This window comes from Acinetobacter sp. YH12152 (genome assembly GCF_013418285.1).
GTDB classification, from domain to species: Bacteria; Pseudomonadota; Gammaproteobacteria; order Pseudomonadales; family Moraxellaceae; genus Acinetobacter; species Acinetobacter amyesii.
The window spans coordinates 1-110143 of the sequence record NZ_VPCH01000004.1; the positions used below are offsets into that span (position 1 = coordinate 1).

Below are 110143 nucleotides of genomic sequence, written 5' to 3' on the forward strand. Positions count from 1 at the left end.
GTAATTTCAAATCCAAAATTCTATCGAAAATATGAGCAGAAATTAGGTATTGCTCAGAGAGCCAGGAATAAGAAGCGTGTTCGTGCATTACACGCCAAGATTGCAAATAGTCGAAAAGATCATTTGCATAAAGCAAGCACCAAGCTTGTGAATGAAAATGCATTGATTATTGTAGGTGACTTGAGTGCTAAAAAATTAGTAAAAACCAAAATGGCAAAATCTGTTTTGGATACAGGATTTTCTGCACTAAAAACAATGCTTAAGTATAAATGCGAGAACGCAGGCGTATTGTTTGAAGAAGTCCAAGAAGCCTATACGACCCAAATCTGTTCGTGCTGCGGTGAGATCACCTCAAGTAGTCCAAAAGGTAAGACAGATCTTGGAATAAGAGAATGGGAGTGCATGAGCTGTGGTACAGCTCATGATCGAGATATAAACTCAGCTCTAAACATTCTTGCGCTTGGGCATAAGCGTCTAGCTGTAGGAATCACCCTCTTTTAAGGGGGTGAGGATGTCAATCAATAGAAAAGCGGACTTAAAGTCCGCTTGTTCAAATCTATATGCAAAGTTGATTATTGAATCACACCACAGGCAATACGGTCACCGCCACCGCCTAGAGGTTTAGGGTCGTCAGAGTAATTATCACCACCGGCATGGACCATGATGGCTAAGCCTTGTACATCCGCCAATTTCAAGCGTGGTGCAATTAAATTCACTTTTGCTGTGCCATCGGTTTGAACTTGAAGGATCGGTAAGTCACCCATGTGACCGGTTAGCGGCGTACCGTGGTGAGGTGCAGATTTAGGGTTAAAGTGACCACCTGCAGCAAGAGCAGCACCCGCTTTTCCATCTTTTTCAGCTGGGGCACAAGAACCTTTTTCATGAATATGGAAACCGTGTGGACCCGGAGGAAGCTGGGTTAAATTGGTATGAATAACCAAGCCAGCAGGGCTATCAACCAAGTTAATTTGACCGATGCTTTGACCAATACCTTGAGCAGTCACGGCATTGACCGTCACGGTTTTTGCATTCAGACCTGTTGAAGTCGAGGTACTCGCACAGCCTGTAAACATCAGGGCACTGACCGCAGCAAGCGCACCGAATTTAAATAGTGAAGACATGTTTGGCATCCTGTCTGTTTTTATGGAGTTTCAACCATTGAAACAGATGCGGATACAGGATGACAGATAATTTAAGTATTTGATTGTAATATTTGTTTAATGAATTCAAGCCTGAATTAAGGTTGTTCAGGCTTATCATCCATATTGTCTAAGTTATGTGCCAATGTTGCTTTGGGCATCATGACGGGTTCAATTTGGGTTTCATGCAACCATTCACGCCAAATGGCTAACAATACAGCTAAGATCACTGGCCCGATAAATAAACCAACAAGACCGAAACTGGCGATCCCACCCAAAACACCAAACATGATTAATAAGAATGGAATCTGCGTTGCCCCTGAAATCACTAAAGGACGAATCACGTTATCGGCCGTACTCACCACACAAACACCCCAAGCCATGACGCCAATGGCTTCAATGGTTTGACCTTGTGAAAATAACCACAACGACACAGCAGTATATGAAATTGGTGGACCAAACGGAATCAGTGCCAACATGAAGGTAATGATGGTTAATAACATCGGGTTAGGCACATCGGCGACAAAATAGCTGACACCGGCAAGTAAAGCTTGGGCAATGGCGGTGAGACCGATGCCATACACGACGGCACGTGTGGTATCCGAGATGGTGGCAAGATAATGATGAATACGTGGCCCAATGACCATTTCGAGGGCTTTACTGACCTGACTTAAAATGGTTTGACCATCACGATAGAAGAAAAATAAAGACATCACGGCAAAACACAGCTTAAAGATATTTTTACTGACTTCGCCGACCAAAACTTTACCGTAGTTCAAATGCCCCTGAATCCAAATTTGTACCGATTGAATGATACTGTTTGGGTCATTGTTCAGCTCATGCAGGGTACGACTGACTTCTTTACCAATAAACGGCAGTTGGCGAATAAAATCAGGCACATTGACATGACCAGAGAAAACTTGCTTTTGTAATTCAAAATACAAGTTACGGCCTTCATGTTGTAGCAAGAAGATCGCAAAAATCACCGGCAGACCTACCACTAGCACCACCAGTAAGATCATCAGCGCCGCACTTAGATTTGCACGATTGCCACAAAAACGATGCACCGATTGATACAGCGGCCAAGTCATATAGGCAATAATGGCTGCCCAAACAACGGGCACAATAAAGTATTTGAGTACGCTAAAGCTCAAAAAAATCAGGATAAAAAATAATCCGAACAATAAGACTTTTTGTAATGTAGGTGCGAACGTTGGCAATGCGTGCTCTGATTTTTTCATCATGTTGTGTTCAATCTTAACCGAAAAAAAAGCTCCCGAAAACGAGAGCTTGTTAACTTATGGTGAATATCTTTCAGGCTAGATCCTTGCAATATTGGCCTTTATATCAACAAAATGTGGAATGATGGGTTAAAACCACTCGGCTTCGTCTTCAATAATGGCATTGAGCACAGGTTGCCACTGTTGTTGCATACCGAGGTACAATTTTTGCGTTTTGTCAAAAACCGAAAGACCTTGCATGGCAAGTTGACCATAAGCGGTACGTTCAGAAATCCAAGCAACGGGCTGTTGTTCAACTTTATTGAAAAAATCTTGAATTTCTTTGGAATGAGCAGAATTGGGTTTGACACGATTGGCCAGCAATAAGATTTGGACTTTACCTTTACGAATCCGTTTAATTTCTTGCAAATGCTTTAAAAAACGACGGGTCGAGTCGATGTCGAAGAAAGATGGTTGCAGTGGAGTAATAATGGTATGGGCTTCACTCACCAACTGATCTGCATGTTCATCCGATAACGCACCCGGAGCATCGATAATCAGATATTCAATCCCTTTCGGCACATCACCAATCGATTTTTCATGACGCCAATCTAGGCTCTGAATTGGGGCTGCAGTGTCTGGGCGCTGTTTGAGCCATTGACGTGCAGACTTTTGATTGTCAGCATCTGCCAAGGCCACTTTATAACCTTTTTGCGCAAGTGCAGAGGCTAAACTGATTGCTGTGATGGTTTTGCCACAACCACCTTTTTGATTGGCAATTAATATCGTTTTCATCGACCTAAATAGATTTTATTCTGCTCATCCCTAGCATATCATTGTTTAATGCGGGGAATATGACAAAGAACCAAAGTCTAAGTTTTTTCTATAGGTTTCACTGTAATATATTAAAAAGATTAGGAATTTTAAATGTCTGTCTGGATGGCCATGCTCATTGGCGCGTGTATTGGGATTGTACTGACCACCTTAATTTTAAGTGGCAGTCGCAATGGAAGGATTAAGGCAGAATACGAGCAATATATTGCAGAACTAGAATTGGAACATCAGCAGGCATTGGCCCATGCACAAAAACGCAGTGTAAATACCAGTCGTGCTGTTTTAAAAGGCAAAATGGCCGAACAAATGGCGCCGATCATGCCCGAATTTCAATATTTACCTAGCGATGCAAAGTTTCTCGGTGACCCGATCGATTATGTGGTTTTTGATGGCTATACCGACTTTCGTGATGGCGATGGACTCGCTGAAGACATTGAAGTGGTGCTGATTGATATTAAAAGTGGTGGGGCACGTTTGACCAAAGGGCAACAAGCGATTGCTCAAGCCATTGCCGAAGGGCGAGTGCGTTTTGAAACCATCCGAATTGATTTTGAGCACATTTAAGCTCGCGTGACTCAGCCTCAGAACCGTCGAAAAGTAATAAGGACAGAATATCCACATGGAAAAACTCTTAGCGACTGCAGCCGTTTTTGCGCTCATGCTGTGGATATGGTCTGAATATTTTCGTGCCATTCCACATTTAGAGCAAACTGGTGTGCTGAAAAATTTTCAGGTCACACCGACTCAGGCATTTTCCGGTGAATATTTGCTGTTGGATAAACGATACTACAGTGCGAGTAGTCGTACATTACATCCGGCCGCACCGACCGTGGTGGGTGGCTTTCAAGACTTGGCCTATGTCAGCAATATTGATTTGCTACTGGGTTCAGGCTCAAATAATATCCAGTCTTTAAAATATCATCTTGAGTGGTCGCAGCAGAACCGCTGTTTTAGCGTGCAAGCGAAAAATGTACCCTCGACACAAGTTGAACAGCTCAAGTCTGAATTGCAAAATGTCAGTGTGATTGCTCAATCCGAAGACGTCGCAAATCGTATTCGGCGTTTGAAATCAGGGGATCGTGTGGAGATTTTGGGTGAATGGGTGGATGTGCATTCCACCAAAACAGGGAAGTCGTATAGCACCTTTAATGTGTTGAATAAAAAGCCCTGTCATATCCTAAAAATTAATGCCATTCGACTAATCAAAGACTAGGTACTTTTAACTAGATTTGATTGTGCTTAAACATGGCCTTGGACGCTTTAACTCAACTTCCGTGCGCGGGCGAGCAACATGCGCTGTCCAATTTTTGGAATGCCTTCAGCATCAAAATACTGCGTTTCAAAACATTCAAACTGGGCATCTTCAAGCAACTTTTGCATATGACGATCCAGATGACAGCCATCCGCGACTTTCTTTTGAATGGGCGTCAATAAGTGTTGTAACTGCTTAATTTTCCCATTTTCATTGTGTTGTACATGCTCAACCAAATGAAATGTTCCTGTTGGTTTAAGGACACGGTAGATTTCTTCAAGCGCAGTTTCAATATCGGCAATGCTGCATAAGGTCCATGTACTCACGACATGATCTAGACTTTCATCTGCAAAGGGTAATTTTTCAGCACCGGCTAAAATATGCTGTACCTCAAAGGGTGCCGCATGTACACGTTCAGCAGCTAAATGAAAAATATCAGGATTGGGCTCAAGGGCAAAAACCGTATCAACATTTTGATAAAACGCTAAATTCAAACCTGTACCAAAGCCAATTTCGAGTACTTCACCAGACACGGCTAAAAGGAGTTCGCGTCGTTTATCCATCAGGCTCGGTACTTGCATGACTTGATTTAAAAGATGCGGAAAAATGTGTTGTTGATAAAATTTATAAATCATAGCGGGTATTGTTGTTGGCTTTTTTTAAAGTGTAAATCATGTCTTTTTAATTTTAAATCATGTGGTAGGGCGTGGATATGGGCCAATTGACTGAATAACAGCATTTTGTTACCAAGTTCATAAGGTTTATGCAGACTGTGTGCGTAATATAGAGTTACAACTAGTAAAAACGACATTCATCACGCTCAACCTACGGGATTTTAAGCTCATGTTCAGGTTGGGGCATTATGAATAGATGAAGTCGGCTCAATTGCAGAATTAAAATTGAGTAATGTGAAGTATTACAGGGTAAGAGGATAACGCGATGATCAAGCGAATTGCATTAAGTACTGTGCTTGCAGGCTTTTTATTGAATGTCGGTGTCCAAGCGTCTTCAGATTATAATATTGCCAAAGGCTTAGCACCTGCTGCCAAAGGCCAGTCGATTTCTACCTTGAAAGAATTTAAAGGTGATTTCCGAATTTTAGGTTCAAAAACCTATCAAACAGATGAACAAGCAAAATTTTCTCCGATTGATTATGCAGTCAGTTGGGGCTTATTTGCAGAGCCAGAAATTGCTCGTACGATTTCAGTCAATCAATATGACCGTTTCTTAAATTGGAAAATGGATCGTGTTCCTGTACCGCAAAAGCAAGCCATGATGATGGTGTCGAATATGCACATCATTCCTGCAAACCCGCAAATTGCGAAACAAATTACTCAAGTAAAACGTGGCGATCTTGTGCGTTTAAAAGGGGATTTGGTTGAGGTGAAAGACAAAGATTTGGTTTGGACTTCATCTTTGACCCCAACAGATACGGGTGATGGGGCTTGTGAAGTTTTTCGTGTAAGTTCGATTCAGTGGATTGAAAAAGTCAAAGGCTAAACTTCGATTACATCGAGATCGTATTGAAATCGGTGTGCATTAGATTCAAGGTAAAATAATTTGATGATGAAAATGACGATAAAGAAACAGCTTATTTTGAGTCTAATGTTGGCGAGTGGTATGGCGCTTGGTGGATGTACCAGTATGAGTTCAACTGTAGATGGGAAAACCCATGTATTTACTGAACAGCAAAGTTGTCCGACCTTGCTTGAGATGGATCGTGGACAAACTTTAGAAGTACTGTTAAACGAAAATCCAAGTACCGGATATGTATGGTCTTTGGCTGAGCAACCGAAACTTTTTAAAGTTGAAGAAGTGTTTCAATCAGCTCAACAACAACAAGCTGCTGCTGCAGATGCGACACCAGTGCTTGGTGCCGGTGGTCAAAAAACTTATCGTTTTACCGCAACGACTGCGGGTGAAGAATTACTACATTTGAAGCATGCACGAGCTTGGGAAAAAACCGCGATGGCTGAATGGACTTGCAGAGTTCGAGTATCTTGATTTGAACCACTGATGAAAAGATAAAAAAGCCAGTATTTATACTGGCTTTTTTATGGCAGACGAACTGATTTAGAACGTCCACGTATGCATTATTTCGCGCTGAGCGCTTGACCGTCAAATTGAATACCTTCCCAACCATTTTGCATAAATTGGCGAATGTTTTGGTGGTCAGTTGCGTCTGGTGTCGCCAAAACAGCAGCATAATGTTCAGCAAAAAGACTTAAGGTTTCAGCTTGGTTTAGACCATTCAATTGGGCAAAAGAAAATACTTTGGCACTGCCTTGGTTTTCAGTCGCTGCATTGGCTTGTTTGCCATTGGTAAAAGCAGTTGGTGTGTGGTTATAACGCGCTTCAATAAATGCAATCACATCTGAAAATTTCGCAGTCCCTGCTTGAAGTTGATCTAATAATTCCTGAGCCATAATGTCCTCTTTCAATAAAAAATACCGCAAAGTGTTGCAGACTATAGCAAGCTTTGGCCCAAACATTTAACACTATTTGCGTAAATTAAATGCGTGTATATTGAAGGGCGACCTTAGGCAGTCTGTTGCCTAAATTGTAGATACCAATGATGTTGAAGTAGGACAACTATGAACTTGCTTTTGGTCGCATGTGGCGGCGCAATTGGGGCAACACTTCGCTATGCAGCAGGACTGTTATTGGCCAAGCCAACAGTACTCTTTCCTTGGGCAACATGGTGGGTGAATATTTTAGGTTGCTTTTGTGCAGGTGTGTTTTTTGCATTTAGCCAAAAATATCCCGTTCTACAAAATGAAGCACGCTTATTGCTTATGGTCGGGATCTTAGGTGGCTTTACCACATTTTCAAGTTTCGGCTTAGAAACCTTCCAACTGCTTAGACAAGGGCAAAGTGGGCTGGCATTTAGTTATGCCATTTCCAGTGTGGTGATTGGCGTCATCGTATTGGGACTGGGATATTACTTATTTCAGTCGATTTTAAAAATAGATGTTTAAAACAACGCTTGAAATCCACAAAATTTCAGACATAAAAAAAAGAAGCTCAGGCTGGAGGAGGGGAACCTTGAACTTCTTCAATGCTTTAATTTTAAAAGAAAAAACTTAATCGAAACTGAACTTATTGTGAGCGTTTGAAACGCGCAAAGCGTTTATTAAAGTTCGCAATACGTCCTTCGTTATTCACTTGGCGTTGTTCACCTGTATAAAAAGGATGTGATGCACTTGAGATATCGAGCGTCACATATGGATAAGTTTTGCCTTCAAACTCTTTGGTTTGATTGGTGCTTAAAGTACTGCCAATCACAAAAAAGGCATTGGCATTGGTGTCATGAAAGAGCACTTCACGGTATTCGGGATGGATGTTGGCACGCATTCTTCTGTTCCTTAAATTTATTGATTAAAGAAATGTTATAACATAACAATATAAAATGCAAATATTGCCCGAAATTCATCAGGCAATCAGCGCGTCATATTCACTTAAGCGCTAGGTGGGACCAACTCATCAAAAAGATCATTGAGATTGTCATGCACTTTCAAATGAATCAAATTCCAATAATGCCCTGAAACAGTCCGGTTCACCATCAAGGTATCCGGTGACGGTTTAAACACATCCCAGTATTTAAGAGATGGCTTAATTAATTCTACCCCGTCATGGTGCGCTGAATTTTCAGCAAAGTCGTATTGTGTGGTTAGCGGACGCATCAGCACTTCCAGCCATTGTTCATACAACTCCGCAGGGAATTTACCGAGTTCATTGAGTGAATGTAGGGCATCAAGTTGCTGTTCAATCAGTGGAATATCGTGCTTGCGTGCAGCATTGATCAATTGCTTAAAGTGCGACACGATTTCAGGAGACAGGGTTTTCACACCGCCGTAGTCATATACGATGACTGAACCATCTTCACGAAAGGCGAAGTTGCCCGGATGTGGGTCACAGTGGAAACGTTTAAGGAAGAAAATTTCACGGCCAATGGCACGGAATAACCGTCTTCCCAAGGCATTTCGTGTTTCTTGTGACCATGTGCTGGCAGTTTCTATACTGTCGCCAAGCTCTAGACTTAGAGTCAAAATATGACGTGAAGAATAATCTTTATAGACCTGTGGAATGATGATTTTGTCATCCAGCGCACTATGAAACGCACGGGCCACATCTAAGTTTTGCGCTTCGATTTCATAGTTCAGTTCGTTGTCTAAACTGTCCTGAATTTCACGAAATAGCTTGTCTTGTAACTTCCGATTAATTTTCAATACGCCCATCAGACGAAGTGCAAGCCGAACTTGTTTTAAATCACTTTCACAGGCTTCTTCGACACCCGGATATTGCACTTTCACCACCACCTGCTGACCATTAGGTAACACGGCTTTATGCACCTGCCCAATGGATGCAGCGGCAAAAGGTTGTTCTTCAAAACTTTTAAAAATCTGCGCGAGGGGTTTGCCGAGTTCTTGTTCTACTTGAGCCTTAATTTCAGCAAAGGGCATGGCTGGCGCTTGGCGTTGTAATTTACTGATGGCCTTTGCGACTTCAGGTGGAAAAATGTCTTTGTACTGCGAGGCAATTTGTCCGACTTTCATCACCGCACCTTTCATTTCACCCAAAGTGTCTGCAATTTGCAGACCGATGTCCTGAAAAAGTTTACTGCGAGATGCATTTTTCTGTTCTTCATCGGCAGTGATATTGCGGATGGAATTGGAAACGGTTTTAGTAGCAATGCTTGCCGTCATACTGGCAAGTTTCATAAAGCGACGACCCGGTGTGCTAGCCGTTTTTGCCATGTGATGTTCCTCAAGATCATCATTTATTATCTAATACCGATCATAGGCGACAAAACACAAACTGCCTACTTTAAATTGTTAAGACTTTATTTCCATTGATAAAATGATGGGCAAAAATGTAAATACTGAAAATAATTCAGGCAAATTTAAGCCACGCGCTGAATGGTTTAAAATATCGCGTCGCTAGAAGAGAACTGAACGATGAAAGTGTATCGCTATTTAACCGGTAAAGATGATGTCAATTTCTGTGCCCGTGTGACCAAAGCTTTAAATGAAGGCTATGAATTGTATGGCTCACCAACCATGAGTTTTAATGGGACAGAGGTGATTGTCGGGCAGGCGATCGTGAAAGACGTAGAAGACGACAGCCAAGTGCCACAAGGTTTAAAAAATGCCATCGAGGCGCTTAATTAGTTGGTTTTGCTGCTCCTGTAACTTCACTGATGTTATGCCTGTAAAAGTAATTACGCATTTTTAAAAAGATTTTTAATTTTATTAGACGGAGTCTTTCATCTAGGGATTGAATAAAGGGATTAGCCTTCAGCTGGAGGTACTTTTGTTTCGGCAAAAGTACCCAAAACCATTGTCATCCGCAAAACTCGTTCACTAGCGTCTAATTATTTAAAGTATTGCAAAAACATTTTTGTTTTGAGGTAGTCCTGTCTCAAACAATTGCGGATGACATTTCCGCGTATCGTTCTTTTATTTGAATCAAATTGTGCAACTGAAGTTACTGCGTAGCATTAGTTGCTTCAGTTTTTTCCAGTTCTAAATGTGGACTGAGATATTTACTGCATTGGTTATGGTGTAAATTTTCATTCAGGGTGATGAGGTTTTGCGTCACGATAAAATCCTGATCGTCCGCAGAGGCAAACTTTTGATTGGCCTTGATGAAGTCCTGATAGGTATACGCCATACCAGATTGCTGACAACTTAATTTTAAACGTGCGGTATATGAGTCTGCTTGTTGTTCATGATAAAAGCGAAAGGCTGTCCAAAGTGCTTGATTGATGTAATCAAATTCGGGTTGTGATTGGACTTTGATGGGTGCGTGATATAAAGGAAATTCATGTCGGTTGATTGTTTGTTCAGCCTGTAGTGACATGGAAAAGCTCAAGCTCAGACAGAGACTGATCGAGCGAAATACATGGGACATGTTTATTTTCCTCTTCTTCGTGCTTTTTATTTATGGTGTTGCTATGCAGTGAGTTAATTTGCATTAATCTTCTGCATAGCGTAGCCGTATTTTTAAGTAACTTTTTAGATGATATTTTAGGGCTTATCCCGGTTGTGCTAAACGTTTATTCATCATAAATAAACGTGTAAGTAGCAGTATACATGCGACAGTCAGACCCACAATTAGGCCAATCCAAACGCCTGCAGCACCAGTCGTGGTGAAGCGTGCAAGATAGATCCCGACAGGGAAGGCAATGATCCAATACGCGATCATAGTGATCCACATCGGCCCTTTAGTGTCTTGCATACCGCGTAAACACCCTGCGGCACTGACTTGCCATGCGTCCATCAACTGATAGGCAATTGCGAACAACACCAAGTACACTGCAAGCTGAGTCACATCATAGTCATTGGTATAGAGTGACACAATTTCATTACGTAAAAGCCAAAGCAGCAGCATGGTAATTAGGGCAAATACCGTCCCTGTCAACATACCGACTTTCTGGACTTTTCTCATCGCTAGCCAGTTCTTCTCCCCATAATAGGTACCGACCCGAATGGTCAGCGCAATCGCTAGTGACATGGGAATCATAAACAATTGCGAGGTAATCGAAATGGCGACTTGATGCGCTGCAATGGTGACTTCGCCTAAAGGACTCAAAACAATAGCGGCTGTACTAAAAATACTGACTTCAAAGAAAATGGCTAAGCCAATGGGAAAGCCAAGTTTTAAGATACGTTTGATCCATTGACTGTTTAATTTTTCAAAAGCAGCGAAAGGTTGGGTTTTTTGATAGGCCGCTCCTTTGAAAACGTACATCGCCAAAGCAAAGAACATTAACCATTGCAAAATCGCGGTGGCAAAACCACATCCTGCAGAACCTAATTCAGGGACTGGGCCTAAACCATACATAAAAATAAAGTTCAGTGGAATTAACACCAATAAGGCCAGCAGACTCAGCACAGTGACTGGACGTGGATGCCCCAATGCTTCTGAGTAACCACGTAAAGCTGCGTACATGGTGACAGCAGGCATACCTAAACTAATGGCGTGTAAGAATAAGCTCGCCTTCGGAAGTAATGCCTCAGGGACACCCAATAACGGTAAAAGCAGTGGCATTGCCTGTAAAACCAGTGCAGCGATAATGCCAAGAAACAACGCAACCCACAAAGACTGACGGGCGATGGTGGCAATTTTTTCAGGCGTCCGAGCACCATTGGCTTCGGCAACCAATGGGATGGTGGCAATCATAATGCCGCTGAACAGCAGCATGACTGGTATCCATAAGCCGACCCCGACCGCAATGGCTGCAAGGTCATTGGCGGACATGTGTCCAGCCATGATGGTATCAATGAGACCAAATCCCGCTTGCGCAAACTGCGTGATCAATATCGGGATCATTAAATGAAACAGTTGTTTTAATTCATACTTGCTGCTTGTTACAGCCGTGACAGTAGACACAGAATGTACTCATTTCTTGTGAGGTGCTTAGGAATGAGGTCTTAGCGTTGGAAAGTGAGAAGCACACCAATAAAAATCACCACGCCACCCAATAAGCGTTGCCAGTTAATCGGGGTTTTTTCAGTGCCGAGCAAGCCAAAATGGTCAAATACCATCGACATTAAGATCTGTCCAAAAATAATCAGACCGGAGAGGGATAAAAAACCCAGTTTCGGTGCGGTATAAATACTGATACTGATGGCATAAACACCCAAAAATCCCCCCAACCATAAATACCAAGGGATTTGAGCAAAACTTGCAAAGTCCGGTTTTTCGGCCGATTGAAAAAACACCATAAAGGCGAGGACTATTGTACCAACCAAAAAAGAAAAAAGGGCAGCTTGCAGCGGTGAATATAAATATTCACGCAATTGGCTGTTGATCGCTGTTTGAATGGTCATGGCGATGCCAATACCCATCGCGAGCGGCAGTAAGTACAATAAATGGCTGCTTATTTTCATCTTGTTATCAGCAAATTCTTTTTTAATATGATCAGTCTACTGTATTCGATCAGAGTTTTCACAAGCACTCTGATGCAGTCATGTTAAAATAAACAGTATTCTTCAACGCATTTTGAGCAATCTCCTTGGCTGAATTAAATCCTGCACTCGTTCCTTTGTCTTTATACATTCACATGCCGTGGTGTGTGCGTAAATGTCCATACTGTGACTTTAATTCGCATGCGGTGCCGAATGGTGAATTGTCTCTGTACTTAGAACAAGAATATTTACAGGCGTTGGTTGAAGACTTTAAAACCCAAGTCGATTTTGCTCAGGGCCGCCTGATTCATAGTGTATTTATTGGTGGCGGTACACCATCTTTGATTTCTGCCCAAGGTTATCAATGGTTATTTACTCAGCTCAAAGCATTGGTGCCATTTGAAAAGGGCTGTGAAATTACCTTGGAAGCCAATCCCGGTACGGTTGAGCACGATCCTTTTTCAGGTTATTTAGAGGCAGGGATTAATCGTTTATCTATCGGTGTGCAGAGTTTTAATACCGAGCAACTGAAAAAACTGGGTCGGATTCACTCGAATGACGATGCCATTTCTGCCATTCAGCATGCACGGGAAGCAGGTTTTGAACGGGTGAATGTCGATTTGATGCATGGCCTGCCTGAACAAGCGATTGAGCAAGCGCTTTTGGATTTGAAATTGGCTGTGGAAAATGGCGCAACACATGTGTCGTGGTATCAGTTGACGATTGAGCCGAATACGGTCTTTTTCCGCACCCAGCCGATTCTGCCTGTCGATGATGTGCTTGAAGAGATTCAAGCGCAGGGCGAAGCCTATTTAACAGCGCAAGGCTTTATCAATTATGAAGTGTCGGCATGGCGTAAAGAAAAGCCGTCGGCACACAATTTAAATTACTGGCAGTTTGGTGACTATTTAGCGATTGGCGCAGGCGCGCATGGTAAAGTGACCATGCCAGACGGGGTGTATCGTTTCCAAAAAACCCGATTGCCGAAAGACTATTTAGCCAAAGTACCTGCTGAACATCTTCAGTTTAAGCGCATCGAAGCAGCCGACATGCCTTTTGAATTTATGATGAATGCACTTCGTTTAAATCATGGGGTGGAAGCCAAGCTATATAGCGAGCGTACAGGGGAAAGTTTAGAGCCGATTGCCGAGTTATTGAACTCATTACGTGAACGTAAATTGATGGTCAGTGATCCAACACTTTTGTCTTGTACCGAGCAGGGACATATCTTTTTAAACTTAGTGTTGGAAGAATTCCTGTAATGAAAGCTATGTCAAACTTGTTTTAAAATTTGAGCGACAAGTAATTTTTCATATTCCGAATGTAATTTGCAGAATGTGTATGAAATTATTCAGTTGATAATTGAATTTACATGGCATAAAGGAACTTCAGAAAATGAAATATATTTTAACTGCGACGTTATTAACTATAGCTTTGGTGGGTTGCACCGATAAAAAAGCACCATCAGAACAAAATGTTGCAACAGAGGCAACGACCGCAACTGCACAAACAAACGATGTTGCAGTATCTCAAGATGAGCAAGTGATTCACTTTACAGGGCCACAAGATCTTAGCCTTGAGTTAAAAACCAAAGATAATTTTGAAACCGCACAATTGACTGATAATTCTGATCGTGTGTATGAATTGAAACGAGGAGTTTCAGGAAGTGGTGTACGACTTGCCAACGACCAAGGTGTTTCAATTCACTTTAAGAACTTTAATGGTGTGAATGAAGGCACTGTTGAGTTGGTAAAAGATAAACCCATAGAGATTAAAGAATTTATTGCTGATAAAGCAAAGTAAATATTAAAAAAGACCGCATGAGCGGTCTTTTTTTAATTTAGCTTAACGATGTTTCGGTGGCATTGGCGGTAATTTATGCTGCGAAACAGGTTTGTGTTGATTGCCTTTAAAAGCTACTGCCTTATGATTTTGTTTGGCAAATTTTGCATGAGCTTGTTGATGCTCTTTTTTCACCATTTGCGGCCCAGCAGGTTTGTGATGTGTTGCTTTAGGCGGTACAGGTTTTTTATCGAAGTGTGCAGCAGGTAGCGGATTTTTATGATCGAATGCAGGCGCTGCCATTGCAGACATTGTCGCAGTTGTTGCAATCAGACCAATCATTAATGAAGACATCAATTTTTTCATGGTTACGCTCTCTATGAATCAATGAAGTCATCATAGGGGGAGGCTATGCAGAAGATATGAAGTTGTATGAGATACAAATGTAAAGCTAAAATTATGGAGTTAAATTTACTTTAAGTATTTAATATTTATTAAATAAAATTATGTTTTAGCGATAAGGTGTTCTATTTTTGTTGAAAAATACAACAATATTTCTCCATATAAAGTTCATCTTTATACATTGTTATTACCTCATGAAGAAATTAAGAATACTACTCGTAATTCCTATAGATCAAAATTAAAAGAGAAGACAAAAAAGACCGCCGAAGCGGTCTTTTTATAGAGTCATTTAACTCGGTTTAAAGCTTAGTAGTCAAAGCTAAAGTGTTCAGGAGCCAAAGAAGTCATGGTCTTCGATGGGTTAACCATTGCTTCAGCGTGACCTTGTGAGCGTGGTAATAGACGTTCAAAGTAGAAGTCAGCCACTTTGATTTTTGCTTTATAGAACTCAGGAACTTCTGCACCATTGCCTTCTGCTAATTTTTCAGAAGCTACGGCAGCTTGTTGTGCCCAGAAATAAGCCATCATCACGTAGCCAGAGAACATTAAGAAATCGACAGAAGCAGAAGATACGATGTCACGGTCTTTACGTGCTGCAAGCATGATACGAACCGTTAATGCATTCCACTGTGCGCAAAGCTTCGTTAAGTCCCACGCAAAACGACGCATGTATTTGTTACGTGCATGTTGACCACAGAACTTCAAGATTTCAGCTGTGTAGTCACGAATCACTTTACCTTTAGAGGTCAACAGAACTTTACGACCAATCAAGTCTAGTGCTTGAACGCCTGTTGTGCCTTCGTAGAGAGTAGAGATACGTGAGTCACGAACGATTTGTTCCATGCCCCATTCTTTAATATAACCATGACCGCCGTATACTTGCATACCATGGTTTGCAGCTTCATAACCCATTTCGGTTAGGAAACCTTTGAGAATCGGTGTGTAGAAGCCTAAGTGGTCATCATGTGCTTCAAACGCTGCTGTATCACCGCGGGTTAAAGCATCAGTCATTTTGTCCGCAATTTGAGCTGCATAGTAAATCATTGAACGGCCGCCTTCAGCGATCGCTTTTTGAGTTAAAAGCATACGACGTACGTCTGCATGGTGAATAATCGCATCGGCTACCTTTTCAGGATCTTTTTTACCTGAAAGTGCGCGCATAGACATACGTTCTTTGGCATATGGAAGAGCGCCTTGGAATGCCAATTCAGCATGTGCAATACCTTGAATTGCTGTACCAATACGTGCAGTGTTCATGAAGGTGAACATTGCATGTAGGCCTTTGTGTTTTTCACCGATCAAGTAACCAATGGCATTGTCAAAGTTCAGCACAGCTGTTGCCGAAGCACGAATCCCCATTTTGTGTTCAATCGAACCACAAGTCACTGGGTTGCGTTCGCCCACTGAACCGTCTGCTTTCACAAGGAATTTTGGAACGATGAACAATGAAATCCCTTTAGTACCTGCAGGAGCATCTGGAAGACGAGCAAGTACGATATGCACGATGTTATCTGTTAAATCATGCTCACCCGCAGAGATGAAGATTTTTGTACCAGAAATTGCATAGCTACCATCAGCTTGAGGTTCCGCTTTGGTTTTTACCTGACCTAAGTCGGTACCGCATTGAGGTTCAGTTAAGCACATGGTGCCTGACCAAGTTCCAGCAACAAGGTTCGGTAAATATTGGTTTTTCTGTTCTTCTGAACCAAATTGTAGAATGGTGTTGATACAACCTACGCTGAGACCCGGATACATTTGGAATGACCAGTTTGCTGTACCCATCATTTCAGATTTGATGAGATTCAACGACTGTGGCAAGTTTTGACCGCCAAATTCTTCAGGGAAAGACAGACCTTGCCAGCCACCCTGTACAAATTGGTCATAGGCTTCTTTAAACCCTTTTGGTGTTTTCACATCACCATTTTCAAAATGACAGCCTTCTTCATCACCCGTTTGGTTCAAAGGCGAAAGGATATTTTCACAAAAATCCGCTGCACCTTCTAAAATCATGTCGACAGTGTCTGCATCAGCAGCTTCACCATTAGACAAAGTTTTGTAATGTGCTGGGTAATCGAGTACTTCATTCATTAAGAAACGAATATCGTGTAAAGGCGCTTTATATGCAGGCATAGTCTTAATCCTAATATCTAAATTTTTTTGGATTATCTGTATTGATGATTTGATTATTCATAATTTTATCCAAAAAACATTGATGAATACGCCCTTAAAAAATGTCAGAAAGGCGAATTGTAATATTTAACCAACATGTGAAAAATAAACTTCTGATAGACTTGATGTTGATCTTTTGATCATTTTTTTCTTTTAATAAATCATAAAGAACTTAGGTCTTTCGTACAATTATGCGATTAAAATATATAACACTTTGTTTACTGGGTTTGAGTATTACTGGGTGTGCTCAACATGTCATAAAAACCAATTCAACGGATCAGTCTCTCGGGCAACAAGCCACTCAAGGCTTAAACGCAATGTTTGAAAATGCCAGTTATGACATGAAAGGGCAATTTTCAATTCAGACAGATCTTCAGTTCGATGAAAAAAAGCCTGAAACCAAGTCAAAACCTGCAACTAGCACACAGCCAGAGCTGGATCCTAAACTTAAAAAACAACTGGATCAGTTGATTAAAACCCAAAATATTCCGTTTAGCCAAAAAGAAAAGAAACAGCTCTATCAAGCCATTGCCAATGAATCGATCCCACCATCAGCGCGCTATAGCGATGAAGAGGATGGCGTTTCTCCGCAATCTAAAATTGCTCAATCACTGCTGAATGTGTTGAATGATTTACAGTTTAGCTATAGCGGTTCAGTACATTTTAGAGAAAAACTTGCTGCCTTAACCTTGCAATTGAGTTATCAAAAACCGACCTTGCAGGTGAATGCACAGTTGCCGATGATCATTGATTTTAATCAACATAAATTTTATACCAACTACTTTGCGTTCATGCCGTTTATGGTGAATCGCGAAAGCCAAAGCAGCTTGGCTTATGTGGATTTTTCAAAACATAAAGAGACGATTGCTCAGTACGATTTGAAAAAATTTGCTGACTATTTAAAACAGATGAATGCTTTGCCCTATGTCTTGGCAGAGCCGAATCAAGTGCAAAATATTGCTTTAACACGTGATGAAAAAAATGCAGGGCTGACTAAAAAAATCCGCTATGTGGGTGATCTCGATGCGCTTTACACCCAGCTTGAACTTTTTGATTTTGTGAACGCCAACTATTACACCACGCAAATCAAAGGTCAGCGCAATAGTGACGCTGAGCAAGATGAATCTGTGGACGCTGCTGTGCATCACAGTGCTTCCGAAGAGGCGATGGCTGCGGCTGAAGCGGCGGGAGGGACTGCAGTAGCGGCAGCAGCTGAGGATGAAGACTATGATGCGGCTTATGCATCTGTTGAACGTGTGAATGAGCTGCTCAATGCGAAAATGCATGGCCTGATGTATCACCAACACGAAACTGAAGAAGAACAAACGTCTTCTGCAGCTGAATCTGCTGAATACGCGATCGATACTGCAAGTGCATATGCGGAGGCGACCGCGGCTGATGACGAAGAAACCTATAGTTCGGATACTGAAGTAACCGAAGCTTATGCGGTTTCCGAAGAAGATGATGAAACAGCGAATTTATCTGAAGAAGTCTGTCAGGCCTTGATGAACACCAAACAGGTGCCGATTGGTAAAGTCACACTGTGTCAGGATTATCAAGATGTTCGGGTGATACCGCTGCAAGAAGATTCTGTACCATCGGCTTCTGCTGCGGACGCATCCAATACAGATTCAGAGATTTCGGATGCTGTTGAGCAGTTAAAGCCGGTATTCCAGCAATATCAAAGTGAACAACTTGTCGATGTAAAACAATTCCAGCAATTATGGCAAAAGCATCAAGCTGAAATTGCGAAGGTGCTAAATGTACAGGATAAAGCATCTTCGAATGTGGTGATGGATGTAGGCTTAGATCACAAAGGCCGCGTCCAAGTAATGGACTATCAATTGGCCTTTAATGAGCCACGTTTAGGTCAATTAAAGCTGAAAAGTAGCAACCAAATTTTGAATTATGGCAATGCGACTCCAATTAATCGTCAAGCCATGAAACAGGCAAAATCCATTGAGGAAGTCAGTAAAGATTCACTCTTTGAAAATATGTTGAAAGGCCTGCTTGCGCCAATCACGGGAAATGATCCTCTGCTTGCTGAAGCAGAAACTGCATCGGTCGATGATGTCCGTGCTGCAAATGAAGAAATCGAACTTCCTGAATATCTCAGTACTGTGGCATTGCAAAGTTATAAGCGCCATCAATCTGAAGTGAAAGCCTATCAAGCGGCATTTGTCGTGGCATTTGCTAACTATCGTGCTCAGTATGTGCGTTATTACTCAGCCAATGATTTGAATGAAATTGCGGAAGTCTATGCGTATCGATTTGTTGATGGCTTAAAAGAACCAACAGGCAATGCGCTGAAACGTTTAAATCAATTACGTGATAAGCATGCTTTACATCGCTATCAAGACTTTGATGACTTAGGTTCTTCGGTCAACCATTATGTACAGTCAGGGATTGGTGAGTACAAAGCTCAGGTTGAGTGGAAACAATTGCAAAAAACCTATAAGACTGATCAGGCGATTTTTGCACATTTATATCAACAAAACTTTTTAGCCAGCTATGAACTGGAAGGAACTGAAAAAGCGCATTTGGTGAAAGCATCAAAAATCTATGCGCAAGCCTTTGCTGATGATATCAAAGGAAAATTATCAGAAGCGTCATTGCAAGGCCTAGCAGCAGAACACGAAGAGTTGTTCAGCCAATCGGCTTATTATGAGACCTATAAGGCGATACAAAAACACAAGAACTAAGTTGGATCAAAAAAAGAACCTCAATTGAGGTTCTTTTTTTAGGTGTTTAGACTGCTCAGAAAGTGAATTGAGCAAATCATTTTGAATTATAGAAAGTCTTTTAGATCAGGTTTGACGCCATTCCAAATGGAAAAAGATTCGATTGCTTGACCAACCAACATGCCAAAACCTTCTGAGGTCGGAACATGGCGTGCTTTGGCTTGATCCAAAAATGTCGACGGTTTGCCATAGGCCATTTCATAAGCATGTGTAAATTGTAAAGCTTCAGGCAAAATCAGTGCATCACCCGTTAAACTGGCCGATGTTGCGTTAATCACCAGATCAAATTGACCTGCTAAGTCGGCGAGGGCAATGGCTGCAAGTTCGGCATTGGGGACAGCAGTTTTTAAGTCAGCAACCAATTGTTCAGCACGCGCTAAAGTACGGTTGGCAATCACGATTTTTTTGGCCCCAGCTTGTACCAGTGGGTAAATCACGCCACGTGTCGCACCGCCTGCACCAATGATCAATATATCGCTCTGTTCTAAATTCCAATCTAAGGCACGGATGGCATCAACTAGGCCTTGTCCATCGGTATTATCGCCATGGAGTACGCCATCTTGCATCCAAAGTGTATTGACCGCACCTGCAATTTTGGCACGTTCAGTAAGCACGGTACATTGTGCATAGGCTTGTTCTTTAAACGGAACAGTGACATTCATACCGATACCACCTTCGGCAAAGAAGGATTCGACACTGTGCTGAAAACCATCGAGTGGCGCAAGTCGTTTGCTGTACTGAATGTCGAGGCCTGTTTTTTCAGCGAAGGCATGATGAAGTTCAGGTGAGCGTGATTGTTCAATCGGGTTGCCAATCACGGCAAATTGTTTGCTCATTGCACAGCGTCCATGTAGATGTGAAAGAGCAGACAATATACGCCAAAACCGAGGATGGCTAAAGTTCGGGCAGTCTTAAAATCGTGAAATAAAGGCGGAAAATTAAGGATTACAAATATCTAGGACGCTTTGAATCAAGATGCTCGCTGCACTGATGACTAAACCAATCAAGGCAACCACCATGAAGCCAATAGCCAAATTATCATTCAAAGACGTTTCGGAAAAAATATTGGTACTGATGGCGCTAATCAGCACAACAGCAAAGCTCCAAAACACCAATGCAGTAAGACTGACTGCTTTTTTATTGAGTGTTTGATGTGTCATGTGCGTTGTACTCCGTACAAGAAAATTACAGCCATGAGTTTATTGACACATTGTGCAATGACATAGCTTAAAGCTGTTTAAAAGATGTGTCATTGTTGAGCAATCTGATTACAAAGTAAATGCTTAAAAAATTTATTTATGCATCAAGATATTACATACAAATGAATACTCTAATCCTCAGGCAATAAAAAGCCCCTGACGGACAGGGGCAAATACATGTTTATCGGTTTTATTTCAGCGTATTCAGCCAATCTTGCGGTTTTAAATAAAAGTCAGTCAGTCTTTTTTCAGCAGAATGTTCTTCCCATTCAGGACGATACGACCAGCCTGCCAAGGGTGGCATACTCACTAAAATCGACTCAATACGCCCGCCAGTTTGTAAACCAAATAAGGTGCCACGGTCATACACTAGGTTATATTCAACGTAACGACCACGACGGTAAAGTTGGAAGTCTCGTTGTGCTTCGGTATAGGCTTTGTCTTGGTTTCTTTGGAAGATCGGTAAAATTGCCTCTAAATAACCATTACCGACGGCCTGCATATATTTGAAACAGGTTTCAAAGTCCCATTGGTTGAGATCATCAAAGAATAAACCACCCACACCACGTTGTTCATCACGGTGTTTGAGATAGAAATAGTCATCACACCATTTCTTATGTTCATCATAGAGTGTATCACTAAATGGGGCACAAAGATCATGGGCAGTTTGATGCCAAGACAAGACATCTTCATCATTTGGATAAAATGGAGTGAGGTCAAAACCACCGCCAAACCACCAAATCGGATCTTGTCCTTCTTTTTCCGCGACAAATAAACGCACATTGGCATGTGAGGTTGGGACGTTGGGGTTTTTCGGGTGAATTACCAACGACACGCCCATGGCTTGTGCTTTTGCACCTGCAATAGCGGGATGGCGTTCAGTCGCAGAGGCCGGTAATTTTGAAATGTTGATGTGCGAGAACATCACACCACCTTTTTCAATCACCGTCCCATTTTGAAGAACACGTGAGCGACCACCACCACCTTCAGGGCGTTCCCAGTCATCGATCGCAAATTCGGCACTTCCGCCACCAGCACGTTCTTGCTGTTCCAATGCGGCACAAATCCGTGCCTGTAAATCGCGAAGGAATTCATCTACACGTTGAATATCGGCTGAAGTTGGATTCTGCATGGTGACCTTTATTAAAATAATTTAAAGATAAGTGTCATCAAAGCATAAATTACGTGAAAACTTAAGGCATTTTTCCCGATACTCAGCATCGGCTCTTTGCTTTAAATCTAGAAATCTAGTGATTAAACCAAAAGTTCCTGCGTAGTGAGCAGAAGTACTCAGGCCAAAATTGGGGCTATTCCGACAAATTTGCTAGGTTGAATTCACTTCTGAAGCTCAGCACAATAATCATAAGGTAGATTTAAATTGAATCTCATTGATTGAAATGGTGCATCGATGTCTCAGCAGGCGAGTTCTTTAATTCAAAAATATAATGTACCAGGTCCACGCTATACCAGTTATCCAACCGTGCCGTATTGGGAGGAAGCTGAGTTTTCATTGCAACAGTGGACACAGGGCTTGAAGCGTTCATTTGATGAGAGCAATCACCTCGAAGGCATCAGTCTGTACATTCATCTGCCATTTTGTGAAAGCTTATGTACGTTTTGTGGTTGCCATAAAAAAGTTACGAAAAAACATGAGATGGAGCTGCCTTATATTCAGGCGGTGCTGAAAGAATGGGACTTATATTGTCAGCTCTTGGTCGACCGGCCAATAATTAAAGAAATTCATTTGGGCGGGGGAACGCCTACTTTCTTTTCTCCTGAGCATCTCACCCAGTTGATTCAAGGGATTTTAGCGCAGGCAGATATTGCTGATGCACATGAATTTAGTTTTGAAGGGCATCCGAACAATACCACACGTGAGCATTTACAAGCCTTGTACGAAGTTGGGTTTCGACGCGTGAGCTATGGGGTGCAGGATTATAATGAAAAAGTGCAAAAAGCCATCCACCGTATTCAGCCCTTTGCACATGTTGAACAAGTAACACAGTGGGCACGTGATATTGGCTATACCTCTATTTCACATGATTTGGTTTTTGGTCTGCCATTTCAGGATTTAAACGATGTGTTGCATACCATTGAACAGACCACTCGTTTGATGCCAGATCGTCTAGCCTTTTATAGCTATGCACATGTGCCGTGGATTAAGGGCAATGGTCAGCGTGGTTTTAAAGATGCTGATGTCCCGAAAGATGATTTAAAGCGCCAATGCTATGAAGAGGGTAAAAAAAAGTTACTAGCGCATGGCTATCATGAAATTGGGATGGATCATTTTGCATTAACCCAAGATCCGATGTATCAAGCTTTTCAGCAGGGCAGTTTGCACCGTAATTTTATGGGCTATACCGCATCGAAAACCCAAGTAATGATTGGTCTAGGCTTATCTTCGATCAGTGACAGTTGGTATAGCTTTGCGCAAAATGAAAAGAAAATTGAAGACTATTATGCACGTTTAGAAGCGAATGAAATTCCAGTTTATCGGGGGCATGTGCTGACAGATGAAGACTTAATCATCCGTAAACATATTCTTAATTTGATGTGTAGTTTCCAAACTTCTTGGGCAGGTCCAGAAATGCAATTTACTGAGCTTGATGACGTATTAGCGCAATTGGCTGAAATGCAAGAAGATGGCTTGCTCGAGATTTTTGATCAGCACATTCAGGTGCGTGACGCAGGCAAGCCTTTTGTTCGCAATATCTGCATGGCTTTTGATTTACGATTAAAACGTCGTGTTCCTGAAAATCGTATTTTTTCGATGACGATTTGAATTTTCCCTAACCCCTCTTTAATAAAGAGGGGGAAGCCTCCCTTTTGTAAAGGGAGGTTTGGAGGGATTAATTTATGGAGAATTTAAAGGATTTTTAAAAATCGTCCTTTTGATACATATGCGACATACGATCATGTTTGGTTTTTAAATATTGTTCGTTAAAGGGATTTAAACCCACAGTCAGCGGAACGCGATCAACGACATTCACGCCTTGCTCTTGTAGCGCTTCAATTTTTAACGGGTTATTGGTAATGAGACGCACAGCCGTAATGTTGAGATGATTCAACATGATAGGGCACATATCATAACGACGTGCATCGGCAGGAAGATCCAATAATAAATTGGCATCCACTGTGTCATGGCCTTGGTCTTGTAGGGCGTAAGCACGAATTTTATTGGTCAAGCCAATACCGCGACCTTCTTGGCGTAAATATAAAATCACCCCTTGACCTGCTTCATTAATTAATTTTTGGGTCGCTTGAAGCTGTGGGCCGCAGTCACATTTGAGTGAAGCGAAGGCATCACCGGTGAGGCATTCGGAGTGGATACGAACTAAAACAGGTTCAGTGGGAGCTTGTTCTAGTCCTTTAGAGAGTGCGACGTGTTCTTCACCGGTTTCAGGATCCTGAAAAACCGTAATATTGAATTCACCAAAAGCGGTCGGTAATCTTGACGTTGCGACAAATTCTATAGGCACTGCTTAACCCGTTTATTCGATTATAAATTGGCTAAAGTATAGCGTAATGCTTGGACATTGGTAGAATTGCAACGACGAATTTATGCAGAACATTTTCTTTTTTGTATAAAGCGAACGATAATAGTTGATAAATAGGAAGATTATTCAGGATAATCTGACTCATTCAAAATCTCCCCAGCGAGATCATTGCTAAAAATTACATCGCTACAAGTTTGGCTGATTGTAAGGTGATACAATTCGACGATATGATCGAGTTACCCATTTAGACCGAGCTTAGGAATTTGCCAGGCTTTAGAAGGCTTTGCCACATTATGCTGTATAAAGAAATACCATTTCAACGCCCTGTAACACCGTTGCTGGATACGATTAACCATCCTCAACAACTTCGTTTACTCGAGCGCAGCCAATTAGAGCAAGTGGCGGATGAGTTACGTCAATTTATTTTGTATGCGGCCGGACAAAGTGGTGGGCATTTTGGTGCCAATCTTGGGGTGATCGAATTAACCGTGGCATTGCATTACTGTTTTGATACGCCACGTGATCGTCTGATTTGGGATGTGGGTCATCAAGCCTATCCGCATAAAGCCTTGACCGGTCGTCGTGAACAATTAGTGACGATTCGTGCCAAAGATGGTTTGGCTGCGTTTCCTGCCCGTGAAGAATCTGAATTTGACACCTTCGGTGTAGGCCATTCATCAACCGCGATTTCTGCTGGTCTTGGGATGTCATTGGCACGTCGCTTCAAGCAAGATCCCTGTCATGTGGTTGCAATCGTGGGTGATGGCGCGATGACAGCGGGCATGGCTTTTGAAGCCATGAACGATGCGGTGGCACACAATGCTGACCTCATGGTGGTATTGAACGACAACGATATGTCGATCTCATGCAGTACTGGTGGTTTTGCTAAGCATTTGGCTGCGATTTGGGAAAGTGGTCAATCGGTGAATATTTCTGAAAATGGCGAAGCCTATATTCAACCTCATCCTGAATGGGCGTATAACTCACGCCTACATTGTGCTGCGACCGATGCTGCAGACAACCTATTTAAAGCCATTGGCTTTGACTACTTTGGTCCTTTTGATGGGCACGATGTTGAACAATTGACACATGTGTTTGAAGCCTTAAAAAAACGCAGAGGCCCACGTTTAGTGCATGTCTATACCAAAAAAGGTAAAGGCTTTGCACCTGCCGAAGCAGATCAAATCAAATACCATGCCATCAGTAAAGTGAATGCACCTGCTGCAGTGGCAACTGCACCGAAATATTCAGATGTTTTTGGTCAGTGGTTATGTGATGAAGCTGCACAGGATGATCGTTTATTGGCGATTACTCCTGCGATGTGTGAAGGCTCAGGCATGGTGCAATTTGCCAAGCAGTTCCCTGAGCGTTTCTTTGATGTTGCCATTGCAGAACAACATGCGGTGACTTTGGCTGCGGGTATGGCCTGTGAAGGGGTAAAACCGGTTGTTGCAATCTATTCAACCTTCTTACAACGTGGTTATGACCAACTGATTCATGACGTTGCTTTGCAAAATCTCGACGTGACATTTGGTATCGACCGTGCAGGTTTGGTTGGTGAAGATGGCCCAACGCATGCCGGTGCATATGATTATGCCTTTATGCGTACCGTGCCAAACATGGTGATCATGGCGCCGAAAGACGAAAATGAATGTCGTCAAATGTTGCATACGGCTTATTTGTATAAAGGCCCAGCGGCGGTACGTTACCCACGTGGTAATGGACTGGGTGTTGAGATTCAGCAAGAGATGACTGAGCTTGAAATTGGCCGTGGTGAAATTGTTGCAAACTTCAATGATCAGCAAGATGACACCATTTCTATACTGGCTTTTGGTAGTCGTGTTCAAGCGGCACTAGAGGCAGGGCAGGCTTTAGCGACAAAGCTAGATGTGGCTGTACGTGTGATTAATATGCGCTTCGTGAAGCCATTAGATACACAGTTGATCGATCAAATCGCAGCAAGTACGCAACTATTTGTGACAGTTGAAGAGCATGCCGTCATGGCGGGTGCGGGCAGTGCAGTAAATGAATATTTAGCCCAAGCAGGCGTGGTTAAGCCTGTGCTGAATTTAGGTTTGGCTGACGAGTTCATGCATCAAGCAACACATGCTCAAATGTTGCATCAGGCTGGACTGGATGCTGAAGGCATTGGCGCTTCAGTGACACAGAGCTGGCTAAAACATAAGCAAACAGTGGTTTGTTGAATTTCTAATTTTTAGAAACATTTTTTCCCTAAAAGCCCTTATATTTGATAAGATATAAGGGCTTTTATGCATTATTCTTTATCAGTATCTTCAAATTTGTAGTGGGTGTTCAATGGAACCTATGGTGGTTATGGCTGCGCGTGCGGCTCAATTAGTTGGTCAAGAGCTTTTAAAAGCGCATCAAAATCGTCATAAACTCGATCTACAAGTCGAAGAAAAAGGAATTGATGGTCCAGTAACGCGTGTAGACCGTTATTTGGAACAATTGACTATCGATACCCTACGTAAAAGCTATAAAAATCACAGTTTCCTAGGCGAAGAGTTTGGTCTTCAAGAAGGCAAAGGTCACGACGCTGATTGGTGTTGGATCATCGACCCACTTGATGGCACATTAAACTTCGTTAATGGTGTTCCACATTTCTGCATCTCTATCGCAGTTCAACATAAAGGTGTAACTCAGCACGGTGTTATTTATGACCCTGTGAAAGATGAGTTGTTCTCTGCAAGCCGTGGTCGCGGTGCGATGATGAACCAACGCCGTATTCGTGTAAATGTAAAAGACAGCTTAGAAAACACTTTCCTTTCAGTGGGTCATGCGTATCGTAAAATTCGTAATGGCGAAGTGGTTTCTTATGCGAAAAACCATTTCAACTCATTGTTAAATGTGACTGAAGCCGGTGCTCAATACCGTCGTTCAGGTTCTGCTGCTCTTGATCTAGCATATGTTGCTGCTGGTCGTTTCGATGGTTATTTCGAACTTGGTTTGAAACCATGGGACATCGCTGCGGGTGAACTTATTGTGAAAGAAGCGGGTGGTACTGTGGTTGATGCTCGTGGTGGTAACGACTCAATGGACAATGGTCAAGTACTTGCATGTTCTATGAAAATGCTTAAACCACTTATGCAAGCTGTAGTTCCAGCTTGGGGTGAAGCTGCTAAATAATAGAACGCTTAGTTCGAGTTTATTGACAGAATAATGAAATAAAGCCCTCTTTATGAGGGCTTTATTTTTGTCTAATCGGTCAAAAATAATGGCTTAAACACCTATGATTTAAAGCTTCTTACAAAAAATATTCTGAAGTTGACTAAAACAGGTGACATTTAAAAACTTTCTGCTATAATCCCCGCACGCACTAAATTTCGTTCATTACCTGAACATTCTCTTCTATCATTGTGTATGCGCGTTCCGGTCCAAAGAGAGGACGATATTTCGCGCCCCACCCAATCGCTAAGCGATTCCTTCAGGTTGCGGCTGTAATCATGTGTGCGTTATACACATCGTCGTTCTCGGATCGCCGCTGATTCTATATTTTCAGCGTTTTTTGCTGTGCCGCTTTTTGCCGATGTCCATCTGAATTTATATTTTTAATGGAGCACCCATTTTTGGGGTGAAATACTCTATGAGCAAAACTTTTGCTGATTTTCCTTTACATGAGTCGTTACAACTAGCATTACAAGGTCTAGGTTTTACTACTCCGACTCCAGTGCAAGAACAATCAATTCCAGCTGCATTAGAAGGTAAAGACCTTCTTGTATCAAGCCAAACTGGTTCTGGTAAAACTGCTGCATTCTTACTCCCAACTGTGAATGCTTTGGCTGGTCAAGACACTTTGATGTCTTTCAAAGAGCGTATGAAAGCGGTAACTGCACCGTCTATTCTTGTACTTTGCCCTACACGTGAATTGGCTCAACAGGTTAGCCAAGACGCAATTGCTTTAGTACGTCATATGAAAGGTGTTCGTATTGCTGCAATTATGGGTGGTATGCCTTTCGGTAAACAAATTCAACAGCTTAAAGGTGCACAAGTTGTCGTAGCGACTCCAGGTCGTTTACTTGACTTGGTTAACCGTCGTCAAATTAAACTAGACAACGTTGATGCGTTAATCGTTGACGAAGCTGACCGTATGCTTGACTTAGGTTTCTCTGAAGACCTAGAAGCGATCAGCGACTTGGCTGCTAACCGTAAACAAACATTAATGTTCTCTGCAACATTTGCGCCGCGTATCATTACACTTGCAGAACGCATGATGAATGATCCACAGCGTATTGCGATTGAAACTGGTCACTCTACAAATACTGACATTACTCAGACTCTTCACTGGACTGACGGTTTCGAACACAAGAAAAAACTTTTGACTCACTGGTTATCTGATGAGTCTGTAGATCAAGCAGTTGTATTCGCATCTACCCAAGAAGATACAGATATGTTGGCTGAAGAACTTGCAGAAGCAGGTCACTCAGTTGTCGCTCTTCACGGTGCAATGCCACAAACTGTACGTAACCGTCGTTTACGTAGCATTCGTGAAGGTCGTGCAAAAATCTTAGTTGCGACTGACGTTGCTGCACGTGGTCTAGACGTACCAACTATTTCTCACGTAATTAACTTCGGTCTTCCAATGAAGAACGAAGACTATGTACACCGTATTGGTCGTACAGGTCGTGCGGGCCGTACTGGTAACGCGATTACTTTAGCGACTTACCGTGAACGCGGTAAAATTCGTGCTTTAGAAGACTTCTTAGATGCACGTTTAAATGTATCTGAAATTGAAGGTCTTGAGCCATCTCCACCTCCTGCACGTGGTAGCCGTGATGGCGGTCGTGGTCGTCGTGATGGCGGTCGCGGTGGTCGTGGTGGTTTCGGTGGCGGTCGTCGTTTTGAAGGTGAATCAAACTTCAAACGTCGTGAAGGCAACCGTGATGGCGAACGTCGTTCATTCGGTGGCGAAGATCGTCCACGTCGCGAATTTAACAACGATCGTCCACGTCGTGAAGGTGGTTTCGAAGATCGTCCACGTCGCGAATTTAACAACGATCGTCCACGTCGTGAAGGCGGTTTCGAAGATCGTCCACGTCGTGAATTTAACAACGATCGTCCACGTCGTGAAGGCGGTTTTGAAGATCGTCCACGTCGCGAATTTAACAGCGATCGTCCACGTCGTGAAGGTGGTTTTGACCGTCGTTCTAACGATGACAACCGTGGTAACCGTGTAGATTATAAACCAGCTCGTGAAGGTTATGGCGATCGTCCAAAACGTTCATTTGGTGAAGATCGTCCACGTCGTGAATTCAACGGTGACCGTCCTCAACGTTCATTTGGTGAAGATCGTCCAAAACGTTTCGGCGATGACCGTCCAAAACGTTTCGGTGATGATAAACCACGTGGCGAACGCACTTTCGGTGAAGACCGTCCACGTCGTAAATTCAATGACTAATTGAATTTCGAAAGAAATATCGAAAAAACCGGTGGAAACACCGGTTTTTTTTATGGATTTAAATTAGCTTTTTAATCAGAAAAATGTATACTTGATCAAACTTTATGTGTTTAATGATAATTAATATGAACGGAAACGCGTTGGCAAATATGCGTACAGTGATGATCGAGGTACTTATGCCTTATATCGGTTTGACACTCTTATTGTGTAATATCGTTTACTATATATACAATTATTTTAACTAAATTCTTCTATTGGGTTGAAAACACCCTCTATAAAATCGCATTAATAATAAAAAACAATTTACCTGATGGAATGCAGGGATATGCGCTCATGCAATGGTAACATTTTAAACTTCAATCCTTTATAGTATGCATGCTGAAAAAAATGCAGGAAAATCCTCAGCTATGAATAATCAAACGTCTTCTCAGACTCAGGCACTGATCGAAGTGAAAAACCTGAGTTTTAAGCGAGGAGAGCGCGTCATTTATGACAATGTCAGTTTAAAAATTCGTCGTGGTCAGATCACTGCAATTATGGGTCCATCTGGTACAGGTAAAACGACTTTACTCCGTTTAATTGGTGGTCAATTGACTCCCGATAATGGAGAAGTGTTGCTTGATGGGCAGGACATTGCACAGATGTCACGTCAGGAGCTCTTCGCTGCGCGTGCGCGTATGGGGATGCTGTTTCAGAGCGGCGCATTATTTACCGATATGTCGGTATATGAAAACGTAGCCTTTCCAATTCGTGCGCATACCAAGTTGCCAAAGCATTTGATCGCTGAAATTGTTGCGTTGAAATTAGAGTCTGTTGGTTTACGTGGTGCAGAAAAAATGATGCCCTCTGAACTTTCAGGTGGTATGAATCGTCGTGTGGCTTTGGCCCGTGCAATTGCACTCGATCCTGAGCTGATCATGTATGACGAACCCTTTGCAGGGCAAGACCCGATTGTGATGGGGGTTTTAACTCGCTTGATTCGTTCGCTACGTGAAGCTTTAGATCTAACCACGATTATTGTTTCGCATGATGTGGCTGAAACATTATCAATTGCAGATTACATCTATGTTGTGGCTGAAGGGAAAGTGCAGGGCGAGGGAACACCTGAGCAGTTAAAAGCACATGCTTCGCCTTTTGTGAAGCAGTTCTTGACGGGTTCGGTAGAAGGTCCGGTCGATTATCAATTCAGTCATCAGCCCTATTTAAATCATGAGGTTCGTTCATGAATGCTATTGCCGCATTAGGTAGACGCGTCATTGAACGTGTTCGAGGAATCGGCGTAGCAACCATTATGTTGCTGCAGATTCTTTTTTCCATGCCGACTTTACTTGGCGTGAAATTATTTATTTATCAGATGTACCGTGTTGGTGTGCTTTCATTACTAATTATTGTGGTATCTGGCTTATTTATTGGCTCGGTACTGGGTTTGCAGATGTATAGCATTCTGTCGACCTTTGGTAGTGAAGCGATGCTCGGCACCGCCGTTGCACTGACGTTACTGCGTGAACTTGCACCTGTGGTGGCGGCTTTACTCTTTGCAGGTCGTGCAGGCTCTGCTTTGACGGCTGAAATTGGTTTGATGAAAGCCACTGAGCAGTTGTCGAGTATGGAAATGATCGGGGTCGATCCATTAAAACGAGTGATCTCGCCTCGACTTTGGGCCGGTATTTTTAGCTTACCAATGTTGTCGGTGATTTTCGCTGCGGTCGGCATCATGGGCGGTAAATTGGTGGGTGTTGATTTTCTGGGTGCGGATGAAGGCTCTTATTGGAGTGGCATTGAGAACAGTGTGCAATTCTTTAAAGATGTCTTTAATGGCACCATCATCAAAAGTTTTGTTTTTGCATTAATTTGTACTTGGATTGCGGTCTATCAGGGTTATGCCTGTGTCCCAACTTCAGAAGGTATTGCAACGTCGACCACGCGTACTGTCGTGTATTCTTCGTTGTGTGTTTTAGGTTCAGATTTCGTGTTGACTGCGGTCATGTTCGGAGGTATTTAATGAAATCACGTACGAGTGAACTGGCCGTCGGTTTTTTTGTCATTCTGTTTGCTATCGCTATTTTCTTCTTGGCGATGCGTGTGAGTGGTTTGGTCGGCAATAACATTGAAGACAGTTATGAATTGACCGCGACATTTGAAAATGTAAACGGGATTAAACCCCGTGCCAAAGTGACCTTAAGTGGTGTCAAAGTTGGTCAAGTGGAATCATTGAAACTCGATCCTGTGACGCGCTTAGTGACAGCACATCTGATTATGGATGGCTCATTAACCTCTTATAACGCAGAACAGTTAAAAGAAGTGCAAAAGAATGCACTCGAAGAACTGCGTTACACATCAGACTATGAAGCAGCAACACCTGCGAAACAAAAAGAAATGGAACAGCAACTGATTGCTAACATGAAATCCATCACCAATATCGATGAAGATGCTTACATTATGGTGGCAACCAATGGTTTATTGGGCGAGAAATATTTGAAAATTGTACCGGGTGGTGGTGTCAACTTCTTAAAACGTGGTGACCAAATTGGTAATACCCAAGGTACGATGGAAATCGAAGATTTGGTGTCTAAATTTGTGACCGGTGGTGCAGGGAACAAATCTGACAACACAGCAGATGCTGAACAAAAAACAGAAGCTGCTGACACAACAACGGCAGACGAACCTGCATTTGTTGAATAATTTTTAGGAGAAATTAAGTGAACACATTGTTAAAACATACGCTTACAGCAAGTATCTTATCAACTATGATGGCAGGTACAGCTTTTGCTGCTCCAAGCGAAGCACCACCTGCATTTGTAAAAAAAGTGGCTGATGGCCTCATTACACGTTTAAAAGCAGACCACGCAAAACTACAAAATAACCCTGCGGCTGTGAAAGCGATTGTTCGTCAAAACTTAGACCCGTACATCGATTCACAAGCGTTCACACGTATCGTGATGGGTACGTATGCAACGAATCAATACAGCTCAGCGGCTCAACGTGCGCAGTTTGAACGTAACTTCCGTGCAACGCTGATCGAAAACTATGGTTCAGCTTTTGCCAAGTTTAGTAACCAAACGTATAGCATGCGTCCATATAAAGCGTCGAACAGTAAGAACCCTGTTGTAACGATTGATTTCCATAACAACGGTGAAAAAATTCCAGTCTCTTTCCAGTTGGCGGATAAAGGTTCACAATGGAAAATCCGTAATATCAACGTTTCGGGTATCGATCTAGGCTTACAATTCCGTAATCAGTTTGCGGCGACTGTAAAACGTAATGGCGGTAACATTGATAAAGCAATTGCGAACTTCAAACCTGATGCTGATGCTGCATTAGACAAGAAAAAATAAGATAGGTGATGTGTGATTAAACTTCATCAACAAGAATTGATGGTTTCAGGCAAAATCGATTACAACAATGCCGAATTGTATTATCAAGACGGCTTGAAATTGATTCAACAACAGCAAGCTTTTCCCTTGGTGGTCAATCTTGCTGAGCTTGAGCATGGCAGTACTTTGGCTTTAGCTGTTTTGGTCCGTTGGTTACGTCAAACGCCAAAAGCGCAAGGTTTGCAGTTTAAAGCAGTCCCTGAAAAAATGATGAAGATTATTCAAGCTTGTCATCTTGAGCATGACTTGCAATTGATCTAAATAAAAAAAGCACCGTAAGGTGCTTTTTTTTATTTTAGCGGGACAAGAAACTCTCGCAAGTCTACGCAATAGGAACGGATTAAATCCATTTCTTCCAGCGGAAGTACATCAATGGGCCAATAAAGAATGCCACGATGATTAAGCTGACCACGATAAAACTGGTTGTACCATGCGCGAAGGGCAGTACATCGGTGTTCATTCCATAGACGCTAGCTACTAACATCGGTGGCGCAAGCATACTTGGTAAAATCGAGAATCGACGAATCGTATCGTTCTGTTCGGTGTTAATGAACCCAGAAGTGGTATCCAGTAAGAATCGAACCTTTTGGAACAAGAAGGCATCATGCTCAACAAGAGAGCGCACGTCTTCACTGAGTTCTCGGATGTCGGCATCATAAATATGACTGCCCAAGGCGCGAGGACGTGACAGGAAGGTGAGAACACGACGTAAGTCGATCAGACACAGCTGAGCTTTCCCGAGCATATCTTCTAAATGTGCAAGTCGGGTAATCATGTCATCTAAGTCTAAAATCATCTCACGATGACGGTTATTCAGCACTTCTGTGGAATATTTTTCTAAGTCCTTGTGGATATCTTCCAAGATATCCGCAAGTTCATCGAGTTTGGCTTCTAAAAGACCCAATAAAATCCAAGTTGGATCTTTATAGTCAATTTCATAATCGTTACGACGCGCGCGGGCACGAAAGGCACGGAAAGCCACCAGCTTTTCACCCCGTAAAGTGAATAAGCGCTCTTTATGCAAAATAAAGGCAACCGTTTGTACGGTAGCTAAGGTGCTAGCATTTTCTTCGGGTTCGCCATCGACCTGAAAATTTTTATTTTTCGTTAAAAAATAGGTGCTGATGTGCAAAATACCGTCGTCATCACGGTAGAATCGTGCACTCGACGAAATATCTTCTAATGATTTTAATGTAGGTAAATTTTGATCATAGGCATCCATAATCCATTGCTGCTCTTCCTGAGACGGGGCAATGAGATCGAGCCAGACTAAATCCTGATGTAAATCGAAGTCACCATTGATGGTGACATCTTCCAGGCTACCGCGCTCTGTGGCGTAAAAGGCTTCAAGCATGTTGTCTTTTCCCCTTGCGCAGTAAGTTAAAAATGAATGGGTGTATTTTAGACAAGGATTTGCTGAAAAACACTGTTCTAATGCTTATTTTATGAAAAAATCTGTTTAAAGTTGATTTTTCCAGCATAGCGTTCCTGATCTGATGGTGATTATAAATGAAATCTATCGCAATTTTCTGTGGTTCCGCCCTTGGTAACAATCCTGCCTATTTACAGGTGGCTGAAAAAGTCGGTCGTCATTTAGCGGCACAAGGCATCATACTGGTCTATGGTGGTGGTCGTTCAGGTTTGATGGGTGTTGTGGCAGATAGTGCTTTGCGTGCAGGTGGGCAAGTCATTGGGGTGATTCCAAAAGTCTTGGTCGATAAAGAATTGGCACATCCAGATTTAACCGAATTGCATGTGGTAGAAAATATGCAACAACGGAAAACCAAAATGTCTGAACTCTCGGATGGTTTTGTGGCGATTCCAGGTGGAGCAGGGACTTTAGAGGAAATTTTTGAGCAGTGGACGTGGGCTCAATTGGGCATTCATTTAAAGCCATGTGCCTTTCTCAATGTAGATGGTTTTTATGACGATTTATTGAATTTTCTGAAAACAACTGCAGAAAAAGGCTTTACCCATCCACGTTTTATCGAATGCTTAATTGCAGAAGATAATATTGAAACGATTGTTGAAAAGTTTCAATATTTCACTGCGCCAGAGCCGAAGTGGGGCATGGTTGAACGTACAGCTTTTATTGCGGATTTGGAACAAAATTGATGAAAATCATAACCGTTGCCGCAGCCATTATTTTAAATGAACAGTATGAACTTTTAGTGGTTCGTAAAAAACACACGGCATTCTTTATGCAAGTGGGTGGAAAATTAGAACCCAATGAAGCTCCTGAAATCACCATGCTGCGTGAAATTCAGGAAGAAATTGGCTGCGCTGCGCAGATTGAGCAATTCATTGGTCGTTTTGAAACGGCTGCTGCGAACGAAGTCGATCATCTACTGGTGAGTTATGTCTATCTGGTCCAGTTGCAAGGTGAACCGAAAATTGATGCGGAAATTGCAGCGATGCAATGGGTCAGCTTGGATGATACACAAACAAAACTTGCACCTTTAACACGTGAGGTGGTGATTCCTTGGGTGAAGCAGCAGGCGCGATCTCTTGCTGAAAGCTAAACCGCTTCGCTTGCTCAGTTTCTTTATTAGTGGTTGATGTTTGAAACTAAGGCTGTGCCGCAGCAATGCATGCGGCATATACCTGCGTGCAATGTAGCTGATGTAACAGCTCACTTAATGCATGGATTGAACTCCCCGTGGTCACCACATCATCAATGATGAGGACTTTACGGAAACGGCGTTTTTCGGTTGGGTTGATAATAAATTGCTGTTCGATATTTTCTAGGCGTTCTAGCCGACTTAAACCTTTTTGAGCGTGCTGTGCTTGACGAATCACTGGTTGCCAAACAGGGATGCGCAATTGCTTTGCCATCATGTGTGCAACGAGCAGCATTTGGTTATACCCACGGTCTTTAAGGCGTTCTACTGAAATAGGCATGGGGACGATGGCTTGAACCCTAGCTAAGCGCAAGCTTAAAAGGCTCTGTGCCAGTAAATTTTGATAGTGCAATTGTTGCTCATACTTATAGCTTTGAATGATGCGATCTATAGGGAAATCATAGTAAAAGGCACAAGAGATGCTGTGTTCATGGCGATCAACCGCTTGTTTAAACCAAGGCAGTTGTGCCCAGCAGTCGGTACAAAGCGAATGATGTTGTTGTCGATCGATACCGCAGAGCAGGCAAGGGGAAACGCTCTGTATTCCTTTTTGGATGAGGTGTTGGATAGATTGGAGCATGTTTTTATTCTAATCGTTCTTTTTTGAGTATTTTGCACAGTTCGTGGTGAAGTGCAATCACAACACCACAGCAACCTGTTCGACAAGCTTATTGGTTCAAGCCAATCTGTATAATTAGGATGATCGATCTGTCATCCTAATAATTATTATACATAGGCGTATCGAGGAGCTTCCGGCAGCCATCGTTTTAAAAGCGCTTGAGCCTGTGCAGGATAGTCATTCAGGACTTGTTGAGCCACATAGTGAGCCTGATTGAGTAAATGGTCATCGCGCTCTAATTTTGCTACACGAAAGCCCATATCGCCTGTTTGTTTAGTGCCGAGGAGCTCACCGGGGCCGCGAATTTCCAAATCTTTTTCAGCAATAATAAAGCCGTCATTGGTCTCTCGCATGATGCGTAAACGCTCTTGCCCATTTTGCGATAAGGGATTTTTATACAGCAAGGCACAGAAACTGGCTTTTGCACCACGTCCTACACGACCACGTAGCTGATGCAATTGTGAAAGCCCTAAACGCTCTGCATTTTCAATCACCATGATTGAGGCATTCGGGACGTCAACACCGACTTCAATCACTGTGGTTGCAATCAGTAATTGCAATTCATTATTTTTAAATTGCTGCATCACTGCTTGTTTTTCATCGGCCTTCATTTTGCCGTGAACCAGACCAATATTGAGGTCTGGAAAGCGTTCTTTAATTTCATTAAAAGTCGCTTCAGCGGCCTGAGCATCTAAAGTTTCTGATTGTTCCACTAAGGTACAGACCCAATAGGCTTGTTTACCTTCAGCACAATTGCTGGCAATCCGCTGTAGCACTTCTTCACGACGGTCAAGTGGAATAGTGACTGTTTGAATCGGTGTACGACCGGGTGGCAGTTCATCAATGACGGAGGTGTCTAAATCGCCATAAGCCGACATGGCCAAGGTACGAGGAATAGGGGTTGCCGTCATCACCAGTTGATGCGGTGTCATGCCATTGAGACCTTTGTTCCGTAGCGCCAAACGCTGATCGACGCCAAAACGGTGTTGTTCATCAATAATCACTAAACCCAATTTGGCAAATTGTACATTGTCTTGAAATAAAGCATGTGTGCCGACCACTAAATTGGCTGAACCATCTTGAATACTTTGTTCTGCAGCAGCTCGAGCTTTACCTTTTTGCTTGCCGGAAAGCCAAGACACGGTTAGACCCATAGGCTCAAACCATTTTTTGAAATTTAGATAATGCTGTTCGGCCAAAATTTCTGTTGGCGCCATCATGGCCACTTGCCAACCTTCCTCGAGCGCATGACAGGCAGCCACGCCTGCGACTAGGGTTTTACCTGCACCTACATCACCTTGAACTAAACGTAGCATGGGCTTGTTTTGTTTTAAATCTTTGGCGATTTCTTTTGAAACCCGCTTTTGCGCGCCAGTCATTTCAAATGGCAGCGTACTTAAAAGTTGTTTGGTGAAGTTCTTACTTGCAGAGAATGACGGTGCTTCGATTTGTTGAATATAAGCACGGCGGCTGAGCAAACTGACCTGATGGGCAACCAATTCTTCGAAAATTAAACGTTGCTGTGCAGGATGAGAACCTTGGCTGAGTTGCAACATATTGGCATCGACAGGGGGGTGATGAATATAGTCCAGTGCTTGTTTTAGGGCATAGCCATTGGTGAATTTTTCCGGCAATAATTCAGGTAAGTCATCACTATATAACTGTAGTGCTTGTTTGACATATTCACGCAGTTTGGACTGCGTTAAGCCTTCGGTTGCGGGGTAAATCGCAGTGAGTTGGGTTTGTGGTAAAGGCGTGTGTTCAGTAATCACCTGTAGTTCAGGATGATACATTTCTAAGCCACGAGCACCAACACGGACTTCACCAAAAATCCGTAAACGATTGCCCGGTTTTACCCGATCAGTAATGCCTTTATAGATATGGTAAAAACGTAAAGTAACTTTGCCACAGTCGTCATCTAGTAGGGCGGCCATCGATTTACGCTTACCGGGTGGGAAGTCGATATTTTTGACCGTGCCTTCTAGTAAATAACTGCGGCCCACGGTTAATTGGTTCATGGGGATGATCGTGCTACGATCTTCATAGTCGCGTGGCAGATGAAACAAAAGATCATCTGTCGTGAAAATATTTAGTTTTTCAAGTAAAGCAGCGGCGGCATTGCCAACCCCTTGCAATTGATGGACGGCAGCCATGTCCCCTCAACTTCGGTTTATATGATCTAAATGGATCAGTTCTGAGAATAGGTCGTTTGATGCATATTCTATTTATCGGTTATGGTAAAACATCGCAACGTGTTGCTAAACAATTATTTCAGCAAGGTCACCAAATTACCACAGTGAGTCGTAGTGCGAAAGAGGATGATTTTGCAGAACATTTAATCCAAGATATTCACCAACTGGATTTGTCGCAGGTTCAACCGATTGATGCTGTCTATGTTCTTTTGGCTCCTGCACGTCATGCTCAATGCAATGCTGTGGATGTTTACCGACACACTTATGTCGATTCTGTACAGCCAATTGTTCAAGCATTAGCACATCATCCAATACAACGTTTAATCGTGGTGTCGTCCACTCGTGTCTATGGTGAGCATGCGGGGGAGCGCATTGATGATGACACTGTGCCACAACCGATCGATGAGCAGGGGATGTTGTTACGCGAAATGGAGCATCGCTACTCACAAGCATTTCCTACCGAATGCGTGATTGTACGTCCATCTGGGATTTATGGCACATCGACAACACGAATGCAGAAACTGGCAGAAACGACTCATCGCTATCCCAATATCCATTGGTCAAATCGAATACATATCGATGATTTGGCAAAATTTCTGTGTCATCTACTTCACGTGGAACATCATGAAAAATCATATATTTGTACTAATAATCAACCTCAACCCTTGCATGAGCGAATCTTGGAATTGCAAAGAGCTATGCATTTACCCGAATTGGTTTTAGAGAGCGAAGCAGAAACAGGGAAAAAGCTTTATGCAACGCGGATGATGGAGAGTGGTTTTAAGTTGGCGCACGATTGATTGTGATGTGTAGTGTAAAATTGGTGTGACGTATAAATTTCAGTGCAGCTTTGTGAGTATTAAAAAAAATTCTATAAATGAATAAGATAGGTATTTTACAACATGGGTTGTTCAAATTTTCGAATGGATCTCAAAGGCTAAAAATTAAATAATGACAAAATCATTTGCTGAACTTACTCAGAATCTACCCCATAGACCGATTTTGGAAAAAGCTTTGAGTTATTTTGAGAATTTACCAAAGATCGCGATTGATTGTGGTTGTGGTGCAGGAAATGAATCATCATTTCTACTCCGTCATCATTTTAAAGTATATGCATTTGATCCAACTGTTGAAGCTAAAAATATCTGTCTAAGTAAATTTAAAGACAATAAGAATTTTTTATTTTCTAATCAGGCCTTTGAAGACTATAGCTTTCCTAAAGCTAGTTTAATTATTGCTTTATTCAGTTTATTTTTTTGTTCTACGGATTCGCTTGAAAGTGTTTTAAAGAAAATGCAGGAATCCTTAGGTGAGCAAGGCATCTTACTCATACAACTGTTAGGAAAAGATGATGATTGGGTAAATAATTTTTCTGAAAAATTTATAGGTTTTGAACAGGAAGAACTTAAACAATTGTTTGATGCGGACTTTGATATTATTTATATCGATGAATTTAAAGGCAATAAACCACTAGCCAATGGAACTCCAAAATTTTGGAATATACATACTTTAATTTTAAAAAAGAAAATATTAAATACTTTTGTATAGTCCAAAAAATAGAGACAAGCTTTTTACAACTTGTCCCTGATTTTGCTCATCTTCTTCCGCTTTTATGGCGAAAAAATCAGAACGGTTTATTTCTTCTTACGTTTCAAGCGTTTTTTGGCTTGTTCAGCAGCCACTTTATCAAGTGCTTCTTTTAACTCTTCATCACTAAAGGTCGTAATGTGTTGCAACATTTGCAGTGTCACATCATCCAAAACGAGGTTGGCATATTGCGCAACATTTTGGAAATTTTCATCAAACACAATGGCGTTGTTTTCATTGGTACTGATATAACCTTGTTGGGTTAAGACTTTAATAAAGCTTTGGAACAATGCCTTATCAAAGAACTCTGGCGAGTTAAATTCATACAACACAGACAGACGTTGACCAACCAAGTGGCTGAGTTCTTCAACCTGACGGGTTGAGATGTTGCCTGAACCACGTTGTGTGATTAAAGCCAAAGTCATGTAGTAACGCTCTAGACTTTGCATCACAGGTGCAGCCAAGACCACTAACTGATTGTGCTGCTCTGAGTTAGGCGCAGGGGAGATCAGGTTGCCTTCTGCATCTTCAGAAATTAGCTTGGCTTTGATCAGTACTTCAGCATACGCACAGATTTGATCTTTAAGTTCTTCATCATTCCATTTAAGGAATAACTCAGCTTTTAAGAACGGATACAGTGTACGAATGACATTAATTAAATCACCACGGCGAATAGAACCATTATGTTCAACCAAAGCGGCAATGAGTGATGGCAAAATAAATGCGTGCAGGATGTTGTTACGGAAGTAGGTTAACAGCACCGCTTGATTATCAGCAATGGCAATAATATCGCCAAGGACATGATTAACACGTTTGATCAGCTTGAGTTTTAAACCATAAGCAATGATTTCTTTACCTGACAGCGGTGTTACTTGCATGCGCTCATCGTAAGGTAAGGCATTTAAAAGATCGCGATAGGTATCTAACTGCTTAATGCAAATCTCTTCATCTAAAGTGTGTTTAGATGTTGCCAATAAAATCAGTGAAAGCAATGAAACTGGGTTCACCACTGCTGCACGGTTAATATTTTCTAAAATCACGTGTGCAGAACTGTTAATGGCATCCGAAACTTCTGGCGGAATTGGGTCGTCATTTTTCTCGATTTTGATGTTGCTTGCATTATGCTGTTTCAACATATCATCAAGGAAAACCGGCTCACCAAAGTTCAAATGAACTTTACCGAAAATACGTTCGATCTTACGCAGTGTTTTCATAATCCCGATGATTGATTCGCCTTCTTTTGGCTTACCATTCATTTCACCAACGTAGGTCGCACCTTCCATTAAACGCTCATAACCAATATAGGTCGGTAAGAACACGATCGGTTTGGCTGGATTACGTAAATGACCATGGACAGTCATGGCGAGCATGCCGGTCTTCGGTGGTAATAAACGACCAGTACGTGAACGCCCACCTTCGATGAAGTATTCAAGCGGTGTATTACGCGCCAAAATACTGTAGAGGTATTCTTTAAATACGGTGGTGTAGAGACCATTGCCACGGAATGAACGACGAATAAAGAACGCGCCGCCGCCACGTAAAATTTGCCCGACAAATGGCATGTTCAAGTTATCACCCGCAGCAATGTACGGCACCATCAAACCACGCTTATAGATCACATATGACAATAATAAATAGTCGATATGGCTACGATGACATGGGGTGTAAATGATCTCGTAGTCTTTGGCCAGTTCACGAACGGTACTGAAGTTATGCACTTCGACGCCATCATAAAGCTGTGTCCATAGACGAGTCAGGGCTAAGTCAGCAAAACGAACCGTTGAGGCTGAATAGTCAGAAACGATTTCATTTAAATAACCAATCGCACGACGTTCAGCTTCAACCATACTGATTTTACTGCGAATGCTTTCACGACGAATCGCATCTTGCACATCCGTAGATTTGATCAGGCCGTGCATCACATTACGACGGTCAGATAAATCCGGCCCCAAAACTACTTCACGCTGTGCATCTAAATAATCATTCAGTGTGCTGACAATATAAGTCGCAGGTGACAAGTTTGGATGTGTAGTTTTGGCATATTCAACCAAACGACGCAAAGACTGTGGTTCATGGAATTCAAGGTACGATTGACGACCGTGCAAACCAATATTGACCAACTGCTTCACTTTGCTTGGTGTAGACCATGTATCGGTAAATAATAATTTAAACCAAGAATCTTCTTTATCGGGTTCACGACCCCACAGCACGGTTACAGGAACGAGCTCAACATCCGCATCAGGATTTTTTTCCAAAACCTCAATTAAACGCAATAAACGAGGTGGAAAGGCATGTGGCGGTGGATTGAGTAAGTTGTCTTCATCATGATGTTGTAAAAACATCACAGAGGCTTTTTCTGTTTGCGTACCCACAGTCATTGGGTCGAGTGCAGGGTGTAGCTTTAAACGACGGGTTTCACCATCGACAATTAAAGCATTACTCCGTGAATGATTTTGCAGAACGTAGCAGGTAATTTTCGTTGTCTGTACGCCGGTATCTGTATCGGTTTCAGTCACTACAGGTTCTACAGGGACTTCACCTAAAACATGCGGTGTTACCACAAGGTCAAGCAGTTTACTCGAAAGCTTTCGATACATCTGACCAAAGCCGCTCTTGGACATACAAACTCCTACTTTTCATGACCAAACCACAGAGATTCTGAGGGGAATCTATTCTGCATAATTGTACTTAAAAACTGTATGTCATTTTCTGACAAATTGCATAGATATTGTAAGATTTTATCGTTAAAAAACGTATTTTTAGCAGTTATATTGCATCAGCAAGGTGACAGATCAGTCAGCGAATCTTTAGGGTTTTAGTCTGGATTTATGGCAAAATGGAAAATATATTTAAACATCTGTTGATGTTGCCTGCGTTAGCTTAATCCCGAATGATAGATAGGTTTGTTATGAATGCCTTAACACAAGAGTTGGTTGATTTACTCAGCCTTGAAAAATTAGAAGAAAATATTTTTCGTGGGCAAAGCCGAAATTTGGTCGGGAAACGTGTCTTTGGCGGACAGGTTTTAGGTCAGGCGCTACGTGCGGCATCTTATACGACAGATCGACCTGCTCATTCTTTACATGCCTATTTCTTATTTGGCGGTGATATCAATGCACCAATCATTTATGAAGTGGATCGTATTCGCGATGGACGCAGTTTTGTGAGTCGTCAGGTTCGTGCGATTCAACATGGTAAAACCATTTTTATGTGTATGGTGTCATTTGCAGAGCAAGAAGACGGGTTGAACTACCAAGTTGCAGAGCCAGAATATCCAGCCGTCGAAGATTTAAAATCTGAAGCTGAGCTAAAACGAATGATGGTGGAGTTTGTCCCTGAAAACGTCCGTGCGTCTTTTATGCGCGACCGTCACGTAGAAATTCGCCCGATTGATCCACAAAACCCGTACCAACCGCAGCCTGCTGCGCCATCGTATGCACACTATATTCGTACCCATGACACGATTGCAGCCGATGTTGATGACATCTCTTTACATCAGGCCATTGCAGCATTCTATTCAGATTTTACATTGATGACGACTGCACTACGTCCACATGGTTTAAGTTATTTATCACCAAGTTTACAGTGTGCAAGTATTGACCATGCCATGTATTTCCATAAGCCATTCCGTGTGGATGAATGGATGCTTTATGACATGGATGCCACGGTCAGTGCTAGTTCACGTGGTCTAAATTTCGGTCGCATGTGGCAAAACGGTGAGTTGGTCTGTAGTACGACACAAGAAGGCTTGATCCGTTTACGCGAAATTGAAACCCAGTAAGCTTTGAGCACTATGTGTTAAGTCGTACATGGTGAATACTCAAAAAACCGAATCTTCTGATTCGGTTTTTTATGTCCGTCAATATTTGGTATGAAGCTACTCGCGGATTCGGGCTATCTAGTTAGGGGTACGGTACACGTTGAATGGAGCTGAATTCGGGCTTTGCAGAAATGCAGCAGTACATGTGACAAAAAATTCCTCGATTCCCAGTGGGGCGCATGGCATAGTGCCTGAATAAAGGATGATAAATGCAAGGCACAATGAGCTTAAATACGCAGATTTTAATTGCCGCAATATTGGGTGTGGCATTTGGCTTTTTATTAATTCAGTTTCCAGAGACGCAGTTTTTATCCGCCAGCCTGTATGGCCTGGGGATTGCCAGTAGTATTTTTATTGGCTTGCTGAAAATGATCTTGGTTCCGCTGATCTTTAGTTCGATTGTGGTGGGGGTATCGAATTTACAAGCGGGTGGTCAGCTGAGTCGTACGTGGAAAATTACCTTAGCTTGCTGTGTCACCACCACGGCTTTGGCACTGATCTTGGGTCTAGCATGTGCGCATATTTTTAAAGTTGGGCAGGGCGTGGACATCGTCATGTTCCAAGATGCAATACAACAACATCAGAGTCCTGACACCCTCACAGCAGGTTCATTCTTTACCAATTTTATTCAAAATACACTGATCAATCCGTTTAAAGCCTTTAGTGATGGCAACGTACTCGCAGTTGTGGTGTTTTCCCTATTTTTAGGTGTGGCCTTGGTCAAAGGCGGTGAAAAATTTCGAAGTGTGAGAAAGCTCAGTCAGCAATTTTTTGACATCATGATGATGATCATCGGTTGGGTGATGAAGCTTGCACCGATTGGTATTTTTGCATTATTGGCTAAATTGATTGCTACCGAAGATATTTCGGTGTTGAGTCGCCTCGCGGAGTTTGCTGCCGTAGTCACAGGGACCACGATTTTCCATGGGGCAGTGGTGTTACCTCTGTTGCTTTGGATTTTTGGGAAAATGAGTCCACTGGCATTTTTTAGAGGAACACGAGCTGCCTTAATCACTGCTTTTGCAACCAGTTCAAGTTCAGCAACGATGCCACTGTCGATGAAATGTGCGCAGGAAAATTTAGGCGTACGTCCTCAAACAGCAGGTTTTGTGATTCCATTGGGCACACAGTTAAATATGGATGGTACAGCGTTGTATGAAGCTGCTGCTGCGTTATTTATTGCTAACTTGATGGGCTTAGATTTAACCTTGGGTCAGCAGTTAATTGTCTGTGCAACCGCCATGATTGCGTCACTCGGCGCACCGGGCATTCCAAGTGCTGGAATGGTGACAATGATTATGGTTTTACAATCGGTTGGGCTTCCTGCAGAAGCCATTGCGATATTGCTGCCGATCGATCGTCTATTGGATACGGTACGGACTGTGGTGAACGTACAGGGTGATATGATGATTAGTGTGGTGGTGGATCGTCATACGCGAGATGTAGATGAACCAGCGTTGTCGAATTAAGCAGATAGACAGCTAAAATGTGGGTTGTAGACGATCTCCCACAGATGCCCATCTAAGTCTTGAAAATAGCCTGCATAACCACCGTAAAACGTGGGCTGTGCGGGCTTAATTGTTTTTGCACCTGCGCGTTGGGCTTGTTGCATGATTTGATCGACGGCTGCGGTACTGTTGACGTTATGTCCAAGAGACATTTGAGTTGGACAAAACGCTGATGTACTGATTCCGGTGTCATGACTCAGGCTATCTTGCGGCCAGAGTGCGAGCTTTAAACCGTGTTGTAAATCAAAAAATGCCACAGCACCATGTTCAAATTCAGTCCCAATAATCCCTGCGCTATTTAGACCTAAACCCTCCTGATAAAACGCGAATGCAGCGTGTAAATCTTTCACGGCCAGTGTAATGACGGAGATGTGAGCGTGCATGGAGATGCTCCTGAACGATGTATTTTTATTTTAGGATGAGACTGAGTATAAATACATTTTAAAGAGAATAGGGAACTTGGAATAAATGTACTTTAAACCTTGAACTTATGACCTTTTCCATCTTGAGTGTGTTGATTGCGCAATAAAAAACGGAGCGTAATGGATGTGAGCACAAAAAAAGCAGGGCGAACCCTGCTTAATACAGATTTTAAATGGTGTTTATGCAACTTTCAGTGCGGCACGTTTTGCAGCAGGAGAGTTGTCGAGGTATGCAATCGCATCTTCCGTTTTTGCTTCATGCACAGGATCGTACCAAGGCATTAAATACCCCAATTGCTGCGACACTAACCAAAGTATGTGGCAATAAGCGATTGTCTTTTTGCGCGATACGCGCCCATTCACGCCAAATCCACGGTTTATATACGGCAGGTTTAATCGATGCATAGCGCGAGTCTTGCTGCATGATATGTGCAGCACCATCGACCCATAGACCAAGTACGGCAGCAATCACGATCACACTTTGATAATAGCGAGAAATATAGCCCCCACCGAGATGACGATACAAATCAAAAGCCACGGTACGATGCTCTATTTCTTCTGCACCATGCCATTTTACTAGATCGAGCATATTCGGATCGGCACCGAGGCGTTCCCACTCTTTATTATATAAAGCATATTTGCCTAGTACACAGGTCATGTGCTCAACCGTTGCAATCACCCCTAAACGAAAGAGATCCCATTGATGATCTAAAGCTTTGGGAACGTTGAGCCCTAAAGGTTGGTCCGCAAGCAGTTTGCCAAAGAGGAAGTCCATGATTTCAAGGTTGCGTTGAATACTGATATTGCGCTGAGATAGATATTCTTTATTGGCAGAGTTATGCGCCTGAGCATGCATGGCTTCTTGGCGGATAAATGCTTTAACGTCCTTGGCTAGTTTTTCATCTCTAATTTGTGGCAATACTTTGTTATACAGACGGCAAAACCAAAACTCACCAGCCGGTAAGATCATATTAATTTCATTAATAAAATAGCTGACAAAAGGTTGGTTAGGCACCCAGTCAACTTGAGTATCTTGCCACTCAAATTTCACTTTGCGTGGCTTAATTTTATATTCGATTGACGATCCAAGTTTTGTGTTTCTCAAGCGGGAGAGTAATTTCATGACCTATCCTTGTTTTTATGTGATCGAGTACACATCTGATGTATTCAGTATCCAAAAAAAATCCTGCATTGTGATTAGCAATACAGGACATTTCATTATCTTCAGATGATACTTTTTGTCAGACAATCATCTTTATACTGACTTTAACATTACTCGATTAGTGGTCTGAATTTTTGTCTTCAGCTTGGGGTAAATCTTCAGATGTTGTATCGAAGTCATCGAATGCTTCCGCGTCTGCATTGATTTCAATATCATCTTCCGATGCTTCAGGAATGCTATTAAGATCAAACTCTGTGGATTGTTCTAAGGTGAAGTTGAGACGACCCGCCATGACACTCGCTAACTCTTCTAAACCTTGTTTATTCAATGATGAGAACAGTTGAATAGAGAAGTTCAGCTTCATTTTTTTCAATGCTGCTTTCACTTCTTGTAGTGATTTAGAGGCTGGGCCACGGTTTAATTTATCTGATTTGGTGAGCAGTACATGTACGAACAATTTACGTGAATGTGCCCATTCCAACATCATGACGTCAAAGTGTTGTAGTGGATGACGGATATCCATCAGCAGCACAAGGCCTTGTAAACTTTCACGGTGTATCAGGTAGTTTTCTAACTCTTTTTGCCACACGATTTTCATCGCTTCAGGTACAGCGGCATAGCCATAACCCGGTAAGTCGACCAAACGTTGATCAGGATTTCCTAGACTGAAAAAGTTGATCATTTGGGTACGACCCGGTTTTTTCGATGCACGAGCCAATTGTTTTTGGTTAGTGAGCGCATTAATGGCACTCGACTTACCCGCATTGGAGCGGCCAGCAAAGGCAATTTCATAGCCGGTATCTTCAACGCAGAGGTTGAGTTTAGGCGCACTCATTAAGAACTCAGCTTTGCGTAGCCAGTTGAGCGAGCGCACAGCATATTCAGTAATCGCAGAGTCTACTTTTTTCTCATAAGTAATCTTTTGCTTCGGCGCATTGGCCGCTTTACTGTTTCGTGATTTTCCTCTGTGCTGATGCATAACCCAACTTCAATAACTGATTTAACAACACGTATTATAAAGGAAGTCGGGCAGGCAAGCGAATTTTGTCGCAGGCAAAGTGAAATTAGAGATTGATCATTTGAATCGGAGATTGTGTTGTAAATTTAGATGCGCTGCTTGGTTGCAAGACATCGGCAAGTTTGTACTGATCGAGACTTTGATAAAACTGTTCTAAAGCTTGGTCTAAAATGCTTTTTAAACCACACTGACTGCGCAGTACGCAGGGTGGGTCATTGCATTCAACAATCTGGTGATTACCTTGCAAAATCCGTACGATTTGACCGAGCTGAGCCTCAAGTGCTTCAGGGTTAAGGCGGATGCCGCCACCTTTGCCGCGGCTGGTGATTAACCAGTTTTGCTTTGCCATAAAATGCACAATTTTCACCAAGTGATTACGCGAAACGTGCAGGTCTTCTGCAATTTCAGCAATGTTATAAGGCACATCACGAGGACGTGCGATATAGAGCAAAATGCGTAATGCATAATCGGTGAATTTATTGAGTTGCATGATAATACTGTGAGTCTGAGAGAAATAAATAAGGGCTAGTCTAGCATAACTAAACTAACCCTTTGTATTTCAGGTGAATAGCTTAGTTAGTGTTTTACACCACCAGTGCCGAAAGCTTCGCTGTGAATATTGCTAGCAGGAATACCACGAGCAATTAAAGCTTTCTGTTGTTCAGCCATAAATGGCATTGGACCGCAAAGGTAATAATCCGCATTGATCGGTAACAGTGCAGTATCCATGCTGCCTAAGTCTAGACGACCAGCAGCATCATAATCTTCACCTAATTTATCATTAGCATGAGGGAACTCATAGGCTGTAAAGGTGCTAAGACGTGGGTATTTTGCTTCCAAATCCTGAATGTGTTTATGCATTGCATGCACTTGTTTGCTACGGCAGGCATGGATAAAGGTTACAGGTTGTGGCATGTCTAAAGTCACCAACTGATTCAGCATCGCAATCATTGGTGTTAGACCTACACCACCACTGATAAAGACATTGCGTTTTTGTGAATCAATCAGGAAGAAATTACCTGTTGGTGCAGACACTTCGATTTCTGAACCGATCTCCAAGCCATGCAGTGTATTCGATACCCAACCTGGAACCAAGTCACCTTTCTGATCTTCACGTTTTACAGAGATACGTAAGTAGTTGTCTTGCGGGCTGGTCGACAGTGTATATTGACGTGGCTGTTTTAGACCCAGCTCATCGACCAATACACGTACAGAGATGTACTGACCTGCTTCATATTTTGGTAAATCACCACCATCAGAAGGCTCAAGGTAGAATGAGGTGATTTCATCACTTTCAGCCACTTTTTTCGCGATTTTGAAATTACGCCAACCTAACCAACTGCCTTTAGTTTGCTGATGTTGCTCATAAATCGCTTTTTCAGTGCTGATAAACAAGTCTGCCAATTGTCCATATGCTGCTGCCCAAGCGGCAATCAGTGGATCTTCCATTGAAATGCTTAATACTTCACTGATCGAGTGCAGCAAATTTTCGCCGACAATATTATAGTCTGGCGCTTGAATGTTAAGACTCACATGTTTATGCGCAATTAATTCTACAACTGGTAAAAGTACAGATGGGTCCTCAATATTTTCAGCATAAGCCAATACAGCACCCGCCAAGGCTTGTGCCTGAGCACCGCTGCGCTGATGTCCCATGTTAAAGGTTTCTTTGAGGTCAGGGTTATTGCCCAACATACGATTATAGAAGTAACCAGTCAGCGCGACACCATTTTCACGTAGAACAGGAACAGTAGCTTTTACTAGGTCAATTTGCTGCGGAGTCATAGCTGATCTCTCATGGCTGTTATTTATAAGATGTATTTAAAATACATTTTTAAATACATCCGCGCAATACATGTTTTAGTAAAAACCATAAAAAAATTATGGAATATAAAAAGATTCCATAAATTTGTACTTTTTAATTGGGCTTTTAGATTATTTCTTGCCGAAGAGAGAACCTAAGAGGCCACGGATAATTTTCTGACCTGTCGACCCACCCAAGCTGCGTGCTGCACTTTTTGCAAAAGTTCCTACAGTGTCTTGAATCAGTTTTTCACGTTGTTTGGCTGAGCGCTCAGCGTCTTTTTGTTGTTCGCGTGCAAGGCGTTCTTGTTCACGCGCTTGCTGTTTAGCGAGTGCATCCGCTTCCTTGGCTTTTTGTTTGGCCAAGGCTTCTTGCTCTTTGGCTTCTATTTTATCTTGTTCCGCTTGGACGGCTTGTTGTTGGCGCTCCGCCACTTTATTTTGTAAAAGTTCATAGGCACTTTCACGATCTGCTTCGGTGTCATACACACCTGCGACAACGCTATTTGCCATCAGAGCTTTGCGTTCTTCTACAGCAATTGGGCTAAATGAAGAGTAGGGTGGCATCACCCAAGCACGTTCAACAATTTGAGGTGTGCCTTGTTCATCTAGACAGCTGATCAGTGCTTCACCTACAGCCAGTTCCGTAATCACTTGATCGACTTTAAACGCAGGATTGGCTCGGAAAGTATCTGCTGCCGTCTTAACAGCTTTCTGATCTTTGGGGGTAAATGCACGTAGCGCATGTTGAACACGGTTACCCAGTTGTCCTAAAACACTCTCAGGTAGGTCAAGTGGATTTTGCGTTACAAAGTAAATGCCGACCCCTTTAGAGCGAATCAGACGAACCACTTGTTCAATCTTTTCTTGTAAAGCAGGGCTGGCATTATCAAACAATAAATGCGCTTCATCAAAGAAGAACACCAGTTTGGGTTTATCCATATCTCCAACTTCGGGCAATTGTTCAAACAGTTCTGACAGCATCCAAAGTAAAAAAGTCGCATAGAGCTTAGGGGTATTCATTAACTTGTCGGCGGCGAGCAGGTTGATGTTGCCGCGACCTTGTGCATCCGTTTGAATGAAATCCATGATATTGAGCGCAGGCTCACCAAAAAACTTGTCACCACCTTGATCGGCCAATGCGAGCAAATTACGTTGAATTGCACCTAAGCTTGCAGGTGATAAATTGCCATATTCATTTTTAAATTCTGCTGCATGTTCACTGACGTAGCTGATCATGGCTTTTAAGTCTTTAAAGTCGATGAGCAATAAGCCCTGATCATCGGCAATACGAAAGACCGCAGATAACACGCCTTCTTGCGTGTCGTTTAAATTCAGAATTCGGGCAAGGAGAAGTGGACCAATTTCAGAAATGGTGGTGCGAATGGGATGTCCTTGTTCACCAAACAAATCCCAAAACACCACAGGGGAGGCAGCAAAAGGAATGCTCCCGATATTTAAACTTTTAATTCGTTCGTCAAACTTAGGATTGCTTTCACCTGCTTTGGCAAGGCTAGAAACATCCCCTTTGGCATCGGCTAAAAATACAGGTACACCCAGCCGAGAAAAACTTTCTGCCAACACCTTCAACGTCACCGTCTTACCAGTACCTGTGGCCCCAGCAATCAAACCATGGCGGTTTGCAAATTGTGAATGAAGCACCACATCTTGTGTGGTGTCTTGTGTTTTTTTGCCAATAATAATTGGTGTACCCATAGATGTTCCTGTATTTATTCGAGTTGCTGTTTATTTAAATGTTGTAGTGCGTTTTCTATATCTTGTATTAAATCTGCAGGATGTTCTAGTCCTATACAAAAGCGAACCAGTAAGCCGGCTTGAATATGTGAATGTTCGAGTACACGCATATCTTTTAAGTTATATAGCATGACTAAACTGACTGGGCCACCCCAGCTAAAACCAAGCTTAAAGAGTTTCAGCGCATCGCAAAAGCGGCGTACATCTTGCAAGCTATATTTTTCATTAAATACCACGCTGACCAAGCCGGCACTGTGTTGTTCTGTACAAATTTCTTTCCAATACTGATGTCCTGCGGAAGCTTCATCAGCAGGATGTAAAACCTGTACAAAGGCTGGTTGCTGTTTTAGCCAATTTAATAAAGTTAAAGCACTTTGTGACTGGTGTTCATAGCGAAGGCGCATAGAAGCCAGACTGCGTTGTACTTGCGCGGCGTCATCACCAGAGATACTAATGCCTTGAATGGCGTGCGCACGAAACAGTTTGTGATGAAGCTTTTTATCTCGTGTAATTACCGAACCCATCAAAATATCCCCGCCGCCACTTGGGTATTTGGTCAAGGCATGTACACTGATATCGACACTCAGATGCTCAGCACTGAAATCAAAAGCATTAAAGGCAAGTCCTGCTCCCCAAGTATTGTCCAGTGCAGTGAGCATGTTCTGCGCTTGGGCTTTTTTGACCAAGCCGACTAAATCTGGAAACTCTAAAGTGACAGATCCAGCAGCTTCTAACCAAATAAGCTTGGCTTGCGCTGAAGGTGTGAATGAGTTGACATCAATCGGGTTATAAACCTTGACCACGATACTGTAGCGGGTTTCTAGGTTGCGTAGATGTTCCATATTTGGGCCATAGATATTATCTGCGACCCACACTTCATCCCCTTGACTTAAAAAACATGAATTGACCAAATTAATTGCAGATAAACCGCTTGGTGTGAGTAAGTGATACAAGCCACCTTCAATCTGAGCAATCTGATCGCCTAGGGTAAATGTCGTGGGGGTACCATGCGTGCCATAGCTATAGTCATAATCATCGGTCCAATGGCGATTAAATAGCGCATCTGTATTTTCGAAAATTATAGTGGATGCACGAAACAGGGGAGGTTGAACACTATTGATGTATTGCGGTGCCTTTCTTGGTGCATGAATGAGTTCGGTTTGAGGATTCTTTTTCACGTGGCGCTCTGAAATGATCAAAATAATAATGAATGTTCAAAAGAATACGACTAAAACGCATGGATTTACGATGCTTTTGTATAGAAAATTAAGTGAAAAGCAAAGTTGGCTTCATTCTTGCAAAACCGATATCAGAGCAACAACAATAGGTTTAGCGCATGAAGTCGCATTTAAAAGTACATTATTTTCAGCATATTGCTGGCGAAGGGTTCGGCAGTTGTTATGAATTTTTAAAACAGCATCAGGCCAAAATTACGGCCACAGAATTCTTTGCATTACCGGTCGATCAAGCCTTGGATCTCGAGGCTTTGCCGCATGTTGAAGATGTCGATTTACTTATCATTATGGGTGGGACCATGAGTGTAAATGATGAGGCAAATTTCCCATGGTTAAAAATAGAAAAACGGTGGCTGCGACGCTATTTAGCACTCGGTAAACCCGCAATTGGGCTTTGTTTAGGTGGGCAATTGATTGCCAATGCCTTGGGTGGTGCGGTGAGTCGAAATGCACAACAAGAATTGGGTTGGACGACCATCCGTAAGGTCGCTAACGTACCGCATGACTGTTTCAAACTACCTGAAGAGTTTAAAGTCATGCAGTGGCACAGTGAAACATTTGAAATTCCGAAAGGAGCGGTATTACTGGCAGAAAATGATGCATGTCGTAATCAAATGTATCAAATCGGGCAAAATGTTTTGGGCTTCCAATTTCATCCTGAAATTACCCCGGAAGTACTCGATTTATTTTTGGAAAATGATGAAGAAGTGGCATTTTTTTCAGGAACACATGTACAGCCAGTACATGATCTACGGAAAAGCGCAAAAAACAAATTTATTGAGGGAAATCAAATACTAAACCAAGCAATAGAGTATGTATTAAGAAAAAATGCCTATTGATTAAAAGTTAAGCAATTGATCTTGCATAAAAAATGAAAAATATAAGAAAAACAGCAAAAGACATTTGCTTATGCATTAAACAATAGCTATAATGGGCGACCCTTTGATGAAGGGGGTTAGCTACGAATAAAGTAGTTAACATCGTGACAGTCGCGGCATCGATCGTGACCTTAGTGATATTTCACTGCTCTTGACACTTGCCTCTTTTAAAGTGGGGTGAGATGCGTCAAGGGTGATTCTTTATATATTTGGCTTGGAGTTAACTGGTATGTCTAACCAGAGAATTCGTATCCGTCTTAAGTCTTTTGATCACCGTCTAATTGATCAATCAGCTCAAGAAATCGTAGAAACAGCAAAACGTACTGGCGCACAAGTTTGTGGTCCAATCCCGATGCCTACACGTATCGAACGTTTTAACGTTTTAACATCACCACACGTTAACAAAGATGCGCGTGACCAATACGAGATCCGCACTTACAAACGTTTGATCGACATCGTTCAACCTACAGATAAAACTGTTGATGCATTGATGAAGTTAGATCTTGCAGCTGGTGTTGATGTTCAGATCGCTTTGGGTTAAGGCTTTCGGTTAATTAACGCTCTAAGTTAATTAGGCCGCTTTTTTAGAGGTTTATGCACATGGCTATTGGTTTAGTCGGTCGCAAGTGCGGTATGACACGTATCTTTACAGATGCTGGTGTTTCTGTACCTGTAACAGTGATTGAGGTTGATCCTAACCGCATCACACAAATCAAAACGCTTGAAACTGATGGTTATCAAGCGATTCAAATCACTACTGGTGAACGTCGCGAATCTCGCGTAACTAACGCTCAGAAAGGTCACTTTGCGAAAGCTGGTGTAGCTGCTGGTCGTCTAGTTCAAGAATTCCGCGCTACAGAAGCTGATCTTGAAGGTCGTGAAGTTGGCGGAACTATCGGTGTGGATGTGTTCACAGTGGGTCAAATTGTTGACGTTACTGGTACATCTAAAGGTAAAGGTTTCCAGGGTGGTGTTAAGCGTTGGAACTTCCGTACTCAAGACGCTACACATGGTAACTCTGTATCTCACCGTGTTATCGGTTCTACAGGTCAAAACCAGACTCCTGGTCGCGTGTTCAAAGGCAAAAAAATGCCTGGTCACTTAGGTGCTGAACGTGTAACTACACAGGGTCTTGAAATCGTTGCTATCGACGCAGAACGTTCAGTTCTAGTTGTTAAAGGCGCGGTTCCTGGTGCTACTGGTGGCGACGTTACTGTTCGTCCTACTATCAAGGCCTGAGGGGAAATAACGTGAATTTAAATACTGTTTCCGGCTCTGCTGTTGAGTTATCTGAAGTTGCGTTTGGTCGTGATTTTAACGAAGCTCTTGTACACCAAGTTGTTACAGCTTACTTAGCTGGTGGTCGTCAAGGTTCTAAAGCGCAAAAATCACGTGCTGACGTTTCTGGCGGTGGTAAAAAACCTTTCCGTCAAAAAGGTACTGGCCGCGCTCGTGCTGGTTCTATTCGTAGCCCAATCTGGGTTGGCGGTGGTAAAACTTTTGCTGCTCGTCCACAAGACTGGTCTCAAAAAGTAAACCGTAAAATGTATCGCGGTGCTATGCAATGCATCCTGGCTGAGCTTGTTCGTCAAGATCGCCTTGTTTTAGTTGAAGAGATTGCTGTTGCAGCTCCAAAAACTAAAGAATTGCTTGCAAAACTTAACGACTTGAATGCACCTCGTGCATTAATCGTTACAGATGCTGTTGATGAGAACTTGTATCTTGCTGCTCGCAACATTCCACACGTTGATGTGGTTGATGCTGCTGCAATCGATCCTGTTAGCTTGATCGCGTTCGATAAAGTTGTTATGTCTGTTGCTGCTGCTAAGAAAATTGAGGTAGAACTCGGATGAACAACGAACGTATCTATCAAGTCCTACAAGGACCTGTATTCTCAGAAAAAGCACAAGTTTTAGGCGAAACTGCTGGTGTTCAAGTGTTCAAAGTTGCACTAGATGCAAACAAACTTGAGATCAAAAAAGCTGTTGAGCAACTATTTGGTGTTCAAGTTGTTAAAGTTAACACAACGATCACTAAAGGTAAGACTAAACGCTTTGGTAAAACATTAGGACGTCGTTCTGATGTTAAAAAAGCATACGTCACCCTGAAAGCTGGCCAAGATGTTGAAATGGCTGACTTGGGCGATACCGCTGAAAACGCAGCGGAATAAGGACGAAAATTATGCCGATTCAAAAATGTAAGCCAACGTCTCCAGGACGTCGCTTTGTAGAGAAAGTGGTTCATAACCACCTTCACAAAGGCGCGCCATATGCTCCGTTGGTTGAAGCTAAAAAACGTACTGGCGGTCGTAATAACAACGGTCACATTACAACTCGTCACGTTGGTGGTGGTCATAAACAGCACTACCGTATCGTAGACTTCAAACGTAACAAAGACAGCATCCCTGCTGTAGTTGAGCGTATTGAATACGATCCAAACCGTACAGCTCATATTGCTTTATTGAAATATGCTGACGGTGAACGTCGCTATATTATTGCACCTAAAGGCCTTCGCGCTGGTGATCAAGTTCAATCTGGTAACGATGCTCCAATCCGTCCAGGTAACTGCTTGCCACTTCGCAACATGCCTATCGGTTCTACTCTTCACAACATCGAGCTTAAAATCGGTAAAGGCGCACAATTAGTACGTTCTGCTGGTACATCTGCTCAATTGTTGGGTCGTGACGGTTCTTACGCTATCATTCGTCTTCGTTCAGGCGAAATGCGTAAAGTACACGTTGAATGCCGTGCTGTGTTAGGTGAAGTTTCTAACTCAGAAAGCAACCTTCGTTCACTTGGTAAAGCAGGTGCATCACGCTGGCGTGGCGTTCGTCCTACCGTACGTGGTATGGCGATGAACCCAGTAGACCATCCACATGGTGGTGGTGAAGGACGTAACAAAGGTATTCAACCTGTAAGTCCATGGGGTCAAAAAGCTAAAGGGTACAAAACACGTACCAACAAGCGTACGACTAAGATGATCATTCGCGACCGTCGCGTTAAGTAACAAGTAAAGGAATCTGACAATGCCTCGTTCTCTGAAAAAAGGCCCATTCGTCGATGCGCACTTGTTCGCTAAGGTTGAAGCGGCTATCGCGGCTAATAACCGTAAGCCGATCAAAACTTGGTCGCGTCGTTCGATGATCTTACCGGATTTTGTTGGTCTAACAATTTCTGTACACAATGGCCGTAACCATGTTCCAGTGATTGTATCTGAGCATATGGTTGGTCATAAATTAGGTGAATTCGCGCCAACTCGTACCTATCGTGGTCACGGTGTTGACAAGAAGTCTAAACGTTAATAGGTGCTATGATGGAAGTAACTGCTAAATTACGCGGTGCCGCTATCTCGGCACAAAAAGCACGTTTGGTTGCAGACCTAATTCGCGGCAAATCTGTTGCGCATGCTTTAAATATCTTAAACTTCAGCAACAAAAAAGCTGCAGTTTTAGTTAAAAAAGCATTGGAATCTGCGATTGCAAACGCTGAACACAATAACAGTTTAGATGTAGACGACCTTAAAGTTTCTACGATCTACGTTGATGAAGGCATGAGCCTGAAACGTATTTTGCCACGTGCTAAAGGCCGTGCAGATCGTATTACTAAGCGTACTTGTCACATTACCGTTAAGGTAGGGGTTTGATATGGGTCAGAAGGTTCATCCAATCGGTATCCGCCTAGGTGTTGTGAAACGTCATAACGCTAACTGGTATGCGAATCCGAAACAATATGCTGAATATTTGCTAAAAGATCTTCAAGTTCGTGAGTTTTTAACTAAAAAACTTAAGAATGCGATGGTAAGCAATATTCTTATCGAACGCCCTACAGGCGCAGCTAAAGTAACTATTAGCACTGCACGTCCTGGTATCGTGATCGGTAAAAAAGGCGAAGACATTGAGAAATTACAACGCGAATTAACAGCCATTATGGGTGTTCCTGCGCAAGTAAGTATCAACGAAATCGATCGCCCAGATTTAGACGCTCGTTTAGTTGCTGAAGCAATCGCTTCTCAATTAGAAAAACGTGTAATGTTCCGTCGTGCTATGAAGCGTGCGGTTCAAAACTCTATGCGTGCTGGTGCTAAAGGTATCAAAGTAGAAGTTTCAGGCCGTCTAGGTGGTGCTGAGATTGCTCGTACTGAATGGTATCGTGAAGGTCGTGTACCTCTTCATACTCTTCGTGCTGACATCGACTATGCTACTATGCGTGCTGAGACTACTTACGGTACGATCGGCGTTAAAGTATGGATCTTCCGTGGTGAGATCTTGGGTGGCATGAAACAAGTCATGAACCCAGCTCCAGCTGAAGAACGTCCAGCTAAACGTGGTCGTGGTCGTGGTGAAGGTCAAGAGCGTCGTGGTCGTCGCAATGATCGTTCTGCTGAAAAAGGAGAATAATCCATGTTACAACCTAAACGTACTAAATTCCGTAAAGTGCAAAAAGGCCGTAACACTGGTCTAGCACATCGCGGTAGCTCAGTATCTTTTGGTACTATTGCACTTAAATCAATTGAACGTGGTCAAATGACTGCACGTCAAATTGAAGCAGCGCGTCGTACAATCAGCCGTCGTATTAAACGTGGTGGTAAGATCTTTATCCGTGTTTTCCCAGACAAACCAATTACTGAAAAACCATTAGAAGTTCGTATGGGTAAAGGTAAAGGTTCTGTGGAATACTGGGTTTGCCAAATCAAACCAGGTAAAGTCTTGTACGAAATTGATGGTGTTAACGAAGAACTTGCTCGCGAAGCGTTTACGCTTGCTGCAGCAAAACTTCCGTTTAAAACCACTATCGTGACTCGGACGGTAATGTAATGAAAACTAATGATCTACGTGAAAAGTCGGTAGAAGAGTTGACAGCTTTGCTTGATGAGCAACAGCTTAACCAATTCCGTCTTCGTATGGCGAAAGCAACTGGTCAATTGGGTAAATCGCACGAAGTTGCGCTTACTCGTAAGACAATTGCTCGTATTAAGACCCTCCTTACCGAAAAACAGGGGAACGGACAATGAGTGAACAAACAGTTCGCACGTTAACCGGTAAAGTAGTTAGCGACAAGATGGACAAGTCTATCGTTGTTCTTATCGAACGCCGCGTTCAACACCCGTTGTATGGCAAATCAATCCGCCGTTCAACTAAATTACACGCTCATGATGAAAACAATGTTGCTAAAGTTGGCGACGTAGTAAGCATCAAAGAAAGCCGCCCAATTTCTAAAACTAAGTCTTGGACTTTAGTTGAAGTTGTTGAAGCTGCTGCTGAGTAATTAAACGTTCTTGCATCATCGGTCAATTTCGAGTACTCTTTGAGCCTTTCGAAATTGCGACCGGTGATGCTCGGTTTTGGAGTAGGGCAATGATTCAAACCGAAAGTATGCTCGACGTAGCAGACAACAGTGGTGCTCGCCGCGTACAATGTATTAAAGTACTTGGTGGTTCACATCGTCGTTATGCTTCTGTTGGCGACATTATTAAAGTTACTGTAAAAGAAGCTATTCCACGCGCACGTGTTAAAAAAGGTGACGTGATGAATGCTGTAGTTGTACGTACAAAATTCGGCATCCGTCGTGCAGATGGTTCAGTTATTCGTTTCGACGATAACGCAGCTGTTATTTTGAACAACAACAAAGCGCCGATTGCAACTCGTATTTTCGGACCAGTGACTCGTGAACTTCGTACTGAACAGTTCATGAAAATTATTTCATTGGCTCCTGAAGTTCTATAAGAGGCACTCATGGCTAAGATTAAAAAGGGCGATCAAGTAATTGTGATCGCAGGTAAAGAAAAAGGCAAACAAGGTACTGTTTTGTCTGTTTCAAATGACCGTGTTAAGGTTGAAGGCCTTAACTTGGTAACGAAGCATCAAAAGCCTAACCGAGCTACTGGCGCTGAAGGCGGCATCGTAACTCAAGAAGCTGAGCTTCATATCTCTAACGTGGCAATTTTTAATGCTACAACCCAAAAGGCTGACCGTGTTGGTTACCAAGTGATTGAAGGCGTGAAAACTCGCGTATTCAAATCTAATGGTGAATCAGTGGCGGTAGCGAAGTAATAGGTTGACTAGGCAATGGCCAGACTTAAAACGCGTTACAACGACGAACTTAAGGCTCAATTAAAAGAAACATTGGGCGTTAAGAATGTGATGGATATTCCTCGCATTACAAAAATCACCATCAACATGGGTGTTGGTGCTGCATCAGCTGACAAGAAATTGTTAGATGGCGCTCTTTCTGATATGCAAGCAATTGCTGGTCAAAAACCAGTACTTACTTTAGCTCGTAAATCTATCGCTGGTTTCAAAATCCGTGATGGTTGGCCGATCGGCTGTAAAGTTACTTTACGCGGCGAACGTATGTACGAATTCTTAGACCGTTTGATCTCTATCGCGATCCCTCGTATCCGTGACTTCCGTGGTTTCTCTGCGAAATCATTCGATGGTCGTGGTAACTACTCAATGGGTCTTAAGGAACAAATCATGTTCCCTGAAATCGATTTTGATAAGATTGATCGTATTCGTGGTATGGACATTACCATCACTACGACTGCTCGCACCGATGACGAAGGCCGTGCGCTTATGCGTGCATTCGGCTTCCCGTTCAAATAAGAGGTCGATATGGCTAAGAAAGGTATGATTAATCGCGAATTGAAACGCGAAGCTACTGTTGCTAAATACGCTGCGAAACGTGCTGAATTAAAAGCAATTATCGCAAACGTTAATGCATCAGACGAAGAACGTTTCGAAGCGATGATGAAATTTCAAGCATTACCACGTAATGCGTCTCCAGTACGTCTACGTAACCGTTGTGGTTTAACTGGTCGTCCTCATGGTTACTTCCGTAAGTTCGGCTTAAGCCGTAACAAATTACGTGAAACAGTAATGCAAGGTGATGTACCGGGCGTTGTTAAGGCAAGCTGGTAAGGAGCACTATAAATGAGTATGCAAGATACCGTTGCCGACATGCTAACACGTGTTCGTAACGCACAAATGGCAAAGAAACAAACTGTTTCTATGCCAAACTCAAAGTTGAAAGTTGCGATTGCTAACGTACTTCAACAAGAAGGTTATATCGCTGATGTAGCTGTTGCTGACAATGAAGGCAAAGCGACTTTAACGATTACTTTAAAATATTTCGAAGGCAAACCAGTTATCGATACTGTGAAACGCGTAAGCCGTCCTGGTCTGCGTCAATATCGCGGTAAAGATGCACTTCCTAGCGTTAAGCAAGGTTTAGGTATTGCAATTGTTTCTACAAGCAAAGGCATCATGACTGATCGCGCTGCACGTGCTGCAGGTATCGGTGGTGAAGTTATTGCTTTTGTTTCTTAATAGGTGATTCCTCATGTCTCGTGTGGCTAAAGCCCCAGTAACTGTACCTAACGGTGTTACAGTTACTCAGAACGGCCGGCAGGTCGAAGTGAAAGGCAGCAAAGGTACATTGTCTTTCAACCTGCATGCGCTGGTCGAGCTAAAACAGGAAGACGGTACTCTAGTTATTGCTCCTAAAGCTGAATCTAAAGATGCTTGGATGCAAGCTGGTACTGCTCGCGCTGTGCTTAACAACCTTGTAAAAGGTGTTAACGAAGGTTTCGAACGTAAGTTACAGCTTATCGGTGTTGGTTATAAAGCTGCGGTTAAAGGTAACATTGTTAACCTTAACCTTGGTTTCTCTCACCCGATCGACTACAACCTTCCTGAAGGTGTAACTGCAGAAACTCCTACTGCAACTGAAATTGTACTTAAATCTGCTGATAAAGCTAAATTAGGTCAAGTTGCTGCAGAAATCCGTGGTTACCGTCCGCCAGAGCCTTATAAAGGTAAAGGTGTTCGTTATTCTGACGAAGTTGTACTTCGTAAAGAAGCTAAGAAGAAATAAGGCGCGAGGTTCTTATGAACGAAAAGAAACAATCCCGTTTGCGTCGTGCGAAAAGCACACGCTTGCACATCCGTGCATTGGGTGCGACTCGTTTGTGTGTAAACCGCACTCCGCGTCACATCTATGCTCAAGTTATCTCTGCAGATGGTGGCAAAGTATTAGCGCAAGCTTCTACTTTAGACGCTACTCTACGTGCTGGTACTACTGGTAACGTTGAATCGGCTCAGAAAGTTGGTGCTTTAATTGCAGAACGTGCTAAAGCGGCTGGTGTAACTAAAGTTGCATTTGACCGTTCTGGTTTCAAATATCATGGTCGTATCAAAGCCTTGGCTGATGCTGCTCGTGAAAACGGCTTGGAGTTCTAATCATGGCTAAAGTTGAACAAAACGAAGGTCTTGTTGAAAAGCTGGTTGCCGTTGATCGTGTAGCCAAAGTTGTTAAGGGTGGTCGTATCTTCTCTTTCACAGCATTAACTGTTGTGGGTGATGGTAATGGTCGCGTAGGTTTTGGTCGTGGTAAAGCACGTGAAGTTCCAGCTGCTATTTCTAAAGCACTTGAAGCTGCTCGTCGCAACATGATTACTGTTGACCTTGTTGACGGTACTGTTCAGCACCCTATCAATGCTCGTCACGGTGCAAGCCGCGTTTACATGCAACCTGCTTCTGAAGGTACTGGTGTAATTGCTGGTGGCGCTATGCGTGCAGTTTTAGAAGCTGTAGGTGTACGTAACGTATTAACTAAGTGTTATGGTTCTACTAACGCTGCTAACGTAGTAAACGCAACTTTTAACGGTTTGCGTGATATGACTTCTCCTGAGAAAGTTGCTGCGAAACGTGGTTTATCAGTAGCACAAATTCAAGGGTAATCAATCATGAAAACGATTAAAGTTACCCAGACTAAATCTTCATCGCACCGCTTGAAAAATCACAAGCTTAGCCTTAAAGGTTTAGGTCTGCGTCGTATTGGTCATACAGTTGAAGTGCAAGATACGCCTTCTAACCGTGGTATGATCAACCAAGTTTACTATATGGTTAGTGTAGAGGAATAAGCCATGACTCTGCGTTTAAATACAATTGCACCTGCAGAAGGTGCTAAGCGTGACAACCTTCGTTTAGGCCGTGGTATCGGTTCTGGCGTTGGTAAGACTGGTGGCCGTGGTGTCAAAGGTCAAAACTCACGTAAGAGCGGTGGTACACGTCCTGGTTTCGAAGGTGGTCAAACTGCGTTATACCGTCGTTTACCTAAATTCGGTTTCACTAGCCAAATGGCTTTGAAAACTGCTGAAGTACGTTTATCAGAACTTGCTAAAGTTGAAGGCGACATCGTGTCTCTTGAAACTTTAAAAGCTGCTAACGTTGTACGTAAAGATATGTTGCGTGCACGCATCGTACTTTCTGGTGAAATTACTCGTGCATTCACTGTTCAAGGTGTTGCATTGACTAAAGGCGCTAAAGCTGCTGTTGAAGCTGCTGGCGGTAAAGTCGAGGAGTAATCCCCAGTGTCTATGACTCCTAGTTCGACAGGTCATGTTAACATGATGAAAGGCCAACCTTTTCATGTGAAATATCGTGAAATTATTCGCCGTATGATGTTCCTCATCGGGGCGTTGTTGGTTTTTCGACTGGGAGCACATATTCCAGTACCGGGCATTAACAATGCCGCACTAGAGAATCTGTTTAATGCAAACCAAGGTACGATCCTTGGTTTGTTTAACATGTTCTCAGGTGGTGCATTAGAGCGTATGTCAATTCTTGCTCTTGGGATTATGCCGTATATCTCTGCATCGATTATCGTGCAGTTAATGTCTACGGTTGTTCCTTCGCTGGAAGCTTTAAAGAAAGAAGGCGAACAAGGTAAGCGTAAGATCAATCAATATACGCGACAAGGCACATTGTTTCTTGCACTTGTGCAAGCCGTTGGGATGTGTGCAGGTCTGATTAGTCAAAATATTACTTTGACTAGTGGACTTGCTTTTTACGTTCCTGCTGTAACTTCTTTGGTTGCAGGTACAATGTTCCTGATGTGGTTAGGTGAGCAAATTACTGAGCGTGGAGTAGGGAATGGTATTTCCATGATCATCTTCGCTGGTATCGTTGCTGGTTTGCCGAACTTGGTTCTGCAATCTTTAACCTCAGTAGATAATGGCCAATCAAGTTTAATTGGTCTTGCAATCTTTGCATTGCTATCTGTTGCAGTGTTAGCAGCAATTGTGTTTATTGAGAAGGCGCAGCGTCGCATTCCAGTAAACTATGCTCAAAAACAGCAAGGTCGTCGTGTATTTACTGCTCAGCAAACACATTTGCCATTAAAAATTAATATGGCGGGTGTGATTCCTGCAATTTTTGCGAGTTCATTGCTATTGTTCCCAGCGAGCTTAGGGCAATGGGTTGGCAGTGCAGACCCAAATGCTGGCGTGATTAAACGTGGCCTACAAGATTTGGCACTCGTATTGTCGCCGGGTCAACCGATGTATTTGGTGCTATTTGGTGCATTAATTATCTTCTTCTGTTACTTCTATACTGCGCTAGTATTTAGTCCGAAAGAAGTGTCAGAGAATTTAAAACGTAGTGGTGCTTATGTACCGGGTATTCGTCCTGGTGAGCAAACTGCACGCTATTTAGATCATATTTTGAATCGTTTGACTTTTATTGGCGCGGTTTATATCACAATCATCTGTTTAATGCCGATGATTCTACAAAGCTCATTTGGTATTCCATTTAGCTTAGGTGGTACGTCTTTACTGATCGTAGTGGTGGTGGTGATGGACTTTATGGCTCAGCTCCAAGCTCATCTCACATCGCATCAATATGACAATCAATCGTTAATGCGTAAAACGACTGCTCATCCGAAAGGATAAGCGCACTTAGAGGTTTCATTATGAAAGTTCAAGCTTCTGTAAAGAAAATTTGTGGTAGCTGTAAAGTTATCCGTCGTAATGGGGTTATTCGCGTAATTTGCAGCGCAGAACCTCGTCATAAGCAGCGTCAAGGTTAATCTGATCAAGACCTGTTGATTTCAGTAGGCTAATTAGGTTATTATCCGCCCCTCAAAGATTTTGTCGGGCGGTTGATTATCTTAACTGCCTTTTTGGAGAAAATTGAATGGCTCGTATTGCCGGTGTAAACATTCCGGATAACAAGCATGCTGTTATCTCTCTAACGTACATTTTTGGTATTGGTCGCCACACTGCAAAAGCTATCTTAGCTGCTGCTGGTATTGCACCAACAACTAAAATTCGTGAATTAGATGACGCTCAGCTTGATGCGATTCGTGCAGAAGTTACTAAGGTTCCTACCGAAGGTGATTTACGTCGCGAAATTTCCATGAACATTAAACGTTTAATGGATTTAGGCTGCTACCGCGGTCTTCGTCATCGTCGCAGCTTGCCTGTCCGTGGTCAACGCACCAAAACTAACGCACGTACCCGTAAAGGTCCGCGCAAACCTATTAAGAAATAAGATTTCTGGAAGCTAAAAGATGGCTAAAGATACTCGCACACGCAAGAAGGTCACTCGTACCGTCTCTGAAGGTGTTGCACACATTCACGCTTCTTTTAATAACACCATTGTGACTATTACCGATCGTCAAGGTAATGCACTGGCTTGGGCTACCTCTGGTGGACAAGGCTTCCGTGGATCACGTAAATCAACTCCGTTTGCTGCTCAGGTAGCTGCTGAGGTTGCTGGTAAAGCTGCTTTAGATTACGGTTTGAAAAACTTGGACGTCCTTGTAAAAGGTCCTGGTCCAGGTCGTGAATCTGCGGTTCGTGCTTTAGGTGCAGTGGGTTATAAAATTAACAGCATTACCGATGTGACGCCAATCCCGCACAACGGTTGCCGTCCACCTAAAAAACGTCGCGTGTAAGGAGAAACATTCATGGCTCGTTATATTGGTCCAAAATGCAAACTCTCTCGCCGCGAAGGGACAGACCTGCAATTAAAATCTGGCGTTAAACCATTTGACGTCAAAACAAAAAAAGCTGCTAAAGCACCTGGCCAACATGGTGGCGCTCGTGGCGGCAAACAATCTGAGTACTCACTACAATTACGTGAAAAACAAAAAGTACGTCGTATGTACGGTGTTTTAGAGCGTCAATTTAGTAACTACTACAAAGAAGCTGCTCGTGTTAAAGGCGCAACAGGTGAAAACTTGTTGAAACTTCTTGAAAGCCGTCTAGATAACGTTGTTTATCGCATGGGTTTTGGTTCTACACGTGCAGAAGCTCGTCAGCTTGTATCTCACCGTTCAATCACTTTAAATGGTCGTCGTGTTAACATCGCGTCTATCCAAGTTAAAGCTGGTGACGTTGTTGCAGTTCACGAAGGTGCTAAACAACAATTGCGTATCAAAAACGCAGTTGAGTTAGCGACTCAACGTGGCATTCCAGCTTGGATTGAAATTGATCATTCTAAATTGGAAGGTACGTTCAAAGCTGCACCAGATCGTTCTGATTTACCTGCTGAAATCAACGAAAGCTTGATTGTAGAATTGTATTCTAAATAATCCTTGAGGTAGCAATAATGACGCGTACTGCAAATGAGTTTCTAACTCCGCAAGCGATCAAGGTCGAAGCGGCAAGCGGGACCTCGGCAAAAGTTATTCTAGAACCATTAGAGCGTGGCTTTGGTCATACTCTTGGTAATGCTTTACGTCGTATCCTTTTGTCTTCTTTACCTGGCGCAGCCGTGGTTGAAGTAGAGATTGAAGGTGTCGAGCACGAGTACAGTACTTTGGAAGGCTTGCAGCAGGACATCGTCGAGCTCTTGCTGAACCTAAAAGGATTGTCTATTAAGCTGTTCGATCAAAATGAAGCTTATCTGACATTGGAAAAACAAGGTCCTGGCGACGTTACAGCCGCTGACCTTCGTTTACCACACAATGTTGAAGTGGTTAACCCTGAACACTTGATCGGTACTTTAAGTGCTTCTGGCTCATTAAAAATGCGCCTGAAAGTTTCTCAAGGTCGTGGTTATGAGACTTCTGATTCACGCTTCCCTGAAGGCGAAACTCGCCCAGTGGGTCGTTTACAATTAGATGCTTCTTACAGCCCAATCAAACGTGTGTCTTACACAGTGGAAAACGCTCGTGTAGAACAACGTACTGACCTTGATAAATTGATCATTGATCTTGAAACCAACGGTACTGTTGATCCTGAAGAAGCAATCCGCAAAGCGGCAACAATCTTGCAACAACAAATTGCAATTTTTGTTGATCTTCAGAAAGATCAAGCACCAGTTGCTCAAGAACCTCGTGAAGAAGTTGATCCGATTTTGCTTCGTCCAGTAGATGATCTAGAGCTTACTGTTCGTTCTGCTAACTGTTTGAAAGCAGAAAATATTTACTACATTGGCGATCTTGTTCAACGTACTGAAGTTGAGTTGCTTAAAACTCCTAACTTAGGTAAAAAATCGTTGACTGAGATTAAAGATGTTCTGGCATCGAAAGGCTTGCAATTGGGCATGCGTTTAGAGAACTGGCCACCGGCTAGCCTCCGCATGGACGATCGCTTTGCTTATCGTAGCCGTTAATTAAGTAGGACTATCACCATGCGTCATCGTAATAGTGGTGTGAAATTAGGCCGTACAAGCAGTCATCGTAAAGCGATGTTCCAAAACATGGCTAATTCTTTGTTCGAACACGAGTTAATTAAAACTACTGTTCCTAAAGCAAAAGAATTACGTCGTGTTGCTGAGCCTTTAATCACTTTAGCTAAAGTCGATTCTGTAGCAAACCGTCGTTTAGCGTTTGCTCGTACTCGTTCAGCTGCAACTGTTGGTAAATTATTTACCGTTCTTGGCCCTCGTTACAAAGAACGTAACGGCGGTTATCTACGTGTTCTTAAAGCGGGCTTCCGTGCAGGTGATGCTGCACCGATGGCTTACGTTGAGCTAGTAGATCGCGAAGTTAACTAATTTCGTGAAGAGCAGCGTACGTTGTTCTAAAAAAGGTCGGTTTTTAACCGACCTTTTTTAATGCCTGCAGTTTTGTATTGGCTGTATATTGTTAGACAATAATTCAATTTGTCCTTAAAAGATAAAAATAAATCGCCTTTTGCTTAAACTTGACATTGTGCATTGTCAAAAATGTGATTTAATAAATATAAATCTAAGATAGGTTAAAAGAACAACATGGAAAAACAAGTTGATATTCTCATTGTAGGTGCAGGGATCTCTGGTGTAGGTTTGGCTGCTCATCTTTCAAAAAATTGTCCAAATCGTTCATTTGAAATTATTGAACGACGTGAAAGTTTCGGTGGTACATGGGATCTTTTTAAATATCCGGGTATTCGTTCTGATTCGGATATGTCAACTTTTGGCTTCAATTTTAAGCCGTGGAAAAAATCTAGTGTGCTTGCTGATGGGTCTTCGATTAAAGGCTATCTTTCTGAAGTGATTGATGAATATAAGATTAAAGAAAAAATTCATTTTCAGCACCGTGTTGTGAGTGCGAACTACGATTCACAAACTCGTAAATGGTCTGTTGTTATTGAAGATGCGAAGAAGAAACAACAAACCTGGGTTGCAAATTTCGTCTTTGGCTGTACGGGTTATTATAATTATGACCAAGGTTTCCAACCTGAGTTTAAAGGGCAGGAAAACTTTAAAGGTACCTTCATTCATCCACAACATTGGCCTGAAAATTTTAATTATGCAGGCAAAAAAGTTGTGATTATTGGTAGTGGCGCAACAGCAATTACCCTTGTGCCAGCAATGGCAAAAGGCGGTGCAGGGCATGTGACTATGCTACAGCGCTCTCCGACCTATATTGCCTCAGTACCTTCTATTGACATCATTTACGACAAAATGCGTAAAGTATTACCTGAAGATGTTGCTTATAAACTTACCCGTGCACGAAATATCGGTGTCCAACGGGCTGTTTATGCTATTGCACAAAAGCAACCTAAATTACTCCGTAAATTTTTATTAAAATCAATTGAGTTGCAGTTGAAAGGTAAAGTGGATATGAAGCACTTTACCCCAGATTACAATCCTTGGGATCAGCGCCTTTGTGTGGTGCCAGATGGTGATTTGTTTAAAATTTTACGTGAAGGCCGTGCATCTGTTGAAACCGATCAAATTGAAAGTTTTACTGAAAATGGCATTCAATTAAAATCAGGTAAACATTTAGAAGCGGACGTGGTGATTTCAGCTACAGGACTCAACATTCAAATTCTAGGCGGGATCAGTGCCACAATCGATGGACAGCCATTAAATACCTCTAAACATATGTTGTACCGTGGCGTGATGGTCAGTGATGTACCCAATATGGCGATGATTATTGGCTATATTAATGCTTCATGGACATTAAAAGTCGATATTGCTTCTGAATACATCTGTAAATTGATTAACTATATGGATCAAAATGGTTATAACCAAGTGATTCCACAAGGCGATGCGACCGAGTTGTTAGAAGATACAGTAATGGGAAGCTTGACTTCAGGCTATATTGCACGTGCGGCAGATGTGATGCCAAAACAGGGTAAACATGCACCGTGGAAAGTCAGTAATAACTATTTGGCAGATCGTAAAGAATTAAAGCATGCTTCATTTGAAGATGGGGTGCTGAAATTTGAAAAAAAGTCTGATCAACTAGCGGCTAAACCCAGATTAGTTTCTTAAGTCAGTTACATAAAAAAGGAGCATCATGCTCCTTTTTTTTGCTTTAGATATGTGACTTTAGGGTTTTATTTGATGCGCTTTATTTGTTGAAAAATATATCATGTTGAAATAAGGAAAAGCACACAGGGTTAATGTGAATATTCAAGAACATTCAGAATTTATAAAATTAAATGCTTATGAGCTATATACCAAAGCTTGGCAGCCTGAAACTACGGATAAAGATGCAACTTTGGCTCCGATTATATTGATGCATGATTCACTAGGCAGTGTTGATTTGTGGCGTGATTTTCCTGCGCAATTGGCTGCTGAGTCTTGCAGAACGGTGATTGCCTATGATCGATTGGGTTTTGGCCGATCGTCAGCGAATCCTCATCTATTAAGTACAGATTTTGTCTATGCTGAAGCGCGGCAGGGCTTTAAGGCACTTCTTCAACATTATTCCATTCAACAGTTTATCGTGATGGGGCATAGTGTTGGCGGGGGAATGTCAGTCGTCATTGCAACTGAATATCAAGAACAATGTCATGGTCTGATTACCATAGCTGCGCAGTATGAAGTGGAAGAACTGACATTATCGGGTATACGTGAAGCCAAAACAGGTTTTGCGCAGCCGGGACAGCTTGAACGCTTGGCTAAATACCATGGGGATAAAGCCCAATGGGTTTTGGATGCTTGGACTGAAACTTGGCTCTCACCGAGTTTTCGTCAATGGAACCTCGAGCAATATGTTGGAAAAGTACAGTGTCCAAGCTTGATCATCCATGGAGAACTGGATGAATACGGGACGACAGCACAAGCTCAGAAACTTTTTTCGGGTATACAAGGTGATGCTGAGCTAGAGATTTTGGAAGGGCTTCATCACATGCCGCACAAAGAGCAACCCGCATTGGTCGCTGCACTCATCTGTGATTTTGTGAATGATTTAAGTTGATATCGAAAGAATATAAAAGCCCATCCGATGATGGGCTTTGTTGTTATAAAGAGCGGGAAATCAGCTCTTTCATAATTTCATTGGTACCGGCGTAGATACGATTGGCTCGATTGTCAATATAAGCCCGTGCAATTGGATATTCAAGCATATAGCCATAGCCACCATGCAACTGCAGACATTCATCCACGACTTTGGAAAACATTTCTGAAATTTTGTATTTAGCAGCGGCTGCAGCGTCAATACCGAGCTGTTCCTCAAGTTGTAGTTCCATACAGCGATCTAGATAAGCTCGACAAAAATCGATTTCAGTACGTAGTTCTGCCAATTTAAAACGTGTGTTTTGGAAACTTGATACGGTCTTGCCAAATGCCTTACGTTCTTTGGTGTATTGAACAGTGTGCGCAAAGGCTGCTTCTGCACCTGCTTGGCAAATAATCGCGACCAACATACGTTCCCAAGCCAATTCCTTCATCAGCATCATAAAGCCCATACCTTGCATGCCAAGTAAGTTGCTTTTAGGGACGCGGACATTGTCAAAGAACAGTTCACAGGTATCCTGACCTTTCATGCCAATTTTATTTAAAGGTTTGCCTTTGCTAAAACCGACGCGATCTGCCTCGACGATAATTAACGATAAATTAGCTGAACCTTTTTCACTATTACCTGTCTTGCAGACCACAATTGCCATGTCACATAAATAGCCATTGGTGATAAAGATTTTTGACCCATTAATAATATAGTCATCGCCATCTTCTGTAGCGGTTGTGCGTACCGCTTGTAGGTCTGAACCTGTGCCCGGTTCGGTCATTGCAATGGCAGTCACGGTTTCGCCAGATGCCATTTTCGGCAGCCAATGCAACTTTTGTTCTTCATTGCCAAAGTTATGAATATAATTGGCCACGATGTCGGAGTGCAGTGAAAAGCCGGTAGAGGAGTCCATAGCATAGGCCTGCTCTTCAATCAGAATCATGCTATAGAGTCGGTCTACACCATAGCCGCCATAAGCTTCGGGCATGGTCGGGCAAAGCAAGCCCATGGCACCGGCTTTATTCCATAAGTCACGGTCTACATGTTGTTGTTTTTCATACTTTTCGATATTGGGCACAACTTCTTTTTCATAAAATTTTCGTACTGTTTCACGAAATGCATCATGCTCTGCATTAAATAATTGACGTGGCAGCATGTTATTGAGTGGGCGAATCGCTCCAGATTGCATTTTGAATATCCTATTCATTTTTATGGCTTTGTCTTCAAGTTATAAGATGCAGCGTGTGACTGCAATGTGCAGAACATTCAAAAGCAAGAATTGCGTTGAAGCATTCGGTCAATCTTTGAAAACACTCCACTTCAATGGGGTGGATGAGTTACACTAGACGGGTTCAACGATTGGGGAAGACAATGACTGATGAAATCAGCTTAGAAGAGCGTAAAGTGATCTACCGCGCACGTCGTGGTTTAAAAGAGATTGATGTTTATTTTGATCCCTACGTCAAAAATTACTATTTACAAGCCGATGCAGCTGAAAAAGACATGTTTGCAGAACTCGTTGCTGCAGAAGATCCAGATTTGTTGGATTGGTTTATGGAAGTTAGTGAACCGCCACGTCCTGAATTAAAAACGTTTATTCAAAAATTAAAACATTACGTTCATGGATAATCGGCAATTCAAACTGAAACGCAGTTTTTTATCGCATGCGTTTCAGTTTTTTATTTTTGCGGTATTGATGACGCTGCTTTATCAGTTACTAACACCCATGCTTTGGGGGATATTTTTCCTCATCGGGCTAGTGGTTTATGTATTGTTTTTCCGTAAGCATTTACACGTCACCAGTCTAGATTATTTGGATGGAACTGATTGGTCTTTGCAACGACTCAACCGTCCGGTGCAACGCGTTCAAATTAGCCATATTTTGGATCATCAAATGTATATCGTGGTGTATTTTATGCATGCGCGTGCAAAACCAGTGATTATTTGGCGCGATCAATTGTCATTGAAACAGTGGAAATCACTCAAAGTATTGGCCAAAATGATCTAATTGTTAGACAGCCTTTATTTTTAAAATTCAATAAAATGAAAATATTTCATTATCTTATGTTGTGGGTAAAATAATCTTGTCTGACAGGATTGAAATTTATTGGCAAAATATTTAAATTGTCTGACAATTTTAAGCTGTGCGGTGATTCTCTGCCTATATATTAGCCTTACCAACAGCCGTTAAAGGAAATCATCATGATGATGCCAACTTGGATGTTTCTGGTAATAGCGATTGTGTTAGCAATTGTTATAGGACGACTAGGAACAGTGCTGAAGGAACAGTTAACTCAAAAATAAGCAGTCAAACGCTTTCACAGTTAATAAGTAGCATGTGCCGAACCGTCGCTATGCTACTTTTTTTTTGCCTAAAATTTAGTCTTTCTAAAAAATCAGTCAATTGCATTCAGCGTGATTCATGGCACAGTGTGTCGTTCAAATTAGAGCAAATACTCTTTTATTCATTTTTTGCTTCTGATATGTTTGTCGTGATGGACATAAACACAATTATAGAGGACAGGAAAATGTCGAGCGTCCAAAAAATATGCCAGGGTGTGGCAGTTGTAGCAATAACAAGTACATTATTCGCGGGTTGTTCACAGGTTGTAAAAACCGGTGCTAATGTTGCACTCGGATTTACCGAAAAACATATTGTGCCACCAATTTTAGCCATGGAAGATGCTGAAATGGTGTGTAATTCAGGTAATTCATTAACCCCAGCCATTATGGCCACCAAAGATATGGGCGCAGACCCAACACGTGTGGCTGTGTTGATGTATTCAGCAGCAGGGATTTGTGCAGAACAAAAAGCCTTGGATGCAGAGTTACGTTATTTACGTGCATCTAAAGCTAACCAAGTAACCGAAGCACAGGATGCCCGTGTTGAGCAAAAGCGTTGGGCGGCACTTGCGGCACAGCGTCAATATACCGGCTATCAATTATTTCAAGATCGTTTTGAAAAGAAGTATAAGAAAAGTCTAGGTGAAGGCTGTCCAAAAATGAACAGCGACATTGACCAAACAGTGTATATGTTGGGAATGTTAAGTGGCTTACAGGCCATGACCAATGATATTAACTCAGGTGGGGCGGTAAACGTTCCTAAAGACATTGCTGCGATTGTTGAACGCGGTATGGTATGTCTAAATAATGAAAAATTCTGGGGCGCACCAAATGCAACCCGCGCTGTGATCTGGACGTTATTGCCGGGTGCAGGTGATGGAAAACCTGATCCATACCAAACATTGAAACAATCTACGCAAATTGGTGAGCAAAAGGGTGTGAGACTGTCACATGCTTTATATGCGGTTGCTGCACAGGCCAGTGGCGATGATGCGAAAATCCGTGATGCCTTACGTACCTTTGCACAAGCGCGTAGCGATGAGAAACCTGTTAACCCACAATTTAAGCTCATCGATAGTATGGCTGAAAGCATGGTGAAAGGGATTTCAGATCGTTATTGGACTGAACATACAGGCGTTCGTACGGCTGATGATGGTATGGAACATTTCTGGGATGAAAGTGCCAATAGTTCTGAACTCGATGATTTGTTTAGTGGTGATATTGAAACCAGTGGCACAGCTGCAAATTAATCTTTGCAATAGCGTTTAAAAGTGAGGTACAGGAGGAGCGAAAATGAAACTACAATTTTTAATACCGAAAATTGTCTTTCTTGCCGTATTCGTTTCGATCTGTGCCTCGCTACAGGTATTTAAAGATTATTTTATCTATTGGCAAGATGACTTATTTCATGATTTTTGGCGCTTATGGACCGCACATTGGGTTCACGTCGGTTGGATTCATTTTGTTTTAAATATATTGGCCTTTATTTGCTTACCGTTTATTTTCCCACGAGTTTCGACATGGCATTTTGTTGCCATTTTATTGATTTTATCTCCTTTAATCAGTCTAAGTTTCTATTTTTTCTTACCCGATATTGAAGCCTATGCCGGATTATCTGGTGTCTTGCATGGTGCCTATGTCGCGGTCGCTTGTGTGCATTTGATGTATCGACGGGAGCGAAATTTTGCAGCCTTTGTATTGTTGCTGATTTTGGCAAAATTGGTGTGGGAAAATACCGTGGGCAATACGGGAACGGCTGAATTAATTGGAAGCCCCATTTTAGTCGAAGCACATTTATTGGGGGTGATTTGGGGCATTATCATCGCCTTGTTCTATCTTGTTGGCAATTATTTCTGGGATCGTTAGCTCACTTTAGGTGATTGGGTTGACAAAAAAAACCGAAAAGAAAATACATATTGTCATTTTAATGTTTTGAGTATTGATGCAAATTTAAACGTAATAATAAAACAGTTAGGTCAGGGAAAGGAACTTCTCGAGCCGCTAAGGAAGAGGATGCTTAGTCTAGCTAGGCTCCAAAATAAAAATAGGAAGACTCATGCAAAATGATGCACAAAACAGATCCAGCATCGTTGGTCTGTTACGTTATGTCTGGACAGAATGGATTTCGACTCTAGTCGTGTTGATCTTGCTTCTGCTTACATTAATTATCGGTACAGGGGAGATGATCCATGGGCAGTTGCTCCGTATGGGAGAGCGACTGTATGGTGACCCTGCAACAGGTATGCAGTACTCTTTTTTAAGGGCTGAGCCTGCCAAGCCTGAATGTGACCGTAACCCGAATGTCGATGCGTTGGTGAAAACTCAAATGCAAGCCAATGCAGCAGATGAGTTTGCTGATTTTTTTGGTACGGCATCTGAAAATGACGTTCGTTCGTCTATTTTAGCGGGTGTGCAGCAGTGTGAAGAAAAGTATCAATTTTATGATAAAGCCATGCAACATATGGAGAAGCATCCGAGTATTCGCGCCTATCGTAATTTTGAAACAAGCTTCTTCGGTATCTTTAAATTTGGTACTGAAAATCGCGCCATTTTGTTGATTTTTATGGTGGTTATAGCTGCGATTAGTGCGACGTTGAAAATTCATCATATTGGTCTACGCGGTCCTGCAACCAAGAAGGATTATCGTGTTTATAGCCTGATGATGAGCTTCGGTAATGGACTGTTAACCTACTCAAGTATCAGCCAATTCAATTCAGTGAAAAGTTCGGGAGTTCCAATGACCACCGAAACTGAACTGATTTATTGGATGTGGATGACGCTGTTCTCAATCCTGACATTGATCAGTGTTTTGCAATTGTTTAGTCCGCCAAAAGATGCCAAAGAGGGCGGTAGTCTTAGTTTCGCGTTCCTAAGCGTGCCTTTATATGCGTATATGGCGTTGATTACAGGTATCGCCTTTATCTTCTTTATGGACTACCCGATGGGTCAAGGTATCTATTTAGGGCAATTGGTCGAGTTTTCAAGTATTTTCCTGAATCTAGCGTTATTCATTTGGGCGGGTATGTTGTTGAAGCAAACCCGTGTCGTAGATTTATTCTTGAATATTTTACGCCCATGGAACTTAGCTCCTGAGACTTTAACATGGCTGATTTTAATCGCAGCAGCATTGCCTACAGCCTATACTGGCGCATCGGGGATCTTTGTCATTGCGGCAGGCGCGATTATTTATAAGGAAGTGTGGAACGCTGGCGGACGCCGTCAATTTGCCTTGGCTGCAACAGCAATGTCCGGTTCGCTTGGGGTGGTTTTACGTCCATGCTTATTGATTGTGGTTGTTGCATCGCTAAATAAAGAAGTGACCACGGATCTGCTTTATCAATATGGTATTTATACGTTCTTGCTGACATCTACGATGTTTTTAATTGTGTCGTTATTTTTTGCAGAACATAAGTTCCGTATTGCTCAAGCCAATGTGGCAGCGCCGCAGTCAGGACGTGCCTTCTTAGCCGTTATTCCTTATATTGTGATTTTCGTGCTGATCTGGATGTTCTATAAATATTTATTGAATACAGATTTAAATGAATTTACTGCACCAGTCATGATGCCTGTTATTCTGCTGATGATCGTTTTAGTGGATAAATTACGTCATCAGCCAGCACCATTGTCAGCAGTTGGGCATTGGGATGAAACACTAACAGCAAATTATAGTGCGAATGCTGAACCTGCTTTAGCCGGCGCACAGGTTGCACATGCAGAATACCGTGAAGGATTACATGGCAATAGCGCAGATGATGGGCAGGCTGCGAATCATACAGTGGCTCAATCCAGCTCTATGCAGATTCTACGTCAAGTTGGTTTTTGGAAGTCGATGCATATTTCGACCAGTGAAACCGTTGGACATATCGGTGCTTTGGTTATTTTGATGGCGCTTTCGGTAAGCGTTGGTGGATTGCTAGAGCGTACTGAAGTCATGAGTTTATTCCCAACTGATATCAGCAGTACTTTTTTGGTTATCACATTGATTGTCGGATTGATGGTCTTTGTGGGTATGATTATGGATCCGTTTGGCGCAGTTATTTTAATTTCTGCAACTATTGCTCCTGTAGCCTATCAATACGGTATTCATCCTGTGCATTTTTGGATGATTACACTCATTGGTTTTGAGCTAGGTTATGTTACGCCTCCAGTTGCATTGAACCACCTCTTGGCCCGACAGTCAATAGGGGATGCTGAAGTCAATGAAGCGGATGCTGAAGTTCGTCACTTGTCGTTTTATTACCGTTATGAACGTTGGATTTTGCCGCTGATTGTGCTGTTCCCTGCAATGTTGATTATTGCGTATCTGCCGTATTTCTTTAAGCTGTTTGGTTGGTATCAATAAATTAATTTTGAAGCATTAAAAAAGCACCTTCGGGTGCTTTTTTATTGAATAAGGGGCTGTGCATTTGATGGTAAATGGTTTGAATCTTTATGACTTTTTAAACTTATTTTGTAGGATTGGACTACAGAGCAAAATCGCTAAAAATATAAAAGCAAAGCCGAATAGGCTGTAAATGTCTGGCAGTTCCTGCCAAAGAACAAAGCCCCAAATACCTGCAAAAATAATCGTGATATAGTTCACGGGGCCAATTTGACCTGCGGGTGCGAGCTTATAGGCATTGGACATAAAAATTTGACTGATATTGGCCAAAAGTCCCGCTGTAATCAGAAAAGCTAACTCTTTTAAACTATAGGGACGCCAGAGCCAAAACATTGGGATCATGGAAATAAGTGTGCCAAAAAAGCAGAAATAAAACACAATGCGTTCAGGCGGTTCTGTTGCTGTAAGCGCACGGACAGTGACAAATGCCATGGCTGCCAAGAAGCTTGCGCTCAGTCCGATGAGTGATAACTGATTGAACATTCCTGCATCGGGCTTTGCGACGAAGAGCACGCCGATTAAACCAATGACTGCGGCAATGAGCATACTCAGGGTCATTTTTTCTTTTAAAAATAACCATGCAATTAAGGGGATAAAGATCGGTGAGGAATAGGTGAAGACCATGGCATTGGAGAGTTTTAAGTGTGCAATGGCATAAAAAAAGCCATACATTGCCACCAAGCCTACGATTGAACGCCATGTATGCATCCACAGTTTTTCAGTTCTAAAAAATGTGCTCCCTTTTTGCAGGATCAAAGGGAGAAAGATCAATGAGCCAACCGCATTTCGAAAAAATACGATGGTGGCATTATCTACCGTGTGAGATGCGTAGCGTATACAAACCCCCATGATGGAAAAAAGCAGCGCTGACAGCATGAGAAAGCCAATTGCTTTGGGGATGTTCTGTGGTGTAGTAGTGGACATAACAAAAAGGCTAGAAAATCTGATGATATTCTAGCCTATAAGTTTGTCAGGTGTGGCAAAAGTCGGTTATTTTGCTTGTTGTGCTAACTGTGCTTCGAGTAATTTAATTTGTTCTTCTTTCAGTTTAATCAGCTCATCTGCATCTGAATGCTGCTGTTTTAAGCTTTGTTCCTGATCATTCAATTGCTGTTGAATGTCATCTAATTTGGCAATTTCTTCTTTGGCTAAAGAGGCATTTTCAGGCACAGCTGCATCTAAAATGTCTTCTTCGACCAATTTAATGGTGTCAGTCTCTGCGGTAGGGACTGATGCTTCAGTTTCAGATTGGACAGGGACTGCAACAGGCGGTTTAGCCGGTGCAGCGACCATTTCTTCTTGAAGTACAGATTTATCAGCTGTACTGCTGCTTAACCATTGATATGCAAAAAAGATAGCAATCAATAACGTTAAGCCCCCAATGATTCCAACTAACAGTTTTGGATTATTTCTTTGATCTACTAGCATTATGTGACCTTAATTTTTATTTAGGCTGGCGCGGCTTAAATTGGATCACACCGATATCGTCTGGCACGGCAGGTTGTTCAGGTTGATCGACATGAGTCGGTCGATTTTCACTGTAACCACAATCAATGCATTCGATCCATTCGTCTTCGCCAGAGGTCAGCATGACAACCCGGTCCATCGCTTGGCATTTTGGACATTTTGCACCTGCAATGAAGCGTCGTTTAATGGTCATCATACTTACCTTGAATCTAACTAAGGTCACTAGTTTAAGCGTTTTTAGATGCGTTCGTCCAACCTTGATGACGCAGCAAAGCATCTATTTTTGGCTCGCGTCCACGGAAATTGATAAATGCGTCAAGTGCCGTATCTTTTCCGCCAACTGCTAGAATAAATTGTCTAAACGACTTGCCAGTCGAAGTATTAAAAATTCCTTCATTTTCGAATCGGTCGAAGGCATCACTTGCCAAAACCTCTGCCCATTTGTATGAATAATAACCAGCAGCGTAACCACCTGCAAAGATATGACTGAAACCATGTTGGAAACGGTTGTACGAAGTGGTGGGTGCAACTGCATATTTTTGACGAATATCATCTAAGGTTTGTTGGATGCCTGCAGCGTCCAAAGCAGGGTTGGCCTTATGGATATTTAAGTCAAACATGGCAAATTCAATTTGACGTAAAGTTTGCATCCCAGACTGGAAGAAACGTGCATCTTGCAGTGCTTTTAGCAGATCGGCTGGTAAAGTTTGTTTTGATTCGATATGTTCACTGAGTAAATCTAAACTTTCTTGATCCCAAGTCCAAAATTCCATGAATTGACTTGGTAGCTCTACTGCATCCCACGCCACGCCATGTGTACCAGCCACAGCAATATTATCGACTTCAGTGAGCATGTGATGTAAGCCATGACCAAATTCGTGGAACAGCGTTGTTACTTCATCATGGGTAAGTAAAGCAGCTTGCTCACCGACAGGTGGGGTAAAGTTGCAGACCATGTAGCAAATTGGTTTTTGCAGACCATTTTCAGTTTGCATGCGTGAACGGAAGCCGCTCATCCATGCGCCGCCACGTTTCCCACTTCGTGCATACAGGTCAAAGTAGAATCCGCCAATCACGCTGCCTTGATCTTCAAGTTCAAAGTAACGTGCATCGGGATGCCAAACAGGCGCTACACGCTCGATTACATTGATGCCATAGAGACGATTTACAATGCTGAACAAGCCTTGAATAATTTTAGGTGCAGGGAAGTAGGGCTTCAGGTCTTCTTGTGACAAATTAAACTGTTGAACTTTGAGTTTTTCTGAATAGAAAGTGGCATCCCACGGTTGTAACTCAGTGATACCGTCTTGCGCTGCAATGGCTTTCAGTTCAGCGATTTCTTTCTCTGCTGGAGCACGCGCATGTTCTGCCAGTTCAATCAGGAAATGATCTACAGTGGCCACATCGGGTGCCATTTTGCTTGCTAAAGACAATTCGGCATAGTTGTTAAAACCAAGTAGACTTGCCATTTCCTGACGTAGTTTCAAGATTTCTTCCATGACCGCTGTATTGTCAAATTCAGCAGCGTCTGCCTGATCAGAAGCACGTGTGGTATAGGCTTTATAGAGCGCTTCACGCACTTCACGGTCTTCTGCATAGGTCATAATGGCAATATAAGACGGGAAGTCGAGTGTGGCTACAGCCTGTTCGAGTTCGCGTTGCTGACCATATTGTTTCAGAAGTTCAATACTGCCTTGAGGTAGTCCTTTGAGCTGCGCTTCAGTTAAAGGTTTGAAGTAGGCTTGGGTGGCATCCAATACGTGGTTGGAAAAGTCTGATGATAATTGTGAAAGGCGTGCAGAGATTTCTGCATAGCGTTTTTTCGGTTCACCTTCTAAGGCTACGCCTGAAAGTTTAAAATCTCGTAACGCAAGTTTAATCGCACTTTGCTGTGCTGTAGGTAGGTCACTAAAAATAGGAGCATCGTGTAGATGCTGATAGGTTTGATATAACGGTGTATGTTGACCAAGTTGTGTGTAGTATTCACTTAAACTTGGTAATAAAGCCTGATGAACTTCACGTGTTTCGGCATTATTCATGACAGCATTGAGGTGCGAAAGCACGCCCCATGCTTCACTCATGTTATTTTCAAGGGTATCGACTTGTTCTAAAGTATTCAGTTGTTTTTGTACCGAATCTGGAACAACTGTCAGTTCATTTAGAAATTGTTGACCGTGTTGAATCGCATTTTGAATTTTTTCTTTGAGTTGATCTAAGGTAATTTGATCAAATTGAGGAACGGGCAATGTTGCCTTTTCTAATGTCATGTCGGTCTGCCGATTTATTTCCTGTGTTATTTGTAGAAGTAAGGCTTCTAGAAGGATAAATCAAGCCTTGGGTGCTATTTATTCGCTCTTGTTTCACCGTGGATAGATTGAATATCTTGGATGTAGGTGCCAAAGCGCCCCTCAATGACCGATAATTTTATGAATAGATTTTGATTTTTGTAGTGTTCATATTCATCTACATTGATTCGAAACATACCAGTAGAGTCATACGGTGTTTCAATAGAATAGTAGACACTTCCTTTTTTACCATGTTTTTTAACAGCGCTTGCTTCCAATGTCACCACAGTAGGTGTACCCAAAACTAGGGTATGAAGCAGAGGAGGATAGACAACTAGATTTAAGTAAAGAAACAGAATTACAAAAATAGGGAAGAGGAGTAAAAAATAGAATTTTGGCTTTTTTTGTACATTTGTCCATGTACGTGGAATGATCCATTGTCCGTATCTATGCAGAACATAAAAGTAGATCAAAACAGCCAAATAAATCAACGTTGCAACAATGAAGGCTGTGATTTTGACTTGATTTGTTGGGGTGAAGTCTATAAAAAAGAGAGCAATCAGTGCTGAAATACTAAGTACAAAGACTAAGCATATTACATATTCATGGTAATAGTATTTAGTAATTTTCTGTGATGTCATGATTTTTAAGTGGTTTATTTTTATAGAGATATATTAAATGAAAAAGAGCGCCGTAGCACTCTTTTTTATTTAGTAAAATTTACTCACCCTTTGCTTTGGCATTGGATTTTTTCTTTTTTACTTTTAACTTTTTCTTCACTTTATCTTTAGCCTTCGCTTCAGACTTTGTTGCAGATTTTTTAGCAGGTTTTTGGCTGTAGGAGCTGGGTTTTCCTTTGTCTTTTTTGCGTCGTATGGGCTGTTCTCCATCTTCAGCAACGTTGGTTTTACGCTCTGAAAAGACTTCTTCTTTGGCTGTGGGTTTTGCAACACGAGGGGCACGCGCGCGAATAGCACGGCCTGCATGGCTCAATTGTTGAATCAATTCAAAGTCGATTTTGCGCTCTTCTAGATTTACACCAGCAACTTTAATTTTCACTTCATCGCCGAGACTGAAAACTTGACCGCGAGATTGACCAATTAAGCTCTGACTTGGTTGGTCATAGACAAAGAAGTCATCACCCAATTGGCTGACGTGGATCATGCCATCAACATATAAGTCTTTGAGCGTTACAAACAGGCCAAATTCAGCAGTTGCACTGATGGTACCGACAAACTCTTCACCCAAATGCTGCTGCATGTAATGGCACTTCAACCATGTAGTGACAGAACGTGAAGCTTCATCAGCACGGCGCTCGGTCGCAGAGAAGTGTTCACCTGCATCATCCAGCGAAGCACCAGAAATTGGATAAGGTTTTTTCTTCAATTGTGCTTTGATGGCACGGTGAAGTAACAAGTCTGGATAACGACGGATTGGAGATGTGAAATGCGTATATGCTTCGTAAGCCAAGCCAAAGTGACCTGCATTGTTCGCGCCATAATAGGCTTGCATCATTGAGCGGAGTAAAACGGCATGAATGCTTGGAGCATCAATACGGTCTTTCGTGGCATCAATCACGGCTTGATAGTCAGCTTGAGTCGGCTGTTCAGGGAATGGAAGACCCAATAACTTCACAAAATCACGAACCTTTTGAATACGTGAGAACTCAGGTGGTTCATGCACACGGTACAGCATCGGAATTTCGTTTTTTAATGCATATTCTGCCGCTGCGACGTTTGCCAACAACATGCATTCTTCAATTAACTTATGTGCATCATTACGGCTACGCGGTAAGATTTCATTAATACCGCCAAGCTCATCAAAAGTCATATAAGTTTCAACGGTTTCAAATTCCATCGCGTGGCGTTCAGCACGTAAGCCTTTCAACACTTGATACAATTGGAATAGGGTATTGACCGATTTACGCACATCACGGTTTTCAGGAATGGCTTGACTATTACCCTCAAAATATTCGGCAACTTGGGTATAGGTCAAACGAGCTTTTGAATGCATCACACCCGGATAGAATTCAAACTTAGTGACACGACCCGCGCGAGATAAGTTTAAATCACAGACCATACATAAACGGTCTAGGTGTGGGTTCAAAGAACATAAACCATTCGACAGCGCCTCAGGCAACATCGGCAATACAAAATGAGGGAAGTACACCGATGTACCGCGCTCTTGAGCTTCGTCATCGAGTGGTTTACCCGGACGTACATAATGGCTGACATCGGCAATTGCCACCACAACACGATAACCACCACCCGGACGTTTTTCCGCATACACGGCATCATCGAAGTCGCGGGCATCTTCACCATCAATGGTGACAAGCGCTAAATCACGTAAGTCGACACGACCTTCACGGTCTTGTTCTGATGGCTCTTTAAAGCTGTCGGCTTCTTGTTGTACCGCTTCAGGGAATTCGTAAGGTAAACCAAACTCTAAAATGGTTTGCGGAATAATAATTTCAGTGTCTGCTTTATCTGCCATCGACTGAACAATATGACCTGTCGCAAATTCTTCTTTGGTTGGGTAGCTGTCAATCGCAATACGCACAGAGTCGCCGAGTTTGACTTTGGCATGCTCGATTAATTCTTTTTCTAAAGTAATCGGTTGGTGTGCATTGGGATTTGCCGGCTGAATAAAATATTCGCCTTCATACTCAGACACTTTACCAATAATTTCTTTGACACGATGCTGTAGAACTTCAGTAATAAAGCCCCATGCTTTGCCTTTACGGTCTACCGAAGTTTGGCGGACTTTAACACGGTCACCATTAAACACCTGACGTAACTCACGCTCAGGAAGTAAAAGGTCATCTTCACCGCTAATATTGGCTGTGCCTAAACCTTTTGAGTTGATATAAACCGTTGCTTCATGAGTCGGTTGCTCAGCTGCAAGCTGGAACTTAAATCCATCTTTCATCAACTGACCATCTCGAACCATCGCAATCAGACGATGACTCAGTGCATCAATACTTTTTTGATCGGCAATTTCAAAATGTTCTACAAGATCGGCATGCGACATTGCAGTTTTCAGTTGTTCAATCGTCTCTTGAATCAGAGTACGGCTTGGAATTGGATTGTCATAACGTTCGGCTTCAGCTTTTGCTTCAGGGTCGACCCAGTTTTTCATATGTATTTGGCTTCAAATCAGAAGATTAGGATTAGCATAAGTCATGCAAGCAGATACTGCACGCAATTGATTGCAATAAAGTGTTTTATGCCGATATTTTATAATGTTTAAAGCTGAAAAGTAGGGGATAGCAGCGCGTGCTGAACTAATTTTGCACTAATTTTTTGAAAATCGTTTAAAAAATATCTAATTGAGTAAAAAAATGAAAAAAATATAACGACTGTGCTTGCAGTCGTATCATGATCTTTGTATTATGGCGGCACGTTACGGTGAGATGGGTGAGTGGCTGAAACCACATCCCTGCTAAGGATGCATACGGGCAACTGTATCGAGGGTTCGAATCCCTCTCTCACCGCCACGATTTACTTATGTCGCGCTCATAGCTCAGCTGGATAGAGCACTTGGCTACGAACTAAGGGGTCGGGAGTTCGAATCTCTCTGAGCGCACCAATAAGTAAATCTGAAAACGTAGTCTTTTAAGACGACACAAGTTACGCGCTCATAGCTCAGCTGGATAGAGCACTTGGCTACGAACTAAGGGGTCGGGAGTTCGAATCTCTCTGAGCGCACCAACTTGAACAAATTACCGCACATGTTGCGGTTTTTTTGTGCTTGTGATTTATCGCTTTGATATAGCTGTCTTTTGTCTTTTGTCTTTTGTCTTTTGTCTTTTGTCTTTTGTCTTTTGTCTTTTGTCTTTTGCTTGGATTGTATAAAGCGTTCTTTTTCATAAGACGACCCATCAGTAAATTTGATTTTGCTTTCTTCCATAGATAACCTTTTTTTTCAGATGTTCATGGTGATGCAATTTTTTAAATCTAAGGCAAGGAAAAGTTGACTCATTTAAAGCCGTGATTCAATGATGGCGATATACTTGTTATCTATCTTGAGCATTTATAAGTGAGTACAGCTAACTTTAGATTCCAAACTTGTGATGCAAAAGCCCTTTAAAAAGTAAATTTGGATGATTTTTAGCGTGTTTAAAGGGTAATTGTTTATTTGATGTGCGTTTGGTTAAATTTATATGAAAAAGCTCTTAACAAAAAATAAAAATCACGTATAATGAGCCTCATCAAGACGTCGCGCTCATAGCTCAGCTGGATAGAGCACTTGGCTACGAACTAAGGGGTCGGGAGTTCGAATCTCTCTGAGCGCACCAACTTGATCAAGATTGAAAAACCGCACATGTTGCGGTTTTTTTTGTGTCTGAAATATAGCTAAAAACAATAAATTCAGTTCATCAATCAAGGTTCTAACTTAGCTTTTGTTTAACTTTGAGTGCAAAGACCGTATTTCCGCCTAAAGCCGGTAACATGTCGTGATACGGCATACTGCGCATAGCACGAAGTAAAAACGGTGCTTTGTCATCAATCTTCACCGCACTGGTCAATTGTAATAACGACCCTTGTTGTAAGGGGCGAATATGCATTGCACCTCGGACAAACTTTAAGTCCCCACCTGTTGCGGTATATTGATTTTGCAGTAAGTCGGGATAGTTAAAACGCATCTTAAAATCAAAGGGAATATTGATCACACCTAAACCCACCGAAATTTTATAGTCGGCATCCATCAGGTGCGGATTAATTTTCTGCACTTGCATATGTTTAACTTGTCTTGGAAATAAGTGCTTGAACGAAGACACATTAATCCAGCGCTGTAAGCTCGAAGGCTCTTGTGCATAATATTGAAAACTGGTGCTAAAGCGCATCAATTCATAATTTTGCCCAAAGGGAACGCGCTGCGCTGTCAAAATAAAGGACACAGGTTCTTTTGAGCTTTGACTTAATTGGGTGACTTTGTCGAGTTGAGAGGCATTTAATTTGAGTTCAGGTAATTGATTTGCAGCGAGAGTTTCGCTGCTAAAGGCTTTAAATCGGCGCTGTAATGATTCGAGTAAAAAACCATTGGTTCCCGCAGGAATCCCTAATTTGGCATCGGGTAAGGCATTTAATATTTTGCTAAACAAAAAACCTTTGGGCTGATTTAAATCGCCCCATTGGGTCACACTAATCAAGGTGTGTTGTGCATCTATCTCAAACCATTCAATTTTCCCTGCACCAAAGGGCACCGGTGCTTGTAGAACCAAACTATTAATACTGTTGTGATCAATTTGGTGCTGTATCACCACGGTTTCTTTAAAGTTTAAAACCGGAATTGGTGTCGGGATATGGATGCGATATTCAACTTGGCTGGTTGAACCTTGTTGTTGCAAAACCTCAGCAGATTTTAGCGTGGGAAATAAGCCTGCATAGTTTGGATAATTACTGAGTAATCTCGCCACATTTTTGCTGTTGGTTGGGACAACCACGGCGGCACTCTGAAATTTACCAACGACTTTTTGGCCTGCTTTCATCGAGGGTAGACTAATTTGCTGTGAAGGATGTGCGAAAATCACGATGTGATCACCGGCAAGATTTGCCAAGGCTTTGGCATTGCCATTAAACAAGTCCAAACTACTAGGGATCTGGGGTTGCCATTGAACGAATTTGGCCCAACTGGTCGATATGCTCAGTCCAGTCAGAAACACCAGCATCATGATTATTTTTGTTATCTGCATGTCACATCCTGCGTATGCAATCTTTTATTTGTTGCTGTTTTTAACGTATTTCTAGGTGTAAGGGAAGTAGTCAAGTGTTACAACCGACCATTAAAAAGCATGAAGCAAGTTTGAATTGTGGTGTAGTATTTAGCGCAATTCATTTTTAAATATTCATACGCTTATGTCTGAAAATCTACCTGCATTATCGCTGCGCTATTTTTTAAATCTAGAAGAATCACAGGATGGTTTTGCACTAGCTACTTTTGGCAAAAAGCAATTTACGCGTTTTTTAACGCCAGCCATTAGCCTTGGGATTATCATCTGGGGTTTTTACTTGGGTGTAGATGGCGTCGGTGCATACTATGTTGGTCTGGGTGCTTTCTTTTTACTCCTTCAAGGCATCATGCGTTATTGGTTTTTACCGATGATGTTTAAACGCCAGTTTGTAAAATACCAATTAGGCAAAAGTGAACAAGGTATTGATTTATTTCAAGACTATGCAGAAATTCATGCCAATGGTCGTAAGAATGTCTTTCATTATGCTGAAGTGACAAATTTTGCTGAAGGCAAATTGACTTATATGCTTGAGCTGAAAAATAAAACCGTGATTATTGTGCCGAAAAGTGCATTTAAAGATACTGCGGACCAAGCGATTTTTAGCAATACTTTTCAGCACTAAGACAATCTATTCATAACAAAAGAGGGAGTAGTATGCAGTCACGTCCATCTAAAATTGTTTGCGTCGGTCGTAGTTATGCAGATCATGCCAAAGAATTAGGCAATGCAATTCCTGACCGTCCTGTGCTTTTTATGAAGCCGCCAAGTGCATTAACCGCATTAGAGCAAGGCATCTCATGGAATCCTGCATGGGGCAGTTGCCACTATGAATGCGAATTAAGTTTACGTATTGATCGTCCTTTATCGGCTGAAACTGATCCTCTCAAAGCCTTAGAAGCAGTTGGAGCTGTGACTTTGGGCCTAGATCTGACCTTGCGTGATCTACAAGATGACTTAAAGAAAAAAGGTCAGCCGTGGGAACGCGCCAAAGCTTATGATGGTTCTTGCATCCTTGCGGATTGGGTCGATGTCCAAGAAGTGGTTCAAGATTGGAAAGATGTGCATTACACCTTGCATATCAATGATGAACTGCGTCAGAACGGTGATACCGCATTGCTGATTTTTGATGTGGGTACATTACTGGCCGATATTAGCCAAATATTTAGTCTTGAAGCGGGTGATGTGGTCATGACGGGTACGCCTGCGGGTGTCGCGGCACTACAGTCAGGTGAGCAGTTGAAAATGACCCTGAAAGGTAAAAATCAGGACTATGTTTGGACGACTTTTGTCAAATAATCTGTGAACGACATACAAAAAGGCTGCTTAATGCAGCCTTTTTTGATTGATCTATTCAGTACTGCTTGATGGTGGTGGCTCATTGGGTTGTAAAGGACCAGTGTCTTTCCATGTTTCATAGGTGTCGGCCATATGCTGTGAGTCGGTGTCTCCCAATGCACCTGCTTTGGCATACCATTGTCGTGCTTTTTCACCATCACGAATGTCATAATGATAATAATGTGCCATTTTCATTGCGGAGTCGGCATCTTGCCCTTGTTCTGCAGCATAGCTTAAATATTCGGCAGCTTTGTCGGGTGTAGACGAAGGATGTTCAGAAAAATAGTGTTGATTCCCCAAGATTTTGATCGCCTCGACATTCTTTTGTTTGGCGGCTTTTTCATACCAAATTTGCACTTGGTGTTTATCTTGAATTAAGCCTTTTCCAGTGTCGTACATCCACCCAACGGTATATTCAGCAGCAGGATCATGAGTCTTTTTTGCAAGGTCTAGCACCCAGTGTGCAAGGAAAATATTGCCATCTTGCTGCATCTTTCGAATCACTTGATCTGCATGCGGGTTTCCTTGGTAGGCTTGAGTCATCAACCATGCGAATGCGTCCGTAGTGCCTTGATCCGCAGCAGCTTTGTACCAATGTACACTTTGTTCGATATTTTGTTCTGTGCCCGTTCCACTGAGGTATAAATCACCCACTTTCATTTGTGCAGTCGCATCGCCCGTTTGAGCGGTTTTGAGTGCAGAATTAAATTCACGCTGTTCTTTGGAACTACAAGCCGTTAAAAATACGGCAGATAAACACAGCGCTAAAATGGTTTTTTTATTCATTCGAAATGGAGTCTTTATCATTCTTTGTGGATTTTTTGATCTTAGCGGATTGTTGAATCACTTTATAGAGATACTGTGGGCTAAATTTAAACAAATTTAGGGCTTTAAGGTAGATTTCCTAAACTGATCTGGGGTGCAAAGCATCCATTTTTTAAACATATTTATAAACGCCGAGGCATTGGCATAACCAAGTTCTAAAGCAATATTTTCGACGGTTTGACCTGCGTTGAGCATGGACATGGCTTTCATGACTTTGAGACGTTGTCGCCATTCATGCAGGGACATCCCAAGTTCTTTTTGACAATAACGCGCCAGAGTACGTTCCGTCATATTTATCCGCTTTGCCAATTGCTCAAGCGTGCTCTGATCTGCAGGATGTTGATGTAAATAATCAAGCAATTGTTTGAGGGCAGGGTGATCCGAATGCGGTAAATAACTACTGACCAGTTTGGCTTGATGCAGTTGATCTAAGATCACATGGAGTAAGCGTTGATATTCGGCCGTATTTTCCAGGAGATCGGCTTGTTGATGCAACAGACGCAAATGGCTGAATATCGCTGTAACTAAAGGTGAGCTGAGTAAAATCCCCGGTTGTTTCGGCAAGTGGGTGCATAGAGATTCATGTACATATAAGGTGCCATGTGAAACTGCAGTACGATTTAAACCACTGTGTTCTAAGTGTGGGGGAAGCCAGATGCCATAAGGTGGTGGGGTAATATAGTCTATCTGGTTGATGTTCACTTCCATTACGCCATTAAAGGCATAGACAAACTCGCCCCAAGCATGCCCATGGACGGGATAAACAGACAGTGCAGGATCGTCACGAAAACTGATCCACAGCGCTGCTTGAATTTCATCGTTAGTGGGAAGTTGTTGCAACTGCGTATGATCTGCACGAGCTTTATGACGCATGAGAAATTTTGCCTGAATAAGAAGATCACTTGTCTATTTTGAAGTATATATTTTATTTCTGACAGTTCTATAGTGTTGCTTGTCGTATTGTCGAGTAAAAAGTGTGGAACAGCGTAAGGCGCTAGATGCAAAAGCTTCTGGTCTGATGATTATTTTGTGCATGATTTTAGGGATTCAGCAGGTCATTTTGAAATTGGCCGCGGTTGATATTGCGCCGATCATGCAAATTGCCATTCGATCGGGTTTGGCTGCGCTGTTGGTTTTTCCACTGATTCGTCTTAAGCCGGGGACACATTTATATACTCGAGAATACTTGCTGCCGGGTATCTGGTTGGCGTTTTTATTTTCAGCCGAATTTATTTTAGTGGCAGAATCCCTGCACTATACCTCTGCATCACATACCGTTGTCTTGCTCTATACCGCACCGATATTCGTGGCACTAGGTTTACATTGGAAGTTGCCTGAAGAAAAGCTTACAGCGATCCAATGGGTCGGTATTTTTATTGCCTTTTCAGGTATTGTCCTGTCGTTTATGGGACGTGAAAGTAGCACTACAGTCAACACTCAAGCCCTGTTGGGTGATGCGATGGCATTACTTGCAGGGGTGATGTGGGCCTTGACCACCATTTCATTAAGACTCACCAAACTCTCTGATGCACCTCCAACTCAGACGCTGTTTTATCAGTTAGTCGGTGGTTGCGTGTTTTTATTACCCGTAGCATGGCTGACAGGACAAATGACTGTACATTGGACGGTGCTGTCCATCAGCAGCATGATTTTTCATGTGCTCATTATTTCATTTTTCAGCCTGATGTTGTGGTTTTGGCTGTTAAGTAAATATCTGGCCAATGGTCTGGGCGTTTTTTCATTCCTTACTCCAATCTTTGGTCTAGTCTTTGGCGTATTGATCTTAAACGAAACGATTGAATTGAACTTTATCTTGGGGACGGCCTTAGTAATGGTCGGGGTGATGACGGTAACTTTGCATCAGTGGTTGGCTAAACTGATGGGGCGTCAGCGTACTGCTATCTAACGCCGTGTATAAATAACTGATGTTACGCAGTAACATTAGAAGCGCAATTTGCTTCAAATAAAAGAACGATACGCGGCAACGTCATCCGCAAGTATTTGAGACAGGATTACATCTATTCAAAAATGTTTTTTGCGATACTTTGAATGCGTAGACGCTAGTGAACGAGTTTTGTCGGTGAGGTGCATTGCACCGCAAGATGGTTTCCTTGCGAAGCTTCGCTTCTCATTTTGCCAAAACAAAAGTACCTCCAGCCGAAGGCTAATCCCTTTATTCAATTCCTAGATGTAAGACTCCGTCGAATAGACTTAAAAAGCATTTTAAAAATGCGAAATTACTTTTACGTGAGTAACATCAGTAAATAAAAAAGGAGGGCTACAGCTCTCCATTTTCTTATGCACAGTTATTTTTCTTCAAAAATAGTCGCAAGCGGAATCGAGAGTTTGGCCGCAAGATAATCATCCGATTCGACCAGTTGCGGTCCAATTTTTTCCATCCAGACATCATCTGGATCGACGCGACCTAAATCTTGGCGTTTAGGGAGGGGATAGGGAAGTTTACTGTAAAAACTCCAGAAATCCACTTGGGTCAAATTACGGACCAATACATAATGATCATCGTCAGTACGTTTAATTAGGTGCTGCTTTTCAAATAATAAAATATAGCTCGGCAGGCGACCAATTTCATCACGCCCTAAAACCTCAAGCGCTTCTTTTTCTGTCACGCTCTGACCAAGTTTTTGCTTTTTATAAAATAATTCCAGCAAATCCATCAACATAATCACAGGATGACGTTTTTGATCTTTGCCAGAATTGAAAGCGGTCAGTGCATAACTAATTTCTACCCCAATCAGCACGATATTCCATGAAAGGAATATCCAAAGTAGGAAAATTGGCACCGCAGCAAAAGCACCGTAAACGATTTGATAACTGGTGAAATTTGACATGACAAAACCAAAAAGGTTTTTGAGTAATTCAAATACCACGGCACTAAAGACACCCGCGATCAGCGCCGCCTTGATCGGCACACTACGGTTGGGAATCGTCCAATACAGAATGAAAAAACCTAAAATGGTCAATGAAAAAGACAAGATCCACAGCAGAAAAGCCCCATCCAGTTCATAGCCGGCAAAATTATTGCTGAGGACATTCATAGAGGCCAAGGTAGATGACACAACAAATGCGCTACCCAGTAAGATTGGGCCTAATGAGATAATAGTCCAATAGCGCATAAAGCCAATAATGCCACCACGTGTCTCACGCACCCGCCAAATTCGGTTAAATACTGTCTCAATGCTTGTCAGCATCATAACTGTGGTAATGAATAAAAACAGTACACCAATAACAGTCAGGTTACTGGATTTATCGGTGAATGCATTCAGTGCTTTATCAAAAGCAATTGTCGTTTTCGGTAGGAAATTACTATAAATCAATTGTTGAAGCTGTTGACGAGCAGGTTCTAAAGCTTTAATTGAGGAGATGATGACCAAGAATACGGTCAACATGGGTACCACTGCAAACAAGGTGGTATAGGTTAATGATCCTGCTTGTTCACGGCAGCGATCGGCTTCAAAACGTCGAATGACAAATAAAACAAACTGAAACCATTTCTTGTCGTAAAAGGGAAGTTTTTTTAAAAATGCTTCGATCATTCGTTCAAGTCTCGAGTTATTTTAGTCATGTTTATGCAATTTTCATCACTTAGCTTAACCAAAAAATAGGAAAAATACCGTATAGTTTTCTTTTTTCATTGAATTTATAAAAATGACGCAAGCTTATGTACTGGTGTTGTATTACAGCAAATATGGTTCAACACGTGAGATGGCACATTTAATTGCCAATGGAATTGAAGCGTCTGGAATGGCAGTAAAAATACGAACCGTTCCAAATTTATCTACTGTGGTGACTGACGTGCAGCCCAGTATTCCTGCCGAAGGCGATATTTACTGTAGCTTAGATGACTTAGCGCATTGCTCAGGTTTAGCCCTTGGTTCGCCAACACGTTTTGGTAATATGGCGTCGGAAATGAAATATTTCTGGGATCAAACCACAGCGCTTTGGCTCAATGGCGCATTGCATGGTAAACCTGCCTGTGTGTTTACCAGTTCAGGTTCAATGCATGGCGGACAGGAAAGTACTTTGCTGACCATGCTGCCACCTTTGTTTCATCATGGAATGATGGTTATGGGTTTAAGTAATGCCCTTCCTGCATTATCGAATACCAAAACGGGTGGCACGCCCTATGGTGCAAGCCATGTCAGTGGTCCACGTCATGATCAGTCATTGAGTCAAGATGAGCGAAACTTATGTGAAGAGCAGGGTAAACGTCTAGGCGAAGTGGTCAAAAAGTTGATTTGAAACGTGCTTGATAAAGGCAATAAAGTAAACTTTGTAGCGAACGGGCAAGAAAAGGCTTAAATATTGCACTTTTCTTGCTTTTTTTACGTGTGACTTCTCTTTATTTATGACGTTGTATTGCCGCCAAAAATATAAAAATAAATCTGTCGAACTATTCTTAAAATACCCAAAATAAGTGATATCAATAACATATTGAAAGTTTTTAAATACAGCCTGCTCAGTGATGGCCTTGAGTCGATTATTGCTGTCTCTTTGGGCGCGCTATTTTTATTTTTTGATTACATGATTTGTATTTAAATTTCTTCTTTGGGGTGTGTGATGTCTATTATTAATTTTCGAATGATTTTCCTGTGTTCCGCATTGGCTGCTTCTTCCTTGTGTACGGCAATGCCAGTTTTATACAGTATGGATTTCCCGCAAGAGAAAAAAGCCGAAGAAAAAGAATTTTTGGCGAAACAAGATCAAGTCAAAGCGGACTCAAAATCTTTAACCGATGCTTCAAAATAATTGATTCACTATGGTTTCGAATAGCATTTCAATAGGCTAGAAATACATGCTAGAAAAACAATAACCTATAAAAAAAGAGCGCTGATGCGCTCTTTTTTTATATCCAATTTAGTCTTGATCCGAAGTCTTTGCAGCGTCTTCAGGCTGTTGCTCAACTTCAAAGCGCTGTTTGCAGTCTAAACATTGGTAGTCGAGAAAAATATTTTGATCGACGATCACGCCGGCTTTTTTACCAAAACGGTGTCCTAGAAAACCGCCTGTAATGCCGACGCTAATTGCACCAACAAAAGTACCGATGGTTCCGCCCATAATCACGCCAAGTGGGCCAGCAGTCACGCCACCAATCGCAGCACCAATAGATGCGCCAGATGCCGCACCACCGACAGTCCCTGCAGCAGTTCCTGCACCACTGAGTAAGACACCACCAATTTTTTGTAAGTTTTGTTCATGGTTACGCTTTTCAATATGGGTTGATCCACATTTTGGACATTTAACTGTCGATTCCATGTTTTGCTCTTCTGTATTCATAACTTTCCATAGCCTTAAAAAATAAAGTGGCCGAATTTATGGTGCAGCATAATGTAATTTGACAGATGAGTAGTTGACCCATTCGATCAAATGTGACGATTTTCCTGAATTTTATCGAGTTTTGCACACCGATGTTTTGTCTGCTTGTAACTAAGGCGTTAAAAAGTGCGCTCTATGTCACCTTAATGGCAAATTTTTAGCAAAAAAAAGAACACCTGATGTGTTCTTTTTTCTTTTGAACGCAAACTAGTCACGAACAAATTCAACTGTACCATTCGCCAGTGATTTCACACGTGCCAATGATTCAACGCGATAGCCTTTCTCAAGCAAAATATCACGACCAGGTTGGAATGATTTTTCAATCACGATACCGATACCCAATACTTCAGCACTTGCTTGATGAATAAGATCTGCAAGACCTAAAGCCGCTTGACCATTGGCCAAAAAATCGTCAATCACTAAAACTTTATCTTCAGCATTGATATGCTTTTTAGAAATTGCGATCGTGCTTTCAGTTTGTTTGGTGAAAGAAAACACTTTTGAGCGATACAAATCATCTTTTAAGGTTAAAGATTGATATTTACGTGCAAAAATCACAGGAACACCAAGTTCAAGACCCGCCATAACTGCAGGTGCAATACCTGAAGCTTCAATGGTGATGATTTTGGTAATGCCAGCATCTTTAAATAGACGGGCAAATTCTTGACCAATTTGCTGCATCATTACAGGGTCAATTTGGTGGTTCAAGAAAGAATCGACTTTCAGAACTTCTTCAGAGAGAACGATACCTTCAGCTAAGATTTTCTGTTCCAGAGCGTGCACGGGAGAATCCTCGAGGGGCAGGTGCTTTTTAAAGCAAAAGCGTATTTTAAAAAGCACCGAGAAAAATGCAAGCGAAATTGATCAAATCAATTAATTTGTTGCACCTTTATAGCCTGTCAAAAGCAGACCATATGAGGTTTTGTTGTCTTGATGCGATACTTTCACAGGTAGATAATCTAGTTTTGGTGCTAACCAGAAAGTCGTTTGGCGGCCTGGTTTGTCATGACGCATCACGACTTTCACGGTGTCAAAAGTTCCATAAGTGGTTTTCACTTTTTCAGTGCCTTGCTTCACGAACTTACGAGCTTCAACCTCTTTGGCATCGGCAATATAGTAATTCGATTTCAAACCACCATTTTTTAAATCTTCACGAATTTGCAATTCGGCATTCAGTTCATCTAACACACCTGATTTCCACGCAAATGAACGTGCTTTGTCATCTTTTTTGGTGTTAATGGTTTTTGCGCCAGCATTAAAATTAATATTCATGGTGTTGTTGTGCACCAAAATTTTGCTGCTGCGGCTAAAGCTGTTCGAGTGAATTTGGCTGCCATTTAAACTAAAACGACTGGTTTCAGTTGCAGAGGCCATCGCACCAGCTTTTGCTGCGAAAACATACGTCCAGTTATTCCCAGATTGTTTTAGGGTACGTGTTGCAGAACCCAAGTTTTTGCCGTTGTAGTTAAATTGGTAGTTGGCTTGGAATGGACTCATGGCAAATGACTGACTTGAGAAACCAGTCAAAAGCAGTGTAGTCGATACCCCAGCAACAAGACCTAAATTTTTCAAAACTGAATGTGCCATAAGTATGGTTTTCCTATTCAATAGAAGTGCGGTGGGCTAAACCACCTGATATGTTTATTATGCGGCTGGATTGTGGAGAATCTCGTCGCAAATCCGTGCCTAATGTATATGTTGTGTAGCGTTTTATAGGCTCAAGATATCTAAGTACAGGATAAGTCTAGCTTTCCTTTTGCTTAATTGGCGTGACTTCATTGTCTTTTAAATTTGAGTCATCCCAGTCTTCTATCCGTTCTTGCGACATCTTGGTGAACAATGCGGTTAAATTAACATTACCAATCACCACCAATTCGGCCTCACGTAAAACAGCATGGTTGACATGGACTTTGCCCAATGTGTCGATAATCGATCGACTTTTACCGAGCCAGCGATTCAGGTCTAAATACAGTAAATCATCTTTAACTTTGATCACATTGAGCTTTTCCAAAATCATACCCAATGGATCTTGGTTGAGTACTTTTTGATAGAACCATAACGCCATGCGCACGCCCATCTTATACAGAACATTTGGATACTTCGCTTCAATCACTTGTGTATCACTAATTTGTTCAAATACGATCAATTGGGTTTGTTTGTTGAGTTCCATCTGTACCAGTTTTAAATCAACAGAGAGTGTTATGATCAGCCCGTTATAATCCAATGTGGCATACAGTCTGAGCCAGTCGTCATGAAGGTCAGCATGCAAGTCTTTGAGCATTTTCACATTATCGGTCACAAAGCGCTGAAATGTCGCATTTAAAAACACTTGAGACATTGGGAATTCACGCTCATCTTCAATAAATCCTTCAGCTTTTTGGTACACTTGGCGTATACGTTTAGCGATATTGGAAACTAGCGTTTGCATAAGAAGTGCATCCTGACAAATTATGTTTTTTAACGATGTTTATCTTGTCGATTTCTATAAAAACACAAGGTTTTGATCTTGCAGTTTAGCAAAATAAATTGCACCATTTTCATGATTTTAATTGTGCATTATCGATGTGTTGATGGATTTCTCGTTTTCATCAAAAAATGAATACGAGTTTTATTTTATACTGTTTTAAGTAGTTTGGGGAATGCGGCAAATTGTCGGTTTAATGTGATGCTGAAAAAAATAACGTTCATGCCCTTGATGAAAGAGTGGTGGAAAGATCCCATATTTGCAACTGCATTGGCGTTTGCTGCTGTGTTGCATTTGGCTTTTTTAACCATGCAATTTTCCATGCCCCAAGAGGCGGATTATAACACCAAAGAAATTGCAGTTTCTTTACGTTCTACGACGGAAAAAATTGAACATGCAGACTTTTTAGCACAAGCCGATCAGCAGGGCTCTGGGACATTCCGTGAGTCACATCGTATGTCGAGTGACATGCCTGCACCGATGATCGAACAAAAAGCCGGTGAGCAAAAAAGTGAAGCTTTAGAACAACTGCAACAAAAGAAAGAACTCAGCTTTGAAGATAAAGTGTTGATGACAACTTTGAGTTGGCAAAAACAAGCTGAAGAAAACAGTCGCAAAAAAGCCGTTGAGGAGTTGAATAGTCAGTTTCAGGCCAAGGCTGCGATGGTGGCGAGTATCGAAGCCCAATATTTACAACGTCAGCAAAACTTTAGCCGTCAGCAAAAAATTAAAACCATTGATGGTATTCAAGCCAAGCAAGATGTTTCTGCGGCCTATATGGAAAAATTCCGCGAAAAAGTCGAGTTTTATGGCAACCGTTATTATCCTGAAGCGGCAAAACAGCAACAGCTACGCGGTGAAGTACGTTTAATGGTTATTTTGAACAGTAATGGCGGGATTCGTGCCATTCGTTTGATCGAAAGTTCAGGTTCAAGTTTATTGGATGAAGCTGCAAAAACCTCTGTGCGTAAGGCGGCACCTTTTGGTTTGTTTGATGCCAAAATGAAAGACATCTCAGAACTTCGTATTGTGCGTACTTGGCGCTTTGATCCTGCAGAAGCAGAGTTTGAGGTGCGTTAATCAGTTGTGATTGCGTCGCAAAACTTCGCAGATTTCGACGCTAAAACTCGCATACCATTGGTTTTTCCCCAATTGCTGCGCGACCAGATGTTGTGCATCTTGTTGCCAAGCTCGAATGTCTTCTAATGTATTCCAGTAGGAAAGGGCGATTTCATGCTCACCCTCTGTCAGCGCTTCAAAATGTTGACAGTTAAAGTGTGTCAAGGCTTTGTCTCTAAGCTGCTGTGCAGTCGAAAAATACAGCTCATCAAGCGTACGAATGCGTGCTTTAAAAATCACGACATATTGCATATCTTTCCTTCCTTGGTTTTTATAATGTTAAAAAAGCGAGCCGTAGCTCGCTTTTTGGGTTCTTAATCTCTTTCCAGATAAGGGTTATCAAACCCCAATTTGGCTAAAATCTCGATCTCCAAAGCTTCCATTTCTTCAGCATCTTCATCAGAGGTTTCATGGTCGTAACCCATGAGGTGTAACGTACCGTGTACCAGCATATGCGTAAAGTGGGTCAGGGGTGCTTTGCTTTGTTCTTGTGCTTCACGAAGAACCACAGGAATACAAATCACCAAGTCGCCAATCGGAAATGAGTCTAAAACTGCAGCCATTTCATCGGGGAGATCGCTCGGAAAAGACAACACATTAGTCGGTTTGTCTTTACCACGATATTCCAAGTTCAATTTGTGGCTTTCGTCATTGTCCACACATGCAATACCGATCTCACAATCACTTTGTGTATCGATATGACGTAAAGCCGTTTCCACGACTTTTTTGATATGCGCACGTTTCACCACCAATTCAGGTGACTGAAAATTTTGCTGCAAGGAGAGATTAAGTTTCAAAATGAATCCTTAAATGTTTTCGTCTTGATGCTGCCCATCAGCTTTAGCATCATTGTCCGCCACCAAGGCTTCCTGACGTGCTTTACGTTCTGCACGTTGTTCAGCCGTGAGGCGATGTTGTTCGCTGTCCCATCCCTCATAGGCTTCAACAATTTTTTGAACCAATTGATGACGTACCACGTCACGAGAGTGGAAGCGAGTAATATGAATTTCTTTGATTTTTTCAATCACACGTAAGGCATGTGCCAAACCAGATTGTTGACCACGAGGTAAATCGACCTGTGTAATGTCGCCAGTGATTACTGCACGAGAACCAAAACCTAAACGGGTGAGGAACATTTTCATTTGTTCAGGGGTAGTGTTCTGTGCTTCATCTAAAATCACAAAAGAATGATTTAAGGTACGACCACGCATGTAGGCGAGTGGTGCAACTTCAATCACTTGACGTTCAATCAGTTTTGCGACTTTTTCAAAACCCAGCATTTCATACAAAGCGTCGTAGAGAGGACGTAAGTAAGGGTCAATTTTTTGGCTCAAATCACCGGGTAAAAAACCCAGTTTTTCACCTGCTTCAACCGCAGGGCGAACCAATAAAATACGCTGAATTTCATTACGTTCTAGCATATCTACAGCAGCGGCGACCGCGAGATAAGTTTTACCTGTACCCGCTGGGCCGATACCAAATGAAATATCGCTTTGTAAAATACGCTGTACATAGCGTTTTTGATTGGCACCACGTGGATTGATTCGACCTTTACGGGTTTGTAGATAAACATTGTCTAAACCGGTATGCTCATTTTCAGAAAAATCTTCCTGAATTTCGCGGTCAGTCTGACTGCCTTGAATCATCATGTGTAAAATGTCCGCACTAATCTGTGGATTGGTTTCGGACTCTTCATAAAGACGGTGAAGGAGACTTTCGGCTCTCTCTACCGCATCGATTTCCCCATCGACAAAAAAAGCATCTGCGCGATGAGAAATTTTGACATCTAAACGTTGTTCAATTTGTTTGAGATGACCGTTATAGGCACCGAGCATGCTTTGTAAACGGTCAAGTGGAATACCAGCAAAAGTTACAGTACGTCGAATCGCTGCAGTCAAGAGAATTCCTTTAAATTGGTCTGACGATTAAGCTTACATTACGCCACGTCAGGCTCAAGATTCAAGAGTTCACCGTAAACAAACTTCAAAGTTTTAATATCGGTCACTTCAATCTCTGCAAAACGCCCAACCCATGCAGGATCACCGATAAAGCTAACCAAACGTGTATTGTCTGCAGTACCAATCAGCAAGTTCGGATCTTTGTCTGAAACAGACTCAATCAAGACACGTTGAATGGTCCCAAGCATTGCATCAGTTTTATCGATACTGGATTGTTTAATCCATTGTTGAACTTTTGCAAGACGTTCTTTTTTCACATCTTCAGGGGTTGTGTCTTCAAGTTCTGAGGCAGGAGTACCCGGACGTTTTGAGTAGATGAAACTGTATGAATGATCGAAGTCCATATCTTGGATAAATTGATAAGTTTCTTCGAAGTTTTCGTCAGTCTCACCCGGGAAGCCAATAATAAAGTCACTAGATAAATGCATATCAGGGCGAACTTGACGTAATTTAGCAATTTTATCGATATATACATCAATCGTGTGGTTACGTTTCATGGCTTGTAGAACGTCATTCGAACCACTTTGAACCGGTAGATGCAAGTGAGAAACCATTTGCGGTAAGTCACGGTAGCATTGAATCAAGTCATCGTTAAATTCAAGCGGGTGCGATGTGGTGTAACGAATACGACCAATCCCTGGAATCTCAGCAACTAAACGTAATAAGTCTGCAAAGGTACAGATTTCCCCTTCAAAAGTTTCACCACGGTAGCCATTCACGTTTTGGCCGAGTAATGAAATTTCACGTACGCCTTTTTCAGCTAAAGTGGCAATTTCAGCCAATACATCATCCAGTGGACGTGATACTTCTTCTCCACGTGTGTAAGGAACCACACAGAAAGAACAGTATTTTGAGCAGCCTTCCATAATCGAGACAAAGGCTTTAAAACCTTCTACACGCGGTTCCGGCAAAAAGTCGAATTTTTCAATGTCAGGGAATGAAATATCCACCAACTGAATTTTTTCTTTTTTTGGTTTGACCACTTGCTCAGTATGCTGATCGAGCATTTGTGGTAAACGGTGTAAGGTTTGCGGACCAAACACCATATCTACATACGGTGCGCGTTTTTGAATGTTGTCACCTTCCTGAGAGGCAACACAGCCACCAACACCAATCACCAAGTCAGGATTTTTTTCTTTCAGCTTGCGCCAGCGGCCTAACTCAGAAAATACTTTTTCTTGTGCTTTTTCACGGATAGAGCAGGTATTCATCAGGAGAATATCCGCTTCTTTTGGATCGCTTGTCAGCACATAGCCGTGAGAATCACCTAAAAGGTCGCCCATACGTTGACTGTCATACTCATTCATCTGACACCCTTGCGTTTCGATGTACAGTTTTTTCACTGCTCCATCTTGAGCTGGGGTGTGCTGTGGCTGGGTAACAGTGTTATCTGGGGCAGCTTGGGCACTATTCGGGATGAAGGTTTGAACCGCCATGTAGGCTCCTAAAGGAATTTTATGAAAATCAATAACCATACGTGGCTGACAGACAATTCAATCAATTGAATTGTGCAGCTGCGGAGGTCAAAAAGGGGATTTTAAGAATGAGCAATATTTTAGCAGTAATTCACTAGAAACTTACAGCCTAAAATTACAACTCTGCCATATTGATTTATGAAGCAAAAATGTTTGAAAATTAATATTGGCTAATCATAAGGTTACATAACAGAACACAATGCAGAGTTTAGAATTATTAAACTAATTCCTAAACAAAGTTCGATGTGCTGTAACTGAGCAGAATGACATGAAAGAAGGCAAGTGGATGTTAAAACATAATTTTAAACAGAAAAATTACGCTAAATTACTTGCTTTGAGTGTCGGGCTCTCCGGAATTTCTGCGTTTGTCCAAGCCGCAGATGAGCAGTTTAACGATGCTTTACGTGCTGCGAATGCAGGCAATATTAGTTTATTACAACAATACCAATCATCCATGCAAAATGACGTTTTGGGCTATTATCCAGAATATTGGTTACTGAATAACAATTTGGCTTCACAGCCAGCAAGTGCCATTATTAATTTTGCACAGCGCTATCCAAATTCGGCAATGGCAGAAAAATTAGCCGCAGATTATGTTGAAGAAAAAGTCAAACAAGCTGATTTCGCTACAGCACAGCCTGTCTTGCAATATGTGACTAATGCTGACCGTGCTGAAACATGTGCCATGGCTCAAGTCCGCGCAAAGTCGGGCGACCCTCTGGTCTACGCAGAATTTAAAGATGTATGGTTGACCACAAACTCACAACCTGACTCGTGTACGGGCTTGGGCCGTATGATGCTGTCGAGTCCTTTAATGACTCAAGATGACCGCCATCAACGGATGTGGGGACAGTTAAGAGCGGGTCAGTCAGGACAAGCGATTGCGACTGCGCAAACCATTGGCGTAAATATTAATTTGTCACAACTCAACACCATTCAAGCCAATCCACTGAATTATTTATGGTCTGCACCCAAAGCCACAGCTGAAGATCATGCATACCTGATTTATGCGATGGGTCGCTTGGCCGATAGCGACTTAAATGGCGCGATTTCTTCGGTGAAACGTGCAGCAGAAGGCACACCAGCCGATGTACAAAAAGCCCTATACCGTAGTGTCGGGTATATCGGTGGTACAACGGTAATGAAAAATAATTTCAACCGTGAAGTTCTAAATTATCTTGATTTGAGTTATGGACTGCCTTTTAGTGCAGAAGAAGCCGAGATTTATGCGCGACAAGCCATTCGTTTTGGCGCATGGGAAAGTGTCATTCGTGCAATTGATGCGATGGGCGTTTCGCAAAAGCAAGAAGACCGTTGGCAATATTGGTTAGCACGAGCATCTGAACAACGTGGAGATGCCTCATCTAAACGTGCGGCAAAAGAAATTTATCGCAAGCTTGCCGTTGGCGATGATTACCATAATTTGTTAGCACGTGACAAAATTGGTCAGTCTTATAACAATATTCCGTCAAATGTGCAGCCTTCGTCACAAGATGCGCAGCGTCTCAGTCAGGATATTCACTTCCGTCGTGCCTTTGCATTGCGCAATATTAATGCATCTGACAGCTATATTAACCGTGAATGGAACTGGGCGGTGCGTCAAGCCTATTTAAAGCATGATGATGGCATGATTCTTGCCGCAGCTAAACGTGCAACCGATATGGGGTGGTATGATCGGGCGATTTATGCGGCAGATCGAACCACTAAACAGCACAATTATGCTTTACGTTATGCCATGCCACATCAAAATTATGTGGTGAGTCATAGTCGTAATGCTGGCATTGACCCTGCATGGGCTTATGGTTTGATGCGTCAAGAAAGTCGGTTTGTCACTAGCGCACGTTCACATGTCGGTGCCGGTGGTTTAATGCAAATCATGCCAGACACCGCAAAATTGGTGGCTCGTCAGATGGGGGAGAGTTATAACCCCGCTGCATTAACGGATATGAATACCAATATTCGTTATGGCACTTTCTATTTATCGACGATTCAACGTCAATTGAGTAATAGTCCAGTCTTAGCGACTGCAGGTTACAATGCCGGTCCAAATCGTGCTCGACGCTGGCAGCCTGAATATCAAGCCATTGCAGCGGATCAATATACGGAATCGATTCCATTAACGGAAACTCGAGACTATGTAAAACATGTGATGACCAATGCAACCCATTACGGCCTTTTATTAGGTCAGGGGCCACAATCGATTGAAAAAAGAATGCAAATGATTCCATTACGGAATGCGCAATAAATTTTAAAGCAAGATGCGCCTGTTTTTAGGCGCAATATGGGTAAATGATGAATGCCGAAAATGGACATTAGACTTGCTTATCGAATACTGACATCACTGCTCATCGGCAGTGGTGTAGGCTTTGGTATGTCTATGCTTTCGGCAGCACCAGTTGTAAAAGGGTACGTGATGGATGTGCAAATGGTGCCTGCTGTTTGCGCTTATGACCCATTAAAAAGTAAAAAACGTAAATGTCTGGAAGGGTATTCACTCAATATCACGGGTCTATATCCAGAAACTTCTACCCGTGATTGCACCACCAATAGTTCCGCTAAACTTTCTCCGCTGCAAGCCAAAGTGGTTGCACGGATTATGCCTGATGAAAATGCTCGCGTGGCGCTTTGGCACAATACCGGCGGCTGTGTGCCAATGAATGCCAGCCAGTATTTCAGAACCATTATTAATCATGCAGATAAGCTAAAAATTCCAGATGAATTGACCAGTCAAGAAACCCAATCCATTCAAGCCAATGTCTTGCGTAATAAAATGTTGCGTATGAACAGCGGATTGGTATCACAAAGTATTGAATTTAACTGTATGCAAACCCGTGGTGGTAGCCTGCTGACTGAGATTAAAATTTGCTATAAAAACAATGGTCAGTATAAAAGTTGCCCTACGACTATCGTCGGAAATTGTCCTGCAACTTTCATAATTAAAGGTTCTTTCTAAGCTTTTTTCAGCATTTTATTTATATTTCCTATCATACTTTTGTTGAAAAGCATTCTCTTTTACATGCAAGCGTCAAAAGATTGGAGTACAATCTTTGCCGTTTATGATTATTAAGATTAGATAGAACAGCTATTTAATCATTATGACCTTCCTCAATTGGAGATAATTACATGAAGCAAGCAGTTCGTGTTGCCGTTACTGGCGCAGCTGGTCAAATCGGTTATAGCTTATTATTCCGTATCGCAAGCGGTGAAATGTTGGGTAAAGACCAACCAGTTATCCTTCAATTATTAGAAATTCCAGTTGAGAAAGCTCAACAAGCGCTTAAAGGCGTAATGATGGAACTTGATGACTGCGCATTCCCTCTTTTAGAAGGTATGATCGGTACTGATGATCCTAAAGTTGCATTCAAAGATGCTGACTACGCTCTTCTTGTAGGTTCACGTCCACGTGGTCCTGGTATGGAACGTGCTGACCTTCTTAAAGTAAACGGTGAAATCTTCATCGGTCAAGGCCAAGCACTTAACGAAGTTGCTAGCCGTGACGTTAAAGTTCTTGTTGTAGGTAACCCTGCAAACACTAACGCTTACATCGCAATGAAATCTGCTCCAGATCTTCCAGCGAAAAACTTCACAGCAATGTTACGTCTTGACCACAACCGTGCGTTAACTCAACTTGCTCAAAAAGCGGGTGTTGCAGTTTCTGACATCAAAAACATGACTGTTTGGGGTAACCACTCTCCAACAATGTATGCGGACTACCGTTTTGCAAATGTAAACGGCGAAAGCTTAAAAGACAAAATCAACGATGCTGCTTGGAACAAAGACGTGTTCCTTCCAACTGTTGGTAAACGTGGTGCTGCGATCATCGAAGCACGTGGTCTTTCTTCTGCTGCTTCTGCTGCAAACGCTGCAATCGACCATATGCGTGATTGGGCGCTTGGCACAAACGGCGAATGGGTAACTATGGGTATTCCTTCTGACGGTTCTTACGGTATTCCTGAAGGTGTAATGTTCGGTTTCCCTGTAACTTGTGAAAATGGCGAGTACAAAATCGTTCAAGGTCTTGAAATCGACGAATTCAGCCGTGAGCGTATCAACTTCACTCTAAACGAGCTTGAAGAAGAACGTGCAGCAGTTGCTGACATGGTTAAATAATTTAATTTTTTAAATTAAATTATAAAAAGGCACTCCATTTGGGGTGCTTTTTTATGGCCTGCGAAAAATATCACGCTTAAGTTTTGAACAAAAAATAACACGTTGAGATGCTGTTGCAACTGACAAAGTCAAATAAACAGATAACTATAAAGATGGGAGAAATGTTATTGGCTTGAGGAGAACGGCAATGTTTGATCAACAACCGACGTTGGAACTATTTTTTGAACAATTGGGGTTGGATGCAACTCCGGAAGGCATCGATCAATTTATCGAAACGCATCAAATCACCATGGATGTTCCATTGCATGAAGCGCCATTTTGGACGAAGTCACAGCGTGACTTTATTATCAGTCATTGGAAAAAAGATGATGACTGGGCCATAGTGGTCGATATTTTAAATGAACAATTGCATACAGAACATAAGCTTTCCGGATCATGCAAAATCTAAATACAATTTGAAACAACAAACCTAGTTTTAACGCTAGGTTTTTTTATCGGCATCATATAAGTTAATTAAATAATAAATGACAGATTAGTTGATAAGGAGGGCAAGATGCTCAATCAAAATAAACCATCCTTAGCGTTATTGTTTTCTCAATTGGGGTTAGCCAGCAGTCCAGCAGCGATCGAGTTATATGTGCGTACGCATCAGCTTGCTGCAAGTGAAAATTTACATGATGCGCCGTTTTGGAATAAAGCGCAGCGTGATTTTCTAATCAGTCATTTAGTACAAGATGATGATTGGGCTATTTGGATTGATGAGCTGAATCAACAGTTACATATGGATGCATATAAGCTGCAGCCGGCATAGATTTCATTTCTCCACAAATAAAAAAACACCTCTTCGGAGGTGTTTTTTTATTTAGTGCAGTTTGCTTTGGCGTAATTCTGCAAACCAGTCTTCTTGGCGATAAGGATTAAATGCAGGATGCTCAAGTAAAGTTGTGAGTTTGAATTCTTGAGATTTGCAGTATTTATTTAACCAGTGGCGGGTTAACGCAGGTTCCTGTTTTACCGCAGAGGCATAGGCCAAGTAGAAGTAGATGTCGCCATGCTCAGCTTTGGACATCGGTTTCATAATCTGCTGGGTAATCAGGGCATAGCGCTGCTCTTGGGTGATTTCAAAAAATACCATATAAGCTTTGGCTAAATGCACAGACAGATTGATGTATAGCTCTATCGGCATTTCTTCAAATTCAATCCGGCTTTGTTCAAGCAGAACAATGGCTTCTTGCAGAAAATATACTTGTTCTTGATGGTTCTTGCTTAAGCCAACCAATTGCAGTCGTAAGTCAGCACGCTCAAGGGCAAGTTCAGGGCTGTTGCCTTGTAGAAATAATTGATCAGTTTCGCCAATACGCTGAATGATTTGTTGACTGTTTTGACGCATCGGGTACATCCTCATCTATGAATGACTCATATATGAGGATAATTTAAGGGATTTAAAGGATGAATCTTGAATTACCACATCGTGTTGTCATTACGCAGCCAAGCCGTAATCGATAAACGTTGATGTTTGGCTTCGAGTACCTCGTGTAACAGGTCACTTTGGAATAAAGCAATGCGATTCGGTTTAGGTTCTAAAATATGCCAAACATCATTCTTATCTTGTAAGCGCAATTCACCGCCCCAGTCGGCTTGCCAATGTTCATGCAAATAATAAACCGCTGAAATGACACGTCCATTTTTACCTTGAGGATTATCTTTATGCAGGGCATAAAATTCACCTGCGTTATAACAGGCAAAATGTGCTTCGACTTCGTGAATGCCAGAAAAAAATGCGCGATTAAATTGTTCTGATAAATGTTCTAAGGCTTGAACGTGTTCTTGTGCGACATCTAATGTGTCGTTAATCCATAAAATATGATCACTTCTAATTTTACTGATGACCCCATTTTGTACGGCTGCATCCCTAAATTTATTTAAATTTGACATACATTCTTCAACAAGTGCATGTATATATTCAGCAGGATAAGCATCATCAATAATACTAAACCCGTGTTGATCTAAATCATCGAGGATTTGATCAACCGGCCAAGACTTTGGGAGAAAGGCTGTTTCCATATACGATCCATAAAGTTGTGGAAAAAAAGGTGACGTATTCTAGAGCAAGAATAGCATCGGAATGAAACTATTTTTCATGCTAAAATGTCCGTTGATATCAGGAATTAAAGAAACATGAATTACCGTCACCATTTCCATGCAGGCAACTTTGCCGACGTGATGAAGCACGTTTTGCTGCTTCAGTTATTAAGTCGACTGAATGCAAAAGATAAACCTTATCGCTATGTAGATACACATGGTGGTGCGGGTAAATATGATCTTTCGACCTCTGAAGCGCAGAAATCAGGTGAGTTTTTAAATGGTATTCATCGTTTAGTTAAGCTCGATGATTCTATTAAACGCAATGCACCTGAAGGTGTTCAACAATATTTAAAAGTTGTTGAAAAAATGCGTGAAAACTTTGGTAAGGGCGCCTATCCAGGTTCTCCATGGTTTGCACTTGAAGGCATGCGTGAAACTGATAAAGCCACGATTTTTGAAATGCAGCGTGATGTATTCCAACAATTGCGCCACAATATTTTTGATAAACGTGCAGGCTTGCATGAGCGTGATGCTTACGAAGGTTTACTGGGTGTAATTCCACCAAAAGAAAAACGTGGTTTGGTGATGATTGACCCGCCTTACGAATTAGAACGTAAAGATTTTCCACAGCTTGTAGAATTGTTGGTGGCTGCTTATAAAAAATGGCCGACAGGTGTTTTTGCGGTATGGTATCCAATTAAAGACCGCGCGATGATTGAACGTTTTGAAAAGAAAATGTACAAAACCGGCATTCGTCGTCAGTTGGTTTGCGAAATTTGCGTATGGCCAGATGATACTCCAGTTGGTCTAAATGGTTGTGGTTTATTGGTGATTAATCCACCTTGGAAATTCTCTGAAGATGCGGACGAAGCATTACAATGGTTGTTCCCACATCTTCGTATGAATGAAAATGGTGGTCATGCAGCCGTACGTTGGTTAGTTGGCGAATAATTTTAAACTTGAAAAAGAAAGGTCACAGTTAGGATAGAACAATGACAAATACAAATAAACCTGAGCGGGAAATTTCTTCAAAGGATGAAAATGCATTTGATGGCATTACATTTGAAGTTGAAGAAGAGGAGCACACCCATGAAGGGCATAAAGTGAAACGTCGTGGGATCTATCTGTGGCCAAACTTGATTACAACCGCAGCGTTGTTATCCGGCTTTTATTCAATAATTGCCAGTATGAATGGTGAATTTCAACAAGCCATTTATGCTATTTTTCTTGCAGCATTATTTGATGGTTTGGATGGACGTGTCGCACGTGCTATCGGCGCACAAAGTCCATTTGGTGAGCAGTTTGACTCCTTATCAGACTTGCTAGCATTTGGTGTTGCACCTGCCATTTTAATGTATAGCTGGAGTCTAAATGACTTAGGCCGTATTGGCCTGGCAGCATGTTTTGTTTACACCGCATGTGCAGCCTTCCGTTTGGCACGTTTTAACGTACAAATTGGGGTCGTCGATAAACGTTACTTTATTGGTGTTGCAAGTCCACTCGCAGCCGTTATGATTATTTCATTGGTATGGGTAGGCATGGACATCCCTGCGGTCTTCGACTTACGCGAAACAGGTATTCAGATTTTTAATGCGGTAGTGATTATTGCAGTGGGTCTATTGATGATCTCAAATGTAAAATACTATTCATTTAAAACGGTGGATCGTCGCCGTGTTCCATTTGCGGTGTTACCAATCATAGTCTTTGTTTTAGCTGCTGTAACGTATAATATTCCAATGGGTATTTTAATTATTTCAGTAATTTATGCATTGTCTGGCTTTGTCACAACCTTAATGGCAAAAAAGGCAGAAGCATGAGTTAAAGCATGAAATAAAAAATGAAAAGGAGCTTGATATGCAGATATTTCAAGATTTCTTGGATCAATCAAGACGATTGAATCAAGCTCCAGATATGCAACATAAAAAAATAAATTTACATGCGCCGAATACGCCATATCCTTCAGTCCATTATGGACTTTGTCTACCGAATCTTCCTGCGCCCTTACATTATCTTAACTTTATGAGTTGGCTCGGGCAGCCTCAGATTCCCGCTTTTCAAAATCCTGCGTCCATTCAACAAGACGAACTCAATACGGCCACAGTAATGACCAGTGTGAGTGGTCATATGGTTGGGCAATTACAATCATATTCCATCAAAGACGACTGTAGTCTGAGTGAGACCGTCTTTAAATTTAGAGATAAAGAACTGATTGGTTGGGATGGTGCGGTATTTCAAATCCATCGAGAAGATACTGAACTCAGTTTAGATTTGTCTGTGCAAACAACCGATATTTCTTCTTGTTTAATAAAATTAAGATTAGGTCTTGCTGAATATTGGTCGGTGATGTGCCAATGTGAAGGGCAAATCAAATTTCAGGGCCAGATGTATGATGTAAATCAGTTGGCGGTTTTGTCTTATGCACAAATACGCAAGTTTCCATATTTACCTTTGGCGTTTTATACCCATCAGGTGATCAACCTGAGCCGAAAGCGTCAAATCATCTTTATGCAAACGCGAGACCGCTATAACAATATTTTGAGTTCACGTTTATATCTAAGAGATTTAAATCAGCAGCAAGTGTTCATGGCAGACCAAGCCGTGTTCTTTAAAGTCATGCGCGTTTATCCTGTAGTTAAAACCCCAAATTTGCAAAAAATGTATTTGCCACGTGAATTTGAATGGATTTACCAAAATGACAAACTGAAAATACATGTACAAGCACAGAGTCGTGGGGATTTTAAATTTGGACTCGGCGCAGGCTATGCAGGAAGCTTTAACTATCAAATCAAAATCAACGACGAAATCGAGTGTGGGGAAGGTGGCTACTGTGAATATGTCGATTGTCGAGCTTTAAAATGGCAAGAAAAGAATGAAAAAGATAAATTAACGGATAAATATGGAAATATTGTCCCTTTTATGCTCAAAAAATAGTAAAAAAATTTGATTTAGTAGAATAAATAAACAAACGTAATGAAAAATTAAAAATAAATGGAAAAGGGTGTTGCAACGGATGTGAAATGCTGTAGAATGCACATCCATCGGCGGTGATGAAGATTAAAACTTCTGATAAAACAATGACTTGGTTGAATTGATTAAGTTGGGTTTTATTTGATAAGTTTAAAAATAATTTGAATTACCGGTTGACTCTTTAGAAATAAAGAGTAATATAGCCGACCTAGCTTGCTGGTGACGAACCAACAAGAAGATCATTAAGAGATTATG

The 110143-nt window shown here is 42.1% G+C and carries 123 protein-coding genes, 4 tRNA genes and 1 pseudogene; 79 read left to right on the top strand and 49 right to left on the bottom strand.

Translation table 11 applies throughout. The annotated features are described in order from the left end of the window. Positions 1-501, top strand: a 501-nt coding sequence (locus FTU83_RS02185; protein WP_180008669.1) for an RNA-guided endonuclease TnpB family protein, incomplete at its 5' end; no start/stop codon positions are given. A 71-nt stretch (positions 502-572) separates the two neighbouring features. Here FTU83_RS02185 and sodC read toward each other — a convergent pair. The 3 genes from sodC to FTU83_RS02200 form a co-directional block, all read right to left on the bottom strand. Then, entirely contained in the window at positions 573-1121 is a 549-nt protein-coding gene (gene sodC, locus FTU83_RS02190; RefSeq protein WP_180092510.1) for a superoxide dismutase family protein, read from the bottom strand. Between the two features lie 116 nt (positions 1122-1237). Continuing rightward, positions 1238-2359, bottom strand: a complete 1122-nt coding sequence (locus FTU83_RS02195) for an AI-2E family transporter (RefSeq protein ID WP_171263748.1) — start codon at positions 2357-2359, stop codon at positions 1238-1240. A 150-nt stretch (positions 2360-2509) separates the two neighbouring features. Next, a complete protein-coding gene (locus FTU83_RS02200) occupies positions 2510-3154 on the bottom strand; it encodes a ParA family protein (RefSeq protein WP_180105616.1) in 645 nt (214 codons plus the stop codon). 132 nt (positions 3155-3286) lie between these two features. On the opposite strand from FTU83_RS02200, the gene FTU83_RS02205 reads away from it, so the two are divergent. Next, positions 3287-3757 (top strand): Holliday junction resolvase-like protein, encoded by a 471-nt coding sequence (locus FTU83_RS02205; protein WP_078192492.1) that lies wholly within the window; start codon positions 3287-3289, stop codon positions 3755-3757. Between the two features lie 55 nt (positions 3758-3812). Beyond that, positions 3813-4406, top strand: coding sequence for a hypothetical protein (locus FTU83_RS02210; RefSeq protein WP_180105615.1), 594 nt, complete (start codon positions 3813-3815; stop codon positions 4404-4406). 47 nt (positions 4407-4453) lie between these two features. Here FTU83_RS02210 and FTU83_RS02215 read toward each other — a convergent pair whose 3' ends face one another. Beyond that, a complete protein-coding gene (locus tag FTU83_RS02215) occupies positions 4454-5080 on the bottom strand; it encodes a class I SAM-dependent methyltransferase (RefSeq protein WP_180055410.1) in 627 nt (208 codons plus the stop codon). Between the two features lie 304 nt (positions 5081-5384). Between FTU83_RS02215 and FTU83_RS02220 the strand changes: the two genes are divergently transcribed. Continuing rightward, on the top strand, positions 5385-5945 hold the full coding sequence (locus FTU83_RS02220; protein ID WP_078189325.1) for a hypothetical protein: 561 nt from the start codon (positions 5385-5387) through the stop codon (positions 5943-5945). 72 nt (positions 5946-6017) lie between these two features. Further along, positions 6018-6449 carry a protease inhibitor I42 family protein gene (locus FTU83_RS02225; protein WP_257222512.1) on the top strand — a complete coding sequence of 144 codons (432 nt, stop codon included), beginning with the start codon at positions 6018-6020 and terminating at the stop codon, positions 6447-6449. An 89-nt stretch (positions 6450-6538) separates the two neighbouring features. Here FTU83_RS02225 and FTU83_RS02230 read toward each other — a convergent pair whose 3' ends face one another. Further along, positions 6539-6871 carry a HopJ type III effector protein gene (locus FTU83_RS02230; protein ID WP_078192490.1) on the bottom strand — a complete coding sequence of 111 codons (333 nt, stop codon included), beginning with the start codon at positions 6869-6871 and terminating at the stop codon, positions 6539-6541. A 168-nt stretch (positions 6872-7039) separates the two neighbouring features. On the opposite strand from FTU83_RS02230, the gene crcB reads away from it, so the two are divergent. After that, on the top strand, positions 7040-7423 hold the full coding sequence (gene crcB, locus FTU83_RS02235; protein ID WP_180105614.1) for a fluoride efflux transporter CrcB: 384 nt from the start codon (positions 7040-7042) through the stop codon (positions 7421-7423). 121 nt (positions 7424-7544) lie between these two features. Here the strand turns inward: crcB and FTU83_RS02240 are convergent, their stop codons facing one another. Both FTU83_RS02240 and FTU83_RS02245 read right to left on the bottom strand, forming a co-directional pair. Then, positions 7545-7799, bottom strand: coding sequence for a type B 50S ribosomal protein L31 (locus tag FTU83_RS02240; protein ID WP_078189321.1), 255 nt, complete (start codon positions 7797-7799; stop codon positions 7545-7547). 104 nt (positions 7800-7903) lie between these two features. Then, complete coding sequence (locus FTU83_RS02245) at positions 7904-9202, bottom strand: AarF/ABC1/UbiB kinase family protein (RefSeq protein WP_180105613.1); 1299 nt, start codon at positions 9200-9202, stop codon at positions 7904-7906. Between the two features lie 201 nt (positions 9203-9403). Between FTU83_RS02245 and FTU83_RS02250 the strand changes: the two genes are divergently transcribed. Next, positions 9404-9616, top strand: coding sequence for a DUF1737 domain-containing protein (locus FTU83_RS02250; RefSeq protein WP_180024326.1), 213 nt, complete (start codon positions 9404-9406; stop codon positions 9614-9616). A 316-nt stretch (positions 9617-9932) separates the two neighbouring features. On the opposite strand, the gene FTU83_RS02255 is transcribed toward FTU83_RS02250, so the two are convergent. The 3 genes from FTU83_RS02255 to FTU83_RS02265 all read right to left on the bottom strand — a co-directional run bounded on the left by FTU83_RS02255 (position 9933) and on the right by FTU83_RS02265 (position 12340). Further along, positions 9933-10358 (bottom strand): hypothetical protein, encoded by a 426-nt coding sequence (locus tag FTU83_RS02255; protein ID WP_180105612.1) that lies wholly within the window; start codon positions 10356-10358, stop codon positions 9933-9935. Positions 10359-10481: 123 nt separating this feature from the next. Continuing rightward, positions 10482-11840: an MATE family efflux transporter gene (locus FTU83_RS02260; RefSeq protein ID WP_373685351.1), complete on the bottom strand. Its 1359-nt coding sequence runs from the start codon at positions 11838-11840 to the stop codon at positions 10482-10484. A gap of 41 nt (positions 11841-11881) precedes the next feature. Further along, positions 11882-12340 (bottom strand): DMT family transporter, encoded by a 459-nt coding sequence (locus FTU83_RS02265; protein WP_180064829.1) that lies wholly within the window; start codon positions 12338-12340, stop codon positions 11882-11884. 125 nt (positions 12341-12465) lie between these two features. On the opposite strand from FTU83_RS02265, the gene hemW reads away from it, so the two are divergent. Next, the gene (gene hemW, locus FTU83_RS02270) at positions 12466-13620 is read left to right on the top strand and encodes a radical SAM family heme chaperone HemW (RefSeq protein ID WP_180105611.1); all 1155 of its coding nucleotides are present in this window, start codon (positions 12466-12468) and stop codon (positions 13618-13620) included. A gap of 133 nt (positions 13621-13753) precedes the next feature. Beyond that, the gene (locus FTU83_RS02275; protein ID WP_180009514.1) at positions 13754-14161 is read left to right on the top strand and encodes a hypothetical protein; all 408 of its coding nucleotides are present in this window, start codon (positions 13754-13756) and stop codon (positions 14159-14161) included. A gap of 42 nt (positions 14162-14203) precedes the next feature. Here FTU83_RS02275 and FTU83_RS02280 read toward each other — a convergent pair whose 3' ends face one another. Together FTU83_RS02280 and FTU83_RS02285 are read right to left on the bottom strand one after the other, a co-directional pair. After that, positions 14204-14494, bottom strand: coding sequence for a hypothetical protein (locus FTU83_RS02280; RefSeq protein WP_257223495.1), 291 nt, complete (start codon positions 14492-14494; stop codon positions 14204-14206). 354 nt (positions 14495-14848) lie between these two features. Further along, on the bottom strand, positions 14849-16672 hold the full coding sequence (locus tag FTU83_RS02285) for an acyl-CoA dehydrogenase C-terminal domain-containing protein (protein WP_180077081.1): 1824 nt from the start codon (positions 16670-16672) through the stop codon (positions 14849-14851). Positions 16673-16902: 230 nt separating this feature from the next. On the opposite strand from FTU83_RS02285, the gene FTU83_RS02290 reads away from it, so the two are divergent. Next, the gene (locus FTU83_RS02290) at positions 16903-19413 is read left to right on the top strand and encodes a hypothetical protein (RefSeq protein ID WP_180105609.1); all 2511 of its coding nucleotides are present in this window, start codon (positions 16903-16905) and stop codon (positions 19411-19413) included. 86 nt (positions 19414-19499) lie between these two features. On the opposite strand, the gene aroE is transcribed toward FTU83_RS02290, so the two are convergent. From aroE to hemF, 3 genes are all read right to left on the bottom strand, one after another. After that, the gene (gene aroE / locus FTU83_RS02295; protein ID WP_180105608.1) at positions 19500-20288 is read right to left on the bottom strand and encodes a shikimate dehydrogenase; all 789 of its coding nucleotides are present in this window, start codon (positions 20286-20288) and stop codon (positions 19500-19502) included. Positions 20289-20390: 102 nt separating this feature from the next. Next, on the bottom strand, positions 20391-20612 hold the full coding sequence (locus tag FTU83_RS02300) for a hypothetical protein (protein ID WP_078189308.1): 222 nt from the start codon (positions 20610-20612) through the stop codon (positions 20391-20393). A 229-nt stretch (positions 20613-20841) separates the two neighbouring features. Continuing rightward, positions 20842-21783 (bottom strand): oxygen-dependent coproporphyrinogen oxidase, encoded by a 942-nt coding sequence (hemF, locus tag FTU83_RS02305; RefSeq protein ID WP_078189307.1) that lies wholly within the window; start codon positions 21781-21783, stop codon positions 20842-20844. 276 nt (positions 21784-22059) lie between these two features. Here hemF and hemN point away from each other — a divergent pair, with 276 nt between their 5' ends. Next, the gene (gene hemN / locus FTU83_RS02310; RefSeq protein WP_180055401.1) at positions 22060-23433 is read left to right on the top strand and encodes an oxygen-independent coproporphyrinogen III oxidase; all 1374 of its coding nucleotides are present in this window, start codon (positions 22060-22062) and stop codon (positions 23431-23433) included. 94 nt (positions 23434-23527) lie between these two features. Here hemN and ribA read toward each other — a convergent pair whose 3' ends face one another. Next, a complete protein-coding gene (gene ribA, locus FTU83_RS02315) occupies positions 23528-24130 on the bottom strand; it encodes a GTP cyclohydrolase II (RefSeq protein ID WP_168379100.1) in 603 nt (200 codons plus the stop codon). Between the two features lie 311 nt (positions 24131-24441). Between ribA and dxs the strand changes: the two genes are divergently transcribed. The 8 genes from dxs to FTU83_RS02355 all read left to right on the top strand — a co-directional run bounded on the left by dxs (position 24442) and on the right by FTU83_RS02355 (position 33199). Further along, positions 24442-26352, top strand: a complete 1911-nt coding sequence (gene dxs, locus FTU83_RS02320; RefSeq protein WP_180105607.1) for a 1-deoxy-D-xylulose-5-phosphate synthase — start codon at positions 24442-24444, stop codon at positions 26350-26352. Between the two features lie 112 nt (positions 26353-26464). Beyond that, on the top strand, positions 26465-27295 hold the full coding sequence (locus FTU83_RS02325) for an inositol monophosphatase family protein (RefSeq protein WP_078189303.1): 831 nt from the start codon (positions 26465-26467) through the stop codon (positions 27293-27295). Between the two features lie 457 nt (positions 27296-27752). Continuing rightward, the gene (locus FTU83_RS02330; protein WP_180105606.1) at positions 27753-29564 is read left to right on the top strand and encodes a DEAD/DEAH box helicase; all 1812 of its coding nucleotides are present in this window, start codon (positions 27753-27755) and stop codon (positions 29562-29564) included. A gap of 407 nt (positions 29565-29971) precedes the next feature. After that, a complete protein-coding gene (locus FTU83_RS02335; RefSeq protein ID WP_218945413.1) occupies positions 29972-30790 on the top strand; it encodes an ABC transporter ATP-binding protein in 819 nt (272 codons plus the stop codon). Continuing rightward, the gene (gene mlaE / locus FTU83_RS02340; RefSeq protein WP_078189301.1) at positions 30787-31566 is read left to right on the top strand and encodes a lipid asymmetry maintenance ABC transporter permease subunit MlaE; all 780 of its coding nucleotides are present in this window, start codon (positions 30787-30789) and stop codon (positions 31564-31566) included. Before FTU83_RS02335 ends, mlaE begins: the two co-directional genes overlap by 4 nt. Further along, a complete protein-coding gene (locus FTU83_RS02345) occupies positions 31566-32246 on the top strand; it encodes an outer membrane lipid asymmetry maintenance protein MlaD (RefSeq protein ID WP_180093012.1) in 681 nt (226 codons plus the stop codon). Before mlaE ends, FTU83_RS02345 begins: the two co-directional genes overlap by 1 nt. 17 nt (positions 32247-32263) lie before the next feature. Then, positions 32264-32899: an ABC transporter substrate-binding protein gene (locus FTU83_RS02350; protein WP_180003433.1), complete on the top strand. Its 636-nt coding sequence runs from the start codon at positions 32264-32266 to the stop codon at positions 32897-32899. A gap of 39 nt (positions 32900-32938) precedes the next feature. Beyond that, complete coding sequence (locus tag FTU83_RS02355) at positions 32939-33199, top strand: lipid asymmetry maintenance protein MlaB (RefSeq protein WP_218945760.1); 261 nt, start codon at positions 32939-32941, stop codon at positions 33197-33199. 79 nt (positions 33200-33278) lie between these two features. Here FTU83_RS02355 and FTU83_RS02360 read toward each other — a convergent pair whose 3' ends face one another. Then, positions 33279-34292 carry a CorA family divalent cation transporter gene (locus tag FTU83_RS02360; RefSeq protein WP_078189297.1) on the bottom strand — a complete coding sequence of 338 codons (1014 nt, stop codon included), beginning with the start codon at positions 34290-34292 and terminating at the stop codon, positions 33279-33281. 155 nt (positions 34293-34447) lie between these two features. On the opposite strand from FTU83_RS02360, the gene FTU83_RS02365 reads away from it, so the two are divergent. Further along, positions 34448-35053 (top strand): TIGR00730 family Rossman fold protein, encoded by a 606-nt coding sequence (locus FTU83_RS02365; RefSeq protein ID WP_180105605.1) that lies wholly within the window; start codon positions 34448-34450, stop codon positions 35051-35053. Continuing rightward, entirely contained in the window at positions 35053-35460 is a 408-nt protein-coding gene (locus FTU83_RS02370; RefSeq protein WP_180064822.1) for an NUDIX domain-containing protein, read from the top strand. Before FTU83_RS02365 ends, FTU83_RS02370 begins: the two co-directional genes overlap by 1 nt. 46 nt (positions 35461-35506) lie before the next feature. Here FTU83_RS02370 and FTU83_RS02375 read toward each other — a convergent pair whose 3' ends face one another. Both FTU83_RS02375 and recG read right to left on the bottom strand, forming a co-directional pair. Continuing rightward, positions 35507-36139 carry a ComF family protein gene (locus FTU83_RS02375; protein ID WP_180064821.1) on the bottom strand — a complete coding sequence of 211 codons (633 nt, stop codon included), beginning with the start codon at positions 36137-36139 and terminating at the stop codon, positions 35507-35509. A gap of 146 nt (positions 36140-36285) precedes the next feature. Then, a complete protein-coding gene (recG, locus tag FTU83_RS02380) occupies positions 36286-38331 on the bottom strand; it encodes an ATP-dependent DNA helicase RecG (protein WP_180105604.1) in 2046 nt (681 codons plus the stop codon). Positions 38332-38390: 59 nt separating this feature from the next. Between recG and FTU83_RS02385 the strand changes: the two genes are divergently transcribed. Further along, positions 38391-39170: an NAD-dependent epimerase/dehydratase family protein gene (locus FTU83_RS02385; RefSeq protein ID WP_180105603.1), complete on the top strand. Its 780-nt coding sequence runs from the start codon at positions 38391-38393 to the stop codon at positions 39168-39170. A 151-nt stretch (positions 39171-39321) separates the two neighbouring features. Continuing rightward, the gene (locus tag FTU83_RS02390; RefSeq protein WP_180105602.1) at positions 39322-39918 is read left to right on the top strand and encodes a methyltransferase domain-containing protein; all 597 of its coding nucleotides are present in this window, start codon (positions 39322-39324) and stop codon (positions 39916-39918) included. 86 nt (positions 39919-40004) lie between these two features. Here FTU83_RS02390 and plsB read toward each other — a convergent pair whose 3' ends face one another. Continuing rightward, positions 40005-42578 carry a glycerol-3-phosphate 1-O-acyltransferase PlsB gene (gene plsB / locus FTU83_RS02395; RefSeq protein ID WP_180105601.1) on the bottom strand — a complete coding sequence of 858 codons (2574 nt, stop codon included), beginning with the start codon at positions 42576-42578 and terminating at the stop codon, positions 40005-40007. Between the two features lie 287 nt (positions 42579-42865). Here plsB and FTU83_RS02400 point away from each other — a divergent pair, with 287 nt between their 5' ends. Together FTU83_RS02400 and FTU83_RS02405 are read left to right on the top strand one after the other, a co-directional pair. Next, positions 42866-43738: an acyl-CoA thioesterase II gene (locus FTU83_RS02400; protein ID WP_180010518.1), complete on the top strand. Its 873-nt coding sequence runs from the start codon at positions 42866-42868 to the stop codon at positions 43736-43738. Between the two features lie 248 nt (positions 43739-43986). Beyond that, a complete protein-coding gene (locus FTU83_RS02405; RefSeq protein WP_180105600.1) occupies positions 43987-45246 on the top strand; it encodes a dicarboxylate/amino acid:cation symporter in 1260 nt (419 codons plus the stop codon). Here the strand turns inward: FTU83_RS02405 and FTU83_RS02410 are convergent. From FTU83_RS02410 to FTU83_RS02440, 7 genes and pseudogenes are all read right to left on the bottom strand, one after another. Beyond that, a complete protein-coding gene (locus FTU83_RS02410; protein WP_180105599.1) occupies positions 45243-45668 on the bottom strand; it encodes a VOC family protein in 426 nt (141 codons plus the stop codon). The genes FTU83_RS02405 and FTU83_RS02410 overlap by 4 nt on opposite strands. Before the next feature lie 219 nt (positions 45669-45887). Continuing rightward, positions 45888-46830: pseudogene (locus FTU83_RS02415) on the bottom strand (metal-dependent hydrolase). Between the two features lie 157 nt (positions 46831-46987). Further along, positions 46988-47848 carry a ribosome biogenesis GTP-binding protein YihA/YsxC gene (gene yihA, locus FTU83_RS02420; RefSeq protein WP_180105598.1) on the bottom strand — a complete coding sequence of 287 codons (861 nt, stop codon included), beginning with the start codon at positions 47846-47848 and terminating at the stop codon, positions 46988-46990. A gap of 85 nt (positions 47849-47933) precedes the next feature. Next, complete coding sequence (locus FTU83_RS02425) at positions 47934-48377, bottom strand: Rrf2 family transcriptional regulator (protein WP_078192461.1); 444 nt, start codon at positions 48375-48377, stop codon at positions 47934-47936. A gap of 86 nt (positions 48378-48463) precedes the next feature. Beyond that, complete coding sequence (gene hmpA / locus FTU83_RS02430; protein ID WP_078192460.1) at positions 48464-49672, bottom strand: NO-inducible flavohemoprotein; 1209 nt, start codon at positions 49670-49672, stop codon at positions 48464-48466. 150 nt (positions 49673-49822) lie between these two features. Beyond that, positions 49823-51406, bottom strand: coding sequence for a helicase HerA-like domain-containing protein (locus FTU83_RS02435; RefSeq protein WP_180105597.1), 1584 nt, complete (start codon positions 51404-51406; stop codon positions 49823-49825). 14 nt (positions 51407-51420) lie between these two features. Beyond that, on the bottom strand, positions 51421-52623 hold the full coding sequence (locus tag FTU83_RS02440) for a PLP-dependent transferase (RefSeq protein ID WP_180105596.1): 1203 nt from the start codon (positions 52621-52623) through the stop codon (positions 51421-51423). 158 nt (positions 52624-52781) lie between these two features. On the opposite strand from FTU83_RS02440, the gene FTU83_RS02445 reads away from it, so the two are divergent. The 31 genes from FTU83_RS02445 (at position 52782) to FTU83_RS02595 (ending at position 69979) form a co-directional block, all read left to right on the top strand. Further along, positions 52782-53519, top strand: coding sequence for a type 1 glutamine amidotransferase (locus tag FTU83_RS02445; protein WP_078189281.1), 738 nt, complete (start codon positions 52782-52784; stop codon positions 53517-53519). Between the two features lie 268 nt (positions 53520-53787). After that, the gene (rpsJ, locus tag FTU83_RS02450; protein WP_000070912.1) at positions 53788-54099 is read left to right on the top strand and encodes a 30S ribosomal protein S10; all 312 of its coding nucleotides are present in this window, start codon (positions 53788-53790) and stop codon (positions 54097-54099) included. A gap of 59 nt (positions 54100-54158) precedes the next feature. Further along, complete coding sequence (rplC, locus tag FTU83_RS02455; protein ID WP_078189280.1) at positions 54159-54797, top strand: 50S ribosomal protein L3; 639 nt, start codon at positions 54159-54161, stop codon at positions 54795-54797. A gap of 11 nt (positions 54798-54808) precedes the next feature. Next, on the top strand, positions 54809-55411 hold the full coding sequence (rplD, locus tag FTU83_RS02460) for a 50S ribosomal protein L4 (RefSeq protein WP_078189279.1): 603 nt from the start codon (positions 54809-54811) through the stop codon (positions 55409-55411). Next, positions 55408-55728, top strand: coding sequence for a 50S ribosomal protein L23 (gene rplW / locus FTU83_RS02465; RefSeq protein ID WP_005012992.1), 321 nt, complete (start codon positions 55408-55410; stop codon positions 55726-55728). Before rplD ends, rplW begins: the two co-directional genes overlap by 4 nt. An 11-nt stretch (positions 55729-55739) precedes the next feature. Then, positions 55740-56564, top strand: a complete 825-nt coding sequence (gene rplB, locus FTU83_RS02470) for a 50S ribosomal protein L2 (RefSeq protein ID WP_078189278.1) — start codon at positions 55740-55742, stop codon at positions 56562-56564. A 19-nt stretch (positions 56565-56583) separates the two neighbouring features. After that, positions 56584-56859 (top strand): 30S ribosomal protein S19, encoded by a 276-nt coding sequence (gene rpsS, locus FTU83_RS02475; RefSeq protein ID WP_004281508.1) that lies wholly within the window; start codon positions 56584-56586, stop codon positions 56857-56859. Between the two features lie 11 nt (positions 56860-56870). After that, entirely contained in the window at positions 56871-57200 is a 330-nt protein-coding gene (rplV, locus tag FTU83_RS02480; protein ID WP_035265103.1) for a 50S ribosomal protein L22, read from the top strand. Position 57201: 1 nt separating this feature from the next. After that, the gene (gene rpsC / locus FTU83_RS02485; protein ID WP_078189277.1) at positions 57202-57954 is read left to right on the top strand and encodes a 30S ribosomal protein S3; all 753 of its coding nucleotides are present in this window, start codon (positions 57202-57204) and stop codon (positions 57952-57954) included. Positions 57955-57957: 3 nt separating this feature from the next. After that, positions 57958-58371 (top strand): 50S ribosomal protein L16, encoded by a 414-nt coding sequence (gene rplP / locus FTU83_RS02490; RefSeq protein ID WP_078189276.1) that lies wholly within the window; start codon positions 57958-57960, stop codon positions 58369-58371. After that, entirely contained in the window at positions 58371-58568 is a 198-nt protein-coding gene (gene rpmC, locus FTU83_RS02495) for a 50S ribosomal protein L29 (protein ID WP_005012982.1), read from the top strand. The genes rplP and rpmC overlap by 1 nt, the downstream gene beginning before the upstream one ends. Next, entirely contained in the window at positions 58565-58822 is a 258-nt protein-coding gene (rpsQ, locus tag FTU83_RS02500; RefSeq protein WP_078189275.1) for a 30S ribosomal protein S17, read from the top strand. The genes rpmC and rpsQ overlap by 4 nt, the downstream gene beginning before the upstream one ends. An 89-nt stretch (positions 58823-58911) precedes the next feature. Continuing rightward, on the top strand, positions 58912-59280 hold the full coding sequence (gene rplN / locus FTU83_RS02505) for a 50S ribosomal protein L14 (RefSeq protein ID WP_005012978.1): 369 nt from the start codon (positions 58912-58914) through the stop codon (positions 59278-59280). Positions 59281-59289: 9 nt separating this feature from the next. Continuing rightward, complete coding sequence (gene rplX, locus FTU83_RS02510; RefSeq protein WP_078189274.1) at positions 59290-59607, top strand: 50S ribosomal protein L24; 318 nt, start codon at positions 59290-59292, stop codon at positions 59605-59607. A 15-nt stretch (positions 59608-59622) separates the two neighbouring features. Further along, on the top strand, positions 59623-60159 hold the full coding sequence (gene rplE, locus FTU83_RS02515) for a 50S ribosomal protein L5 (protein WP_067762907.1): 537 nt from the start codon (positions 59623-59625) through the stop codon (positions 60157-60159). 9 nt (positions 60160-60168) lie between these two features. Then, positions 60169-60474: a 30S ribosomal protein S14 gene (gene rpsN, locus FTU83_RS02520; RefSeq protein ID WP_067762906.1), complete on the top strand. Its 306-nt coding sequence runs from the start codon at positions 60169-60171 to the stop codon at positions 60472-60474. A gap of 12 nt (positions 60475-60486) precedes the next feature. Further along, positions 60487-60882 (top strand): 30S ribosomal protein S8, encoded by a 396-nt coding sequence (gene rpsH, locus FTU83_RS02525; RefSeq protein ID WP_078189273.1) that lies wholly within the window; start codon positions 60487-60489, stop codon positions 60880-60882. Between the two features lie 13 nt (positions 60883-60895). Next, complete coding sequence (gene rplF / locus FTU83_RS02530) at positions 60896-61429, top strand: 50S ribosomal protein L6 (RefSeq protein ID WP_078189272.1); 534 nt, start codon at positions 60896-60898, stop codon at positions 61427-61429. Positions 61430-61443: 14 nt separating this feature from the next. After that, positions 61444-61794 carry a 50S ribosomal protein L18 gene (rplR, locus tag FTU83_RS02535; RefSeq protein WP_067762903.1) on the top strand — a complete coding sequence of 117 codons (351 nt, stop codon included), beginning with the start codon at positions 61444-61446 and terminating at the stop codon, positions 61792-61794. A gap of 2 nt (positions 61795-61796) precedes the next feature. Beyond that, on the top strand, positions 61797-62294 hold the full coding sequence (gene rpsE, locus FTU83_RS02540; protein ID WP_067762902.1) for a 30S ribosomal protein S5: 498 nt from the start codon (positions 61797-61799) through the stop codon (positions 62292-62294). Between the two features lie 6 nt (positions 62295-62300). Next, complete coding sequence (gene rpmD, locus FTU83_RS02545; RefSeq protein ID WP_005012961.1) at positions 62301-62477, top strand: 50S ribosomal protein L30; 177 nt, start codon at positions 62301-62303, stop codon at positions 62475-62477. 3 nt (positions 62478-62480) lie between these two features. After that, positions 62481-62921, top strand: coding sequence for a 50S ribosomal protein L15 (gene rplO / locus FTU83_RS02550; RefSeq protein ID WP_078189271.1), 441 nt, complete (start codon positions 62481-62483; stop codon positions 62919-62921). A 45-nt stretch (positions 62922-62966) separates the two neighbouring features. Beyond that, positions 62967-64286: a preprotein translocase subunit SecY gene (secY, locus tag FTU83_RS02555; protein WP_171263746.1), complete on the top strand. Its 1320-nt coding sequence runs from the start codon at positions 62967-62969 to the stop codon at positions 64284-64286. A gap of 20 nt (positions 64287-64306) precedes the next feature. After that, on the top strand, positions 64307-64423 hold the full coding sequence (gene rpmJ, locus FTU83_RS02560; RefSeq protein WP_000867907.1) for a 50S ribosomal protein L36: 117 nt from the start codon (positions 64307-64309) through the stop codon (positions 64421-64423). A 107-nt stretch (positions 64424-64530) separates the two neighbouring features. Further along, positions 64531-64887 (top strand): 30S ribosomal protein S13, encoded by a 357-nt coding sequence (gene rpsM, locus FTU83_RS02565; protein ID WP_078189269.1) that lies wholly within the window; start codon positions 64531-64533, stop codon positions 64885-64887. A gap of 19 nt (positions 64888-64906) precedes the next feature. Beyond that, entirely contained in the window at positions 64907-65293 is a 387-nt protein-coding gene (rpsK, locus tag FTU83_RS02570) for a 30S ribosomal protein S11 (RefSeq protein ID WP_001040166.1), read from the top strand. Positions 65294-65305: 12 nt separating this feature from the next. Next, entirely contained in the window at positions 65306-65932 is a 627-nt protein-coding gene (rpsD, locus tag FTU83_RS02575; protein ID WP_078189268.1) for a 30S ribosomal protein S4, read from the top strand. Positions 65933-65949: 17 nt separating this feature from the next. Continuing rightward, on the top strand, positions 65950-66957 hold the full coding sequence (locus FTU83_RS02580; RefSeq protein WP_004650465.1) for a DNA-directed RNA polymerase subunit alpha: 1008 nt from the start codon (positions 65950-65952) through the stop codon (positions 66955-66957). Between the two features lie 18 nt (positions 66958-66975). Continuing rightward, positions 66976-67341: a 50S ribosomal protein L17 gene (gene rplQ, locus FTU83_RS02585; RefSeq protein ID WP_005012953.1), complete on the top strand. Its 366-nt coding sequence runs from the start codon at positions 66976-66978 to the stop codon at positions 67339-67341. Positions 67342-67557: 216 nt separating this feature from the next. After that, the gene (locus FTU83_RS02590; protein WP_180105595.1) at positions 67558-69048 is read left to right on the top strand and encodes an NAD(P)/FAD-dependent oxidoreductase; all 1491 of its coding nucleotides are present in this window, start codon (positions 67558-67560) and stop codon (positions 69046-69048) included. A 133-nt stretch (positions 69049-69181) separates the two neighbouring features. After that, entirely contained in the window at positions 69182-69979 is a 798-nt protein-coding gene (locus tag FTU83_RS02595) for an alpha/beta fold hydrolase (RefSeq protein ID WP_373685350.1), read from the top strand. Between the two features lie 43 nt (positions 69980-70022). Here the strand turns inward: FTU83_RS02595 and FTU83_RS02600 are convergent, their stop codons facing one another. Then, complete coding sequence (locus FTU83_RS02600; protein ID WP_168379120.1) at positions 70023-71195, bottom strand: acyl-CoA dehydrogenase family protein; 1173 nt, start codon at positions 71193-71195, stop codon at positions 70023-70025. A gap of 182 nt (positions 71196-71377) precedes the next feature. Here FTU83_RS02600 and FTU83_RS02605 point away from each other — a divergent pair, with 182 nt between their 5' ends. From FTU83_RS02605 to FTU83_RS02625, 5 genes are all read left to right on the top strand, one after another. After that, on the top strand, positions 71378-71635 hold the full coding sequence (locus FTU83_RS02605; protein WP_078189264.1) for a succinate dehydrogenase assembly factor 2: 258 nt from the start codon (positions 71378-71380) through the stop codon (positions 71633-71635). Continuing rightward, positions 71628-72014 carry a hypothetical protein gene (locus tag FTU83_RS02610; protein WP_078189263.1) on the top strand — a complete coding sequence of 129 codons (387 nt, stop codon included), beginning with the start codon at positions 71628-71630 and terminating at the stop codon, positions 72012-72014. Before FTU83_RS02605 ends, FTU83_RS02610 begins: the two co-directional genes overlap by 8 nt. Positions 72015-72534: 520 nt before the next feature. Further along, a complete protein-coding gene (locus FTU83_RS02615; protein ID WP_180105594.1) occupies positions 72535-73599 on the top strand; it encodes a hypothetical protein in 1065 nt (354 codons plus the stop codon). Positions 73600-73642: 43 nt separating this feature from the next. Further along, positions 73643-74215 carry a rhombosortase gene (gene rrtA, locus FTU83_RS02620; protein WP_168379122.1) on the top strand — a complete coding sequence of 191 codons (573 nt, stop codon included), beginning with the start codon at positions 73643-73645 and terminating at the stop codon, positions 74213-74215. Positions 74216-74405: 190 nt separating this feature from the next. Further along, positions 74406-76691: a TRAP transporter large permease subunit gene (locus FTU83_RS02625; RefSeq protein WP_180105593.1), complete on the top strand. Its 2286-nt coding sequence runs from the start codon at positions 74406-74408 to the stop codon at positions 76689-76691. An 87-nt stretch (positions 76692-76778) separates the two neighbouring features. Here FTU83_RS02625 and FTU83_RS02630 read toward each other — a convergent pair whose 3' ends face one another. The 6 genes from FTU83_RS02630 to rnr all read right to left on the bottom strand — a co-directional run bounded on the left by FTU83_RS02630 (position 76779) and on the right by rnr (position 83620). Beyond that, positions 76779-77654, bottom strand: a complete 876-nt coding sequence (locus FTU83_RS02630; RefSeq protein WP_180003465.1) for a DMT family transporter — start codon at positions 77652-77654, stop codon at positions 76779-76781. A 66-nt stretch (positions 77655-77720) separates the two neighbouring features. Next, positions 77721-78158, bottom strand: a complete 438-nt coding sequence (locus FTU83_RS02635; protein WP_111885422.1) for a hypothetical protein — start codon at positions 78156-78158, stop codon at positions 77721-77723. Between the two features lie 16 nt (positions 78159-78174). Then, positions 78175-78384 carry a YheV family putative zinc ribbon protein gene (locus FTU83_RS02640; RefSeq protein ID WP_171256675.1) on the bottom strand — a complete coding sequence of 70 codons (210 nt, stop codon included), beginning with the start codon at positions 78382-78384 and terminating at the stop codon, positions 78175-78177. A gap of 40 nt (positions 78385-78424) precedes the next feature. Further along, positions 78425-80464 (bottom strand): M3 family metallopeptidase, encoded by a 2040-nt coding sequence (locus FTU83_RS02645; protein WP_180003466.1) that lies wholly within the window; start codon positions 80462-80464, stop codon positions 78425-78427. Positions 80465-80538: 74 nt separating this feature from the next. Further along, on the bottom strand, positions 80539-81123 hold the full coding sequence (locus FTU83_RS02650) for a hypothetical protein (RefSeq protein ID WP_111885424.1): 585 nt from the start codon (positions 81121-81123) through the stop codon (positions 80539-80541). A 79-nt stretch (positions 81124-81202) separates the two neighbouring features. Next, positions 81203-83620: a ribonuclease R gene (gene rnr, locus FTU83_RS02655; RefSeq protein ID WP_180003468.1), complete on the bottom strand. Its 2418-nt coding sequence runs from the start codon at positions 83618-83620 to the stop codon at positions 81203-81205. A gap of 268 nt (positions 83621-83888) precedes the next feature. Between rnr and FTU83_RS02660 the strand changes: the two genes are divergently transcribed. From FTU83_RS02660 to FTU83_RS02670, 3 genes are all read left to right on the top strand, one after another. Continuing rightward, positions 83889-83978: transfer RNA gene (locus tag FTU83_RS02660), tRNA-Ser, on the top strand. 15 nt (positions 83979-83993) lie between these two features. Continuing rightward, positions 83994-84070: transfer RNA gene (locus FTU83_RS02665), tRNA-Arg, on the top strand. Positions 84071-84115: 45 nt separating this feature from the next. Further along, positions 84116-84192 (top strand) — tRNA-Arg (locus tag FTU83_RS02670). Here the strand turns inward: FTU83_RS02670 and FTU83_RS02675 are convergent. Next, complete coding sequence (locus tag FTU83_RS02675; RefSeq protein WP_180124304.1) at positions 84155-84391, bottom strand: hypothetical protein; 237 nt, start codon at positions 84389-84391, stop codon at positions 84155-84157. The genes FTU83_RS02670 and FTU83_RS02675 overlap by 38 nt on opposite strands. Positions 84392-84702: 311 nt before the next feature. On the opposite strand from FTU83_RS02675, the gene FTU83_RS02680 reads away from it, so the two are divergent. Further along, a tRNA-Arg gene (locus FTU83_RS02680) sits at positions 84703-84779 on the top strand. Between the two features lie 93 nt (positions 84780-84872). Here the strand turns inward: FTU83_RS02680 and FTU83_RS02685 are convergent. Continuing rightward, on the bottom strand, positions 84873-86156 hold the full coding sequence (locus tag FTU83_RS02685) for an SRPBCC family protein (RefSeq protein WP_373683038.1): 1284 nt from the start codon (positions 86154-86156) through the stop codon (positions 84873-84875). Between the two features lie 184 nt (positions 86157-86340). Between FTU83_RS02685 and FTU83_RS02690 the strand changes: the two genes are divergently transcribed. After that, on the top strand, positions 86341-86838 hold the full coding sequence (locus FTU83_RS02690; protein WP_180003471.1) for a YcxB family protein: 498 nt from the start codon (positions 86341-86343) through the stop codon (positions 86836-86838). Between the two features lie 32 nt (positions 86839-86870). Further along, positions 86871-87512 carry a fumarylacetoacetate hydrolase family protein gene (locus FTU83_RS02695; protein WP_180003473.1) on the top strand — a complete coding sequence of 214 codons (642 nt, stop codon included), beginning with the start codon at positions 86871-86873 and terminating at the stop codon, positions 87510-87512. Between the two features lie 51 nt (positions 87513-87563). Here the strand turns inward: FTU83_RS02695 and FTU83_RS02700 are convergent, their stop codons facing one another. Further along, on the bottom strand, positions 87564-88337 hold the full coding sequence (locus FTU83_RS02700; protein ID WP_180003475.1) for a tetratricopeptide repeat protein: 774 nt from the start codon (positions 88335-88337) through the stop codon (positions 87564-87566). A gap of 96 nt (positions 88338-88433) precedes the next feature. Next, complete coding sequence (locus FTU83_RS02705; RefSeq protein WP_180003477.1) at positions 88434-89249, bottom strand: helix-turn-helix domain-containing protein; 816 nt, start codon at positions 89247-89249, stop codon at positions 88434-88436. A 103-nt stretch (positions 89250-89352) separates the two neighbouring features. On the opposite strand from FTU83_RS02705, the gene FTU83_RS02710 reads away from it, so the two are divergent. Continuing rightward, complete coding sequence (locus FTU83_RS02710; RefSeq protein ID WP_373683037.1) at positions 89353-90282, top strand: DMT family transporter; 930 nt, start codon at positions 89353-89355, stop codon at positions 90280-90282. A 400-nt stretch (positions 90283-90682) separates the two neighbouring features. On the opposite strand, the gene FTU83_RS02715 is transcribed toward FTU83_RS02710, so the two are convergent. Next, entirely contained in the window at positions 90683-91930 is a 1248-nt protein-coding gene (locus FTU83_RS02715) for a YihY family inner membrane protein (protein ID WP_168379130.1), read from the bottom strand. 112 nt (positions 91931-92042) lie between these two features. On the opposite strand from FTU83_RS02715, the gene wrbA reads away from it, so the two are divergent. After that, positions 92043-92636, top strand: a complete 594-nt coding sequence (gene wrbA, locus FTU83_RS02720) for an NAD(P)H:quinone oxidoreductase (protein WP_111885937.1) — start codon at positions 92043-92045, stop codon at positions 92634-92636. A gap of 318 nt (positions 92637-92954) precedes the next feature. Then, positions 92955-93143 (top strand): hypothetical protein, encoded by a 189-nt coding sequence (locus FTU83_RS02725; protein ID WP_180003478.1) that lies wholly within the window; start codon positions 92955-92957, stop codon positions 93141-93143. Positions 93144-93251: 108 nt separating this feature from the next. On the opposite strand, the gene FTU83_RS02730 is transcribed toward FTU83_RS02725, so the two are convergent. The 4 genes from FTU83_RS02730 to FTU83_RS02745 all read right to left on the bottom strand — a co-directional run bounded on the left by FTU83_RS02730 (position 93252) and on the right by FTU83_RS02745 (position 96138). Next, complete coding sequence (locus FTU83_RS02730; RefSeq protein WP_143221668.1) at positions 93252-93650, bottom strand: hypothetical protein; 399 nt, start codon at positions 93648-93650, stop codon at positions 93252-93254. Between the two features lie 267 nt (positions 93651-93917). Continuing rightward, a complete protein-coding gene (locus tag FTU83_RS02735; protein WP_078189246.1) occupies positions 93918-94493 on the bottom strand; it encodes a xanthine phosphoribosyltransferase in 576 nt (191 codons plus the stop codon). 90 nt (positions 94494-94583) lie between these two features. Continuing rightward, entirely contained in the window at positions 94584-95297 is a 714-nt protein-coding gene (locus tag FTU83_RS02740) for a DUF3108 domain-containing protein (protein WP_078192434.1), read from the bottom strand. A gap of 157 nt (positions 95298-95454) precedes the next feature. Beyond that, complete coding sequence (locus FTU83_RS02745; RefSeq protein ID WP_180003480.1) at positions 95455-96138, bottom strand: hypothetical protein; 684 nt, start codon at positions 96136-96138, stop codon at positions 95455-95457. 258 nt (positions 96139-96396) lie between these two features. Between FTU83_RS02745 and FTU83_RS02750 the strand changes: the two genes are divergently transcribed. After that, positions 96397-97254, top strand: a complete 858-nt coding sequence (locus FTU83_RS02750; RefSeq protein WP_213032932.1) for an energy transducer TonB — start codon at positions 96397-96399, stop codon at positions 97252-97254. Here FTU83_RS02750 and FTU83_RS02755 read toward each other — a convergent pair whose 3' ends face one another. The 4 genes from FTU83_RS02755 to miaB form a co-directional block, all read right to left on the bottom strand. Continuing rightward, the gene (locus tag FTU83_RS02755) at positions 97255-97545 is read right to left on the bottom strand and encodes an antibiotic biosynthesis monooxygenase (protein WP_111885943.1); all 291 of its coding nucleotides are present in this window, start codon (positions 97543-97545) and stop codon (positions 97255-97257) included. It abuts the gene before it with no gap. Between the two features lie 62 nt (positions 97546-97607). Next, positions 97608-98090: an rRNA maturation RNase YbeY gene (ybeY, locus tag FTU83_RS02760; protein WP_078192431.1), complete on the bottom strand. Its 483-nt coding sequence runs from the start codon at positions 98088-98090 to the stop codon at positions 97608-97610. A gap of 9 nt (positions 98091-98099) precedes the next feature. Continuing rightward, entirely contained in the window at positions 98100-99191 is a 1092-nt protein-coding gene (locus tag FTU83_RS02765; protein WP_111885944.1) for a PhoH family protein, read from the bottom strand. A gap of 38 nt (positions 99192-99229) precedes the next feature. Continuing rightward, on the bottom strand, positions 99230-100687 hold the full coding sequence (gene miaB / locus FTU83_RS02770; protein ID WP_180105591.1) for a tRNA (N6-isopentenyl adenosine(37)-C2)-methylthiotransferase MiaB: 1458 nt from the start codon (positions 100685-100687) through the stop codon (positions 99230-99232). A 307-nt stretch (positions 100688-100994) separates the two neighbouring features. Between miaB and FTU83_RS02775 the strand changes: the two genes are divergently transcribed. The 5 genes from FTU83_RS02775 to FTU83_RS02795 all read left to right on the top strand — a co-directional run bounded on the left by FTU83_RS02775 (position 100995) and on the right by FTU83_RS02795 (position 105647). Continuing rightward, positions 100995-102971 carry a lytic transglycosylase domain-containing protein gene (locus FTU83_RS02775; protein WP_180105590.1) on the top strand — a complete coding sequence of 659 codons (1977 nt, stop codon included), beginning with the start codon at positions 100995-100997 and terminating at the stop codon, positions 102969-102971. Positions 102972-103022: 51 nt separating this feature from the next. Next, on the top strand, positions 103023-103679 hold the full coding sequence (locus tag FTU83_RS02780) for a ribonuclease I (RefSeq protein ID WP_180089602.1): 657 nt from the start codon (positions 103023-103025) through the stop codon (positions 103677-103679). 170 nt (positions 103680-103849) lie between these two features. Then, positions 103850-104836: a malate dehydrogenase gene (locus FTU83_RS02785; protein ID WP_111885948.1), complete on the top strand. Its 987-nt coding sequence runs from the start codon at positions 103850-103852 to the stop codon at positions 104834-104836. Between the two features lie 187 nt (positions 104837-105023). Further along, positions 105024-105284 carry a DUF2789 family protein gene (locus FTU83_RS02790; protein WP_180003486.1) on the top strand — a complete coding sequence of 87 codons (261 nt, stop codon included), beginning with the start codon at positions 105024-105026 and terminating at the stop codon, positions 105282-105284. Positions 105285-105389: 105 nt separating this feature from the next. Then, entirely contained in the window at positions 105390-105647 is a 258-nt protein-coding gene (locus FTU83_RS02795) for a DUF2789 family protein (protein WP_078189234.1), read from the top strand. 51 nt (positions 105648-105698) lie between these two features. On the opposite strand, the gene FTU83_RS02800 is transcribed toward FTU83_RS02795, so the two are convergent. Together FTU83_RS02800 and FTU83_RS02805 are read right to left on the bottom strand one after the other, a co-directional pair. Next, entirely contained in the window at positions 105699-106226 is a 528-nt protein-coding gene (locus tag FTU83_RS02800; RefSeq protein WP_180008394.1) for a hypothetical protein, read from the bottom strand. 71 nt (positions 106227-106297) lie between these two features. Then, positions 106298-106900: a 2OG-Fe(II) oxygenase gene (locus FTU83_RS02805; protein ID WP_180059188.1), complete on the bottom strand. Its 603-nt coding sequence runs from the start codon at positions 106898-106900 to the stop codon at positions 106298-106300. 114 nt (positions 106901-107014) lie between these two features. On the opposite strand from FTU83_RS02805, the gene FTU83_RS02810 reads away from it, so the two are divergent. From FTU83_RS02810 to FTU83_RS02820, 3 genes are read left to right on the top strand one after another with little or no spacing between them, the layout of a single operon-like run. Continuing rightward, positions 107015-107872, top strand: coding sequence for a 23S rRNA (adenine(2030)-N(6))-methyltransferase RlmJ (locus tag FTU83_RS02810; protein WP_078189232.1), 858 nt, complete (start codon positions 107015-107017; stop codon positions 107870-107872). 41 nt (positions 107873-107913) lie between these two features. Continuing rightward, positions 107914-108738, top strand: a complete 825-nt coding sequence (gene pssA / locus FTU83_RS02815) for a CDP-diacylglycerol--serine O-phosphatidyltransferase (protein ID WP_078189231.1) — start codon at positions 107914-107916, stop codon at positions 108736-108738. A 37-nt stretch (positions 108739-108775) separates the two neighbouring features. Further along, on the top strand, positions 108776-109852 hold the full coding sequence (locus FTU83_RS02820; protein ID WP_180105589.1) for a DUF6670 family protein: 1077 nt from the start codon (positions 108776-108778) through the stop codon (positions 109850-109852). Positions 109853-110143 lie beyond the last annotated feature (291 nt).

Excerpts from the sequence above, each read along its gene's own strand:
- FTU83_RS02790 (WP_180003486.1), top strand. The coding sequence starts at position 105,024 with ATGTTTGATCAACAACCGACGTTGGAACTATTTTTTGAACAATTGGGG.
- FTU83_RS02445 (WP_078189281.1), top strand. The coding sequence starts at position 52,782 with ATGAAGTCGCATTTAAAAGTACATTATTTTCAGCATATTGCTGGCGAA.
- pssA (WP_078189231.1), top strand. The coding sequence starts at position 107,914 with ATGACAAATACAAATAAACCTGAGCGGGAAATTTCTTCAAAGGATGAA.
- rplB (WP_078189278.1), top strand. The coding sequence starts at position 55,740 with ATGCCGATTCAAAAATGTAAGCCAACGTCTCCAGGACGTCGCTTTGTA.
- FTU83_RS02220 (WP_078189325.1), top strand. The coding sequence starts at position 5,385 with ATGATCAAGCGAATTGCATTAAGTACTGTGCTTGCAGGCTTTTTATTG.
- FTU83_RS02745 (WP_180003480.1), bottom strand. The coding sequence starts at position 96,138 with ATGCAAACGCTAGTTTCCAATATCGCTAAACGTATACGCCAAGTGTAC.
- hemF (WP_078189307.1), bottom strand. The coding sequence starts at position 21,783 with ATGCAGAATCCAACTTCAGCCGATATTCAACGTGTAGATGAATTCCTT.
- FTU83_RS02740 (WP_078192434.1), bottom strand. The coding sequence starts at position 95,297 with ATGGCACATTCAGTTTTGAAAAATTTAGGTCTTGTTGCTGGGGTATCG.
- FTU83_RS02200 (WP_180105616.1), bottom strand. The coding sequence starts at position 3,154 with ATGAAAACGATATTAATTGCCAATCAAAAAGGTGGTTGTGGCAAAACC.
- recG (WP_180105604.1), bottom strand. The coding sequence starts at position 38,331 with ATGGCTGCCGTCCATCAATTGCAAGGGGTTGGCAATGCCGCCGCTGCT.
- FTU83_RS02750 (WP_213032932.1), top strand. The coding sequence starts at position 96,397 with ATGCCCTTGATGAAAGAGTGGTGGAAAGATCCCATATTTGCAACTGCA.
- hemN (WP_180055401.1), top strand. The coding sequence starts at position 22,060 with ATGTCTCAGCAGGCGAGTTCTTTAATTCAAAAATATAATGTACCAGGT.
- rpsQ (WP_078189275.1), top strand. The coding sequence starts at position 58,565 with ATGAGTGAACAAACAGTTCGCACGTTAACCGGTAAAGTAGTTAGCGAC.
- FTU83_RS02675 (WP_180124304.1), bottom strand. The coding sequence starts at position 84,391 with ATGGAAGAAAGCAAAATCAAATTTACTGATGGGTCGTCTTATGAAAAA.
- rplO (WP_078189271.1), top strand. The coding sequence starts at position 62,481 with ATGACTCTGCGTTTAAATACAATTGCACCTGCAGAAGGTGCTAAGCGT.
- rpmJ (WP_000867907.1), top strand. The coding sequence starts at position 64,307 with ATGAAAGTTCAAGCTTCTGTAAAGAAAATTTGTGGTAGCTGTAAAGTT.
- FTU83_RS02335 (WP_218945413.1), top strand. The coding sequence starts at position 29,972 with ATGAATAATCAAACGTCTTCTCAGACTCAGGCACTGATCGAAGTGAAA.
- FTU83_RS02785 (WP_111885948.1), top strand. The coding sequence starts at position 103,850 with ATGAAGCAAGCAGTTCGTGTTGCCGTTACTGGCGCAGCTGGTCAAATC.
- rplN (WP_005012978.1), top strand. The coding sequence starts at position 58,912 with ATGATTCAAACCGAAAGTATGCTCGACGTAGCAGACAACAGTGGTGCT.
- rpmD (WP_005012961.1), top strand. The coding sequence starts at position 62,301 with ATGAAAACGATTAAAGTTACCCAGACTAAATCTTCATCGCACCGCTTG.
- FTU83_RS02700 (WP_180003475.1), bottom strand. The coding sequence starts at position 88,337 with ATGAATAAAAAAACCATTTTAGCGCTGTGTTTATCTGCCGTATTTTTA.
- FTU83_RS02240 (WP_078189321.1), bottom strand. The coding sequence starts at position 7,799 with ATGCGTGCCAACATCCATCCCGAATACCGTGAAGTGCTCTTTCATGAC.
- FTU83_RS02730 (WP_143221668.1), bottom strand. The coding sequence starts at position 93,650 with ATGGAATCGACAGTTAAATGTCCAAAATGTGGATCAACCCATATTGAA.
- FTU83_RS02330 (WP_180105606.1), top strand. The coding sequence starts at position 27,753 with ATGAGCAAAACTTTTGCTGATTTTCCTTTACATGAGTCGTTACAACTA.
- dxs (WP_180105607.1), top strand. The coding sequence starts at position 24,442 with ATGCTGTATAAAGAAATACCATTTCAACGCCCTGTAACACCGTTGCTG.
- yihA (WP_180105598.1), bottom strand. The coding sequence starts at position 47,848 with ATGCATCAGCACAGAGGAAAATCACGAAACAGTAAAGCGGCCAATGCG.
- rplC (WP_078189280.1), top strand. The coding sequence starts at position 54,159 with ATGGCTATTGGTTTAGTCGGTCGCAAGTGCGGTATGACACGTATCTTT.
- wrbA (WP_111885937.1), top strand. The coding sequence starts at position 92,043 with ATGACGCAAGCTTATGTACTGGTGTTGTATTACAGCAAATATGGTTCA.
- FTU83_RS02425 (WP_078192461.1), bottom strand. The coding sequence starts at position 48,377 with ATGCAACTCAATAAATTCACCGATTATGCATTACGCATTTTGCTCTAT.
- rpsN (WP_067762906.1), top strand. The coding sequence starts at position 60,169 with ATGGCTAAGAAAGGTATGATTAATCGCGAATTGAAACGCGAAGCTACT.
- FTU83_RS02715 (WP_168379130.1), bottom strand. The coding sequence starts at position 91,930 with ATGATCGAAGCATTTTTAAAAAAACTTCCCTTTTACGACAAGAAATGG.
- FTU83_RS02795 (WP_078189234.1), top strand. The coding sequence starts at position 105,390 with ATGCTCAATCAAAATAAACCATCCTTAGCGTTATTGTTTTCTCAATTG.
- FTU83_RS02355 (WP_218945760.1), top strand. The coding sequence starts at position 32,939 with ATGGTTTCAGGCAAAATCGATTACAACAATGCCGAATTGTATTATCAA.
- FTU83_RS02285 (WP_180077081.1), bottom strand. The coding sequence starts at position 16,672 with ATGCCTGCATATAAAGCGCCTTTACACGATATTCGTTTCTTAATGAAT.
- rplQ (WP_005012953.1), top strand. The coding sequence starts at position 66,976 with ATGCGTCATCGTAATAGTGGTGTGAAATTAGGCCGTACAAGCAGTCAT.
- FTU83_RS02650 (WP_111885424.1), bottom strand. The coding sequence starts at position 81,123 with ATGACATCACAGAAAATTACTAAATACTATTACCATGAATATGTAATA.
- FTU83_RS02775 (WP_180105590.1), top strand. The coding sequence starts at position 100,995 with ATGAAAGAAGGCAAGTGGATGTTAAAACATAATTTTAAACAGAAAAAT.
- rpsK (WP_001040166.1), top strand. The coding sequence starts at position 64,907 with ATGGCTAAAGATACTCGCACACGCAAGAAGGTCACTCGTACCGTCTCT.
- FTU83_RS02370 (WP_180064822.1), top strand. The coding sequence starts at position 35,053 with ATGAAAATCATAACCGTTGCCGCAGCCATTATTTTAAATGAACAGTAT.
- FTU83_RS02755 (WP_111885943.1), bottom strand. The coding sequence starts at position 97,545 with ATGCAATATGTCGTGATTTTTAAAGCACGCATTCGTACGCTTGATGAG.
- FTU83_RS02215 (WP_180055410.1), bottom strand. The coding sequence starts at position 5,080 with ATGATTTATAAATTTTATCAACAACACATTTTTCCGCATCTTTTAAAT.
- FTU83_RS02325 (WP_078189303.1), top strand. The coding sequence starts at position 26,465 with ATGGAACCTATGGTGGTTATGGCTGCGCGTGCGGCTCAATTAGTTGGT.
- FTU83_RS02605 (WP_078189264.1), top strand. The coding sequence starts at position 71,378 with ATGACTGATGAAATCAGCTTAGAAGAGCGTAAAGTGATCTACCGCGCA.
- rpsD (WP_078189268.1), top strand. The coding sequence starts at position 65,306 with ATGGCTCGTTATATTGGTCCAAAATGCAAACTCTCTCGCCGCGAAGGG.
- rpsC (WP_078189277.1), top strand. The coding sequence starts at position 57,202 with ATGGGTCAGAAGGTTCATCCAATCGGTATCCGCCTAGGTGTTGTGAAA.
- miaB (WP_180105591.1), bottom strand. The coding sequence starts at position 100,687 with ATGGCGGTTCAAACCTTCATCCCGAATAGTGCCCAAGCTGCCCCAGAT.
- FTU83_RS02280 (WP_257223495.1), bottom strand. The coding sequence starts at position 14,494 with ATGTCTTCATTAATGATTGGTCTGATTGCAACAACTGCGACAATGTCT.
- rrtA (WP_168379122.1), top strand. The coding sequence starts at position 73,643 with ATGAAACTACAATTTTTAATACCGAAAATTGTCTTTCTTGCCGTATTC.
- FTU83_RS02600 (WP_168379120.1), bottom strand. The coding sequence starts at position 71,195 with ATGCAATCTGGAGCGATTCGCCCACTCAATAACATGCTGCCACGTCAA.
- FTU83_RS02435 (WP_180105597.1), bottom strand. The coding sequence starts at position 51,406 with ATGGGTACACCAATTATTATTGGCAAAAAAACACAAGACACCACACAA.
- FTU83_RS02360 (WP_078189297.1), bottom strand. The coding sequence starts at position 34,292 with ATGCTTGAAGCCTTTTACGCCACAGAGCGCGGTAGCCTGGAAGATGTC.
- FTU83_RS02695 (WP_180003473.1), top strand. The coding sequence starts at position 86,871 with ATGCAGTCACGTCCATCTAAAATTGTTTGCGTCGGTCGTAGTTATGCA.
- rplP (WP_078189276.1), top strand. The coding sequence starts at position 57,958 with ATGTTACAACCTAAACGTACTAAATTCCGTAAAGTGCAAAAAGGCCGT.
- FTU83_RS02250 (WP_180024326.1), top strand. The coding sequence starts at position 9,404 with ATGAAAGTGTATCGCTATTTAACCGGTAAAGATGATGTCAATTTCTGT.
- FTU83_RS02610 (WP_078189263.1), top strand. The coding sequence starts at position 71,628 with ATGGATAATCGGCAATTCAAACTGAAACGCAGTTTTTTATCGCATGCG.
- crcB (WP_180105614.1), top strand. The coding sequence starts at position 7,040 with ATGAACTTGCTTTTGGTCGCATGTGGCGGCGCAATTGGGGCAACACTT.
- rplR (WP_067762903.1), top strand. The coding sequence starts at position 61,444 with ATGAACGAAAAGAAACAATCCCGTTTGCGTCGTGCGAAAAGCACACGC.
- rplF (WP_078189272.1), top strand. The coding sequence starts at position 60,896 with ATGTCTCGTGTGGCTAAAGCCCCAGTAACTGTACCTAACGGTGTTACA.
- FTU83_RS02410 (WP_180105599.1), bottom strand. The coding sequence starts at position 45,668 with ATGCACGCTCACATCTCCGTCATTACACTGGCCGTGAAAGATTTACAC.
- FTU83_RS02800 (WP_180008394.1), bottom strand. The coding sequence starts at position 106,226 with ATGCGTCAAAACAGTCAACAAATCATTCAGCGTATTGGCGAAACTGAT.
- FTU83_RS02580 (WP_004650465.1), top strand. The coding sequence starts at position 65,950 with ATGACGCGTACTGCAAATGAGTTTCTAACTCCGCAAGCGATCAAGGTC.
- rplX (WP_078189274.1), top strand. The coding sequence starts at position 59,290 with ATGGCTAAGATTAAAAAGGGCGATCAAGTAATTGTGATCGCAGGTAAA.
- plsB (WP_180105601.1), bottom strand. The coding sequence starts at position 42,578 with ATGTCCAAGAGCGGCTTTGGTCAGATGTATCGAAAGCTTTCGAGTAAA.
- FTU83_RS02245 (WP_180105613.1), bottom strand. The coding sequence starts at position 9,202 with ATGGCAAAAACGGCTAGCACACCGGGTCGTCGCTTTATGAAACTTGCC.
- FTU83_RS02265 (WP_180064829.1), bottom strand. The coding sequence starts at position 12,340 with ATGAAAATAAGCAGCCATTTATTGTACTTACTGCCGCTCGCGATGGGT.
- secY (WP_171263746.1), top strand. The coding sequence starts at position 62,967 with ATGAAAGGCCAACCTTTTCATGTGAAATATCGTGAAATTATTCGCCGT.
- rpsE (WP_067762902.1), top strand. The coding sequence starts at position 61,797 with ATGGCTAAAGTTGAACAAAACGAAGGTCTTGTTGAAAAGCTGGTTGCC.
- FTU83_RS02615 (WP_180105594.1), top strand. The coding sequence starts at position 72,535 with ATGTCGAGCGTCCAAAAAATATGCCAGGGTGTGGCAGTTGTAGCAATA.
- FTU83_RS02365 (WP_180105605.1), top strand. The coding sequence starts at position 34,448 with ATGAAATCTATCGCAATTTTCTGTGGTTCCGCCCTTGGTAACAATCCT.
- hmpA (WP_078192460.1), bottom strand. The coding sequence starts at position 49,672 with ATGACTCCGCAGCAAATTGACCTAGTAAAAGCTACTGTTCCTGTTCTA.
- FTU83_RS02805 (WP_180059188.1), bottom strand. The coding sequence starts at position 106,900 with ATGGAAACAGCCTTTCTCCCAAAGTCTTGGCCGGTTGATCAAATCCTC.
- sodC (WP_180092510.1), bottom strand. The coding sequence starts at position 1,121 with ATGTCTTCACTATTTAAATTCGGTGCGCTTGCTGCGGTCAGTGCCCTG.
- mlaE (WP_078189301.1), top strand. The coding sequence starts at position 30,787 with ATGAATGCTATTGCCGCATTAGGTAGACGCGTCATTGAACGTGTTCGA.
- FTU83_RS02230 (WP_078192490.1), bottom strand. The coding sequence starts at position 6,871 with ATGGCTCAGGAATTATTAGATCAACTTCAAGCAGGGACTGCGAAATTT.
- FTU83_RS02780 (WP_180089602.1), top strand. The coding sequence starts at position 103,023 with ATGCCGAAAATGGACATTAGACTTGCTTATCGAATACTGACATCACTG.
- FTU83_RS02400 (WP_180010518.1), top strand. The coding sequence starts at position 42,866 with ATGAATGCCTTAACACAAGAGTTGGTTGATTTACTCAGCCTTGAAAAA.
- FTU83_RS02635 (WP_111885422.1), bottom strand. The coding sequence starts at position 78,158 with ATGCTAGTAGATCAAAGAAATAATCCAAAACTGTTAGTTGGAATCATT.
- aroE (WP_180105608.1), bottom strand. The coding sequence starts at position 20,288 with ATGAGCAAACAATTTGCCGTGATTGGCAACCCGATTGAACAATCACGC.
- rpsJ (WP_000070912.1), top strand. The coding sequence starts at position 53,788 with ATGTCTAACCAGAGAATTCGTATCCGTCTTAAGTCTTTTGATCACCGT.
- FTU83_RS02275 (WP_180009514.1), top strand. The coding sequence starts at position 13,754 with ATGAAATATATTTTAACTGCGACGTTATTAACTATAGCTTTGGTGGGT.
- FTU83_RS02705 (WP_180003477.1), bottom strand. The coding sequence starts at position 89,249 with ATGCGTCATAAAGCTCGTGCAGATCATACGCAGTTGCAACAACTTCCC.
- FTU83_RS02405 (WP_180105600.1), top strand. The coding sequence starts at position 43,987 with ATGCAAGGCACAATGAGCTTAAATACGCAGATTTTAATTGCCGCAATA.
- FTU83_RS02685 (WP_373683038.1), bottom strand. The coding sequence starts at position 86,156 with ATGATGCTGGTGTTTCTGACTGGACTGAGCATATCGACCAGTTGGGCC.
- FTU83_RS02820 (WP_180105589.1), top strand. The coding sequence starts at position 108,776 with ATGCAGATATTTCAAGATTTCTTGGATCAATCAAGACGATTGAATCAA.
- FTU83_RS02630 (WP_180003465.1), bottom strand. The coding sequence starts at position 77,654 with ATGTCCACTACTACACCACAGAACATCCCCAAAGCAATTGGCTTTCTC.
- FTU83_RS02810 (WP_078189232.1), top strand. The coding sequence starts at position 107,015 with ATGAATTACCGTCACCATTTCCATGCAGGCAACTTTGCCGACGTGATG.
- rpsH (WP_078189273.1), top strand. The coding sequence starts at position 60,487 with ATGAGTATGCAAGATACCGTTGCCGACATGCTAACACGTGTTCGTAAC.
- FTU83_RS02725 (WP_180003478.1), top strand. The coding sequence starts at position 92,955 with ATGTCTATTATTAATTTTCGAATGATTTTCCTGTGTTCCGCATTGGCT.
- FTU83_RS02210 (WP_180105615.1), top strand. The coding sequence starts at position 3,813 with ATGGAAAAACTCTTAGCGACTGCAGCCGTTTTTGCGCTCATGCTGTGG.
- FTU83_RS02390 (WP_180105602.1), top strand. The coding sequence starts at position 39,322 with ATGACAAAATCATTTGCTGAACTTACTCAGAATCTACCCCATAGACCG.
- FTU83_RS02255 (WP_180105612.1), bottom strand. The coding sequence starts at position 10,358 with ATGTCCCATGTATTTCGCTCGATCAGTCTCTGTCTGAGCTTGAGCTTT.
- rpmC (WP_005012982.1), top strand. The coding sequence starts at position 58,371 with ATGAAAACTAATGATCTACGTGAAAAGTCGGTAGAAGAGTTGACAGCT.
- rpsM (WP_078189269.1), top strand. The coding sequence starts at position 64,531 with ATGGCTCGTATTGCCGGTGTAAACATTCCGGATAACAAGCATGCTGTT.
- rplV (WP_035265103.1), top strand. The coding sequence starts at position 56,871 with ATGGAAGTAACTGCTAAATTACGCGGTGCCGCTATCTCGGCACAAAAA.
- FTU83_RS02225 (WP_257222512.1), top strand. The coding sequence starts at position 6,018 with ATGACGATAAAGAAACAGCTTATTTTGAGTCTAATGTTGGCGAGTGGT.
- FTU83_RS02290 (WP_180105609.1), top strand. The coding sequence starts at position 16,903 with ATGCGATTAAAATATATAACACTTTGTTTACTGGGTTTGAGTATTACT.
- FTU83_RS02205 (WP_078192492.1), top strand. The coding sequence starts at position 3,287 with ATGTCTGTCTGGATGGCCATGCTCATTGGCGCGTGTATTGGGATTGTA.
- FTU83_RS02300 (WP_078189308.1), bottom strand. The coding sequence starts at position 20,612 with ATGACACATCAAACACTCAATAAAAAAGCAGTCAGTCTTACTGCATTG.
- rplE (WP_067762907.1), top strand. The coding sequence starts at position 59,623 with ATGGCCAGACTTAAAACGCGTTACAACGACGAACTTAAGGCTCAATTA.
- FTU83_RS02375 (WP_180064821.1), bottom strand. The coding sequence starts at position 36,139 with ATGCTCCAATCTATCCAACACCTCATCCAAAAAGGAATACAGAGCGTT.
- FTU83_RS02690 (WP_180003471.1), top strand. The coding sequence starts at position 86,341 with ATGTCTGAAAATCTACCTGCATTATCGCTGCGCTATTTTTTAAATCTA.
- rpsS (WP_004281508.1), top strand. The coding sequence starts at position 56,584 with ATGCCTCGTTCTCTGAAAAAAGGCCCATTCGTCGATGCGCACTTGTTC.
- FTU83_RS02385 (WP_180105603.1), top strand. The coding sequence starts at position 38,391 with ATGCATATTCTATTTATCGGTTATGGTAAAACATCGCAACGTGTTGCT.
- rplW (WP_005012992.1), top strand. The coding sequence starts at position 55,408 with ATGAACAACGAACGTATCTATCAAGTCCTACAAGGACCTGTATTCTCA.
- rnr (WP_180003468.1), bottom strand. The coding sequence starts at position 83,620 with ATGAAAAACTGGGTCGACCCTGAAGCAAAAGCTGAAGCCGAACGTTAT.
- FTU83_RS02645 (WP_180003466.1), bottom strand. The coding sequence starts at position 80,464 with ATGACATTAGAAAAGGCAACATTGCCCGTTCCTCAATTTGATCAAATT.
- FTU83_RS02625 (WP_180105593.1), top strand. The coding sequence starts at position 74,406 with ATGCAAAATGATGCACAAAACAGATCCAGCATCGTTGGTCTGTTACGT.
- FTU83_RS02590 (WP_180105595.1), top strand. The coding sequence starts at position 67,558 with ATGGAAAAACAAGTTGATATTCTCATTGTAGGTGCAGGGATCTCTGGT.
- FTU83_RS02345 (WP_180093012.1), top strand. The coding sequence starts at position 31,566 with ATGAAATCACGTACGAGTGAACTGGCCGTCGGTTTTTTTGTCATTCTG.